This window comes from Hyphobacterium indicum (assembly GCF_003129605.1).
GTDB lineage: Bacteria > Pseudomonadota > Alphaproteobacteria > Caulobacterales > Maricaulaceae > Hyphobacterium > Hyphobacterium indicum.
The window spans coordinates 963,284-1,074,660 of the sequence record NZ_QBDX01000004.1 but is presented as its reverse complement, the minus strand read 5'-3'; the positions used below and the strand labels follow the sequence as shown (position 1 = coordinate 1,074,660).

The window sequence follows — 111,377 nt, the reverse complement described above, 5'->3', positions numbered from 1 at the left end:
ACCAGGCCATCCGGTCAGCGCGGGAGCAATGCCCCGACGTCCTCGTCGAGACGTGTATGTCCGGTGACGATCTCCGCGTCATTGTCATTGGCGGAAAAGTTGTCGCGGCCGCTTTGCGGAAACGCCCGTCCATTGTGGGTGATGGTACATCGACCGTGCGCAAACTGATTACAGGACTGTCGCGCCGGAGACATGCCGCAACCGACGGCGAATCGCGGATTCCGCTGGATCGCGAGACCCGGCGTTGTGTCAGCAATGAGGGCTATTCATTTGATGATGTGCTGCCCGCCGGAAAGACCATAGAGGTCCGCAAAACAGCAAATCTGCACACTGGCGGAACGTTGCATGATGTGACAGCGCGCCTTCACCCGGGCATTATCGAGGCGTCGATTAAAGCCGCTTCAGCACTGGACATTCCTGTGGTCGGGCTGGATTTCATGGTTGAATCGCCAGCGTCTGGCGATTTTATCTTCATCGAAGCCAATGAGCGTCCCGGCCTGGCCAATCATGAGCCGCAGCCGACGGCAGAGCGGTTTATCGATCTGCTGTTTCCACAAACTGCACGAAAGGATGACGCGGAATGACCCGCCTGCCCGAAATCGATCCGGACTATTTCAAATCGACGCTCGAGGCGCTGCTCTCCATTCCGAGCCCGTCGGGCTATACCGATGAAATCGCCCGCTGGACGATGGAAGAAATCCAGAAAATGGGAATCGAGACCGAGCTGACACGGCGCGGGGCGATCCGCGCCCGGATTCCGGGCACAGCCGCCCAGCCGGTCCGGGGGGTGATCGCGCATCTCGATACGCTGGGGGCCATCGTGCGTCAGCTGAAAGACAATGGACGCCTGGCCGTGGCACCGATCGGGCACTGGTCTTCGCGGTTTGCAGAAGGCGCACGGGGAACGCTGTTTTCCGAAATGGGCACGTTCCGCGGAACAATATTGCCGCTCAAGGCCTCCGGCCACGTTTTTGCTGATGAGGTCGATACCCAGCCCGTGAGCTGGAAGCAGGTCGAATTTCGAATCGACATGCCGATTTACAGCAAGGACGACGCGGAACGTGCGCATCTGGCGGTCGGAGATATCATTGCCATCGATCCGCAGCCGGAGTTTTTTGACAATGGCTATATCGTCTCCCGCCACCTCGACGACAAGGCCGGGGTCGCGGCGCTGCTGACCGCAATGAAGGCGCTCAAGGAGTCCGGACAGACCCCTGCCGTCGATACGCTGTTTCTGTTCTCGATCACCGAAGAAATCGGATCCGGTGCGTCCTCCATCCTGACGCATGATATCGCCTCGATGGTTGCAATCGACAATGGTGCAGTCGCCGAGGGACAAGGGTCGAAGGAAACCGGTGTCACCATTGCGATGGGCGATATGACGGGCCCGTTCGATTTCCACCTGACCCGCAAGCTGATCGATCTCTGCCGTGAACACGACATCCGCCATCAGCGCGACCATTTCGAGCATTACAGATCGGACAATGCCTCTGCGGTTGAAGGCGGGGCCGATGTCCGGACCGCGCTGATCACTTTCGGGATTGATGCCAGCCACGGATATGAACGTACACACATGGATGCACCCTGTTCGGTCGCCGAACTTGTTGTCGCCTATGTATTGAGCCCGGTTACCATTGCGCGTGATGCCGAAGAGCTTGGCGGACTGAAGGGATTCCCGGAACAACCTCACGAGGCGGCCAGGGGATCCACCGGCCACCGTACGGATTAATGCTTTTTCTTTCGACGGATTGGTAACCCTTGGTCGTTTAAGGATTCGGGGACGGCGCTTTTGTTTATCAGGGGCGAGCGAGGACAGGCGTTCATGAATCCGTATCTCAAGGCCGGAATTGCGGCGAGTTTCCTTTGTTTTTCCAGCAGCTTTGCCCAGGATGCGGGCGGGCCGATCGTGGCGGCGGTGCTGCCGTCGAGCCGGGCGGTTCAGGTGGGTGACACCGCTACCGCGTTTGCGACCATCATCAATGCCGGCCAGACCGAAGCAGTCAGTTGCCGCGTCGAACTCTCTCCGGGCGGCGAGGCGACGGGCAGTTTTTCGTTCCAGACAACCGATGCCACCAATGCCGTCACAGGAAGCCCCAATGCTCCGGTGAATATTGCCGGCGGCGGCGCGCAGAGCTTTGTTTTCGCCTTCACACCCGGCGCGCCCTATGACGGCGGTGACCTTCCGCTGGTGTTTGATTGCGACAATACCGACCCGGCACCGGTCCGGGCGGGCGTGAATTCTTTCTGGCTGTCAGCTTCCACCTCGGCCGGCGCGGATATTGTGGCGATTGCCGACACGGGCGCCTCTGTCGGACTCAATTCCCTGCCGGGTGTTGTCGAAACGATTGACCGTCAGAAGAATGGCGCTTTTGTGGTTGCCATCAGCAATGTCGGCGCAGCCGCCAATCTCACGGCACGGCCGGTTTCAAACCCGGACGGGCTGACTGTGACACCGCGCATCTGTCAAACCAATCCATCGACAGGTGCCTGTCTGTCCGCGGCGGCGGAAAGCGTGGATTTCTTCATCGGTGCCAATGAGACCGCCAGTTTTGCCGTCTTTGTGATTGACGGGCTGCCCGTGGCTTTCGAGCCCGGAAACAACCGGATTTCCGTGCGGTTCGAGCAAGGCGATGCGCTGCGCGGGTCCACATCCGTGGCGGTACGGACTCTGATGAGTGAGCCGGTTCTGCCGCAAATTCCCTATCTTTACGCCGATGCCGATGTGGACCTGCCCAATTATTATCTGAACGGGCCGGTCGCCGGGGCAGACAATACGCCGATCGACAATCACATTACCAATCCCGGCGCCGCGCTGGGCCGGGTGCTGTTCTATGACCGGCGGTTGTCAGCCAACAACACAACCTCCTGCGCCACCTGCCACACGCAAGCGACCGGCTTTTCCGACCCGCTCGAACTGTCTGAAGGGTTTGCGGGCGAACTGACAGCGCGGCATTCGCCGGGCCTGTCCAATGCACGATTCTATGCGAACGGGCATTTCTTCTGGGATGAAAGAGCCGCGACACTGGAAGACCAGACTCTGGCACCGATCCAGAGCGAGGTCGAGATGGGCCTGACGCTGGAAGAGGCCGTGTCTCGCATTGCCGCCGAGGATTTCTACGACCCGCTTTTCACGGCAGCTTTTGGCGATCCGGCGGTCACAACGGACCGGATGGCCCGGGCGATGGCCCAGTTTGTGCGGTCCCTGACGACTTATAATTCCCGGTTTGACCAGGCATTATCGGCCGGCACCGTCGGATCGCCGGCTTTCGAGGCCAGCTTCACACCGCAGGAATATCTGGGCCTGCAGCTCTTCATGCCGGTGAACGGATCTCCGGTCGAGAATCTGGGCTGCGCCGCCTGCCACGGCACTCTGGCGCACATAAGCGATGATGTTCACAATATAGGTCTGGATGATCCTGCAGATCCGGACGCTGACCCGGGCAATGGGCTCGGGGAATTCAAGGCACCCTCGCTGCGCAATGCGGGTGTTCGTACCCATTTCATGCATGATGGCCGTTTTACGTCGCTCGCCGAAGTGATCGAGCATTATAATTCCGGGGTGATCGCCAGCCCGGGCCTTGACCCGCGGCTGCGCAATGGGCGCGGGGAAGCCCGGCGCCTGAACCTGACTGTTGAGGAAGCCCAGGCATTGGAAGCTTTCCTTCATACGCTCACAGACAATGATTTCCTGACAGATCCGCGTTTTGCCGATCCATTCGTGGACTAAATGATCAGGCGAAAGCGGCGTGAGATTTTTCGCGCCGCTCGCGCTCCAGTTCTGCGGCGCTGAAATAGAATAGCAGATAGACCAGCCGACCGGTGCGGATGTCGGTGCCGAAGCCGGGGCCGGCATCGTGGAAAAACCATGGGCGGAACAGGATGAGCCGATTGAACTTCATCGGCACATGCATGACGTGCTCCCAAGCCTCCGGGTTCTTCGTATCCGGGAAAGCCTGGTTGTTTACATAATCGGAATAGGAGGTGGCACCGGTCCGCGCGAGGTCCTGTGGGGTGTGCGGGGCATGCTCGAGACCACTCGCCTTGTGCCGGTAGAAATCGGTTCCGCCCTGGCAGAGCTCATCCGGCGTGAGATAATAAACGCAGGTCCAGTGGCAGGCATCGACATGGACGCCGCCCTTGCCGTCTTCGCCTTCGAGGCTGACACGGAACCGCGCATAACTGTCGCCACCCGCAGGAACCAGCCTTTCCCCGATCACGGTTTCGATCTGCTGCTGGAATCCTTCCAGATTGACCTGCTGAAGGGAATTCCGGCCCGGGTAGAGAACGGTGTCCGGCGCAGGAGGGTAGTCCAGAGTCAATGCCGCCTCGCGCAATTCCTGCGCATTGTCCATGACGTCATCAAGGATGATCAAAGAGCGATGCATGCCTTCCCCCGCAATTTGCGTGAAGGCTATGACTGAAACCCTGTCGCGGCACTTGCAGGCAAGTTACCTCAACGTAATGTTGTTCGCTTTAGCGTGAGCTTGCCGGTTCTATGGCGGGCCGCTCGCCTTCCATGACACTCACAAACAAATCGAGCTGCCGGGATATTTCCGCATGAACTTCCGGCGGAATGGTGGCGGCATCCCGCGCCTGCTGGCGGACATGTTCCGGGCAGACAATGGCACCGATGGCCAGAAGGGCTGTAAAGCCCGCACCTATGAATATCTTCATCTTGCCCCCTCCCCAGACGGAAGAATCATTACAGACTTTTCATCTTGCGGCGTCAATCACCTACGGGTGGTAAGTCTGACCGTGTGTGTCTAGACTTGGCAGACGCACCGGAGGCCGACGGCATGACCCATCCCGCCCTGTCATATCGCCCGCAATTCGATGACCGCGAAGCGTGCCTGAATCGCTTTTCAGGTGTCCGCGCGGATACGATGAGGCTGATTGCCGGCCTGTCGGCCGAAGACATGCAGATCCAGACCATGCCGGATGTCAGCCCGACGAAATGGCATCTGGCGCATGTGACCTGGTTTTTTGAAACCTTCCTCGCAAAGCCGCATCTGGACGGTTATCGCACGTTCGACCCGGGCTTCGGCTATCTCTACAATTCCTATTACGAGCAGGTCGGACAGCAATGGCCGCGGGCGCAACGCGGACTGTTGTCGCGGCCATCGGTTGAAACCATCCTGGCCTATCGCAGACATGTGGAAGAGGCCGTCTCCAAACTGATCCGGACCGCGTCCGGCGAGGCCTGGACGCGGATTGCGCCGCTGATCGAGCTGGGCCAGCAGCACGAGCGGCAACACCAAGAATTATTGCTGACGGATATCAAACATGTCCTGTCGCAGGCACCCGATCCCTATGCGCCGTTTGAATCCCGGCTCGCGGAGGCGCCCGATGCGCCGGCGGCGGCGAGCTATATCCCGATCGAGGGCGGGCTGGTCGAAATCGGGGCCAGCCACGCCGATTTTGTTTTCGACAATGAGCTGCCCCGTCACAAGCGCTGGCAGGAAGGGTTCGAAATTTCGGCACGGCCGGTCTCGAACGCCGAATATCGCGAATTCGTCGAGTCAGGGGGGTATGAGGATGCCCGGCTCTGGCTCTCGGACGGCTGGGCATGGCGGCAGCAGAACGGCGTGCGCCATCCGCTATACTGGCAGCACAGTGACGGCATATGGACAGAGTATACGCTGCACGGCCTGTCCCCGCTGCAACCGGGCCTGCCGGTCTGTCATGTCAGCGCCTATGAGGCCGCGGCTTTTGCGGAGTGGAAGGGGGAGCGCCTGCCCACGGAAACCGAGCTGGAATTGCTGGCCCGCCAACATCCGGCCGAAGGCGTTCTCTTGGGTGACGGGGACCGGTATCATCCCGGCCCGCTTGGCGAATCGGGCCAGGCAGAGGCCGTCTTCGGAGGGGTCTGGGAGTGGTCATCGAGCGGCTATGAACCCTATCCGGGCTATCATCCGCCCGACGGAGCCGTCGGCGAATACAATGGTAAATTCATGTCCGGCCAGCAGGTCTTGCGCGGCGGATCCTGCGCAACAGAGCGCAACCATATAAGGGCAACCTACCGCAACTTCTTTCCGGCCAATGCCCGCTGGCAATTCTCCGGCATAAGGCTGGCCAAGCGCACCCGCCCGGCCAGCTCCCTGCGGTCCGCCTAGAATTCCGCTGACAAACCGAAGATGACAGCCTGCGGCGCCCCCGGACGCAAGCCTGCCGGGCGGCGGGCGACGGCATAGACTTCGTCGGTGAGGTTGCGGACTGATACGCGCGCCCTCAAGCCTTCGCGGAACGACCACCAGGCCGATGCGTCAGCGACAAAGTGTGATTCAACGAGCTGGTTAGCCGGAATAGCGCCCTGTCCAGCCACGGTACGGACATCATCCACCCAGGTCAGGGCCAGTTGCCCACCGAATTGACCGGCATCGAGACCGATTGCGCCATAGATCTGGTTTTCCGGGATATAGGGCAGCTCGTCTCCAATATTGACCGTCGCCCATGGTTCATAGGCCGAATTGAACGCCGTCTGGAATTCTGTCGATGTATGCGTAAAGGCGAGGCGGGCCGGAAGCGAAACCCCGAGATTCAACGCTTCCCCGAAATCGGCCTCGGCGGCAAGTTCCAGCCCCATGACATCGACTTCGCCGCCATCAAACTGGGCACCAATCGTACAGCCACCTCCTGTGGAATTGGTGCAGGAGCCGAGAAGGTTGTCATAGGCGTTATAAAATCCGACGGCTTCGGCTGACCACCAGCCATTACCATAACGCGCGCCAAGCTCGGTGTTGACAGCGTCTTCCGGCTCACGCGAGGCGGAGCCGGGCGAGGGCGGTGCGAAGCCGCGATGGACACCGCCGAAGAAGGACCAGTTCGTGTCCAGATCAAAGCGGACGCCGATTCCGGGTATCACAGCATCGACCGTGTTTTCAGTTATGGATGGCTGATTCAGTCGCGCCGTATCCCCGCCACCCCAGTTTTCGCGCTTCAGTTCGATTCGTTCGAACCGGACGCCCGGGACAATCGTCCAGCGGCCGGTCGTGATTTCATCCTGAATGAAGAAGGCAAACGCCGTTGCCGAATCGATCCGGTTTGAATCCGTACCGGGAACGCCGCGCGTAGTTTCCACAAGGCTGCCATTATCCATGCGGAACCGGTCTACCCATTGGAAGCGGTCCATTTGATCGTAATGAAAGCGAAGGCCGACATGCCAGTTGTGGGCCATGCCATTCCAGTCTGAAGCGCCAGAGAGTTCGGTCTGGAAGCCTTGCGCATAATAAACGCGGTTATTGTGTTTGATGTTCAGCGCGTCATCTGCTGACACCAGGCCCGGCATACCCTGCAAAATGGCATAAGCTGCGGTGTTGCCAGCCGGATCGTCGAGTATACTGGAAATGCTGACCGCCGCCATCGGCCCCGCCCCGTCCGGGTCAACACGGTCCAGCTTGAACCAGTCACGGGCAAAATCGGTGCGGTACAGGACCGAGCCCAGCGTCAGATCATTGCCGAAACTCGCCGTGTGGCTGAGTGACCAGAGCGAGTGCTCCGCATCCATCTGATCCCGGGCACTGGCCGCATAACGGCGGAACGGGTCTGCCGCGAAGTCAGCTTCTGTCAGGCCGAGATAGGTCTCGTTTGACAATTCATCGGAATACTGCGCGCGAAGTTCGAAACTGTGGCCGACATCGCCGGTCCGGGTTTCGAGGCGCAACCGTGCCACGTAATCCTCGATTTCAAACCCGGAATCCTGTCCGGACGGTCCGTCAATATTTTTGAAACCGGAGGCGGAGTTCTGGTAGGTTTCGAGCAGACCACCAATGCTGGTGGATGCGTTAACCTCCTGCATTGCGCCAACCCAGGCATGAAGGCGGCGCTGATCTTCATCACCGACCCAGAAATCAATCTGCCCAGCTAATGACTCTTCCGGGACGGGCGTGGAGAGAAGATTGACGGACCCGCCCTGTGTGCGCGGGCCATAGCGGACACCCGCTGCGCCCTTGATGATCTCGATGCCTGCCATGCGTCCGGAATGCGGGAAGTAATAGGCAGCAGGCGCCGAATAGGGTGCCGGCGAAATCAGGATGCCATCTTCCATCAAGGTGATGTTTGACGAGCGATCCAGACCTGTGCCGCGCAGACCGATATTCGGACGCAAGCCGTAGCCATCTTCTTCCTGGATATTGACGCCCGGAACGGCGCGGAGGGCGCGGTTGATGTCGGAATAATCCTGAACATCAAGATCAGCCGCAGTCAGCACTTCAGCCGAGCCCGGAACATCTGACGGATCGCCGGACAATCCGATGACGACAATAACATCCCGGGTCGTGGTGATAGCCTGATTGGCAGCTTCGGTTTGAGCGAGGGCAGGCGCGCCAAGAGCGCAGGCGGCAGCACCCGCCAGTAGGAAAGAACGCATGTAAGAGAACCCCGAATAGCTATTGCGACTTATGTGCATCTACGCGCTTTGCGTCCGGCGTGTCCATCCCGTTTGCGAATGATTGTCAGTTACTGCGGCATCGCACCGCAATTGCGTAACAAAAAAGCCGCACCCGGCCCGGGCACGGCTTTTCCTGACAGATATGCCAGAGTGCTATTTTGGTGGCATGCGGGCCCCGGCATCAAGACGGACACATTCCGCATTGATATAACCATTCGTTACCATGAAGGCGACGAGGTCTGCATATTCTTCCGGTGTGCCGAAACGCTGCGGAAACTGAAGGTGCGAGGCGAGGTTGGTTTTCACTTCCGGCGGCATCTGCTGATAGATCGGCGTTTCGAAGAAGCCGGGCAGAATGGTGTTAACCCGCACACCCTCACGGGCGAGGTCGCGGGCCATTGGCAGGGTCATCCCATAAATGCCGCCCTTGGACGCTGAATAGGCAACCTGACCGATCTGGCCGTCCTGCGCCGCAACAGACGCCGTATGGACAATGATGCCGCGTTCGCCGCCATCATCGGGTTCATTTGACAGCATGCCTTCCGCGGCGATCGCTGCACAATTGAAGGATCCGATGAGATTAATGGTCACCACAAGGGCAAACTTGTCGAGCTGATGACGGACGATATCGCCGGACGAGGACCGGCGCGCCGTCTTTTCCGCCCAGCCGATTCCGGCGCAATTGACCAGAACACGTTCCTGTCCGTGGGCTTCACGGGCCCTGGCAAAGCCGGCCTCAACGCTTGCCATATCGGCCACATTGACCTGACAGAAAACGCCGCCCAGCTCTTTGGCAACAGCCTCGCCGCGTTCGGCATTGAGATCAAAAAGCGCAACTTTCGCACCTTCTGCGGCCAGGCGCCGGGCAGTGCCCTCGCCGAGGCCGGACGCTCCGCCAGTAACAATGGCGGCTGTATCCTTGGTGATTTTCATGGAATTCCCCTTGAAGCAGTTTTCTGTCCTGAACCCGACATAGCGCGGCGGCGCGTCGAAGTGAACGGTGTTCAGACGTTTTGATGTAGTGCATTCGGGTGCTAAATGGCATCCGCGTTGAGACACAAGGATTCGCGCCATGACATCCACACCCGTCGCCATGGTCCTGCATGGCGGAGCTGGCGTGCTCGCCAAAAAATCCTATGAACGGGAAGTCACCCACATGCGCGGCCTCGCGGCGCGTGGGAAAGCCATGCTCAATGATGGCCGGTCTGCCCTCGATGTGGTGGAGACCATTGTTTACGAGCTGGAGGTCAGCGGGCTTTATGTGGCGGGGAAGGGGTCATCCCCGAACACTGATAACCGGTACGAGTTGGACGCCGCGATCATGGATGGCGAAACACGCAATGCCGGAGCGGTTGCGGCTATGGAAGGCTTTGTATCGCCCGTGATGGCGGCGCGTAAAGTCATGGAATCGACGCCTCATGTCATGCTTGCAGGATGGGGCGCTAACCGGCTGGCTGAGCGTGAAGGGCTCGAAAGGGTCGAGGAGCCGGAAAGCTATTATGTTCCGGCTGCGGTCCCGGATGGCCGCGCCTATGCAACCGGTACGGTCGGTTGTGTGGCGCTGGACGCTCAGGGGCGCCTGGCGGCCGCCACCTCGACGGGCGGCACGCTTAAGAAAACACCCGGCCGGGTGGGGGATTGCCCCTTGATCGGCGCGGGCACCTGGGCCGATCAGGACATCGCGGTTTCCTGCACCGGGCAGGGCGAGTTTTTCATCCGTTCGCTGGCGGCCGGAACGGTGGCCGCCCGTATCCGCTATCTGCATGAAAGCCCTGAAGAAGCTGCGCAATGGGCATTGAAGGATGTCAAGCGATTGGGCGGAGACGGCGGAATTATTGCTGTGGGGCGCGATGGCCGCATTGCCACACCTTACAATTCGGAAGGCATGAAATGCGCCGTGCTGCATGCTGATGGCCGGATTACCGCCGGCGTGCAGGAATTGTCGTGATCAGGCCGGTCCGCCCGCTGAAAGGGTATTTCGGAATCGGGGCAGAGGAAATTTCCAAAGCCATGAATCTCGGTGCTATTTTGCGGACCGCTCATGCCTTCGGGGCGAGTTTTGCGTTCACGGTCAATGCCCACCACAAGGCACAGAAAGTGTTTGATTCCGACACCTCCCGGAGCCTGAAGAATGTGCCCTATTATGGCTGGGACAGGCTCGACGAAATGCGGCTGCCAGCAGGCTGCTCACTGGTCGGAATCGAGCTGACGGATGATGCTGTGGATCTGCCGAGTTTTCGCCACCCGCGTGCTGCGGCCTATGTTCTCGGCCGGGAGCGAGGCTCGCTTTCCGAAGCCATGCAGGCGAAATGTGATCATATCGTCCGGATACCCACCCGGTTCTGCGTGAATGTGTCGGTCGCCGCGGCGATCACGCTTTATGATCGCACGCTCTGTATGGGCGGGTATCCGGAGCGTCCGGTCATGCCCGGCGGGCCGGGTCTTGATGCGATCGAAGCCTGGGAATCCAGACGGCGCTAGCCGCCGAACAGGCGTTGCACGGCACCCAGTGCGCCGGTGAATTTCAGGGATCCGTCGGTGACCGCCAGCGCAAAACAGATTTCGCCCGGCTCGGCTATCGGCCGGTGCGTGGTTTCCTCACCAACGGCGCAAAGATCGCCGGTCTCGTAGCGGCCAATGCCGTCGGCGAACGCGCCCGCCAGCACCAGGGTAAATTCCCGGCCGCTGTGAGTGTGGCTTGGTGAGCCATGGCCGGGCTCGATCCGCAACAGCTCCGCAACGGCATCGCCCTCGCGCATCAGCTCCATCCGGCGCACGCCCGGGGCGGCGAAGCGCCACTGTGCGCCGCTGTCCAGCGCGCTGTCCCGGACAGGGTCCGGCAGATCCATGAGTTCCGACAGGGCCGATTGCGCCAGCTTCGCCGCATCTGCCCGGCTGATAAAGCCGCTTCCCGCCGCTTCGCCTGCGCCGGTCTCGATGGCATCAATCGCGGCCAGTGCCACATCCAGCGCATTGTCCGCCATCGACTCGGCGGGCAGGGATTCCAGAATCGCACCGCCGAACACATCACCCGTCAGGGCAGCGTCCGCGACATCGGTTTTCAGGGCGGCATGCGTATCGAGCAAAAGGCGCATGGGCGCGCTGAGCGCTCCGGAAGCGCGCGCAGCCATCAATTCGTCATCCATCGTAATCAGTGTCATAGGATTCTTCTATGTTCTGTTCCGGAATTTCCGATATGTCCCGGGTGACGTGAAGGTCAAGGCCATAACGAAATTAAATATCGCCGGGGTCGAGCTGGCCCCGCAGCTTGTCAAAGGCCAGCCGGATGCGGGATTTCACCGTTCCCAGCGCGACACCTTCCCTTTCGGCAATTTCTGAATGGGTAAGCCCCTCGAAAAACGCCAGTTTGAGCAGGTGCACCTGATCCGGCGGAAGTTTTTTCAAGGCCTCCCGTACGCGCTCCTCGCGATCCCGGGCATGGGCAGCACTGTCCGGCGCTTCGGTTTCAACGGGCTGCAGGAGCGGTTCTTCGGCGTCCAGTGCCGGCCGGGCCGCGCGCCTGGCCATATCGATCCGCCGGTTGCGCGCAATCCGGAAAATCCAGGTCGACGCCGAAGCCTGACGCGGGTCGAATTGTTTCGCCTTGCGCCAGACCGTCAGCATGACTTCCTGTGCCAGCTCTTCGGCCGTTGCGTCATCGGTCGCCAGACGCTTCAGATAGCCTTTCACGCGCGGCGCATAGAATGTGAACAGGGACGCGAAGGCGGACCGGTCGGAGCGCGCGCATGCCTCGACCCAGGCGTCGAGCTGGGCGCGATCCACTGCCGCAGCTTCCTGATTTGATGAGTCGGGCACGCTTGGTCCTTCAGTCGCCACTTCCCCCCGGGGGTGACCTTGCCTAACAGATATGTACGGATGGCGGAAAGCAGATTCGCCATTAACCGCCCATAAAGCGCCGCATTGCAGGGATGGTATGGCGAGCGCTTGTTATGGAGCCAGTATCAGTGATGCGTTTTCGAGTTCTGCTTCTTGTCCTGTTTGCCGTTTTTCCCGGTCTGGGTGCCGCGCAGGATGCGCAAAACCGCGGCGCCTATGGCGACTGGATCGTCTTCACCATCAACACCGAAAACGGTCTGGTCTGTTATGCCGCCAGCCGGCCCATCGAAATGACACCGTCGAGTGTTGATCATGGCGAAGTGTTCTTCGTGATCTCGACCTGGGCCAATGGCGCGGCCGAAGAGCAACCCCGGTTTGTGGCAGGTTATGCCCTGCGGCCCGAAACACCCCCGCGGGCGCGGATCGGGTCCAGCCGCTTCCAGATGTTCGCGGCCGGCCAGGATGGTTTTGTCGAGGATCTTGAAGATGAAAGCGATCTTGTAAGCCAGATGCGGCGCGGTGCGGACATGCGGATAGAAGCGACCAGCCAGCGCGGAACCGCCACGGCCTATCTGTTTTCGCTGACCGGCGTTACAGCCGCCCTGCAGCGGGTCGACGCGCTCTGCTGATCAGCGGGAGGGCCGGGCAAAGGGTTTGACCCGCAGCTTGATCTTGTGATCTTTCGCGCCGGGTGACCCGTCCGGCCGGAGACCGCGATAATAGGTTTTTTGCCATTTTTCCTCGACCGCTTCTGCCTCATGGTCAGCCAGCCGTCTGGCAAAATCCTGGCGGCTGTCACGCCATTGCATGAATTGTTGGTATGTTTTCGGGTCGCGATTGATGTGATCCAGCGCCGGATCGAATTTGTCGAAGAGATCGCGACGGACCGGAAAGAAGTGGGCGATGGCCTCGCCGGCTTCGAATCGCACGGGACAGTCCGGTGCCGTGAAGCGCCAGTTCATGGTGAAAGTGTAGGGGCTCCAGTCGGTCTCGATTACGCCGGACAGAGGCGCAATACCGTGCTTGATACCGTTCATCGGTCCGGTGACAAAAATATTCCAGCCCGGCGGGGTACGCAGCAGGAAATGCAGTTCAAACGTCAGGACGCCGGAACCGAAATTGGCCAGAGGCGCACCCGACAGGCTTTTTGTTTGAGGCGTATCAAATACAATCGAGACATCGGAGGGCAGATTTCCGCCATTCCATGCCGCCGTGAACCCGGCCGGTGTGGTGACTTCCCAGCCATGCTGATTGGCCAATGCCAGCGGCAGGCAACGATAGGCAAAGCTTTCTGGCGTCTCGTCCATCCAGGAACGGCGGGGGTCGGCCGGGCGAACGGGCGGCGCCTCTGCGGTCAGCGGATAAAGCGTCAGTTTCATGCAATAATTCTAGCGTGCTGCGGCCCCTTCCGGAACCGCGGGAATGAAATCGTCCCGCATTGCACCCGGACACCGGCTGATCAGCGGATTGAGGTGGCTGGCAAGGGCCGGCAAGGGATCATCCCAGCTGAAAAGCGCATGGACCGATGTGAGGCTGTGCACCGGGATCATGGCGGCGCGCGCCAGTAATGCCCGGTACCGCCCCGCCGCTTTCAGGGCTTTCAGTGTCTGGTTTTCACCCTTGGCCCAGAAAAGCCGTTTGCCGCGCTGATAGGCCCAGGGACCGGCATCTGAACGGAGGGTTCCGCCCTCGGCGAGCCGCGCCGCCGTTTCAATATAGGGCATGACCGATTCCGCCAGTCTTATATTGGCATCCAGACGCGGATTGAATTCGAGAAACGTGATGTCGCCGTTCGACGGGTCCACGAGAAATTGTGGCGACCCCATGCCATGATAGGACAAGACCTCCGCCAGCCGGTGCGCCCAGTTTTTCAGTTTCGGGTGCGGCTCTACCGTTTCGACCAGCGTTCCATAACCATCCTGGCCACCGGTCGTGGTCTGGAGCACTTTCATCTCGATGGCCGAGTGCAGCCTGCCCTCCGCCGCGACCCAGCAGACATTATGGCGGTGTCCGGCATTGTAGCGCTGTACCAACAATTGACGATGATCCTCCCGGGGCCAGTCGGTGACGATCGCGTCGAAATCCTGGCGATCCCGGCAGATCAGCGCCTTGCGGCCATACAGGTCGTGATTGCTTTCAACCGCCCTCACAACGAGGGGGAAGCCGATATCACGGACCGCTGCCCTGAGGTCCGTAAAATTATCAACGGTGATGCGGGGCGCCACTGGCAGGCCTGCCATTTCGGCAATCCCCGACATTGCGTCCTTGTTGACGGTTTCCAGAACATTTTCCGGACGGGCGGCATAGACACACAGCTGGCGCGGCAATTCATTGCGGCGCTGCGCGAGCAGGCGTGTGCCGGTTTCATCAACGGCAAAAATGCCGCGAATATCGGCGCGCGCGTCACACAGGGCGCGGATGCCGGACACTGCCGCATCCGGCTGGCTGGCCGTATCGGGCATCGGCACGGTCTCGGCGACAAAGCGCGACAGGTTGGCATAGTCGCAATAGCCGGAAACGCCTGCAACAACCCTGTGACCCATGCCGGAAAGCGCGCGGGCAACGGCAAGGCTGGCGCGATTATGGTCGAGAACGAGAATACTGGACATGGCACTGGGCTCCGTTCCTGCCGCTCCGGCGTTTCACCCTCAGTGCTGCAAATCACATGCCGACCGCGCCCTCTCGCTTTTGTGGCCAATATGCATTATGTCCGCGCTCCCATGAGTATGGCCCTGAACATATATGATCCTTCCGCCAGGCCGGCGGCCGGTCCGCGCTCGCTGGCCGGGCTGACGCGTCCGCAAATGCTGGACGCGATGAAGGCGGCCGGTGTCGAGGACCGCAAGGCGAAAATGCGGGCCGAACAGGTCTGGCGCTGGGTGCATCATCATGGTGTCACCGATTTCGAGGCGATGACCAATATCGCGAAGGAACAACGGGCGGTCCTGGCAGAGAAATTTGTGCTGTCGCGGCCTGAAATTGTCGAACGTCTGGTCTCGGTGGACGGCACGCGAAAATATCTGATCCGTCTTGCGCCGGGCGTGGAATGTGAAACCGTCTTCATTCCCGATGTCGGCCGGTCGGGGGCGCTGTGTGTCTCCAGCCAGGTCGGCTGCACGCTTAACTGCACCTTCTGCCATACCGGCACACAGAAGCTGGTGCGCAATCTGACCGCACAGGAAATTGCCGCGCAGGTCATCATTGCGCGCGACGATCTTGATGAATGGCCAACCTCGAACGAAAACCGCCAGATCACCAATATCGTCTTCATGGGCATGGGCGAGCCGCTCTACAATCTGGATGCCGTGTCCGATGCAATCGACATCATGTCGGATGGGGATGGCATGGCGATCGGCCGCCGCCGGATGACCGTTTCCACCTCGGGTGTGGTGCCGAAAATCACCGAGCTGGGAACGCGCACCCGCGCCATGCTGGCGATCTCGCTGCACGCCACGAATGATGATCTGCGCAATGAGCTGGTGCCGCTGAACAAGAAATATCCGATTGCCGAGCTGATGGACGCGATCCGGGCCTATCCGGGGCTCAACAATTCCAACCGCGTGACTTTCGAATATGTCATGCTGAAAGGCGTGAATGACACGCCTGCGGAAGCCCGTGCACTGGTCAATCTGCTGAAGGGCGTACCGTCCAAGATCAATCTCATCCCCTTCAATCCCTGGCCTGAATCGCCTTATGAATGCTCGGACTGGGAAACGATCGAGACGTTTGCCGAGATCGTGAACCGGGCGGGCTATGCCTCGCCGATCCGCACGCCGCGCGGGCGCGATATCTTTGCGGCTTGCGGGCAGTTGAAGTCGGAGAGCGAGCGGTTGCGGGCGAGCCAGCGCAAGCCAGCATGACCTCCGCCGTCCTGTATCGCTGGAGACTGAAGCCGGGCACGGAAGACACTTTCCGCGCGGCCTGGACCGAGGGCACGAAAACCATCCACAAAACCTGCGCCTCCTATGGCGCGCGCCTGCATGAAGGGGCGGACGGGCTGTTCTGGTCCTATGCCCGCTGGCCGTCCGAAGATGTCCGCAAGGCGTGTTTCGAGCGCCATGACTTCTTCTCCATGGATTGCTTCAAGACCATGCAAGCCTGTATTGACGAGCGGTTTCCGGAAATCGTGCTGACGCTGACCGATGACGAATTGGCCGAGCGCAAGGTCGCCCATCCGGTACCGGTCTACGAAACTGAACGCCTTGTCCTGAGGCCAATCCGGCAAGATGATGCCGAAGCGCTTTTCCCGGCGCTTTCGGATGATGCCAACATGACATACTGGTCGCGCGGGCCGATGCAGACGGTCACCGAGGTGCATGACTATCTGGCCTGGAATGCCCACGGAGACGGCTGTCAATGCTGGGCGGTCGAGCGCAAGGATGGGCCCGGTGAGGCGCTGGGCTGGGTGATCCTGATGGACAAGGCCGGCAACCAGGCGGAGATCGGTTTCATGTTCCGCCCGGATGCCCAGGGACAGGGGTTCGCCCGGGAAGCTGCTGCGAAAATGCTCGACCATGCCATCAAGGTGAGGGATTTCCGCCGCATCTGGGCGGATGTGGATCCCGACAATGCCCCCTCCATCCGGCTGATCGAGCGGCTGGGTCTGAGTTATGAAGGGCGGCTGAAAGGCAACTGGTCGACTCATATCGGCGTGCGTGACAGCCTGATATACGGTATGGTTGTGCCCGAAAATGGCCCAAAAGCTCCGCTTTAAACACGTTTGATATGCCATCGCCTGAAAACAAACGCGCCCGCCCGCCGGCGAAGGCGAGAAAGCCGGACGTATGGGGCGGCAGCAGCCTGCCTGTGCAGATTGCCCTGCGTGGCTCGATCCTGATCTTTGCCCTGCTGGGGGTGCTGGGCGTGTTTTTCTATATCGAGCAGCTGCCGGATGGCGGGAAAGCCTGGGGCGAAGCCGATCTGGAGGAACCGATCCGGCTGTTTACCTCCGAGCATATCCGGGCGCTCCGGGATGATCCCCAGGCCTGCCTGGCGGCGCTCGATGGTTCGAATATGAGCTATGAGAATGTGACGCCCCGGTCATCAACACCGGAATGCCGCTGGCAGGCAGGGGTGCAGATTTCCGGCTCCAATCTGGATTATGCGGCCCCGGAACCGCCGGTCGCCTCCTGTGCGCTGGCGGCCGCGCTCTATATCTGGGAACGCGAGATCGTGGCCCCGGCCGCGGCCCGGCATCTGGATGCCGAGGTCGAGGAAATCCTGCATTACGGCACCTATAATTGCCGGCGGGAAAACGGCTCCCAGGCCGGGCGCTGGTCTCAACATGCCGGCGCAAATGCCATTGATGTTTCCGGTTTCAGGCTGACAGATGGCCGCATTGTCGGCGTTCACCGCTGGGATAATGGCGGCGCTGACACGGCTTTCCTGACCGAAGTGCGCGACCGGTCCTGCGAGATTTTCACCGGGGTTCTCGGGCCAGAGTATAATGACGCACACGCCGACCATTTCCATCTGGACATGGGGCCGTGGGAAATCTGCTCCTAATCCGGGTTTTCTGACCGGCCATCATGCCCGCCAATCTCCCGTGGCGGACAGTTTTCGGCCTGCCGGCGGTCGACCATGCGATTGGCCTCGGAAATGATGCCGGAGCGGCCATAATTGACCTCGGCGGCTTCCAGCCAGGCACAGCCCTCATCATGCGCCTCGCGGCGGAAGGCCAGAGTGGCGAGGCGTAGCTCCTGCTCGGCCATGGCAGAAACCTGACCCGCCTCCCCGTATAATTGCCGCGCCTGTGTCACCTGTTGCTCGGCCTCGGCATAATTACCGGCAACAAAGGCGGAAAGGGCCAAGGCGTCATGCAGATAGGCGCGCGTGTCCGGCGGCGCGCCCCGTTGTTCGATGATTCCGAAAGCCCGGGCGGCATCCGCGCGCGCGCGTTCATCATCCTGCGCCGAGGCGGCAATCCCCACCGAAAGGATCAGCACATCTGCCAGATTTGCGGGATCGGGAATGCGTTCAGCTGCGGCCAGCGCCTCATCGGCAAAGGCCCGGGCGCGGTCATGGTCTCCCTGGCGAAGCGCCATCCACCCTGCATTCCGGGCAGCGCGCTCGATGGCGCGGACATATTGATGGTCGCGGGCCTGCCGGAGGCTGCGCTCATAAAACCGGGCGGCGGAGTCAAAATCGCCGCGGGACTCGGCCACACTCCCCAGGCTGGCCATGGTCAGGGCGGCCCGCCCGGGCTGACCGGCAGAGTCCAGTTCGGCCAGGGTCAGGCGGTACATGTCCTCGGCGCGGTCCAGCTCGCCGCGCTGAAGGTGAATATTTGCCAGATTATTGCGCGCCATTGCCATGCCCAGAGCGTCGCCAGCCTCCTCCATCAGGCGGTAGGCGCGGTCGAAATAGGCTTCCGCGCTGCCGCTATCGCCGCGGGCGCTGGCAATGAGGCCGCGATTTCCCAGCTGCCGGGCGGATTGCACCAGGGCGCCATTGAGGTCCGCCAGTTCCAGCGACCGGGCATAGTGATCATCGGCGGTGTCCAGATCACCCCGCATCCAGGCCAGCGAGCCGAGACTCGACTGGATGCGGGCCTGTTCCGTTTCATCTTCTGCGGCGGCGGCGAGGGATAATGCGCGCTGTATCAAGGTTTCGGCACGGATATCGTCGCCGGATTCCAGATACACGCCGCCCAGACGGTCGAGCGTGCGCGGATCATCCGGCACCAGTCCAAGGGCGTGTTCATAGGCGTTGATGGCCCGTTGCGGATCAACCGCCTCGGCCAGAACACCGGTCGCAAACCAGCGCGCAGCGGCCATGGCCGGGCCCCGCCGCTCATAACTCCGCGCATTTTGCTCAAGGGCGGTGAATGCCGCATCGCTGTCGCCATTGTTCAGATCGGCCAGCGCGCGCTCGACCTGCCGGTCACCCGACCGGGCCAGCTGGCGGGTGGCCCGCTCCAGATCGGTATTTCCGCCGAATTCGCCGCCCCGGGCCAGGGATTCGGTTTCCAGATGCGTAGCGACATTCTGCGCCAGCACCGCCGCCTCGGCCTGCGACAAGGACCCGCCGCGCCGGACCAGGCTGTCCAGATCGGTAATCACACCCAGCGTGGTGGCGACGACAGCCGCTATTGCCGCCACAGGTGCCCAGCGCCGCTGAAGGAAGACGCGGACGGGAGCAGTGCCGCTTTTGAGAGAGGTCCAGAATGCCATCCCGTCACCATAACCTTCCCGCGAGAGGCGAGCCAGCTTCCGTCACCATGATGACATGTGTTAACCATATATCGAGGCCCGAGGGGTAGCGCTGCATGTATCTGATGTATGTTGATGAGTCCGGGGATACCGGCCGGGAACCGGGATCGAGCCCGGCTTTCGTGCTGGCCGGACTGATTGCGCCTTCAGGAAAATGGACCGAGATCGAACAGGCAATGATCGATCTGCGCCGGGAGCTGGGGGCCCAGTACGGACTCAAGGCCAGCGATGAATTGCGGGGCTCCATGATCATGCGCAAGGGGCCGGGGGATGCCGCGCGGCGGGTGGCGCTGATCGAGGCCGCGCTGAAAGGCATTGCCAGCCTCAAATCCGTGCGCGTTATCCTGACCGCCGTCCGCAAGAAGAATTTGCCGCCGGAGACCGATGTCTTCCGGGCGGGATGGTCGGCGCAGCTCGGACATTTCGACGGATTTCTGGCCCGTTCCGGCGGGCGCGGGCGCGATGCCGGCGTCCAGGGATTTGTTGTCGCCGACCGCACACAGAGCGCCCAGCTCGACAAGCTCGTCCGGGCCTTGCGCCGGGAACGGCCGGTCACCGAAACCTATGGCTGGTTCCGGAGGAAAACCCGGATACACAACAAGCCGCTGAAACATGTCATCGAACTGCCCCAGCACCAGGATTCGCGGCGGAGCCTGCTGATCCAGGCGGCTGATCTTTGTGCCTATGCCGTCTTCCAGAAGGAAAGACCATCCATGGCAGTTAAGGCAAACAAGGGGGATGATCGGTTTCTGAAAGCCCTCGAACCCATTGTCATCAAGGGGCCGGGCGTCAATGCCGATGGCGTCTTTATCGTCGAGAATGTCTGAAAAACCGGGCGTCAGATATGCGAACGGGCGGCGCATCTGCATAGCGACGGCCGCCCGATCATTGCCTAACCGTGTCTGACCTGACGGTCTGACCCAGTTCGCCGATCAATTATAGCATTCTGCGGCGTGCGATCAAAGCGGTTTCCGGTAGAGCAGTACAAAGCGGTCGGTATTGCCGCGAATGGACGGATCGAAGACCGAAATCGTCCGCGTATCGTCCGGGTTGGAGAGAATGCCGGATTCGCCGGCCAGCTCGAAGCCCACAGCCTCGATCTCTTCACGAACGAAGGCCTCGTCGATGCGATGATAGTCACCAATCACGCTGTCACCTGTACCGTCTTCGGCCCGATGGTCGACAACAAGATAGACGCCGCCGGGACGCAAGGCGTTGAATATGGAGCGGTTCATGGCGATCCGGTCTTCACGAGTCGGGGCTTCGAAGCCTTCCTGCACCCACGCCTGGTCATGATAGATCAGCATCATGAAAGCGGCATCCAGCTCATTGTCATAGCCGTCGAGAATCGAGGGCACCGGGGAAACCAGCCGGGTGACATTGTCACGCTCTTCGGCCAGGGCGGCGATGGCCTCGTCGGCGCTCGGGAAACGCTCGACAATCCAGTCCATATTCTCGGAAATCACCTCTCCGTCCATGCCCACGGCACCGGACAGGATGCGCGAATAATAGCCGCTGCCTGCGCCCAGATCGGCCACGCGCCAGCCGGGCTGTACCCCCGCAAATGTCAGGATTTCGGCCGGGTGGCGGCCGGCATCGCGTTGCATATCGGCTTCGGGGCGAGCGGAATCATTGACCGCCGTGACAATGTGGGAGGCGAGCTCAACCGGCGCCGCGGATACTGTGGAAGGTGGTTCGGCGGCCGAACATGCCGCCAGGCCCAGTAGTGATATCAATGTCGCTGCAATTCTCATGAATGCCCCCGGTAAGTTGCTGACCTCATCCTCTCCGGATTTCCGGTAATCACAAGCCGGTCGGCGTGCACAGTTTCGTGAACACGGGGCGTGTGTTCCGGCGACTGACGCGCAATGCTTGCCAATGGCCGATGCGAGGCGTAGCCCTTCATCCAGCTGAATGAAGAGGGATCGCCATGTTGTTGCACCAATCCACCTGGCAGGAAATCGAAGCCTATCTGGAGCATTCTCGGGGGATCATCATCCCGATCGGATCCACCGAGCAACATGGCCCCAACGGGCTTCTGGGAACCGATGCGCTGTGTCCGGAAATCATCGCGCATGAAGCCAGCCAGGCGTCTGACCTACTGATCGCGCCGACCTTCAATGTCGGGATTGCGCAACACCATATGGGCTTTGCGGGAACCCTTACGCTGCGGCCCTCGACCATGATTGCCGCGCTCCAGGACTGGATTGACAGCCTGGTCCGGCACGGTTTCGAGCGGATTTATTTTCTCAACGGGCATGGCGGCAATATACCGACCATCCAGGCGGCGATCGCCGAGAGCTATTCCAACTGGTCGCTGGCAGGTGAGGCCTGCCCCTACCGGATTCAGAGCCGCAACTGGTGGGATTTGCCGGGCGTGATGAAAGTCTGCCGTGACATTTTCCCGGTTGGAGACGGTTCGCATGCCACCGCCTCGGAAGTGGCAGTGACCTATTACGGATATCCGGACTCTGTCAAAAAGGTGGAGATGACGCCGAAAATCGCGCCGGACGGTGATTTTGCGGATGCAGATGATTACCGGAAGACCTTCCCGGACGGCCGCATTGGATCTGACCCGTCGCAGGCGACACCGGAAAAGGGCAAAACCATAACCCTGGCCGCACGGGATTCGCTGATCACGGAAGCGACCGCTTTCTTCCGGGCCAACGACTAAAAGAAAGAGCGGCGCCGCTTCGATCAGGCAGCAAAGATATCGTCTGCCTCGATCCGGACCGGAATCGCCGTGAGCGGATCCCCTGCCGGACCACCGGTGCAGGCGCCGGACAAAAGGGCGAAAGTCGCGCCGTGAACCGGGCAGATGATGTGGTCACCCTTGTGCACAAAAACCCGGCCGTCGGGCAGGGACAGAGCGCGGCCGGCATGCGGACAGATATTCACATAGCAGCGCACATCCCGGCCCTTGCGCACCAGAAATAATGGCGCACCGTCCCAGTCCGCTTCACGCCCGCCCGGATCAGGCAGGTGGCTCAACTGTCCAAGCGGTGTTCCGGGCGGCGGCAAATCCATCAGTCTGACTTGAAGCTGGTGATGACGGGTTTGAAGGCCGTAATCTCGACCGCCTCAAAGAGTCCGGCTGCGGAATAAGGGTCGTCCGCCAGCCAGCTGGCAACGTCAGCAGGGCTGTCCATGTCGACCACAAGCAGGCTGCCGGCCATCTCTCCAGCTTCGGAAAGCAGGGGGCCGGCCAGCAAGAGCCGGTCACCTGCCGCCTTCAGAAACGCGATATGAGCCTGACGGTTGGCCGTCCGGATATCGAGCGCGCCCGGCCGGTCAATGGCGCGTATGACATAAGCCATCTAGTCCCCCTCGACGGTAAAGGGCCGGGACAGGAGCTGTTCCACGGCGTCATCGACGCTGACTTTGCCCGCCAGTATCGCATTCATGGCCTCGCAGATCGGCATGTCCACACCGTGTTTTTCTGCCAGAGCCACAATCGCCGGGGCCGAGGTGACGCCCTCGGTGACCGCCTTCCTGACCGAGAGGACGCTTTCCAGTGTTTCGCCCCGCCCCAGCGCCATGCCGCAGGACATGTTGCGTGATTGCGGGGAAGAGCAGGTCAGGACCAGATCCCCCAGCCCGCACAGGCCGGACAGGGTTTCGCGTTCGGCCCCCATGGCCACGGCCAGCCGCGTCATTTCAGCAAATCCGCGGGAGATCAGCGCCGCATGGGCCGATTTGCCCAGTTCACGGCCTTCAACAATGCCGCAAGCGATGGCGAGCACATTCTTGACGGCTCCGCCGATCTCGGCGCCGATCAGATCGCCGGACCAATAGGGGCGGAAGCGCGGCGTCCCGATCGCTTCCATGAGGGCATGACCCAGCGATTTGTAGCTGGTGGCGAGCGTGACGGCTGTGGGCAGTCCCCTGGCCACATCGATGGCGAAGCTGGGACCTGACAATACGGCCGGTATGGCCGATGGAATTTCCTCGGCGAGCACTTCCGTCATCAGTTTCAGGGAGGATTGTTCGATGCCCTTGGCACAAAGCAGAATCGGCAAGGCTTCAGTGGCATAAGGCGCGAACTGTTTCAGAACGCCCCGCAAATGCTGCGCGGGCGCGACAGCCAGAATGGCTCCGCAGCTTCCCAGATCCGCCAGATCAGCGGTCGCCCGTATGCGGGCGTGGAGCGCGACGTCCGGCAAATAGGCGGAATTGACGTGATCATTGTTGATGGTGTCAGCGACTGCGTCTTCATGCGCCCAGAGGGTGACGTCCCGTCCGGCGATCGCCGCGGTCTGGGCCAGCGCCGTCCCCCAGGCACCGGCACCGATCACACCGATGGATTGATAATCGCTCATGCCTTGGGTCCTTTCCGGCCTGATCCAATCGCCGGCTCCAGCTTCGCTGATCGCGCGTCCAATGGCCAGCGCGCGCGCGCGGGTGCGGACAATTCATCTGTCTGACCCAGGCGCAGCCGTTCGGCTCCTGCCAGCGCGATCATGGCTGCATTGTCCGTACACCATTTCATGGGCGGGGCGATCAGCCGGAAACCCTGCGTTTCCGCCACGGCCTCCAGCGCCGTGCGGACGGTCCGGTTCGCGGCCACGCCGCCAGCGACGACGAACGCATATTCGTGTATGTCAGGATATGTCTCCATGAAATACTTCATGGCATTAGAGGCACGATTGGCGAGGGCGCGCGCGATCTGGCGCTGCATGCCGGCCGCCAGGTCCGCCTTGTCAGCATCTGTCGGATTCTCCAGCCTTTCCCAGATCTGACGCGCCGCCGTCTTCAGGCCGGCAAAGGAAAAGTCGAATCCCGGACGATGTCCGAGGGGCGTCGGCAATTCAAACCGGTCCGGATTGCCGGCCGCCGCCATTTTTTCCAGCGCCGGGCCGCCGGGAAATCCCAGCCCCATCACCTTGGCGGTCTTGTCGAAGGCTTCGCCGGCCGCATCATCCAGGGTCGAGCCGAGGCGGTGATAGCGCCCCACCCCCTCGACCGTCACCAATTGGGTATGCCCGCCGGACACCAGTAACAGGAGATAGGGGAAGGCGAGCGGCGCGGACAGGCGCGGGGAGAGGGCGTGACCTTCGAGGTGATTGACGGCGAGGAGCGGCTTGCCGGACCCCAGCGCGAGGCCTTTTGCCGTCATCAAGGCGGCCATCAGACCGCCAATCAGTCCCGGACCGGCCGTGGCGGCGATCCCGTCAAGCTCTGCGAGGGTGAGGCCGGATTCGTCCAGAACGTCCTTCACCAGACCATCAATGACCTCGGCATGGGCGCGGGCGGCAATCTCGGGAACCACGCCGCCATAAGGGGCATGGGCCTCATTCTGGCCGCGTACTTTTTCGGCCAGTACACTGGCCCGGCCATCCGTCTCGAGCCGGACAATCGCGGCAGCGGTTTCATCGCAACTGGATTCCAGACCCAGAACAGTGAGGGCCTTGTCTTGCGCGAGCGGTGAAGAGGAGTCTAAGTCCATGCAGGTTCGATACTCTGCCTGAACAGGAAAAAGCAACGTGCCTTTGCGCCACCCCCTGCCGCTCGCAACGCGAAAATCCCCTCTGGCGCTGGCCCAGGCGCATCTGGTCCGGGATGCCCTTCTGGCGGTGTTTGATTCCCCGCCGGATGATTTCCCCGTCTACGGCCTGGTTTCCACCGGTGACCGGCTGACGGACCGCAGGCTGATCGAAGCCGGCGGAAAAGGCCTGTTCACCAAGGAAATCGACGAGGCGTTGCTGTCGGGGACGGCGGCGATTGCCGTACATTCGATGAAGGATGTCCCCACCGAATTGCCGCACGGGCTGGTTCTGGCCGCCATTCTGGAGCGTGAGGATCCACGCGATGTGCTGTTGACCGCTGACGGCAGTGCGCAGCTTTCCGATTTGCCGCAGGGCGCCCGGCTGGGCACGGCCAGCTTGCGGCGGCAGGCTCAGGCGCTGGCCGTGCGTCCGGACCTGGACGTCGTCACCTTGCGCGGGAATGTGGATACGCGGCTCGGCAAGGTCCGCTCCGGTGAGGTTGATGCCACATTTCTGGCCCGTGCCGGGCTGATACGCCTGGGCCGGGCAGAGGGCGGGTTTGCGCCCTGTGGCCTGGACACCATGCTTCCCGCAGCGGGACAGGCCGCCATCGGGCTGGTCATCCGCGCCGATGATGCCGATGCGGCGCGCGCTGTTGCGCCACTCAATCATCTGCCCAGCGCGCTGGCCCTGCAGGCCGAGCGGGCTTTCCTGAAAGCACTGGATGGCTCCTGCCGCACGCCGCTGGCCGCCCATGCCGTGCTTGAAGGTGACCGGCTGGTTATCCGGGGCGAGGCCTTGCTGCCGGATGGCAGCGAACGCTGGCAGGATCAGCGCGAAGGCCCGATGGCCGATGCCGGCGATCTCGGCCGTGAGCTCGGCGAGGCCATCCGGCGCGCGGGCGGCGACAGGCTGGCACATGTGATTGCGTCATCATGAAAGTCCTGATCACCCGCTCCGAACCCGGTGCAACGAGAACCGCCGAACAGGTCAGGCGGCGCGGCGCAGACCCGGTGATTGCGCCCCTGTTGCGGATTGAATTTGCCGACGAGATCGAAGCCGGTCTCAGCCGGATCAGCGCGCTGCTGTTTACGAGCCCGAATGGCGTGCGCGCCTGGCTCTCCGGCCGCAGCGAGACCGATCTGCCCGCATTCTGCGTCGGGGACGCGACCGCAAGGGCCGCTCTGGAGGCCGGGTTTTCCAAAGTCAGGTCGGCCGGCGGGGATGCGAATGATCTGATTGCCCTGTGTGAAGCCCGGCTGGTGCCGGGGCGCCATCGCCTGCTGCATCTGCGTGGCGCGCATGCGGCGGGCGATATTGCCGGCGCCTTGCAGGCGCGGGGCTTCGAGGTTGATGAAGCGGTCATCTATGAAGCGGTTGCCGAAACCGTGCTGCCCCCCAAAGCGGCGCAGGTGATTCGCCAGCGGGAACTGGCGGTGGCCCTGTTTCATTCGCCACGGGCCGCGATCGCATTCACGGCTTTGGTGGAAGACGCGGATCTGACCGACTATCTCAACACGGTGATCGCGGTCACGATCAGCGAGGCGGCGGCCAGCGGTCTGGTGCGGTCGGACTGGGCCGCGGTGAAAGTGGCGGAAACGCCCGATGAAGCGGATATGCTGGGACGGATCGGTTTTGACGGATAGAATGACAGGCGTCAGCATGATTTCATTAAGGCGAATCAGCCACCGGCTGGATGGATATGAGTGATCCGACTGAACCCGAACCCGTCGATGCCGAGTTTGAACCGGCCGATGATGCGCCGCAAACCGCCGCCAAGCGAAAGCCCGGCGGTATTGGCGGTTATTTCCTGACCTTCCTGATCGCCGCGCTGGCGGGCGGCGGGCTGGGCGGCTGGATTGCCTGGACGCTGGACCGCACGAGCGCCGAACCGGCCGGCATCAACGGGCTGGAGGCGCGTCTTTCCGAACTGGAATCCGCGCCCGGGCCAGCCGTGTTTGATGCGTCCGGGCTGGAAGCCCGTCTTTCAGCCCTGGAATCCGCGCCGGAACCCGATGCCATCGACCTGACCGCCATCGAGGCCCGGCTGGATGCGCTTGAAGCCGCGGCTTCTGCCGGTGCCGCCGATCCGGCCCTGACCAATCGTCTGGCCGCGCTGGAAACGGCGGTGGAACAGAATGCGGCGCTGGCCCATCAGGCACTGGACCAGCTTGGCGCCTTGAGCGGCGGCGTTGACCCGGCCGTCCTGACGGAGCTGGATGCGCGGCTGTCGGCGCTCGAGACGGCGTCTTCTTCCGCTGATGTGATTGACCTCTCACCCATCGAGACCCGTCTGGCCGCGCTGGAAGCCATCGAAATACCGGTTCAGGCTGATATCGCGCCGCTGGAGTCCCGGATTTCGGCTCTGGAAGCCATACCAGCTGCGGATCTGACCGGATTGACCGGGCGCATCGAAGCGCTTGAAAACCGGCTGGCAGAGCGTGCGGAACGCCGCGCGGATGGCGAAACATCCGACCGGCAGCTCGCAGCACGGTCGCTGGCGCTGGTGGCCGTGATCGAGGCGGCGCGGAGCGGGCAGTCCTTCGAGGCGGAACGCGCAGCGCTGGCGCGGCTCTGGCCCGGCCCGGCTGCGCTGGACGCGCTGGCTGTTCATGCCCGGTCCGGCGTGCCGGATCGCGAGACTCTTGCGAACACATATCCCCGGCAGGAGATGGAAGATGCCATCGGGACCAACCGGGTCTTTTTCGGCCTGATTGAAGTGCGCCCGTCTTCGGGCGGCGAGACCGGCCCTCTGGCGCGCGTTGCGCTGGCAAGTGAACGCCTTGACCGCGCGGACCTGGCAGGCGCTGTGCTGCTGACCGAGCAGCTGGAAGGCCCGGCGCTCGAGGCGGCACAGGGCTGGCTGGTGCAGGCGCGCGCACGCCTGGCGATCGATGCCGCGCTGGATGAATTGCGGGCCGCATTGGCGGCCGAGGCGGAGGCCGACCCGACATGATCCGTCTCATCCTTGTTGTCATTGTCGTCATCATGGCCTCAGCGCTGAGTGTTTTCCTGACGCTCAACCCCGGCTCGGTCAGCTTTCAGTTCCTCGGGATTGAAGGGCAGATGCCGTTTGCCCTCGCCATCGGCCTGTTCCTGATTGCGACCTTCGCCATTCTTGTCGTCTGGCGGCTGATCCTTGGCCTCTGGACTGCGCCCGACAAATTCCGTCAGTTCAATGTCCGCCGCCGCAAGGAAAAAGGCTTCGATGCGCTGGAAAACGCGTTGATCGCCGCTGCCGCCGGTGAAGGCGAGATCGCCGTCCGTCAGGCGGCGCGCGCAGATGCCTTGCTGGACCGCCCCGCCCTGTCGCGCCTGCTGGCAGCCCGTGCCGCCGAAGCGGCCGGCAATCTTCCCGGAGCCGAGGCGCATTATGAGGCCATGCTGGAGGACCCGAAATCGAAACTGGTGGCCCAGCGTGGACTGGCCCAGATCGCCCATGAGCGCGGCGCGCATTCCGAGGCCGCAGCCTATGCCAAGGCCGCATTTGACCAATCAAGATCAGCCAGCTGGGCGTTCGACGCCCTGTTTGACGCGCAAGTCGCGCAAGGCGACTGGGCGGCCGCGCTGGACGCGCTGAATGAAGGTGAGAAACGCCGCCGTATTCCGGTGGACCGTGCCCGCCGCCGACGTGCCGTTCTGCTGACCGCCCGGGCCCTCGAATATGAAGCCAGTGAGCCGGAGACAGCGCGATCACTGGCCGAGAAGGCCGTATCGGCCGCCCCGGGCTTTGCCCCTGCTGTTGTCCTCGCAGCTCGCCTGCTCGCCCCGGCTCGCCGGCACAAGCGCGCGGAAGAACTGATCAAGGCGGCCTGGTCAACCGATCCTCACCCGGCCCTGGCGAGAGCGCTGGGTGATCTGCGCAAATCCGACACAAGGGCGAAGCGGGCCGAACGGCTGCGCCTGCTGGCCGCGACACGTCCCGAGCACCGCGAATCAAAGCTGCTGCTGGCCGAAGCAGCGCTGGATGCCTCTCAGGCCGAGGCGGCGCGCGCCGTTCTGGATCCGCTTTTGAACATGGGAACGCCGTCCGCGCGGCTGTGCGCGCTGGCGTCGCGGCTGGCCCGGCAGGAAGATGACGATGCGGCGGCCCGGCGCTGGATGACCCGCGCCTCGCACGCACCCGGAGAAGCGGACTGGTCGGATATTGACGGAGAAGGCCGCGCCTTTTCCTACTCCCCGGAAGACTGGAAGCGGATGGTGTATGCCTATGGCGATGAAGGCCGCATGACCCATCCGCGCTATGAGCGCTTCGAGATTGCCGCCGGAGCGGTGCCGGAAAATGCACTGCTGGAAGCGCCGAAACCGGCCAGGAAGGCCAGTGCTGTGCCCGAATTCTATGCCGCCCCCCGTCCGCCCGATGATCCGGGCATTGATGAGGAAGGGGCATGATTCCCCTGATCGTCGCGGTCACCGGCGGGTCGGCTTCCGGCAAGTCGACTTTTGCCGAAGCCCTCCGCCGGCATCTGGCCCCCTATGATGTCCGCCTGATCGGCGAGGATGAATATTATGGCGATCACGCGGACGAGCCGGGCTTTGATCCGCTGCGGTTCAATTTCGATGATGTGACGGCGCATGACCATGACCTGATGGCCGAGCATTTGCGCAAGCTGAAAGCCGGAAAGCCGGTGCATGCGCCGCTCTATGATTTCCTGACCCACAGGCGGCTGGGCCAGACCCGCGAGATCAAGCCGGCGGATGTGATCATCGTCGAGGGCATACATGTGCTCGCCGACCCGAAACTGCGCGAGCTCTATGATTTTTCAATCTTTGTTGACGCACCGGCCGATATCCGGCTTGCCCGCCGCCTGTTGCGCGATGTGCGCGAGCGCGGCCGCAGCGTGGAATCGGTGGTGACGCAATATCTGCGGACCGTTCGCCCCATGCATCAGGCCCACACGGAACCCGGGAAAGCCATTGCTGACATGGTGGCCAATAATGACGCGGCCGCGGCGAGTCCGGAGCTGGAAGCTCTATCTCCCTCATTTGACCGCCTGGCGGCCCCGGCCGCCGCGAAAATCCGGGACTTGCTGGAGGCCCGGAAGTAGCGCATTTGGGATATTGCGGATTCACCCTTTCGCGGTTAGGTTCCGCCGCCTCATTTCGAGGGCCGCATTAGCTCAGCTGGTAGAGCAACGCATTCGTAATGCGTAGGTCGGGTGTTCGAGTCACCCATGCGGCACCACCAAGGCATTGATTTTCATACCAAATATCAGCACGATCCAAGCCGTCCGAAGATTGTGCATGTGCGGTCTAGTAGGGCGCATGAAGGGCAAATCGGCCGTCCAGCCGCATAGACAAACGATTTCCGGGGAATTCAGAAGTAGCGCTCGTGAATCAGCGCTCGGCGCTGCCTGTCTCATCAGCTTCTGACCAGACGAAGTCGCACGTCCCGCGGACTATCAGAACGCCGATTTCTGCTTCGTCACGAGCATCCTGCGGCGCTGTCAGCAGGAACTCGCCATCATCGGGATAAACCGTCAATGTTGCGCCGATTACAGGCTGATGCCCCGCAAGGGAGAACCGCACCGCCGCGCTCGCCGAATGGCGGCAACTTGCCGCCTAAATCCCCGAATTACCGGCACGCTGAGACCACCAGCTTATCGGTCATTGGCATCGCCCTTTCCGCAGGTTTCGTAATAGGCGTCCAGCAGCCCGGCACGGGTCTGTTCGCTCGCGTGGTGTAGCAGTGCGGCAAGCCAAGTCCGCCGGGTTTGCGCAATGCACTGACTGATGCTGAGAAAACCCGAACCCCACATGCCGAGCACCGCGAGCAGCGCAATCCCGCAATAGCGACCGAGCGCGGCAGTGTCCGTATCGGCGCGCAGCTCGCCCTGGGCGGCGGCGCGGGCGACCATTTGCTGCGCGGTGGTGATGGTTCGCCCGACCCCTGCCTCGCGCGCGCCATGATGGTCTGAGGTCATGATCGCGGCGTAGATGCCTCGGAAATATTCCTCGTCATGAGCGAAGAATGTTTCGATCCCGGCCAGGGTCCCGAGCAACCGCGCGATCGCGGAACTCGCGGGATACATGTCGGCCAGCGGGGAAAGCTGGCACTCGGCTTCATCAAGCAGCGCGATCAGGACGTCGGCCTTCGAGCCAAACAGGTTGTAGGGTGTGCGCAAGCTCACATCGGCCTGCTCGGCAAGACGGCGCATGCTCAGCTGCGCGATGCCATCGCGGCGAATGATGTCTTCCGCCGCGGCGCGGATACGGGCCCGATTGAACTCCTTAGCTTCTTCGCGTCGTGACATGGAACGAGCTTGAATATATTTATAATGCGTGTCAATATTTTATGAATAATAGAAAATGGAGCAGTCCCATGGCGTCAATACGCGGCCTGGCAAGACGAGGGTGGCAAGTGGCGGCGGCAATGCTGGCCGTGGGGGTCGCAAGTGTCTTCGCGGCTTGGGCGAGCGCGCCGGATCTACGTTTCAATCCGGCAAGCTTCGAAGAGACGCCGCTCGTCCAGCGTGTCGTGCCGCTCGAAGAGGCGGTGACGCTTGCGCAATTTCGCGCCAGCGACGACCGAATCCGCACACTGCTGGTGCTCGCCCGCGAAGGCGAGCGGGTGACAGGTATCGACCTTGCAGAGTTGGGCGCGCGCGACGAGGAGGATCCGCTCGTGGCGCTGGCCGGGATTGATCGTGATCGTCTTAGTTCCGAAGGTCTGCTTAGCCTGCCCCGCATAACATTGCAGATCGGCGATCTACTGCCCGCCGCGCCCCGAGGGGCTCAGCATATCGGAACGGGCACCAATTTTCCCGAGCATGCGCTTGAGGCGAATAGCGGGACGGTGTTCCAATTCCCCAAGTTCGGCACCGCCACACCGGCACGGACGACGGTGCGCGCCCAGCCGGGGATGCTGCTCGATTACGAGGTCGAGATCTGCCTCCGCTTCGACCGTCCGGTGCGTAGCCTCGCGGATTTCGACGCGGCGATGAAGGCGTTTTTCCTATGCGGCGACTTCACCAACCGCAACGCGCTCATCAATCTTGCCGATCCCGACAATCTCGATTCCGGGCGCGGCTTCAGCGATGCCAAGAGCGGCCCCGATTTCTTCCCGACCGGGCCGTTCATCGTCGTCCCGCGCGACTGGAGAACATTCGTGGCGAACATCCGCATGACCACCTCAGTGAACGGCGAGCCGCGTCAAGATGCCCGCGGCCGCGAAATGACACTCGATTTCCGGGCACTGGCGGGCAAGGCTCTGGATGACATGTCCATGCCGCGCTTCCTCTATGCGGGGCGCTACACGAGGTTAATGCCCGACGTCGCGATTCCTCAGGATGCAACGCTGATGTCGGGCACGAGCGAAGGCACGATCTTCACCCCGCCGACGCGTGCCGACATCATCGAAGCCGGTATGGCGTATGTTCTACAGGGTGGCCCACTCTCGAGGCGTTCGGCGCTGGATACGGCCCGCCAGACCTTCATAGCCAACGAGCTTGCCGGCCGGCATTATCTGCAACCCGGCGACATCGTGCGCCATGCATCGAACGACCTAGGAGACATTGCAATCGAGGTGATTGACTGACGCTGTACCCGTTTCGGGGCTTTGTCAGAGGAAACTTGTCGTTAGCGGATTGGCCGCAAAAATGCCTGGATGAAGAACCCATTTCGCGACTTCAAAACATCACCTGAAGTGATCCGCTTGGTGGGGATGATGTATGTCCGGTTCCCTCTGTCGCTACGGAAGGTGGAAGTTCTGTTGCACGAGCGCGGTATCGTTATGTCCGCAAACGAAAATGAAGACGCTACGCTACTCGTCGCCAATGGGGCAAACAGGTGAATGAGCGGCAATTCTTGGGGCCAGAGTCCATTTTTGGGGAAATTTCCGGCATACAGCCCAGACCTCAGCCGCCCATAACCGCGCGCTGGAGCCACCGGTCAATCAGTAGCGCATGAGCCGGCCCAGGGATTAAAAAGGATTCCAGAGGCTTCAAACGCATCCAAAATTCAAGCCCGGCAGTGAATTGCTGAACGCGCCGAAAGTCAGTTCCGCATTGCGATGTCTTCTCTTCGCTTGAGGAACGGTCGACAATGGCAGACGTTCCTTTTACCCATCCATCTGCGCGGTTGACGGAGACGTTTCCTTGCAGGACATGCTCAATTCACTCGGTCTGGATCAAACGGATGTTGGCGCCACCGCCGCCCTGTCGCGGCTGCTGGCCGCCCTTCTGTGCGGGGGTCTGATCGGTCTGGACCGGGAGCTGCACCACCGGCCGGCGGGGCTGCGGACCCATATGCTCGTGGCGCTGGCCTCTGCCCTGTTCACCCTCCTGACTTTCGAGATTGTTGCCAGCGTCGATCCCGGCAATGATTCGCTGGGTATTGATCCTGTCCGTGTGGTCGAGGCGCTGACCGCCGGGGTCGCCTTTCTTGCTGCCGGGACAATCATTGTGAACCGGGGTGATGTTCGCGGGCTAACAACGGGGGCCAGTCTCTGGCTGGCCGGGGCCGCCGGTCTGGCCACAGGAATGGGATTATACTGGCTGGCCTACGCAGTCACAGGCATGGCCTTGCTGGTGCTGGTGGTGATGGAGGGGCTGAAGATGGCCATCGCCGCCCTTGCCCGGCACTGGAAGCGCCGGCGGGATGACTAACCGCCCACAATTTCTCCGCCATTGGGATGGAGTACCTGCCCGGTCATATAGGAGGAATCCTCGCAAGCGAGGAAGAGATGGGATGAGGCCACTTCATTCGGCTGGCCGGCGCGGCCCATGGGCTGATCGCTGCCAAAGTCCGCGACCCTGTCAGCCGGGAAAGTGGCCGCAATCAGAGGCGTCCATATCGGCCCGGGTGCCACACCATTCACCCGGATTCCCTTTTTCGCGCCATATTGTGCCAGTGATCGCGTGAACGCGGTTATCGCGCCCTTGGTCGAGGCGTAATCAATCAGATGGTGACTTCCGCGATACGCTGTCACAGAGGTGGTGTTCACGATGGCCGCGCCCGGTGACATCTGCTTCATCGCTTCCTGCGCCATAAAGAAGTAGCCGAACATGTTGGTCGCGAAGGTGGCGTGCAGCTGTCCGGCGGAAATCGTCTCGAAATGGTCTGAAGGATGCTGTTCGGCAGCGTTGTTGATCAATATGTCGAGCCGCCCGAAGCGATTGACCGTTTCCTCCACCGCTTTCAGGCAAAAGTCCGGTTTCGAGACATCGCCTGAAATCAACAGGGCTTCACCGCCTTCCCTTTCTACCAGCTCGCGTGTCGTGCGGGCGTCTTGCTCCTCGTCACGATAAACGAGGCAAAGCCGGGCGCCCTCGCGCGCAAACAGAATGGCGCAGGCGCGGCCGATGCCGCTATCGCCGCCGGTAATGATGGCAACCTTGTCTTTCAGGCGCCCTGATCCGGGAAAACGCGGCTCAAAATCGGGGGCCGGCTCAAGTCTGTGTTCAATGCCTGGTTGCCCGTCCTGATGTTGGGGTGGCCGTTCTGACATGTGTACACCTCCTTTTGAGTGTTGAACGCTCCGGCAAGTGCTTCCAGTAACGTTGCCGGGTTAGCGGACGAATTGTGGCGCTGGACGCCATTCGAATTCCCGGCCAATCCCAGCCTCTGCCTTGACCTTGCCTGCCGCAAATGTTCCACAAGGCTCACTTTTCCTTATGTCTGCCGTTCAGCCTGACCGCCCTGGTTGCTTTTGTTGCTGAACTCCTGTGCGGCAATCCGCGCCTGCACGCAGACAAGAAGACAAGACGGGACGGACAAAATGGATTTCGGTACCGGCGTATCGCTTGCGGCCTATTTTATCATAATGATCGGCATCGGCCTTTACGGTTTCAAGGAGTCGACCAGCGATTCCTCCGGTTATCTTCTGGGCGGACGCAAGCTCGGACCGGCGGTGACGTCACTCTCCGCCGGCGCTTCGGACATGTCTGGCTGGATGCTTCTGGGCCTGCCGGGCGCGATGTTTGTCTCCGGCCTGTCGGCGGCGTGGATTGCCATCGGCCTGCTGCTGGGGGCGCTTGCGAATTACCTGATCGTGGCCCCGCGCCTGCGCGTCTATACCGAGACCGCGCACGATGCGATTACCATACCCGACTATTTCGAGAAACGGTTCGAGGACAATACCCGCCTGTTACGCGTGATTTCCTCCATCGTGATTGTCCTGTTCTTCACGCTTTATACCTCGTCCGGCGTTGTGGCCGGCGGCAAATTGTTCGATTCCGCCTTCGGCCTGCCCTATTCACTCGGCCTGTTCGCCACCGCCGGTGTGGTGGTGCTGTACACGCTTCTGGGCGGCTTCATGGCGGTCTCCATGACCGACTTCGTGCAGGGAATCATCATGTTCATCGCACTGATCATGGTGCCGGTCGTGGCGCTGACCGGACTCGGCGGATTTGACGGTGTCAGCTCGACGCTGAACGAGATTGATCCGTCGCTGCTCGACCTGTTCGGCGGGGTGGGGATTGTGGGTATCATCTCGGCCATGAGCTGGGGGCTCGGCTATTTCGGCCAGCCCCACATTATCGTCCGCTTCATGGCGATCCGGTCTGTGAATGATATTCCGGCGGCCCGTAATATCGGCATGAGCTGGATGCTGGTCACGATTGTGGGCGCGCTGGCCACCGGCCTGGTCGGGCTGGCCTGGGTGACGCAGAACGGAATTCCCGAGAATTATCTGGTCGATGGCGCGTTTGATGGAGAGACGATCTTCATCGTATTGTCCCAGATCCTGTTCAATCCGTTTATCGGCGGCTTCCTGCTGGCAGCGATTCTGGCGGCCATCATGTCGACGATATCCTCGCAGCTTCTGGTGTCCTCGAGCTCCCTGACAGAGGATTTCTACAAGATATTCCTGCGCAAGACGGCGAGCCAGAAAGAGCTGGTCATGGTGGGACGGATGGCTGTGGTCGCCGTCGCACTGGTCGCGATTGCACTGGCCTGGAATCCGGACAGCAATGTATTGACGCTGGTGTCAAATGCCTGGGCCGGTTTCGGAGCGGCGTTCGGACCCATCGTCATCCTTTCGCTGTTCTGGAAGCGGATGACCCGCTGGGGCGCGCTGGCCGGCATGATTACGGGCGCTGCGACCGTGCTGATCTGGACCTATGTGCCGGTGCTGGCCGGCGAGGCCGGGCGCGTGCCGCTTGGCAGCGTGCTCTACTCCATCGTGCCGGGTTTCATTTTCTGCTTCATCGCCATCGTGGTTTTCAGCCTGCTGTCTCCGCGTCCGAAACAATCGGTAGAAGACATGCATGATGATGTGGAAACCGAAATGAATAACACGGCCTGACCGGCAGCGGGGAATCGGGTTTTTAGAAAACCGATAGACGGGTCTTGCGGGCAAACAGTTCGAGGGCGCGCGTTCCGGCCAGCGAATTGCCGAGCTCGTCGAGTTCGGGCGACCAGACGCATATGGCGTATTTGCCGGGGATGATGGCGACAATGCCGCCACCGACGCCGCTCTTGGCGGGAAGGCCGACGCGGAAGGCAAAATTGCCGACGCCATCATAAAGGCCGCAGGTCAGAAGCAGGGAGTTGATGCGCTTGGCGCGCAAGGGCGTCAGCAGTTTCTCGCCGGTCTCATATTGCTTGCCGCCATTTGCGAGCGGCAGGAAAGCGCGGGCCAGGTCCCGGCAGGTCATGGCGATCGCGCACTGGCGGTAATAGGCGGCCAGAACATCTTCCACGCGGGCCTTCAGATTGCCCTGGCTTTTCAGAAGGTGGGCAATCGCCGCGTTGCGATGGCCATGTTCGGCTTCCGAGCGCGCCACTACTTCATCGATATAGATCTGCTCCGTGCCGGAAAACCGGCGCACCAGCCCCAGCAATTGCAGGATCGGGCTGACCGAGTGCGCCGTAATGGCATCGGTGACGACGATGGCGCCGGCATTGATAAAGGGATTGCGGGGCAGGCCCTGTTCGGATTCCAGCTGGACAAGCGAGTTGAAGGCATTTCCCGACGGTTCGCGGCCGACGCGCTTCCACAAGGCGGTTGAGCCGATGGTCTGCAGGGCGAGGATCAGCGTGAAGACCTTGGAGATGCTCTGTATCGAGAAGGTCTCGTCTGCATCCCCGGTGACATATTCGCCGCCCTCCACGCCACAGATTGCCATGCCGAATTTGCGGGATGGAATTTGTGCCAGGGCCGGAATGTAATCCGCGACCTTGCCGCGCCCGATCACCTCGCGCGCACGTTCGGCGATCTCGTCGATCAGCGATTGCATATCTGTTTCGGGCCGGGTGCGCATTGGCCGGAGACTAGGGCCAGGCCGCGCGATGTGAACCCCGCCCGGGCACCTGCCGGCCGATTACAGCGCGGCGCGGACCGCGTTGATCCCGGCCATGACATCTGCCACCGGCGCGGGGGACGAGGCGGCAACAGGACCACCCTCCGGCCAGAGTGCGGCGAGCGCTGCAGCCGCGGCGATCAGATCATCATCTCCGGTGCGACGCGCCAGCCGGGCCGCGACCACCGAGAATCCGTACGCGTCCTGGTATTCCCCCGGATCGGTGATTTCACCCCCGGTGACGCCGATATTGTATTCCTCGGCCGTGACATCCATCAGATAGGCGATGATGGTGCGCGCGTCGCCGCCGGCATTTTCCTGCAGCAGCGCCAGATTGGCTTCGGCCGCCGCCAGCATGGGTTCGATTTCAGCTGCCGGTCGGCCCTCCTCCAGCGCCGCAGAGACCTGATGGAAAATTGCGGGATCGAAACCCAGCGCGTCTATGCCTTCACGCTCGGCCGCATGGGTTTCGGACACCGGGTGAAGGAGGTGGCGGGCGGCCTGGTCCGGCGCGCCGGCGCGATAGAGCGCCAGACCGGCTTCCACATGGCCGGACATGAAGGCGACTCGGAACTGGACCGGCAATGTTTCCATCGCTGCGTGGCCTGTGCTGTCCGTTTCAGCCGGCTGAGACCCGCTGTCACCGCAGGCAGCCAGGACCGCGCCGGCTGCACAAAGCAGCGCTATTCCGGCCATTGTGCGAAACTTCCGCATCTCTCTCCCTTTGATGGGCTCACATTAGGGACATGCAAATCATTCGCAAGCGGCTTTGTAGCGCCATCCCCTATCTGTTGGCGCGGTTGGCAATCAGATCCTCCACAACGCCCGGCTCGGCCAGGGTCGATGTGTCCCCCAGCGCGCCAAAATCGTTTTCGGCAATCTTGCGCAGAATCCGCCGCATGATCTTGCCGGAGCGAGTCTTGGGCAATGATGGCGTGAACTGGATCAGGTCCGGCGTTGCCACCGGACCGATTTCCTGACGCACCTGGGCCTTGAGCTGGGCGGCGGTTTCGCTGGTCGGCTCGAGGCCGGCATTCAACGTGATATAGCAATAAACGCCCTGCCCCTTGATATCGTGGGGATAACCGACCACGGCCGCTTCCGCGACATCGGGATGGGCGACCAGGGCGCTCTCAATCTCTGCCGTCCCCAGCCGGTGGCCGGAGACATTGAGCACATCGTCGACACGGCCGGTGATCCACCAGCAGCCATCTGCATCGCGGCGGGCGCCATCACCGGTGAAATAAAGCCCCCGATAGGCCGTGAAATAGGTTTCGGCGAAGCGCTGATGATCGCCATAGACCGTACGCATCTGCCCCGGCCAGGAACGCTTGATCACCAGATTGCCGGAAATCTCGCCATCGCCGTCAACAAACTTGCCGTCAGCATCCACGAGGGCAGGTTCGATGCCGTAAACCGGCATGGAGGCTGCGCCGGGTTTGAGGTCATGAGCGCCCGGAAGGGCGGAAATCATCACGCCGCCGGTCTCGGTCTGCCACCAGGTGTCAACAATCGGACACCGCCCCTTGCCGACAACGCGGTGATACCAGGCCCAGGCTTCCGGATTGATCGGTTCACCCACGGAACCGAGCAGCCGCAGGCTGGAGAGATCATGCCCCTCTACCAGCGCATCGCCCTCGCGCATCAGGGCCCGCAGGGCGGTCGGTGCGGTATAGAGCACATTGACCCTGTGCTTGTCACAGACCTCCCAGAAGCGGTCGGCCGCTGGCCAGGTGGGAATGCCTTCAAACATCAGGGTTGTGACGCCATTCACCAGCGGTCCATAGGTAAGGTAGGTGTGGCCCGTCACCCAGCCGATATCGGCGGTACACCAGAAGACCTCGCCGCGCTTGACCTCGAACACGGTGTCAAAAGTCAGCGTTGCCCATAAAAGATAACCACCGGTCGTGTGCATCACGCCTTTCGGTTTGCCGGTCGAACCGGAGGTGTAGAGGATGAATAGCGGGTCCTCGGCTTCCATCGGTTCCGGCGCGCATTCGGCGTCCACCGTCAATGCGAGCTCATGGTGCCAGTGATCCCGGCCCTCTACCCAGCCGACAGCGGCCCCGGTATGGCGCACGCAGAGCACGGCCTTCACGCCGCCCGCAATCTCCAGCGCTCGGTCGACATTCTTTTTCAGGGGAACGGGTTTTGAGCCGCGTACGCCTTCGTCGGCGGTGATCACGAATTCGGACCGGCAATCCTTGATCCGTCCGGCCAGCGCATCCGGCGAAAACCCGCCAAACACAACGGAATGCACGGCGCCGATTCGGGTGCAGGCCAGCATGGCGTAAAGCGCTTCCGGGATCATCGGCATGTAGAGCGTGACGCGATCGCCGCGCTGGACCCCGATTTTCTTCAGCTCGTTGGCCATGCGGCAGACATGATTGTGCAATTGCCGGTAGGTCACCGAATTGTGGTAGGCGGGGTTATCGCCTTCCCAGATGATGGCGACATCATTGCCGCGTTTTTCCAGGTGGCGGTCGATGCAATTATACGAGACGTTCAGAACACCATCGGCGAACCATTTGATCGACAGATTGTCCGGATCCCAGTCGACCTCGGAAATCTCGGTGGGTGTCTTGATCCAGTCGAGGCGGCGCAATTCCTCGGTCCAGAAAGCGTCCGGCTCCTCGATCGAGCGGCGGTAACGCTCCCTGTATTGTCTGGCACTGGTCTGGCTGTGCGGTTCATAATGATCCGGAACCGGAACCAGTTCCGGCGCGGTGCCCGGGCTTTTTTCCGACATGGCCGTCTCCCTCAATGCCTCTGACAGGCTTGCGGGCAGTGAAGGCCAAGACGGCGGGCGCATCAAGCCGGGATTGCGCCTGTGTCCTACTCGGCTGCAGCCGCGTCATGCCCGACATGCGCCCTGGTGGACGGAATGCGGATATCCTCAACCATGTCGCGGATTTCCGGAGGTGGTGCCGGCGTCACCAGAGCCACCGAGACCGAAACCGCAAAGGCGATCAGCATGCCGACTGTGCCGAATCCTTCAGGCGAGATGCCGAGGAACCATTGTCCAGCCGTACCCATAGCCAGGTCCGGCAGATACCCGGCGAGCCCGCTTATACCGGCCATTCCGGCAATCACTGACAGGATGAGCATCAGCGGCAGGCGGCCCTTCTCACGGGTTCCGAAGTGCAGAACCAGCAATGAGACGGCCGCCAGAAGCGCGCAGGCGCCCAGCACGATCGAAGAAAATCCGATCTTGAAGTGGACGATGTAGGCAGCGGTCACGACCAGACCGGTTGTCATGCCGGCGATCGCACCCTGCTTGTTCATGCGGGTCCAGAAAATGCCCAAAAGGATGGCCGGAAAGAAACTGGCCGCGGCCAGACCGAAGGCGAAAGCAACGACGGCCGCCACAAAGCCCGGCGGGTTGATACCGGCATATATGGCGACCAGCACAGCCGCGATGGCGGCGATCCGAGCAGTCAGCAATTCCTGAGTGTCGCTCATGCCCTTGAACAGCACCTTGCGGCAAAGATCGTGCGAGACGGCCGATGAAATCACCATCAAAAGCCCGGCCGCAGTAGACAGAGCGGCCGCAAGGCCCCCGGCGACGACCAGGCCGATCACCCAGGAAGGCAGGCCCCCAATTTCCGGATTGGCCAGTACAAAAATATCCCGGTCGAGCCGTGTGACTTCATTGGTATCGGGGTCCGCACGGTACTGGATGCGCCCGTCTCCATTCCGGTCCTCGGCATCCAGAAGTCCGACATCGCGCCAATTGTAGAACCACTCGGGCGTATCCCCTTCACCCAGAGAGCCACGATCGACGGTGCCGGCAGCCGCCTCGTCTGACCAGACGCTCTCATTGACGGTGTCGATAAAGTTGGCGCGGGCGAAGACAGCAACAGCTGGAGCGGTCGTGTAGAGAATGGCAATGAAAACCAATGCCCAGCCGGCCGATTTCCGCGCATCCGACGCCTTGGGCACGGTGAAAAAGCGGATGATGACATGCGGCAGGCCCGCGGTGCCGACCATCAGCGCCAGCGTAATGGCGAAGACGTCGATCCGATCCTTTACGCCTTGCGTGTATGCGGTGAATCCAAGATCGGTCAGTGTCCTGTCGAGATTGAGCAAAAGCGGTGTGCCGTCCTGTGCGTTGCCGATAAAGCCCAGCTGCGGGATAGGCGTTCCGGTGATCTGCAAAGACAGGAAAATGGCCGGAACCATGAAGGCAAAGATCAGCACGCAATACTGAGCGACCTGGGTATAGGTGATGCCCTTCATGCCCCCCAGCGCCGCATAGAAAAGAACGATCACCGCACCGATGATAACGCCGGCCTCGATCGGAACGTGAAGGAAGTTGGAAAAAGCGATCCCGACGCCGCGCATCTGCCCGGCGATATAGGTGAAGGAGATGAAAAGAGCGCAGATCACCGCCACGATACGGGCGGCCTGTGAGTAATAGCGGTCACCGACAAAATCCGGGACCGTGAATTTCCCGAATTTACGCAAATAGGGCGCGAGCAACAGCGCCAGCAATACATATCCCCCGGTCCATCCCATCAGATAGACCGAGCCGTCATAACCGGAAAAGGCAATGATGCCGGCCATGGACAGGAAGGAGGCCGCGCTCATCCAGTCGGCAGCCGTCGCCATTCCGTTGAAAACCGGGGGCACATCATGGCCCGCGACATAGAAGTCGTCGGTGGAGGCTGCCCGGGCCCAGATGGCAATGCTGATATAGAGTCCGAACGTCGTGATCACAAACAGGCTGGTCCAGAACAGCGTCGGTTCGAGGCCAAAAATCTCCATCTCCCTCAGCCCTGATCGTCATCGATGTCGTATTTCCGCTCGATGCGGTGCATCAGTGCGGAATAGACGAAGATTAGAATGACGAAGACATAGATGGCGCCCTGCTGGGCAAACCAGAACCCCAGCGGCGCTCCGCCGATGGAGAATTGGTCAAGCACATCGCGAAACAGGATGCCGGCGCCGAAGGACACCAATGCCCAGATCGCCAGCAGAACGGCCATCAGGGTCAGGTTTTCCCGCCAATAGGCCTTGAACCGGTTTTCCGGAATATCGTGGTCCTCGCCACTTTCAGCCATGTCACTCTCCGCCGCAACAGCGATAGCGACCTTAATCGCTGGCGGGCGCTCTGCAATCCCGTCGGACGATATTCATGATGCAGCGATGGACTTTCGCCAGGCATCAAAATAGGACGGGGATCATCCCGACCGCCGATCATTGCGGAGTTCCCATGACCGTCTATCCGAACATTCTCGCCGCCATCGGCAATACGCCGCTGGTCAAACTGAACAAGGTTGTGCCCGAGGGCGCGGCCACGATCCTGGCGAAGTGCGAATTTCTCAACCCGACCGGCTCCATCAAGGACCGGATGGGGCCGTACATCATCGAACAGGCAGAGAAGGCCGGGCTGCTCAAGCCGGGCGGCACGATTGTCGAGAACACGTCCGGCAATACCGGCCAGTCCCTGGCGATGGCGGCGGCCGTGAAGGGTTATAAATGTGTCTTCACCCTGCCGGACAAGATGAGCCAGGAAAAGATCGACATGATGCGGGCCTATGGCGCGGAGGTGGTGATCACGCCGACGGATGTACCCGGAGACAGCCCTGACCATTATGTGAATACAGCCAAGCGGATCGCCTCGGAAACGCCCGGTGCCTTCTATGTCGACCAGTATCACGCACCCTGGAATATTGACGGGCATTATCACAATACCGGCCGCGAAATCTTCGAGCAGACCGATGGCGGCAAGTTCGACGTCTTCATGGGCGGCACGGGCACGGGGGGGACGGTGTCCGGCGTCGGCCGTTATATGAAGGAGCACGCGCCGGATGTGAAAATCATCGGCGTCGATCCGCTGGGTTCGGTTCACTATAATCTCTTCAAGACCGGGCGTTTGCCGGCTGCCTATGTCTATTCGGTCGAGGGCATTGGCGAAGACATTGAATGCCGTGCCATGGATTTCTCGGTTGTCGATGACATGGTCCAGATTGATGACTGGGAAAGCTTCCATACCGGCCGCGCCCTGGTGCGCGAGGAGGGTCTGTTTTGCGGCGGATCCTCCGGGTCCATCGTTGCGGCGGCCATCAAGGTGGCAAAGGAGTTGGGACCGGACAAGACGATTGTGGTCACGCTCTGCGACAGCGGCACGCGGTATATTTCCAAATATCTTTCCGACAAATGGATGGAAGAAAAAGGCTTCTTCACCGAGCACAGACTGCTGGGACCGGTCGAGGACCTGATCGCCCGCCGTTCGTCCCTGACGGCGCATGCCGATGCCTCGAAAGAAGAAATCCAGCGCATGATGGATGAAGGCGAGCTCGACTATCTGCCGCTGCAGGATGGCGATGATTTCACGGCCATTGCCACGCGCGATGGCCAGCGCCTGACGATTGGCGGCATTCTCTATACCGAGGCGCGGATCGAGGAGATGCCGCACATTCTGGCCAAGGGCGAAGCGGCACTGGTCATGACACGCGACGGCGTGGCCGGCGTTGTCACTGAAAAAGAATACACCGCCAGATCTGGCGCTTGAGCAAAAGGACGGAAAAGATGAGCGGAGACAATCAGCAATTCGCAACCCGGTGCATCCATGCGGGGCAGGCGCCGGATCCGTCGACCGGTGCGATCATGACGCCGATCTACCAGACCTCCACCTATGTGCAGACCAGCCCGGGCGAATTCATCGGGAATTACGATTATTCCCGGTCGGCCAATCCGACGCGGACCGCGCTGGAAGCCAATCTCGCCAGTCTAGAGGGCGGCAAGCACGGCATCGCCTTTTCCTCAGGTGTGGCCTCGCTTGCGGCCTGTATCCATCTTCTGAAATCCGGCGACCATGTGCTTCTGTGCGATGATGTCTATGGCGGCACATTCCGCATGTTCAACAATGTCTTCTCGCAGCTCGGTATCGCCTTTTCGCGCGTCGACATGACCGATCTCGACGCCACGCGCGCCGCGATGACGGAAAAAACGAAGCTGGTCTGGCTGGAAACGCCGACCAATCCGACATTGAAGGTCATTGATATCGAAGCGGTGGCGCAGATTGCCCATGAGGGCGGCGCGCTGTGTGTTGCAGACAATACGTTTGCCTCTCCCTATCTGCAAAACCCGCTGGCGCTGGGGGCGGATATCGTCTCGCATTCCTGCACCAAATATCTCGGGGGCCACTCCGATCTGGTGGGCGGCGCCCTGATCACGGTCGACAGCGGACTGGCCGAGCGGCTCTATTATATCCAGAATGCCGTCGGCGCCGTGCCGGCGCCGATGGATTGCTTCCTGCTCCTGCGCTCGACCAAGACGCTGCATGTGCGCATGGAGCGGCATTGCCAGAATGCGGCGAAGATTGCCGACTGGCTGACCCGTCAACCGGGCATTGACCGGGTGATCTATCCCGGCCTCGAAACCCATCCGCAGCACATGATCGCGGCCCGGCAGATGCGCGGCTTTGGCGGCATGATTACACTGACTCTGGCGGGCGGGCTCCCGGCCTCCCGGCGCTTCCTTGAAACACTCAAACTCTTTTCACTGGCGGAGAGTCTGGGCGGTGTGGAATCGCTGGTCGAACATCCGGCCATCATGACCCATGCCTCGGTCGATGCCGACAAGCGTGCAGCGCTGGGTATTGATGACGGTCTGGTGCGCCTGTCCTGCGGGATCGAGGATGCCGGTGATCTGATCGCCGATCTGGAACAGGCGCTGGCGGCGGCAAGGGCGGCCTAGCCGGCCCCGGCCCTGTTCCGGGCCAGCCGCCGCTTGATCATCGACCAGTATCGCGTCGGGAAGACGCGCTCCATCCACATCAGCGCGTGGGCGTCCCGGCCGACAAAGACCCGTGGCTTGCGGCGCTCGACGCCGCGGAGGATGATTTCAGCGGCCTGTGCCGGCGGCATGACGAGCGATTGATCGGCGATTTTCAACGCCGCTTCATATTCCTCATCGGTTACGCCTTCCCCTCTGGGCGCATTCCTGGCGATATTGGTGGCCACACCTCCGGGATGGATGGTGGTCACGCCGACCGAGGTGTCTTCCAGTTCATGCCGGAGCGCCATGGTAAAGCCGCGGACGCCGAATTTGGCGGCCGCATAGGCGGTCTGGCCCGCCGGGGCGATGACTCCGAAAATGCTGGAAATGTTGGTGATATGCCCCTCGTCCTGCTCGCGGATCAGGGGCAGGAAAGCCCGCGTCATACGGATGACGCCATGCAGGTTGATATTCATCAGCCAGTCGAATTGTTCCGGCGAGACCTGGTCAAAATGCCCGCCCAGCGCGACACCGGCATTGTTGAACAGGAGGTGGGCCTCGCCATGTGTCTGGCGAACCTCTTCGGCAAATGCATTGATCGCGGCCTCGTCACCGACATCCAGCACGGTGGTGGTGATCCGGCGGTCGTTCGAGCGGAGGCCGGCAGCGACCTCTTCGAGACCCCCCGCGTTGATATCGGCCAGCGCCAGATTGCATCCGCGATCAGCAAGCGCGCGCGCGAGGGCGGCCCCGATGCCGCTGGCAGCACCGGTGACAATGGCCGTTTTGCCGGCGAGGTCCATTCGGCTCATTCCGCAGCCTCGAGAACGGGTTCGGCCTGCCGGGCGGGACCGGCCGTCCGGAATTGCAGGGCCCCGTCTTCCAGCTTGCCATAGCGGATGGCCAGCATGTCAGAGATATAATTCATATGCACACGCCAGGGCGTTTCCGGCCCCTGTTTCGGCAGCGTGTCCCGCGCGCGCTGGAAATAGCCGGAATCGAGCAGTTTGAGCGGTTCGCGGGGCATGTCCGGCGGCGGCACGGGGACGGCATAGTCTGCCTTTATCCGGTCCATGTGATTGATCATCCGGCAGACGCGTTCGCAGGTCAGGTCGATCTTCAGCGTCCATGAAGCATTTGTGTAACCAAACCCCATGGCCAGATTGGGCACATCGCTGACCATCATGCCACGATAGACGACATGGTCGGGCGGATTGACCGACTTGCCATCCACATTGAGAACGATGCCGCCCATCAGCTGGAGATTCAGTCCGGTGGCGGGAATGATGAGGTCCGCCTCGAGATGTTCGCCGGATTGCAGCTGGATACCGGTTTTCGTGATGCGCTCGATCTGATCGGTGACGATATCTGCCTTGCCGGAGCGGATGGCGTCGAAGAAGTCACCGTCGGGCGCAGCACAGAAGCGCTGATCCCAGGGCTTGTAGGCCGGAGCGAGATGCTTTTCGACCGGATAATCCGGGCCAAGCGCTTTTTGCGCCTGCTTGAGGACAGCCTTCTTCACCATTTCCGGAAAGCGTTGCGCCATCTGGAAGATCAACATGGTCTGGAGGATGTTCTTGTAGCGTGTGATCGAATAAGCGAGCCTGGCGGGCAGGATTTTGCGGAGGAAATTGGCCATCCGGTCCACCGTCGGGCGCGCCGCAATATAGGTCGGCGAGCGCTGAAGCATGGTCACATGTTCCGCCGTTTCGGCCATGGACGGCAAAAGCGTGACGGCAGTGGCACCCGATCCGATGATCACGATCCGTTTGCCGGCATAATCATAGGCCTCATCCCATTTTTGCGGGTGGATGAAATCGCCCCCGAAATCCCCGACGCCCTCAAAATGCGGCAGATAGCCCTCATCATACCGGTAATAGCCCGACGCCAGGAAAAGGAAGCGGGCGCTATGGTGCTCAACCCCGTCCGGGCCGGTGACTTTCACTGTCCAGCGCGCCTCAGCGGAATCCCAGCGGGCGGATGTCGCTTTCCGGCCAAACAGAATATGGTCCATCATTCCGTCTTCACGTGCGGTTTCCGCGACATAATTGCGGATCGCAGGACCATCGGCGAAAACCTTGCCGTCCACCCACGGCCGGAACGCATAGCCGAATGTGTACATGTCGCTGTCGGAGCGGATGCCGGGATAGCGGAACAGATCCCATGTGCCGCCGATTTGATCGCGGGCTTCCAGAATACGGCACGTCTTTCCGGGACAACGCTCCAGGAGATGGTGCGCCATGCCGATGCCGGACACACCGGCGCCGATGATCAGAAGGTCAACATCTGCCTCGCTCATCCACATGCTCCCTGAGAGTGAACGCTGTTCACTATGCCAGCGCTTTTTGTCAGGTCAAACGCTGCGTTCCGCCGCCGGAAAGGCCGGACATGACATGCCGTGAAAGCGCGCTAGATTGTCAAAAAAGGGGAGGCCCGAATGGACCCTGTTTCCATGCCGGTACTGGCCGGTATCAATCTGGCGATCTCGATCGGCCTGTTCTTCTGTCTCTGGCTTGTGGCCCTGCGCCTGAAAGATGCCAGTTTTGTCGATGCCTTCTGGGCGTTCGGCATGGTGATCCTCGCCATCACAACCTATTGGCTGGTGCCCGCCGATACGGAGCGGCAACTCATCCTCGTCGGATTGTGTTCGGTCTGGGGGTTGAGGCTGGGCCTGCACCTGTTCGGACGCTGGCGGCGTGACGGCAAGGACAAGCGCTACACAAACCTGTTTGCCCGACTGGAGCCGAAAGGGTTCGGTTTTGCCAGGGCCAGCCTGCTTTTTGTGTTCCTGCCGCAATCCATCCTGATGTGGCTGGTCAGCCTGCCCGTGCAGCTCGGCCAGTATGGCAGTGATATCGGCTATCTGGCGATGGCGGGCATCGCTTTGGCCGTGATTGGTATCGTGTTTGAAACCGTGGGGGACTGGCAGCTGGAATCCTTCCGCAAGGACCCGGAGAATTCCGGCAAGGTCATGGACAGGGGTTTGTGGCGATATACACGCCACCCCAATTATTTCGGCGATTTCTGCGTCTGGTGGGGATTTTTCCTGATTGCAGCCGAAGCGCCCTGGGGCTGGCTGGCCCTGCCGGGACCCCTGTTTCTGAGCTGGACATTGCTCAAATGGAGTGGCGCCCCCCTGCTGGAGCGCGGCATGGCGGATAGCCGGCCCGGCTATGCGGACTATGTTGCGCGGACGAGCGGCTTTTTTCCCTGGTTTCCAAAAAAGTCCCTTTAAAAGCACTTTCAGTCTGTTCTAGACTGGGTTGATCGGATCAAGGGGAGTGGGGGCGACAACATGAATCTGGCAGGTATTCTTGTTCTGGCGGCAGTCCAGAATTACGGGCCTTTCGATATTAATGGCTGGGAGCTGAGGGGCGCTGTCAATAATGAGGGCGCCTATGTCTGTTCCGTCTCCATACCCTATAATAGTGGCATTGATCTGGCCTTTGTGCGGTCCGCTTCGACTTTCCGGATCGCCTTGCAGAATTCGGACTGGGCGCTGGATGAGGGCCAGCGCTATTCGCTCAGCTTGCGGGTCGACAACCGGTTCAGCCAGACGGTGACCGCCCATGTGGCGGGCGGCCAGACGCTGGCGATTGACTATGATTACGTCCCCAACAGCCAGCTGGAAAATGCGCTGATCTACGGCAATATTCTCTATGTCACGGCGCAACAAGCCGATTTCCAGTTTGCCCTGACCAATTCCTCCCGCGCGCTGCCGGGGCTGGAAACCTGCCTGCAACAGGGGCGGCGCAATCCGTTTGCGGCGGGCCCGAAACAAATCACGGATTGATCCGGGAAAATTCGCTGCTATTCCCTTTTGGAGCGAGGCCGGATCCACCGGCTTTGCCAAAGGGGAGAGTTTCATGATCGTACAGATTGCCGCCACCCTGCTTCTGCAAGGCATGGCCACAGATGCGCTGGTTGAGAACGCACTTCGGGTTTCGGGTCCCGAAGGGGAATATACCGTCTTTTTCGACGCCGATGGAAGCTATACGACCGATGTCGGTATTGCCGGAAACTGGCATGTCGACGGAGACCGGTTCTGCGTGGAACGCGAATCCGGCGCGGCCAATTGCCAGCCCCTGATGGCGGATCTGGCTGTCGGTGATAGCTGGACCGGCCAGAATGCGAATGGCGATGACGTCACCTTCACGCTTGTCGCGCGCGAATAGGTTTTCGGGGCGGTCAGCCGAACTGGCGGCCGCCCTTTTTTACCGCATGCCGGATGAGGCGGGAATCGAGCACAGCGGCCTGACGGTGCGGGACGGCGTCGGTCTGATAGACGGAGTCGGTGACCATTTCCAGGAACGCGCCAGCCCCCGGATAGCGGGCAATGAAGGCGATATCCCATAAGCCATCCGGGGGACCAATCAGCATGGCTTCCGGTGCGCCGCGCCAGATGATTTCGCCGCCAACACGCTGAAACACCGGGCCGCTGCGTTTTCCGTATTCTGCATAGGCTTCAGCGCCGCTGACTTCGCGGCCGTCGGGATAATTTGCCCTGTCGCGCAGGCGAATCAGATTGAGCATGTCTATGGGCTGATCGCGTGGCAGTGATTTGAAAATCCCGAAGCTTGCCCGCGTCGGATCAATATGGGCCATCCCGCCTCCTCTGGCTGTCTATCCGGCACCAGAACCGGAAAAGCGTAATCAGACTAACAGTTTCGCCTTTCAGGTGAAGATTGAAATTTTTACGATCCAGGGTGACCTTGAACCGAATTCCTGTTAACCTCAGGTTACAGGGGGAGACCGTTATGCGGCGGATGATCGAGCTTGCCTGCGCCGGTGGCGTGGCGATCGGCGGACTGATGGCCGGCATGGCCGGACCGGTCGAGTCCGCTGAACGCGGCTGGGATCCTCAAGCCGCCATTCTGGCCTCCTTTGACTCGCAACCGGTTCCGCAGGTTTCCAATGCAACCGCCCGTACCGCGACCGCTATTTTCGGTGTGCGTCAGGCCTATGAAGGCGATTTTTCCAATGCGCGGACCCGCTTTGTACTGGCCGACCCGCCGGGGCCGGGCGAGCTGGTTCTGGAGGGTGGGACGCGCGCGGAAGAAGCCTATCAACGCGCCGGGCGTGCCGGCGAAGAGTCCACAAGGCTGACCACGACGGTGAGATTGTCCGCGCCGGTCGAGGCCGGTGAGCGGGATGCCGTTGTGACGCCCTATGCCGGGGTTGCCCTGACACCGGAAGGCACGGAAGCGCGCGTCGGTGCCCGTTTCCAGGTGGGGGATGGGCGTGGCGAAGGGTCCCGCTGGTTCCTTTTCGCCGCAGCCGAGCGCCAGGCACTTTTCTATGATACCGCGGAAATGAGCCGGCCGTTACGGGCGGTCGATCTCACTCCCTATAGCGTGATCGGGGATGTGCAGGCCGGTGTGGCCTACCGGCTATCACGCCGGTCTGACCTGGCGCTGGCTTATGTGCGGCGCGACTGGGCCTATCAATACGGTACGGACAAGTGGGAAAGCTCCGAGGATTTTGCGGCGGTTTCCTTCGTCGCCCGCTGGTAAATCAGCCCCTTTCTGCCTAGTTCATGTCTGAACAACAGGAGTCAGGCATGAAACCGATCTGGTTTGGCGGAAAGCTGCCCCTTGATGAAATGAATGCCACCCATGACCGGACCATGATGGGGGCGATCGGCATCGAACTCACCGAATATGGCGATGACTGGGTAAGGGGGAAGATGCCGGTCGACGAACGCACGCATCAGCCCTTCGGCCTTCTGCATGGCGGTGCTTCGGTCGCGCTGGCGGAAACGCTGGCCTCGGTCGGGGCCTTTTCCACCCAGAATCCGGATACCCATGCCGCGGTCGGCATGGAAATCAACGCCAATCATGTCCGCCCGGTCCGGGAAGGCTGGGTCTATGGTGAAGCGAAAATGGAAACAATGGGCCGGACCTCCCAAGTCTGGACCATCCGCATCACCAATGAAAAGGGCAAGCTGGTCTGCCTGTCCCGGTGCACGATGGCGATCATCAAAACCGGCGGATAATACCGGTCAATTTACGGCGTCATCCTCCGGTCGGGCCGGAGGATGCCGGAGAGGGTCCGGGCAAGCGGCACCAAGACGCTGCTCGGGGACGGCTAGTGCGCCTCGCCCCAGTGACGGCCGGCCTTGGCATCCACATCCAGCGGGACGGAAATATCCAGTGCGGGCAAGGCGGCTTTTGACATCACATCCTTCGCCAGAGCGATGAGATCATCGGCCTGGTTTTCCGGCACTTCAAAGACCAGCTCGTCATGCACCTGCAGGAGCATGCGGGCCTCCAGGCCGGCTTTTTCAATGGCACCGGGCAAGCGGATCATGGCGCGGCGGATGACGTCTGCGGCCGACCCCTGTATGGGCGCATTGATGGCCTGACGCTCGGCGAACTGGCGCATATTGGGGTTCTTGTCCCTGATCGAGGGCAGGTGCGCGCGGCGGCCGAAAATGGTCTCGACATAGCCTCTGGCTTTTACCTCCTCGCGCTTGTCATCCATATAGGTTTTGACGCCCGGGAATTTCTCGAAATATTTCTCGATGAAATTTTTCGCCTCATCCCGGCCAATGCCGAGATTGTTGGCGAGGCCGAAGGCGGAAATCCCGTAGATTATCCCGAAATTGATGGCCTTGGCCTGCCGGCGGACCATCGGGTCCATGCCCTCGACCGGCACGCCGAACATTTCCGACGCCGTCATGGCGTGGATGTCCTCGCCGCGGCGGAACGCCTCTTTCAGGGCCGTCACATCGGCAATATGGGCGAGCAGGCGCAATTCGATCTGGGAATAGTCGGCGGCGACGAGAACATTGCCCGGTTCGGCAACAAAGGCCTCGCGGATCTTGCGGCCCTCCTCGGTCCGGATCGGGATATTCATCAGATTGGGTTCGGAGGAGGCCAGCCGGCCGGTCGTCGTCGAGGCCAGCGAGAAGGAGGTATGAACCCGTCCGGTGTCCGGATTGATCGCCGCGCCCAGCGCGTCGGAATAGGTTGATTTCAGCTTCGCATAGGTGCGCCAGCTGAGAATGGCCTGCGGTAATTCATGGCCTTCGGCCGCGAGCTGCTCCAGCACGGAGACATCGGTTGACCAGGCGCCGGTCTTGGTTTTCCGCCCCCCCGGCAATCCCATCTGGTCAAACAGGATTTCACCCAGCTGTTTGGGGCTGCCGAGATTGAATTTGGTGCCCACCAGCTCATGCGCGGTGTCTTCATGCTCGGCCATTTTCTGGGCAAAATCGGAGGACAGGCGCGAGAGCTGCGCCTTGTCGACCTTCACGCCGGCCAGCTCCATATCCGTCAGGATTTGCGGCATGGGGCGTTCCAGCGTTTCATAAAGGGTCAGCTTGCCTTTTCCCGGAATGGCCGGCTTGAGAATTTCCCAGAGCCGCAGCGTGACATCGGCGTCCTCGGCGGCGTATTCGGTGGCTTTTTGCAGATCGACTTCGCCAAAGCTGATCTGTTTCTGGCCGGAGCCGCAGACCTCCTTGAAGGTCATCGGCGTGTGGCCGAGATGCAGCTCGGACAATTCATCCATGCCATGCCCGTGCAGGCCGCTGTCGATGACGTAGGAGAGGAGCATGGTGTCGTCATAAGGCGCAACGCGCACGCCATAGCGCGACAGAACGCCGAGATCATATTTGATATTCTGTCCGATCTTCAGGACCGCCGGGCTTTCCAGCAGCGGTTTCAGCGCAGCTATCGCCGCTTTCAAGTCGATCTGATCGGGCCGGTCACCGCCGCCCAGTAAATCCCCGGTGGTGCCATGATCGAGCGGGATATAGCAGGCCTTGCCCGGCGCAGTGGCCAGAGAGATGCCGACGAGGTTGGAGGCCACAGCCGATAAACGGTCGGTTTCGGTATCCACGGCGATCACGCCAGCCCGGAAACCGTCGGAAATCCAGTTTTCAAGCGCCGCCATCGTGGTGACGCAATCATAGGCCGAGCGGTCGATGGGAGCGGTAGCATCGCCGGTTGAATCGGCGGGCGGTCCACCCAGCGCTTCCTCGACGCGGCGGGTGATGGTGCGAAATTCCATCTCTTTCAGGAAGCCGACCAGTGTTTCGGCGTCGGGTTCGGCTGTGCCGAATTCGTCCAGCGCATTTTCCACTGCGACATCGGTTTTCAGCGTGACGAGCTGCCGGGAAATGCGCGCCATATCGGCAAATTCGATGAGGTTTTCGCGGCGCTTGGTCTGCTTGATCTCCCCGGCGCGGGACAGCAGGGTTTCCAGATCGCCATATTCTTCGATCAACTGGCTGGCGGTTTTCGGACCGATTCCCGGGATGCCCGGCACATTATCCGACGAATCTCCCATCAGAGACTGAACCTCGATCACCTTGTCGGGTCCAACTCCAAATTTCTCGATCACTCCGTCCGGATCGATTCGCTTGTTTTTCATCGTATCGAACATTGTGACGCGCTCGCCCACCAGCTGCATCAGGTCCTTGTCCGAAGAAACGATGGTGACCTTTGCGCCCTTGGCCTCGGCCTGCCGGGTATAGGTGGCGATCAGATCATCGGCCTCATAGCCCTCCATCTCGATACAGGGCGTGCCGAAGGCGCGGGTGGCATCGCGGATGATGGAGAATTGCGGCACCAGGTCTTCCGGCGGAGGCGGACGATGCGCCTTGTATTGCGGATAGATATCGTTGCGGAAGGACTTGCCGGAATAATCGAAGATCACGGCCAGGTGGCTGGGTTGTTCCTCGCCCTTCAGATCTTCCAGCAGCTTCCACAACATGTTGCAGAAGCCCTGCACCGCGCCGACCGGCGTTCCGTCCGAGCGGGTCAGCGGCGGCAGGGCATGGTAGGCGCGGAAAATATAGCCTGACCCGTCAATCAGATAGACGTGAGACGTGTCATCGACTTTGCGTTCGATCGCCATTTTCCAGCCCTTGCTTGCGTAATCGCCAAGCTAGGCGGGGTTGCAGGGTGAGGCAATTGCCGGGTGCGGCTAACCGGGGAATACAATCGGTCCCAGTAGCGCGCCCAGTGCGGCAATCACTACCGCGCCGGCGAGGTTCAGACGGAAGCCGGCCCGCATCATCTGGCCCTGGGTGGTTGCGCCCGACGCATAGACGATGGCGTTCGGCGCAGTGGCCACCGGCAGCATGAAGGCGAAGCTGGCGGCGATGGCCACCGGTACGATGAGACGCTCGGCCGGAAATCCCGCGCCCGCCGCCATGGCGGCGAGGACCGGCAGGAAGGCCGAGGTGGTGGCGACATTGGAGGTCAGCTCGGTCAGGAAAATCACCACGAAGACAAGGGTGAAGATGAGGAGCGGGGCCGGAAAGGCCTGCAGGAAGCTCATCTGCACGCCGAGCCAGTCGGCCAGGCCTGTGGCGGTGAGCGCCGCGGCGAGTGACAGCCCGCCACCGAACAGCACGATGACATTCCAGGGCAGGCGGGCGGTGTCCTCCCAGACCATCAGCATCTTGCCCTTGCCTTCGCCCTGCCCGCCCGCAGGGATGAGGAAGGCGAGGAGCGCGCCGAGTATGGCGATCTGGGTATTGGAAACGCCGAGCTCTATGGTCAGGCCCAACACCTCGCCAATCCAGCCCAGCAAGGGATTCCAGAGATAGGCCTGTCCCATCCACAGGGACGCAACCACACCGAAAAGGATGGCGACACGGGTTTCCGGTGTGGTGATTTTACCCAATGCCTTCAATTCCTCGCCGACAATCCGGCGGGCCGCCCCGGAATCGACGCGGCTGGTCAGCTTGAAGGCCCAGCGCGTGAGGATGAACCACATCACGGGTATAAACAGGATGACGGCCGGCAGGCCCATCATCGACCAGGTGACGGGGTCAATCGTGCGGCCGAATTCGCGTTCCAGAAAGCCGATGGCGATCAGATTGGTCGGTGTGCCGACAAAGACCCCCACGCCACCGACGGAAGCGGCATAGGCCACGCCCAGTGCCAGCGCGACCGGAAAGTCCTTGCTCGCATGACCCTCTTTCATCACTTCCTGCGCCACGCGCAGGGCGATCGGGATCATCATGATGGTGGTCGCCGTGTTGGAAATCCACATGGAGAGAAGCGCCGCAGCAGTCATGAAGCCAGCCACCAGAAAATCCGGGCGGCCGCCAAAAATCTTCACGACATTCAGGGCAATGCGTGTGTGCAGATTCCAGCGCTCGACGGCCATGGCGATGATGAATCCGCCGAGCAGAAGCATGACGATGGGGCTGGCATAGGGGCTGGATGTTGCGGCGACCGAATTGATGTCCAGAAGCGGAAAAAGCGCCAGCGGGACCAGCGCTGTGGCGGCAATCGGAATGGCTTCGGTGGCCCACCATGCCGCCATCATCAGCGCAAGCGAGGCGAGCAGCCAGGCTTCACGGCTCAAACCGTCGGGCAGAGGCAATAGCTGAAGGCCAAGAGCCAGGACCAGACCCGTAATCAGGCCGATATTCTGGGCGGGATTACGGGCCATATGGCGGGGCTAGTTTCCGGAGTCCGCCGGACCGCCCTTCTGGACGAAACGGCGGTCGCAATAGCCACACTCGACAAAGCCGGTATCGCGATCGATCTCATACCAGACTTTGGGATGCCCCAGTGCGCCCCCGCCGCCATCACAGGAGACGCGGTGCTGGTCGGTCACAATCACTTCGGGCGGTTGCGGCGCGGTCATGGCAGGGCTCCGATGGACATGGGCAGAGGGTGCGCATAGTTATGGCCCTCAACCCGAGCCGTCAATCAGGACATGTTGATGAGTGAATTGCCCGAATACGCCCTTGAAGCCGTCGATCTGCGCAAGACTTATGGCGGCAGCAAAACCGCGCCCGGCAAGGAAGCGCTGAAAGGCGTGACGCTGCGTATCAAGCGCGGTTCGATTTTCGGACTCCTGGGACCCAACGGGGCGGGAAAATCCACCTTCATCAATATCTTCGCCGGGCTGGTGAACAAGACATCGGGCAAGGCGGTGATCTGGGGCCGTGACATCGACCGGGAGCCGCGCGATTCGCGTGCCGCCATTGGCGTTGTGCCCCAGGAAATCAATATGGATGTGTTTTTCACGCCCTATGAGACCCTGGAGCTGATGGCCGGTTTTTACGGGGTTCCCAAGGCCGAGCGGCGATCCGAGGAAATTCTGGCCGCGGTCGGTCTGTCGGACAAGCGCGATGCCTATGTGCGCCAGCTCTCGGGCGGCATGAAGCGCCGCCTGCTGGTCGCCAAGGCATTGGTGCACAATCCGCCCATCCTGGTGCTGGATGAACCGACGGCGGGCGTAGATATCGAATTGCGCCGCCAGCTTTGGGCCTATGTGCGGGAACTGCATGCCGCCGGGACGACGATCGTTCTGACGACGCATTATCTCGAGGAGGCCCAGGAGCTTTGCGACGAAATCGCCATTGTCGACCAGGGCGAAGTGATTGCCTGCGAGCCCAAGGATTCGCTTCTGAAACGCATGGATACCAAGACGCTGGTCATTGATCCGGTGGAGAAGCTGGACGCCGTCCCTCAAACACTGGCCGGATTTGATGCCGCGCTTCGTCCCGGCGGGACGCTGGCGGTGAATTATAGGTTCGGGGAGCAATCGGTCGCGGAAATCATTGAAAAATATAATGCTTCTGGTGCGCGGATCGCCGATTTACGGACAGAAGAGCCGGACCTGGAGGATGTTTTCATGGCGCTAACCTATCAGCGCGACGGGCACGCCGCCTGATTCGCCTTGTTTTGGCCGTATGGTCCGGACAGTCTGGCTGTGATCAGGGAGGCCGATATGAGATTTGTCCGCCGCGTCTTTGCCGCCATCGTTTCGATTGGCCTGTTTGTCTTCCTGACCTATGTGTTCACCCTGTTCATGCACCCGCAGGGGCGTAATGGATGGGTCGCTGCTCTTATCTTTATCGGAGTATCAGCGATTGGATGCGTGCTGCTCTATGCTTGGATGGCCAGGCCGGGGCGCAAGATCCGGCTGGATCCGGGGCTGGATGACCGGGATGCCGGATCGCTGGGGCTGGGACTGACCGGGCTCGGGGCTGCCGATCGCCGCCGGCGCGAGGATGCTGATCCGGACGATTTCGGCGGACGCCGCCGTCAGGACCGCGATAATGGCGACGATGCCGATGATGATCTGACCGGGCTGAACTGATCAGCCCGCATTCAGGCGGCGGCAGATATCATCGAGCTGTTCCAGCCGCGAATAGCTGATGGTGACGCGACCCGCTTCACCCTTGCCATGATCAATTTCGACTGTGAGGCCAAGCCGATGGGACAGATCCTGTTCCAGTGCGCGTGTATCCGCGTCCTTTGCAGATGACACGGCTTTGGTTTCCGGTGCCTTTTTGTCCTGCGGCGCTTTCATGAGATTTTCGGCCTGGCGCACGCTGAGGCCCTGGCTTACGATATTGTCGGCGAGGACTTCGGGGTTCGGCGCAGTGGCGATCGCCCGCGCGTGGCCCATGGTCAGGCGGCCTGAGGCCAGGTGCTCCAGCACGCTGGCGGGAAGAGCCAGAAGGCGCATCATATTGGCGATGTGGCTGCGGCTCTTGCCGACGGCGCGGGCAATTTCATCCTGTGTGTGCTCGAAGCGGTCGACGAGCTGCTTGTAGGCCCGCGCCTCCTCCACGGGGTTGAGGTCGGCCCGCTGGACATTCTCGACAATGGCGATTTCCAGCGTTTCGCGATCAGTAAGATCACGGACAAGCACGGGAATTTCGTGCAGACGCGCCAGTTGTGCCGCGCGCCAGCGGCGTTCGCCCGCCACAATCTGATAGCCGACGCCTGTGGGGGCAGGACGGACAAGGACCGGCTGCAACAGGCCTTTTTCCGCTATGGAGGCGGCCAGCGATTTGAGATCGTCTTCGGAAAATGTGCGGCGCGGCTGATCCGGGTTGGCGCTGATCTCCTCAATGGGAAGCATTTGAGCCGATTTCGAGCCGGCCGCGGGGGCATCGGCCAAATCGCCATCATTCAGAAGCGCGGAAAGGCCGCGGCCGAGACCGCGTGTGCGTTCAGCAGTCATGCCGGAACTCTTTCGTTTTCAATACTTTGACGTTTTTCTTGCTGGACGATTTCTTTTGCAAGCGCGATATAGGCCTGACTGCCGGAGCAGTTGAGATCATAGAGCAGGGCCGGCTTGCCGAAGGAGGGCGCCTCCGAGACCCGGACATTGCGCGGAATGCGGGTCTTGTAGACCTGATCCCCGAAATGTTCGCGCACATCGGCCTCGACCTGACCGGAGAGATTGTTGCGGCTGTCGAACATGGTCAGAACGACGCCCTGGACGGCGAGCCGTGGATTGAGGTTGGTGCGGACGAGATCAATGGTGCGCATCAACTGGCTGAGACCCTCGAGCGCAAAGAATTCGCACTGTAACGGCACCAGCACAGAGTCAGCAGATGTCAATGCATTGACCGTCAACAGATTGAGCGAGGGCGGGCAGTCAATCAGGACATAATCGCAATGCTGACTTGCATCGCTCAGGCGTTTGCGGAGCCGGTCGATGGCATGCCGCATGCGGTACGACCGGCGCGGTGCCGAAGCGAGCTCCAGTTCGGCCCCGGACAGATCCGGGTCGGAGGGGGCCAGCGACAGGCCGGGGACGAGCGTATCGACCAGGGCCCGCTCCAGTGGCTGCTCTCCCACCAGCACATCATAGGTCGTGATCTTGCGGTCAGCTGGCGGTACGCCGAGACCTGTGGAGGCATTGCCCTGCGGGTCTATATCCAGAATCACGACCTGCTTGCCGATCGCGGCCAGCGCCGTTCCCAGATTGATCGTTGTGGTGGTCTTGCCGACCCCGCCTTTCTGATTAGCGATGGCGATCACTTTGGGCGCTTTGACGCGGTGAAGCTCAGGCATGCCGGTTTCCCTTCTTCGGCCGGAGGGAGGAAATATGGAGTATGACTCCTTCCTCACTGGTTTGACTTGGCCGAACATCTGCGTCGAAGGTCCAGTATTTATTGGCATCCGTCAATTCCTGACGGTAGCGCTGCCCCTTGGGAAAGAGGCAGATTCCGCCGGTTTTCAACAGTGGATAGGCATACCAGAGCAATTTATCGAGTGCAGCGACGGCGCGGGCCGTAATGACATCGAATTTTTCCGTCTGATCCAAGGCTTCAACACGGCAGTTTTCCATGCGGGCCGGCGCGCCCGTGGCATCGATCGTGGCCTGAACGAATCGCGCCTTCTTGCCGACCGATTCGACCATGACCAGTTTGGATGCCGTCAGGCCGCGGTCTTTCATCGCCAGCGCCAGTGCCAGGCCGGGGATGCCTGCGCCCGCCCCAAGGTCGAGCCAGCACAGCCCGTCCTGCGGGGCGTGATCGATGAGCTGGAAACCGTCGAGGGCATGACGTTTCCAGAAATCGTCCATGGTCGAGCGCCCGACCAGATTGGTGGCCGTGTTGGCCTCGGCCAGCATGTCATGCCAGATGGTGAAGGCCGCGAGTGTTTCACGTGAAACACCGGTGGCTTTCCGGAACTCTTCTGGCCCGAACCCCATGCTAGCCGGCCCGCCGGGCAGATTTGATATGGGCCAGGATCGCGGTGACCGCGCCCGGCGTGACACCTTCAATGCGGCTTGCCTGGCCAAGTGTGGCCGGGCGGGCAGCTTTCAGCTTTTCCCGGGCTTCCGAAGACAGACCGCCGATCAGATCGAAATCGATGCCGGCCGGCAGGGTGATGGCTTCGTCGCGCCGGAAGGCCAGTATGTCGGCATCCTGCCGCTGCAGGTAATTCGCGTAGATGGCCTCGATGGCCAATTGCTCTCCGATCCCCGGGTCAACTTCAGACAGCTCCGGAAAGGCGGTCACGATCTGCGGCCAGCCGACCTCCGGATAGCTGAGCAATTCCCTGGCCGTCCGCCGGCGTCCGTCCTGATTGACGGCAATGCCCACGGATCCGGCTTCTTTCGGTGTCAGTGAGAGTCGGCTGATCACGTCCCGTCCGGCGTCCAGACGGGATGCCTTGCGCGCATAGCGCTGCGTGCGCTCGGGGGACACACCTCCGAGGCTGATGGCAAGAGGAGTCAAGCGCTGATCCGCATTGTCTGCGCGCAGGGACAATCGGTATTCAGCCCGGCTGGTGAACATGCGATAAGGCTCACTGACACCTCGAGTCACGAGGTCATCGATCAACACGCCGATATAGGCGTCAGACCGACTCAGAATGACGGGATCTTCCTGATGTGCGGCGCGCGCTGCATTGAGGCCGGCCATCAAACCCTGGGCGGCCGCTTCCTCATATCCGGTCGTGCCATTGATCTGGCCGGCGAGATACAGGCCGGGGGCCGCGCGGACCTGGAGGTCCGCCGTCAATTCGCGCGGATCGACATAGTCATATTCAATGGCATAGCCATAGCGCGCGACCTCGACAGTCTCCAAACCGGGAATGGTACGCAGGAATTGCAATTGCACGTCATCGGGCAAAGAGGTCGATATGCCATTGGGATAGACCAGATCTGTGTCCAGCCCCTCCGGTTCGAGGAAAATCTGGTGACTGTCCTTGTCGGCGAAGCGATGGATCTTGTCTTCTATGGACGGGCAATAACGGGGGCCCCGGCCTGAAATGCCACCGCTATAGACGGCGGACTGATCCAGGTTTTCGGCAATAATGCGGTGGGTTTCCGGTGTCGTGTGGGTAATACCGCATTCGATCTGTGGGACCGAAATCCGGTCCGTCAGAAAGGAGAAGGGCAAAGGGGTTTCGTCCGCCGGCTGGCGTTCCAGTGCTGACCAGTTGATGGTCGACCCCTTGAGCCGGGCAGGTGTTCCCGTTTTCAAACGGCCCATCCGGAAACCCAGCCCGTAGAGCCGGTCGGACAGGCCGATGGCCGGCTTTTCCCCGAAGCGGCCCGCCGGTGTGCGTTCCAGTCCGCGATGGATAACGCCTTTGAGGAAGGTGCCAGTGGTCAGAACCACGGCCTGACAGGGCCAGCGCCGGCCATCCGCAGCGATCACGCCCGTCACCCGGCCGCTGTCCTCAACCATCAGATCCTCGATGGCGGCCGCCTCAATGGTCAGGCCGGGTGTTGCCGCGAGCTCGGCCTGCATGGCTTCCCGATAGAGCCGCCGGTCAGACTGGGTGCGGGGGCCGCGTACAGCCGGACCCTTGGAGCGGTTCAACAGGCGGAACTGGATGCCGGAGGCATCTGCGATCCGGCCCATAATGCCGTCCATGGCGTCGATTTCGCGGACCAGATGCCCCTTGCCGAGACCGCCAATCGCCGGATTGCAGGACATTTCGCCGATTGTCCCGGGATTGTGGGTGAGCAGGAGCGTGCGCGCGCCCAAGCGTGCGCTCGCCGCTGCCGCTTCGCAGCCGGCATGGCCACCACCAATAATGATGACGTCCCATTTCGAGGTCATCGCATCAACTCCATCAGGGGCGCGCTATGTAATGTCTCCGCACGCCGGAGTCGAGGGGAGGGGGCCGTGTTCCACGTGGAACACAAAGCTATTTTCCGACACAGAAGCGGGAAAAGACCTCGCCCAGCACATCCTCGATATCCACCCGCCCGGTCAGGCTCTCCAGGGACCACGTGGCCAGGCGCAAATCCTCACCCGCAAGTTCAGGCTGATCCAGCGAGTCCGCCGCCCGCGTCAACGCCGCAAACGCCTGCTCCACATTCCGGCGGTGGCGGGCGCGGGAAAGGGCCGGCATCTCCCGCCGCCCGAGACGTTGCGTCACTTCTGACTCAAGCCAGCGCTCAATGTCCGGAATCCCCTCGCCCTCCGTGATCGCAGCGTGAATCACCGCCACACCAGAGTCAGGGAGAGTCAGTCTGCAGTCCAGATCCGACTTGTTCACCACCAAAAGATGGGATTTCTCCAAGACTCGAGTCATCTCCTGATTCCAGACAACACTTCCATCCAGCACACCCACCACCAAATCCGCAGAGTCAGCACGAGTCAGCGCACGCTTTATCCCTTCTTGCTCAACAATGTCCTGAGCCGACCTCAGTCCCGCCGTGTCAGCAAGAGTCACCGCAAAACCCCCCAGAATTGTGCGGACCTCGACAATGTCCCGCGTGGTGCCGGGAATATCGGTCACAATGGCCGCCTCCCGCCCGGCCATTGCGTTCAACAGGCTCGACTTGCCGGCATTGGGCGGGCCGATAATGGCGATGTTGAAACCGTCGCGGATTTTCTCGCCGCGATGATTGTCGTCCAGATGACGCGCCATCTGATCCTGAAGGGACTGGATCGCCGTTCGGGCCGTCTGTGCCAGATGATCCGGCACACCTTCCTCGTCGGGAAAGTCGATCTCGCCCTCGATGGCGGCCATGATCGACACCAGTCGGGCGCGCCAGTCCTCGTAAAGTGATTTGAGCGCACCGGTCATCTGCGCCAGCGCCTGTTCGCGCTGGGCCGATGTCTCGGCGTCGACCAGATCAGCCAGCCCTTCCGCTTCGGTGAGGTCCAGCTTGCCATGCTCGAAGGCGCGGCGGGTGAATTCTCCCGCTTCGGCCGGCCGGCCTCCCAGCTCAAGCAGGCGATCCAGCAAAGCCTCGATGATCGCCGGGCCGCCATGAATCTGGAATTCGGCACAATCCTCACCGGTAAAGCTGGCCGGGCCGGGGAAGAACAGGATCAAGCCCTGATCAATGGCCTGTCCGCCGGCATCACGGATCAAGCGCAGGGCCGCTTTTCGCGGTTCCGGACGCTGTCCGCCGAGCGTCGAATCGAGAATTTCCACTGTCAGCGGACCGGAAAGGCGGATCACGGCCACGCCCGAGCGTCCCGGCGGCGTGGCCAGGGCAAATATGGTATCGGGTGACATGAGCGCTATTCTTTGGGTGTCTGTCCGGCCTGGCGCATCAATGTCATGAACTGATCCTGCATCTGGCCGCCGAAGCTCATCCAGTTCTTCATCAACACATCCGGTTCGAGCGAGGACATATTGTCCTTCATGCGTCTGGACATTTCCTTGACCATCGCCTCATTCAGCGGCGTAACGTCGGGAAGGCCGAAAAAGGCACGAGCCTCGGCCGGTGTACAATCGATATCAATCTTGACCTTCATGGACGGCTTCCCTTGTTGTCGGCGCTCAAGCTTATATCCTCTCAACCGGCACGCTGCAAAAAGCAAATCGAGGGAGAGACCTCATGGCATCCGAAATGATCACGATCCACAGCCCTGATGGCGAATTCCAAGCCTATCGCGCCGCCCCGAAGGGCGGCAAAGGCCCCGCGATTATCGTCATTCAGGAAATCTTCGGCATCAATCAGGTGATGCGCGATATCTGCGATGATCTAGCGGATCAGGGATATGTCGCCATCTGCCCGGATCTTTTCTGGCGAATCGAGCCGGGCATAGACATTACCGACCAGACCAAGGAAGAATGGGATAAAGCCTTTGAATTGTTCGGTAAATTTGATCCAGATGCCGGGGTCAAAGACATTGCGGAAACCCTTGATCTGGCCCGCCGCGATCCGGCCGCCAATGGCAAGGTGGGCGCGATTGGATACTGCCTTGGCGGTTTGCTGGCCTATCTCACGGCCTGCCGCACGGACGCAGATGCCTGCGTTGGCTATTATGGCGTCAAAATTCCGGAGTATCTGGAGGAGGCCGGAAATATTTCCGGGCATCTGATGCTGCATGTCGCGGGCAAGGATGAATTTGTGGATTCCAAAGCCCAAAAAGCGATGCATGACGGGCTGGACGATAATCCGCATGTCACACTTCATGACTATCCGGACAATGATCACGCCTTTGCCCGGCAGGGCGGCGCACATTTTGATGCAAAGGCGGCCGATCTGGCCAATACACGCACCCGCGCCTTCCTGCAGGCGCATCTCGGATAGGACGGGCGCACCATGTTTCCCGGCGTTTCACTGATTTTTCTGAGCTTGCAAATCACGCCGGGCCTCTTGCCCGTCAGCGGCCTGCTTGATTGCGCGCGCGAGGCCGATGTGACTCTGGTGGCCGTCCATCGGGCGGGAGGATTCGCACCGGGAATTGCGGAGAATTCCCTGTCCGGTTTGCGCCGGGCCGCAGAGCTGGGCGCGGCTTTTGCCGAAATCGACCTTCGTGAAACCGCGGATGGTGAAATTATCCTGATGCATGACGCGACACTGGACCGGACGACGACCGCAAGCGGGGCGGTCGCGGAGCAGACGCTGGAAGATTTGCAGGCGCATTACCTGGTCGATTCAGAAGGCCACAGGACGGCCGATCGCATCCCGACGCTGGCAGAGGCTTTCGAAATTGCCCGCGAGACCGGACTCTATCTCGAGCTCGACCTGAAAGGCCTCTCTCCCGCCCGTATTGCCGAACTCGCACTTGCAGAGGGAATGGCAGGCCAGAGCCTGATCATCATTTATGATGTTGATGAGGCGGGCGCGATCCAGGCCGTTTCAACCGATATCGGCATTTCCCTGCCATTCACGGACCGCGACATTGTACTCAACAGCGAGCTGCAGTTTTCATCCCTGCTGGCCTGGGCCGGGCGGGGTGTTCCCGACGCACGCACCGAAGCCTTCCTGACCGGGCAGGGAATCGAAACCGCCATCCATGATTTCCCTGCAGAAGCCGACGGCTCGATCGATTACGCCTTCATCGACGCGCAACATGTTGAATTGCTGGCATCCGACGATCCGGAAGCGGCCGTGCGTGCATTCGGACGATGGGATTCCTATTGCCGCGCCGATTAATCGGCGGTGGCGCGTTTCCAGCTATCCAGCGCCGTTACGCGTTTGAAATAGGCTTTGAGTTCGTCCGGCACGTCATCGAACTGCTTCACAAGTTTCACCAGAAGCAACATGTAGACAATCGACATGTCGGCCAATGTCAGACGGCCGCCCGCAATCCATTCGCGGCCCTCAAGGCCGCGGCTTGCTATGACGCTGGCCTGCTTGTCGAACTCATATCTGGCCCAGCGCGCCAGATCCGGATTGCGCTTGTCTTCGGGTAACAGCATTGTGTGGGCCAGCATCAGGCTGTTCGCCATGACCATGCTGGCCTCCCCGAAATGCAGCCATTCCAGATAGCGGGCATAATCCGGCTCATCCGGCGTCACAACCAGATCCGTCGGACCGTATTTCCCAGCGAGATACTGCATCATCGCCAGCGATTCCAGCATCAGCGTGCTGCCATCCCGCATGGCCGGGATTTTCTGCAGCGGGTTGATCTCCCTGAACGCATCGCCGCCGACATTTCCGTGCTTGAAGTCCGGGCGCTCCAGCCGGTAGGGAAGGCCCATTTCCTCCATCACCCAACGCGGCCGGATGGCCCGCGTCAGAGGTGCGTAATAGAGCGTGATATCTGGTGCCGGCATGATCAGCCTATGTATTCATGGAGTCGAAGAACTCCGAATTGGTCTTTGTTTCCTTCAGCTTGGACAGAAGGAAATCGATCGCATCCTGGGCGCCCATCGGGTTGAGGATGCGGCGCAGAACATAGGTTTTCTGAAGATCGACCTTGTCAACGAGCAGCTCTTCCTTGCGGGTGCCGGATTTGAGAATGTCGATGGCCGGGAAAACGCGCTTGTCAGCAACCTTGCGGTCGAGAACGATTTCCGAATTGCCCGTCCCCTTGAATTCCTCGAAAATCACCTCGTCCATGCGCGAGCCGGTATCGATCAGGGCCGTGGCGATGATGGAGAGCGAGCCGCCATGCTCGATATTCCGGGCGGCACCGAAGAAACGTTTCGGTCGCTGCAGGGCATTGGCGTCGACACCGCCGGTCAGAACCTTGCCGGATGAGGGAACCACCGTGTTGTAGGCGCGGCCGAGACGGGTGATGGAATCGAGCAGGATGACCACATCGCGGCCATGTTCGACCAGGCGCTTGGCCTTTTCGATCACCATGTCGGCCACCTGCACGTGGCGCGTCGCCGGTTCATCAAAAGTCGAGGAGACGACCTCGCCTTTCACGGTGCGCTGCATGTCGGTCACTTCCTCGGGCCGCTCGTCGATCAAAAGCACGATGAGATAACAGTCCGGGTGATTGGTCTCGATGGCATTGGCGATGTTCTGTAGAATCATCGTCTTGCCCGTCCGCGGCGGCGCCACAATCAGGGCCCGCTGGCCCTTGCCGATCGGGGCCACAATATCGATCACGCGGCCGGTCCGGTCCTTCTTGGTGGGGTCCGGCAGTTCCAGATTGAAGCGCTCTTCAGGATAAAGCGGCGTCAAATTGTCAAAATGGATCTTGTGACGCGCAGCTTCCGGATCAGAAAAATTGATGAGGCTGATCTTGAGCAGCGCGAAATAGCGTTCGCCACGCCGCGGCGCGCGGATCTCGCCTTCAACGGTGTCTCCGGTGCGCAGGCCGAATTTCTTGATCTGGTTCGGCGAGACATAGATGTCGTCCGGCCCGGCCAGATAATTGGCTTCCGGCGATCGCAGAAAACCGAAACCGTCCTGGAGAATTTCAAGAGTCCCGCCACCGGAAATCTCGACACCGCGCTCAGCCACTTCTTTCAGGACCGCAAACATGATGCCCTGTTTGCGCATGGTTGCCGCATTCTCGATGTCGAGGGCCTCGGCGATTTCCAGCAATTCCGTGGGCTTTTTCTCCTTCAATTCCTGAAGGGTCATGCGGGTCATGCCGGCCAGCATGTCCGGCAAGGTTTTCGGTTCTGCCTCGGACTCATCCAGATCGGAATCGTTCTCGTTATCGAGATCGTCGTCATCAGATTCCATATCGTCATTATAATCAGACATCGGGACTCACTTGTGTCGAAAAGGGGGAGGTATGTTTCAATCTGGCCTGTTTATCGGACGGATTCCGCCACGCAGCGGAACAGTCAAAAACGGGTGTGTCAGGGTCTCCGGGTTCGCCGCTGGTCTGGCGCACACCGGGAAAGGAATTTCGCGGTCGCGAAACTTTCCTGACGACTGACACAGGCGGGGTTCGGCGTCAAGCCGGAACTAGCGCAGAGCGACCGTCGCAATCAGAACAGTGATAATGGCCAGAATCGCAGGCAATTCATTGTAAATGCGGTATTTCCGCTGGGGCCAGTTATTGGTGCCGGCTTCAAAGTGCTTTTTCCGGATTGCAAAGATGTGATGCAGACCTGTCATCAGGGAGATGGCTGCGAATTTCACGGCCCAATCCCATTGCAAAAAGACAGACCAGCCACCAGAGCGCTCGGCATTCGACCAGATCAGTAACAGGCCAAAAATCCAGGCCGCAATCATGGCCGGATTCATTATGAATTTCAGGAGGCGGTGTTCCTGAAGTCTGAGGACCTCGTCGAGCTCCCCCCCCGGTATTGCCGTACAATGATAGACGAACAGGCGCGGCAGGTAGAGCAGGCCCGCCATCCAGGCAATGACCGCCAGGATGTGCAAACCGCGCAGCCAGTCATAGGCGGCGATCACGACTTCAGACATGTCCGCTCACATGATTGGGGCATTTGGAAAAACCTGCCGGGCAAAGCCGTTTGCCGCAAGGCGGTTTCAGACCTGCGGGACCGTTCAGTGCCTCCAGTGTCAACTGCGCCAGGGTCTCGATATAGCCTTCATGAATGCCCAGTGCAGGCACCCGCAAATAGGTTCCGATTCCTTCTTCAGCAGCCAGTTCACCATATTCATCATCCAGCTCGACCAGCGTCTCGATATGTTCCGAAACAAAGGCAATCGGGGTGAGCAGGATGGCTTTTCCGTCGCGGGCGGCCTGACTGATTGCGTCTTCAGTGGACGGGCCGATCCATTTCAGCGGACCAACCCGGGACTGATAGCAGATTTGCCAGTCGGGCAATTCCGGCAGCGCTTGCGCAACAGACGCCGCGGTCTGCTCGATCTGCCATTGATAGGGATCGCCCTGTTTGACGGTCCGCTCCGGCAGGCCATGTGCAGAAAACAGCAGACGTATATTGTCCGGCGCTCCGGCCGCGGTCCACTTGTCGCGGATCAGATCAGCATGGGCCTTGATAAAATCCGGGTGGCCGGGATAACAACAGACAATCCGGGCTTCGCCACCACCGGCTTGCTGCCATCCGGTCAAGGACGAACCCGTCGTCGAGGTTGAATACTGCGGATAGAGCGGCAGAAGCACGATTTCATCGGCACCCCAATCTTTCACCGCACTGACGGCTTCTTCCACAAAGGGATGCCAGTAACGCATGGCGATAAAGGTCTTGAACTCGTCGCCCGTATTTTCGGCCTTCAGCCGGCCAATCAGGGCCTTGGCCTGTTTTTGCGATTCCGGCAGGAGGGGAGATCCTCCGCCCATCAGCTCGTAATTCTTCCGGGCCGATGGTGCCCGCATTGTGGAAATAAACCAGGCCAGCGCTTCGCGGACCGGCCCGGGTGCGCCGATAATGGCAGGATCACGGAAAAGATTGCGCAAAAAGGGCTTCACATCATCCGGACCGTCCGGTCCACCGAGATTGAACAATACGATCGCAATCTTGCGCGCCATGCCTATTCGCCTCTGATTTTCCGCACCAGTTGCTCGACATGCGCAACCGGAACATCCGGTGTTATGCCATGGCCCAGATTGAATATATGCGGCCGGCCCCGGAAAGCGGAAATGATCCGATCAATTTCAGCGTCAAGCGCTTCCCCCCCGGCGCGAAGCGCGGCAGGGTCCAGTTGTCCCTGCAGCGGCATGCGCTCCGGCAGATTATCCAAGGCCCATTGCGTATTGAGACCGTGATCAAGCGCCAGGGCGGTCACACCACTACGCTCTGCATAGCCGATATAGTTCGGCCCGGCCCCTTTCGGAAAGCCGATAACCGGACAGGTAATCCCGGCTGCCCGGAGGCCATCAACAATGCGGCGTGTCGGACGGATGACCATGTCCTCGAACATGGGCGGCGGCAGCCCTTCCGCCCAGCTATCGAAGAGTTTCAGCACTTCGGCCCCGGCTCTGGCCTGCATCACCAGATAGCGGATTGTGGCGTCGGCGATCAGGTCAAGCAGACGCGCCATGGCCTGAGGATATTGCCAATACATCCGCCGTGCATTCCAGCGGTCTTTTGATCCGCCGCCTTCGATCATGTAGGTCGCGACCGTCCAGGGCGAGCCGGCAAATCCGATCAATGCCGTCTCTGCCGGAAGTGCGACCGAGAGATTGGCGACGGTCTGACCGACCGGTCCGAGTATGGCCTCGACATCACCGATCTCTAGGCCGGCAATGTCGTCTGCTGACAATGGATCAAGCTTCGGGCCTTCACCGGTCTCGAACCAGACCTTGCGGCCCAAAGTCATTGGGATCAAAAGAATATCGGCAAACAAGATTGCCGCATCAAAGTTAAAGCGGCGGATGGGCTGCAAGGTGACTTCTGTTGCCTTATCCGGCGTCAGGCAGAAGTCGATGAAACTCTTCGCACCGGACCGGACTTCCCGGTATTCCGGCAAGTAGCGCCCGGCCTGTCTCATCAGCCATACCGGCGGCTGATCGAGCGCTTCTCCGTTCAGAACTTTCAGAATGCTTTTGGTCATGACCGGAGGGTTAGGGGGCAATATGCCGGAAGGCAATCCGCGTTAATCACTTCTCCCCCTTTCTTACAGAATCTTGTTTTATTGATTGTGAGAGTCGTTGGTGTGTGGGTTGTGTGGGGAAGTGACTTTTCCCCGGAATTCACGCAATTCCTGACTGTTTATTAAAATCAGAATGGTCTTCTGTTTACAAAACAGGAAAACCTTAATTCTTTCTTTTATTCAATATGTTAATTTATATTGTAGCGGGATTACGTGTGGATAAAAAGCCTGTGGATGTCAATTTCGGTATCTGCCGGCCATTTGTCCACACATCAGGTCCGCTGTGAATTCGGAATGGACAAGACGGGCGGCTTTCCCCGATGATCGGGGATGAGACAAATTCGCCCGTGAGGGTGTTAACGAGTCCCTGACTTGTTAACACTTCATTAACCCCCGTCCGGACCGATAGCGCGCATGCCCAAGTCCAAATCTGCTCCCCGCAGTTTTCATGTTCATCTGGTATCGGATTCAACCGGCGAAACGCTGGGAGAAGTGATGCGCGCCTCGGTGGCGCAGTTTGAAGATGTGGAACTGATCGAGCATCTTTACGCGCTCGTCCGCTCGCCGCGTCAGTTGGACCGGGCCCTGGAGGAGATCGAACGGGCCCCCGGTGTTGTCATGTACACCATTGTTTCTGCCGACATGCGCCGGCGGCTGGAAGATCATTGCCAGAAGATCGGTGTGCCTGCGATTGCGATCCTGGATCCGATCATCGCCACGCTGTCGGGATATCTGGCGATGCCGCCCTCCAGCCGTGCCGGGGCCCAGCACGATCTGGATGCCCAGTATTATGAGCGGATTGAAGCGCTCAATTATGCGATCATGCATGATGATGGACAGGGCGGAAATCTTGAAGGTGCCGATGTCGTGCTCCTGGGTGTCAGCCGGACGTCGAAAACGCCAACCTGCATCTATCTTGCGCATCGGGGCGTCAAGGCGGCCAATATTCCGCTGGTGCGGGGCGCGATGGAACCGGCCGGCATTGAAAATCTCAAAAACCCGCTGATCGTCGGTCTGACCGCCTCTCCGGAAAGGATTGTCCAGATCCGCCGTAACCGGCTGTTATCGCTGAATGAAGGCCGGGATACCGAATATGTGGATGATACATCGGTAAAGGATGAAATCATTACCGCCAAGCGACTGTACGCCCGCCATGGCTGGCCCACCATTGATGTGACGCGCCGCTCGGTCGAGGAGACCGCCGCAAAAATCCTCAATCTCATCAATGACCGCAAGGCGAAAGCGTCATGACCCGTCTGATTCTGGCCTCCGGCAGCGCGATTCGCCGCCAGATCCTGGAAGACGCAGGCGTGGCGTTCGAGGTCCAGACATCGGGTATCGATGAGAATGCCATCAAGGCGGAATGGACCGGCAAAAACCCGTCCGGACTGGCGGTCAAACTGGCGGAAGCCAAGGCAAAAGTGGTGCAAGCCGGAGAGGAGACTCTGGTTCTGGGCGCAGACCAGATCCTCGGCCTCGACGGGCAGATGTATGACAAGGCTCGGTCGAAGGATGAAGCAAGGGCGCGGTTGCAGACGCTGCGCGGCAAAACCCATATCCTCCATTCGGGGCTGGTGGCGATCCGCAAGGGTGAAACCATCTGGACTCATACCGAGGACAGCCATCTGAGCGTCAGGGATTTTTCCGACGCTTTCCTAGACCACTATATGGAAACAGCCGGGGATGAATTGACGGCCAGTGTCGGAGCCTATGCGTTTGAAGGCCTTGGCGCACAACTTTTCGAGAAAATCGAAGGCGACTATTACGCCATACTCGGTCTGCCGCTCCTGCCGGTACTGGCGCTGCTGCGCAATGAAGGCGTCATTCCGGCATGATCACCGGGCACACACGGATCGCCGGGGTGATCGGCGCACCGGTGACACACTCCCTGTCGCCGATCCTGATGAATAGCTGGATCGAGGCGGCCGGAATCAATGGGGCCTATGTGCCGTTCGCGGCCAATCCGGACCTGTCAGCAAAGGATCTTCGCGCCCTCGGTAAATCCGGTATTGCCGGGCTGAATGTGACCCTGCCCTTCAAGACGATAGCGGCTGAATGCGCTGACCAGCGGTCTGAAGCCGTGATCAAAACCGGCGCAGCCAATCTTCTGCTTTTCGGGGCGGAGGGGATCGAGGCCCGGAATACAGATATTGACGGCATCCACTCTGCCCTTGCCGGTGCCGGGCAGGCTTTCAGCCAACGCTCGGTATTGATCCTGGGCGCAGGGGGTGTGGCGCGCGCGGTCTGCGCCGCTGCCCGGCAAGGCGAGGCGGCGCAGATTTTTGTCGCCAATCGCACACGCTCCAGAGCCGATGAGCTTGCCAAAACCTTCAATGGCGAAAGCCTGGAGCCGGACAATATCGAAGATGCGCTGCATTCAGCCGATATCATCGTCAATGCCACGAGTCTTGGCCTGGACGGCCAAACCGGCCCGTCCATTGACTGGACGATCTGCAAACCCGGAGCGATTGCTTTTGATACCCTGTACACTCCGGCCCGCCGTCCTTTCATGGAGGGCGCAAAAGCGGCCGGTTTGACCCTGATTGACGGCCTTTCCATGCTGATCGGGCAAGCCCGGCCCTCCTTCGAAGCCCTTTTTGGTGTTGCGGTGCCCGAAACCGTCGAGGCTGACGCATTGCTCAGGAAGGCGCTGGCGCCATGAGTGTCTACAAGCTCGGACTGACCGGATCCATTGGCATGGGAAAATCGACAACGGCCAACATGTTCCGCGATTCCGGGATCCCGGTGTTTGATTCCGATGCGGCCGTGCACGCCCTCTATGCCAGAGGCGGGGAAGCCGTCCCGCTCATCGAGGCCGCCTTTCCCGGAAGTATCGAAGATGGCGAAGTTTCCCGCGCGAAGCTCTCGGCGGCATTGGCGGAGGATGTTTCCGGCTTCGACCGCCTGAATGCCATTGTTCATCCGCTGGTGGCGGCAAAGCGTCGGGATTTTCTGGAAGCCGCCCGGCAAGCGGGGGCGCCCATCGTGGTCCTTGATATTCCGCTGCTGTTCGAAACCGGCGCAGAAACAAGTGTGGACGGCATACTGGTGGTCACCGCCCCGGAAGCGGTCCAGCGCGAGCGGGTTATGGCACGGGAGGGAATGACAGAGGCCAAATTCCAACAAATCCTGTCGCGGCAGGTTCCGGATGCGGAAAAACGCAAACGCGCCGATTTCCTGATCGACACCTCTCTGGGCTTTGAAGCAGCAAGGAAATCTGTGGAAGAGCTGATCGCCGGTTTGAAGGCCGCGTCAAATCAGTCCATACATTAATGTATGCGTGAAATCGTCTTTGATACCGAAACCACTGGTCTGGACCCGCGTACAGGGGACCGGATTACAGAGATGGGTTGTGTTGAAGTCGAGGATTTCATCCCCACGGGCCGGACCTGGCATTCCTATGTCAATCCGCAACGCAGTGTTCCGGCGAAAGCCACGGAAATCACCGGACTGACGGCGGAGTTTCTGGCCGACAAACCTCTCTTTGCAGATGTCGCCGATGCCTTTCTGGAATTTGTCGGCGACGCCAATGTGGTGGCGCATAATGCGCCTTTCGACCGTGGTTTCATCAATATGGAGCTGGAGCGCGCCGGCAAACCTGTCATCGCCAATGAGCGCTGGATCGATACCGTTGTCATGGCGCGCAAGATGTTTCCCGGTGCGCATGCCTCACTGGACGCGCTCTGCAAGCGTTTCGGAGTGTCTCTGGAAACCCGCGACAAGCACGGCGCCATCATTGACGCCCTGTTGCTGGCAGATGTCTATCTCGAGCTGAATGGTGGCCGTGAACGTGCGCTGGATCTGTCCGGGGACGCGGGTGAAACGGGCGGCACCGTTGTTTTTCCGGCGCGTCCGGCACGCTCGCAACCGCTTGCCTCGCGGCTGACGGAAGCCGAAGCTGCCGCCCATCTGACATTTGTCGAGACGCTGGGCGAGCGCCCGGTCTGGAAAAAGACCGGGCTGCTCTGATCCGTTCAATTACTGGACCGGCGCGTCGCCATTTGCTGGCGTATTGCCGGTGGCGGCCTGTTGTTTGGCCAGTTGCTGGCGGTAAAGCCCGGCAAAATCGATTGGCTCCAGCATCAAGGGCGGGAAACCGCCATCGCGGGTCGCATCCGCAAACACGCGGCGGGCATAAGGGAAGATCAGCCGCGGGCACTCCACCAGCAACATCGGCTGACGCGACACGTCATCGAAGTTCAGGAGATCAAACAGGCCGCAATAGGTCAGCTCGCAGATGAAGGTGGTTTCCTCGCCACGCGTGGCCCGGGCCGACATGATGATCGCGACTTCATAGGCGTTGCCTTCCAGCGCCTTGGCCTGAACGTCGATATTCAGGTCAATATTCGGTTGCGCCTGATTGGCCCGCAGCGTGGCCGGTGCGCCGGGATTCTCGAATGACAAATCCTTGATATATTGCGCCAGGATCCGCATTTGCGGCATGTTTTGTTGGTCATTCTGTGGCGGGGTTGCGCCAGTTTCCGGCGTATCAGCCATGATCGTTTCTCCAGCCCGTAAGCGAAGGCCCGGCCTGTCCGGGCTATTGAGGGAAGGCGCGCGGGTAACATGTGCGCGCCATGGGAGCAAGACAGTGGCTGCGGGCTGACTCCCGGACCGCTCCGGCCTATGTTAGGCACCAAGACCAAATTGATGGAGCCATATTCCTGAATGGAACTGATTACTCTCCTTATAGCCGCAGGCGCGGCCGCCTTTTTCGGCTATCGCCTGTTCATGGTTCTGGGCCGCAAGACCGGGCATACACCGGATCTGCGCCCGGTGACGCCCGCACAGGACGAAAAACCGAAATCGGCAGAAATCTCACCCGCCATGGCGGATGGCGAAACCGGGTCCAAATGGGTTGTCGACATGGATCCGGCGCTGTTTCTGGACGGGGCCAGGAAAGCCTATGCGCTTGTGGTTGAAGGCTTTGCCAAGGGCGACCGCGACGCGCTGCGGCCGCTTCTGACCCCAAAAGTCTATAGCCGGTATGAGAAAGCCATTTCCGATCGTGAAAGCCGGGATCAGACGACCGTAACCGAAATTGACCGTATTGCGGAATCGGAGATCCTCGAAAGCCAGCAAGACGGGCAGCTTTTCTCTGTGAAAGTGCGGTTCAAGGCCGACATCTCAACGGAAACGAAAGACAAGGACGGGCAACGTGTCTCGGGCGATCTCACCCGGCTGAATACGGTTGAGGAAATCTGGACCTTTGAAAAGGATGCTGGCAGCCGTGACCCGAACTGGAAGCTGGCGGGCGTCAGGACCGCTTAGCACACTCGCATTCTCACTTCTGCTTCTGTCGTGTACGCGCCAGGATGGACCGCCTCCGGAGCCTCTGCCAGAGCCAGACCCCGGACCTGTGGTGGAGTCGGAACTCCAATATCAATTGCTCGACTGGCCGGATATCCGGTCCTGGCCCGATCTTGACCTTGCCCCCGCCCATGGCGCTTTTTCCCGCTCCTGCGAGTCAATCGGCCGGATGCCGCCCGGTCAGGCGCTGTCGCCTCGCTCGGAGATTGGCGGCACTGCTGCTGACTGGCAGGCGGTGTGCCGCGGCCGAGAGACGATGTCTGCGCGCGCGTTTTTTGAATCCCGCTTTGTCCCGGTCCGCATCACTGCGGGGGACACGGCTTCGGGTCTGCTCACGGGCTATTACGAGCCGGAAGTCGAGGTGCGCCGGACCCGTCAGGGGGTGTTTACCCAGCCCATACGATCGCGGCCGGAGGATCTCCTTACGGCGGATCTGGGTGATTTTTCCGAGGAACTGGCCGGTCAAAGGCTGATGGGCCGCGTTGAGGGCAACCGCTTCATTCCCTATCTGGACCGGGCAGAGATCGAGACCGGAAATGCCGGTGAGCCGCTCGCCTGGGGCCGGCCGATCGATGTCTTTTTCCTGCAGATACAGGGCTCCGGCCGGCTGGTTTTCGAGGACGGCGAAACGCTTCGTGCCGCTTTTTCCGCCCATAACGGCCTGCCTTATGCGTCGATTGGTCGTGAGCTGGTGTCGCGCGGCGAGCTGGACTTGCACCAGGCGTCGAAGGCGGGGATCGAATCCTGGCTCAATGAAAACGGACCGGAGGCGACCGCCGGTCTTTTTGCGGTCAATCCGCGGTATGTCTTCTTCGGGCTGGAACCCCTGCCCGATCCCGGGCTCGGACCGCGCGGCGCCGCGGGGCTGCCCCTGACACCGATGGCTTCCATTGCGGTAGATCCGGCCTTCCTGCCCTATGGCGTGCCGGTCATCATCAGCGCCGACTTGCCGGAAGCGCCCGGCTGGCAAGGCCTTATGGTGACGCAGGATACGGGCGGGGCCATTCGCGGGCCGATGCGCGGGGATTTCTTCTATGGCTGGGGTGAAACCGCGGAACGGCGCGCCGGATCAACCCGGGCGCAAGCGGAATGGATTGTGCTTCTGCCACATGCCGTGGCCGAACAGTTGCTCCAGCCGGTATGAGCGGGCGCCGTCTGAAACCGGACGAACGCCAGATCTGGCGGCAGGTGATAAAAACCGTGACGCCGCTCCATCCGTCGCGTGAAGACCTTGAAGCCGAATGGATGGCCGAAACGGCCGGGCCGATAATCACCCGGACCGGCCAACCTGACCGGAAACCGGCCCCCCAACCGGGGGCGGCCAAAGCCAAGCCGCCGCCCGCTGACCGCTCTGCCGAGCGCCGCTTGCGGCGGGGCCGCGTCGAGATTGACGCGAGGATTGACCTTCACGGGATGACACAGGAGGCGGCACGCACAGCGCTGGGCCATTTTCTGCACGCTGCCCGGTCGCGGGGGTTTCGTGCGGTTCTGGTCATTACCGGAAAGGGAAAGGCCGGTGCCCGGGAGCGCGGGCCCGGCGATGCGCCGCCCGGTGTGATCCGGAGACGGTTTCCGGAATGGCTGGCGGAACCGGAATTGCGGCATCTGGTGTCGGGATACGCCACAGCCCATCGGCGTCATGGCGGCGATGGCGCTTTCTATGTGATGATCCGCAACAGCTAGAGAATGAATTTCGACAGATCCGCATTGCCAGCAAGTTCGCCGACCGTCTTGCGGACAAATTCACCGTCAATCCGGACGGTTTCACCGGCGCGGTCAGACGCGGTGAAGGAGATGTCCTCGACCAATTTCTCCATGACGGTCTGAAGCCGTCTTGCGCCGATATTCTCGACGCTTTCATTCACCGACGCGGCCAGACCTGCAATCTCGTCAATGGCGTCATCGGTGATGTCCAGCGTCACCTCTTCGGTGCCCATCAAGGCAGTATACTGCTTGATCAGGCTGGCTTCCGGCTCAGTCAGGATGCGTTTGAAATCCTCTTTCGTCAGCGCCCGCAATTCAACGCGGATGGGCAAGCGGCCCTGCAATTCCGGCAACATGTCCGACGGTTTGGCGACATGAAAAGCACCGGAGGCAATAAAGAGGATATGGTCGGTCTTGACGGGCCCGTGCTTGGTGGAAACCGTTGTGCCCTCGATCAGCGGCAGCAGGTCACGCTGCACACCCTCGCGGCTGACATCAGCCCCGCGCGCATCTGACCGGGCAGTGATCTTGTCGACTTCATCCAGGAAGACGATGCCGTCATTTTCGGCCATACGAATGGCTTCCGCCGCGATGGCGCTTTCATCGATCAGCTTGTCGGCTTCTTCGGCGATCAGGGGCTCATAGGCCTTCTTGACGGTGGTGCGGATGCGTTTGGACTTTCCGCCCATCCCCTTTCCGAACATGTCTGACAGGTTGAGAACACCCGCCCCGCCCGGCAGGCCCGGGATATCCAGTTGCTGGAAGGGCGAGCTGTTATCAGCGAGATCGATCTCGATCTCCTTGTCGTCAAGCTCGCCATCCCGAAGCTTCTTGCGGAAGCTGTCCTTTGTCGCATCGCTGGCAGTATTGCCCACCAGCGCTTTCAGCACGCGGTCTTCCGCCATCTTGTGGGCGCGGGAGCGAACCGCCTCACGCTTTTCATCGCGCACCATGCCGATGGCGATTTCGACCAGATCGCGCGCAATCTGGTCCACGTCACGGCCGACATAACCGACTTCGGTGAATTTGGTCGCCTCGACTTTCAGGAAGGGTGCGCGGGCCAGTTTGGCCAGGCGGCGCGAAATCTCGGTCTTGCCGACGCCGGTCGGCCCGATCATCAGAATATTCTTCGGTGTGACTTCCTCGCGCAGACCCGGTTCCAACTGGCTGCGGCGCCAGCGATTGCGCAGCGCTATGGCGACGGCACGCTTGGCGTCTTTCTGACCGATGATGAAGCGGTCGAGTTCGGAAACAATCTCGCGGGGCGAAAAATCAGTCATGGGCAGGGCGGTCTTTCCGGTTTAATTCTACATGCCATGTAGTCTGCCCTGCCTGCTTCCACAAATGCCGGAGCTGAGGATTTTCATGTCAAACACAATACGACCCCGCTTTCATCTGGCGTTTCCGGTTCATGATCTGGAGTCGGCCCGCGGCTTTTATGGCGGCCTGCTGGGCTGCCCGGAAGGCCGGGAGGACCCCGGTCACTGGATCGATTTCGACCTGTTCGGCCATCAGATCGTGGCGCATTACGCGCCGGAAGAATGTGGCGGTGCCATTGCCAATGATGTCGATGGCAAAAAAGTGCCTGTGCGCCATTTTGGCCTGTTGATGGACTGGGATGCCTGGGAAAAGCTGGCCGCCAGGCTGAAAGCGGGCGGGGCTGATTTCGTGATCGAGCCCTATGTGCGGTTCAAGGGGCTGGCGGGCGAACAGGGCACCTTCTTTGTCATTGATCCCAGCGGCAATGCGCTGGAATTCAAGACGTTCCGTGACGAGACACAGATTTTCGCGCGCTGACTAGTCGTCAGCCTCCATCACCTCGATGGTCAATTGGTCATTGGTGTAGACGCAGATGCGGGCGGCAATCGCCATGGCCTTGCGGGCAAGTGTTTCGGCATCTTCTTCATATTCCATGAGGGCGCGTGCAGCGGACAGGGCGAAATTTCCGCCTGAACCGACCGCGACCACGCCATCTTCCGGCTCGAGCACGTCGCCCGCCCCCGTGATCAGATATGTGACGTCCTTGTCGCCGACGATGAGCATGGCGTCCAGACGGCGCAGATAGCGGTCCGTACGCCAGTCCTTGGCCAGTTCGACACAGGCACGGGCAAGATGGCCGGAATGTTTTTCAAGTTTGGATTCGAGCCGCTCGAACAGGGCAAAGGCGTCTGCTGTGGCCCCCGCAAATCCGGCCACGACCTTGCCGCCGGCCAGCCGGCGCACCTTGCGGGCATTGCCCTTCATGATCGTCGGGCCAACCGAGACCTGCCCGTCTCCGGCGAGCACGAATTTGCCGCCCTTGCGGACACCCAGAATCGTGGTGCCGCGCCAGCCCGGCGCCTTGTCGGTTTGTGTCATGGAAGCCTCCGGATGTATCGGAGGCAAGGTCGGGGTCCGGCCGCCCGCCGTCAAGGCCCGCTAATCAGGCGCGCGCAGCCCTTACATCGTCGGCCAGGCTGTTGCGGGCATAGACCTCGAAATCGGCCGCCGGAACGGGTTTGGAGAAAAGATAACCCTGGGCCAGCGTTGCCCCCTCCTCGCGGAGTGCGGTGAGCTGTTCGGTCGTTTCGACGCCTTCGGCCACCGTTTTCAGCTTCAGAGCTTTGGCGAGGGCGAGAATGGTCTCGACCACGGCGCGCGAGTGCGGATCCTGCGACATGGAGCGGACAAAGCTCTGGTCAATCTTGAAGACGTCAAACGGCATGCGCGTCAGATAGGACAGGGAAGAGTGTCCGGTGCCGAAATCATCAATTGCGAATTTGACGCCGCGGTCGCGCAGGGGCTGAACCTGATCAATGACGCGCTGGGGATCGCGCATGGCGATGGATTCGGTCAGCTCGATTTCAAGCAATTCTGGCGGCAGGCCGGTCTGTTCGAGGATTTCCATGACCGTGTCGGCAAAGCCGGGTCGCTCGAACTGCATGGCCGAAACATTGACCGCGACGGGCAGGCTCAAGCCGTGGCTGGCCCATTCGGCTGCCTGGCTGCAGGCATTGCGCATCACCCAGTCGCCAATCTCGCCAATCAGGCCGGATTCCTCGGCGGCTTCGATAAAATGACCCGGGCTGAGCAGGCCGGAGGTTGGGTGATTCCAGCGGACCAGCGCCTCGGATCCCTCGATAATGCCGTCGCTCATGCGGACTTTCGGCTGGTAATACACAACCAGCTGATTGTCCTTCACGGCGTCACGAAGCTCGTTTTCCAGCACGAGGCGCTCGAAGGCAGTCTGGTTCATCCGTGGCTCGAAGAAGTTGGCCGCATTGCCACCCGCCTCTTTGGCATGTGCCATGGCGAGGTCGGCATGGCGCAGCAGGCTTTCCGGCTCGGCCCCGTCCTGCGGGAAGACGGCAATGCCGATGCTGACGCCCAGGAAAACCTGGTGACCGGAAACATCAAACGGGCGGCGGATGGCCGAGATGATCTGCTGGGCATAGCGTGCGACATCGGCCGAGCTCTCGACATGAGGCACAAGCAGGGTGAATTCATCACCGCCCAGCCGCGCCACCATGGACGGCTCGCCTTCGCCCCCGCGCGAAAGATCATAGCCTCGCGCGGCTTCACGCAAGCGGCGCGCCACCATTTCCAGCAAGCGGTCGCCTTCGCCAATGCCCAGAGAATCATTGACCCGCTTGAAACGGTCCAGGTCAAGAAAGAGCACAGCCCCGCTGGTTTCTTCCTCGACGGCCTTGCGCGTGACGCGCTCGACTTCCTTGCGGAAGCGTTCGCGGTTCGGCAGCTCCGTGACCATGTCGACATAAGCCAGGCGGTGAATGCGTTTCAGATTGGAATCGATCCGCGACAGCATGCGGTTGAAGGCATTGGCCAATACTTCGAGCTCATCGCCGGTTTTGACATTAATGCGGACATCCAGGGATTTGGATGATGCGGTCCGGGCCGCGTCGGTCAGACGTGCAATCGGCCGCAGGGCCCAGAAGACGAGACCGCCGGCGATCGGCAGAAAGATCAGCAGCGCGACGGTGGCTGTCAGCGCGTGGCGTTGCAGGGCGGCCCGGGAGGCGGCATGCAATTCATCCATGGATGACTGGGTGTAGACCACCCCGACCAGTCTATTGGCGGTGCTGTAAACCGGCGCGGCGACATGCACGGCATTGCCACGGATTTCCGACCGGGTTTCGCCGGAACCCAGCGCCATGACGACCAGCGGATCTGTCGCCAGCCCGGCATGAATGGAGGAGGACGGGTCGCTGTGCACAAGCGTTCTGCGTCGCGCATCGGCTATAAAGGCCTCGGTGACGTCCGCCCGCTCGACCAGGCTGGAAACGCGCCCCTGGAGGCGGGCGTGGTCATCGGCGAGGATATCATCCGACACATTCAGCGCGAGCATCTGCGCCTTCATGCTGGCGCGCTCGACCAGCACGGCCTGATTGTCCTGGCGCACATTCCGGTTTTCTATCACCATAAGGAAAGTGGCCGTCGCCATCATGAGCAGAGCCGTCATGACGGTGAACTTCATGACAAGCGAACGCATAAAGCGTGAAATCAGGCTGTGAAGCGGTGCCATGGAGCGCCCTTGGTCAGCTGGTCCGGACCGGCACAGACATGGAGCTTTCAGACGCGAATGTGTCTTTCAAACCACCTGGAAACATGTCCTACCACCCGGAGATTGTTTTTCTCGTTCGGGTGCAAGATGGCAGAAAGGGTTTGAAACACGGTTAAAGGGACAATCAGGTTTCGTTAACAGACCCGGCCTGCATTTGAAGACTGCGGTTAATACCTGTGAAACACTTGAAATCAGCCGCCAAGCTCAATTCCGTTCTTTTGGGCCAGCACCCTGAGGCTGACATTCGGGCGCGCGCCGATATGGGAGATGATCTCGGCGGCGGCGATCGCGCCAAGGCGGCCCGAGGTCTGGAGATCGAGTCCCGACGCCAGTCCGGTCAACATGCCGGCGGCGAAAAGATCACCGGCACCGGTCGTATCGACGACCGCGCTCACGGGCTCAGCGGGAATGGAAACGGCCACACCCTTGTCTATCAGCACAGCGCCCTTTTCGGACCGCGTGATGGCGGCAATGCGGGTTTCAGCTGTCACCGCCTTCAACGCCTCATCGAAACTGCCGGCTTCATAGAGCGAAACCAGCTCGGCCTCGTTGGCGAACAATATATCCACATGGTTACGGACGAGCTGGCGGAAAGCGGCCCGGTGGCGATCCACGCAGAAACTGTCAGACAGGGTCAGCGAGGTCAGCCGGTTCGCCGCCTTGGCGATTTCTGCTGCCTTTACAAAGGCTTCCTTGGCCTCATCGCGGTCGAAAAGATAGCCTTCCAGATAGGTGATGCGGGCCGAAGCGATCTTGTCTGCGTCAATATCGTTTTCAGAAAAGAAGACGGAGGCCCCCAGAAAGGTCGACATGGAGCGCTGGGCGTCCGGCGTCACATTGATCAGGCAGCGTGCCGTCAGCGGGCCGCCTTTCAGCGGGGCGGTCGTGTAATCGACACCGGCGGCATTGAGATCATGGCGGAAAATCTCGCCCAGCTCGTCATCCGCGACCTTTCCGATATAGGCTCCGCGGGCTCCGAAAGAGGCGATCCCGGCCAGCGTGTTTGCCGCAGATCCGCCGGACACTTCCTTGCCCGGCGCCATGGCCGCATAGAGCTCCCTGGCCCGGTCTTCATCGATCAGGGTCATGGCCCCCTTCTCGATATCCTGATCTGTCAGGAAGGCATCGTTGCAGGAGGCGATGACATCCACAATGGCATTTCCAACACCGATAACATCGTAAACAGTCTGGCTCATATCCGGCTCCTGCGCATTAACGCTGTAAGGTTTTTGTCAGGACGGGCCTTAGCGCGCGGTCAACGGCGCGGCAAGCTTGCAGGCTGTCCCTGTGCGCGCTAACCGCTGAAGCATGAGACGCGCTGCTTTTCTGACCGCCACCTGCATGCTCGAAGGACATGACGATGCCCGCGAGGATGCGTGGGAGCACACGCTGGAATTTTCAGCGTTGCAGCCGGCCTGCAAGCATCGCCTGATCTCGCTGGAGGAGGCCGTATGGGATGATCCGGCCTTTGACCCTTCTGCCTATGAAGCTGTCATCATTGGCACGTGTTGGGATTACATGCAGAAACCGGCCCTGTTTCTGGAAACGATGGACCGCATCAGCAAACAGGTTGCGCTGCTCAATCCGGTCGAGACGGTGCGCTGGAATTCCGATAAATCCTATCTGAAGGACCTGGCCGGTCAGGGCATAGCCACCATCCCGACGCTCTGGGCGGATGCGGCGGACGAGGCGGCACTTCATGGCGCTTTCACGGCTCTGGGTACTGACGATATCGTCATCAAGCCGCGCATTGGCGCCAGCGCCTGGCGGCAGGCGCGGCTGAAAAAAGGCGCACCGCTGCCGTCTGCCGCGGAATTGCCGCCGGAGGCCTGCCTGATCCAGCCTTTCCTGAAAGCCGCCGAGCAGGAGGGCGAGCTGACCCTTTTGTTTTTTGACCGGGTTTTCTCCCACGGGCTGGTGAAAAAGCCCCGGGCGGGGGATTATCGCACCCAATCCATGTATGGCGCGACGGAAGTGAAAGCCGATCCGCCCGCCGATGCGCTGGCGATGGCGCATGCGGCGCTGGAAACGGTTTCCGGCCCGCTTCTCTATGCCCGGGTCGATCTGATGCGCGGAGCGGATGATGGCTGGAAAGTGATGGAGCTGGAGCTGATCGAGCCCTATTTCTACCCCGAGCAGGGTGCCTATATGGGGGCACATTTTGCGGCAGCGCTTGACCGCCTGTTAGCAAAACCGGCGGGAATGTCATGACTTTGCCGAAATTGTGCGGCATGGTGCGACGAAAGAACCGGAGATTCGACGATGCGTGCATTCTTGATGACAATCAGCCTTTTTGCTCTGGCGGCCTGTGCAACCAGTTCGAATGCGACCGGATCAATCGAGGTGTCTGAAGGTCCGTGTTTTGGCCAGTGCCCGATCTATGATGTGACCCTGACGCCGGATGACCGCTATCTTCTCAATGGCGAGCGGTTCACACGCATCAATGGCCTGACCGAAGGCCGCCTCGAGTCTGGCAGTTATACGCGGATGGTGGATTTGCTGGAAGAAGCTGACTTTTTCGGGCTGCCGTCTGACATCACCTACAATAATCCTTCCGTCTGCCCCGGCCCGCCGCTCTCGGACATGCCGACCCTGACCGTGACATGGACGAACCGCAGGGGATCGCACACGGTCGAATGGTTCCAGGGCTGCAACAATGCGGCCATGCGCGATCTGCGCGACGGGCTGCGCGACGCTTTCGGGTATGAGGACATCGTCCGGCCCGGCTAGGCCGGCGTCTTCTCCTCATACCGGCAAAGATCGGCAATCGCGCAATTTCCGCAATCGGGTTTGCGAGCCTTGCAGGTATAGCGTCCGTGCAGGATCAGCCAGTGATGCGCCCCCTTCAGATATTGCGAAGGGATGATTTTTTCCAGCTTGAGCTCGACCTCGAGCGGATTTTTCCCCGGCGCGAGGCCGGTCCGGTTCGAGACCCGGAAGATATGCGTATCTACGGCGATGGTCGGTTCGCCGAACGCCTCATTCATCACGACATTGGCGGTCTTGCGGCCGACGCCGGGCAGTTTTTCCAGCGCTTCACGGGTCCGGGGGACTTCACCCCCGAACTCCTCCAGAATCATTCGCGAGAGCGCATGGACATTTCTGGCCTTGTTGCGGAAGAGACCAATGGTCTTGATATGCTCCCGGATTCCATCCTCACCGAGCGCCGCCATTTTTTCCGGCGTATTGGCAATGGCAAACAGTTTTCTCGTCGCCTTGTTAACCCCGACATCCGTGGCCTGGGCCGACAGGGCAACGGCCACCACCAGGGTGAAAGGGTTGACATATTCCAGCTCGGTTGCGGGTTCGGGCCGGACTTCGGCCAGCCGGGCGAACAAATCCGTGGCTTCCTCGGTCGTGAACGGGGCAGGTTTTTTCTTGCGCGGCATGAAAGCTCGATACCCCGCCGCCTCTGCCGCGCCAAGCCCTATCGTGCCGTCGAGATCAAAAGCCAGACCGTGACGATGGCCAGGCCCACGGCGAGGACGCGGCGTACCAGACGGTTCTGGCGTTCATTCTCGATAAACCCCCGCAGGCTGGCCGCCAGCGTCACAAGCAACAAATGGATGAGTGTTGCGATCGCAACCGAGGTCAGGGCGAGAATCAGGGCCTGTGCGCGCTCGTCGCGGCCCGTGGCAATGAATTGCGGCAGAACCGTTACATAGAAGAAGGCGGCTTTCGGATTCAGCACATTAATGACGAAACCGCGCAGGCCATGCTGCCAGTTCTGTCCGGCCGCCAGCGCCGGGGCGGCCTTTTCTGCCGACAGCCAGCCCTCGACCGCGAGATAAAGCAGGAAAAGCGCACCGGTCCACCGTAACCCTTCGTACAGCAGGGGCGAAGCAGAAATCAGCGCGGCCAGTCCCAGTGCGGCAAGGCTGGAGATCAACAAGAGACCCAGCGCGATGCCGCCGCTTGCCATATAGCCTGCCCTGCGCCCCTCGCTGAGGCTGAGCATGACCAGCCAGGCCATGTTCGGGCCCGGCGTGAGCTCGATGATCAGCGCGGTGACCATGAAGCCTAGAAGGAGGGCGGGCTCGACCATGCCTTGCGCCTAATGCATGTGAGCCAATTCGTCACGCGACTTTCCAGAACAGGATTCTATATTAAACCAAATGCAAGGCCCTGTTGAATCCTGTCCGGCGGAATTGCGCCTTCCCGAAGCCCCTGACGGCCCGCTTTTCATGGATGCGGTGCTGGCCCCCAACCGGTCCCTGCCCAATCCCGGCTTCATTGCGCTCATGATTGTTCTGGCGATTATGAGTTTTACTGCCGGACTTGTTTATTTGCGAATGGGCGCGTGGCCGATCCCGTTCTTCTTCGGTCTCGACATTTTCCTGGTCTGGCTGGCCTTCAAGATCAGCTACCGCGATGGGCGGCGGCGGGAAATCATCCGGATCGCCCGTGACCGGGTCCTGATCCACCGGCAGCACCCCAATGGCGTGACACGTCATTATGTCCTGCCGACGGCGTGGGCCCGCGTCACACTTCACCATGCCGGCAAGCATGATGCAGCGGTTGAACTGTCAGCCTCCGGCAAGCGGCTGATCGTCGGCAGTTTTCTCAGTCCGCGCGAACGGCCGGATCTGGGAGAGGCGATCAGGCTGGCACTCAGCCGGGCCCGCGCGCCATCGCCGCAAGAAACGGGTGGCGCGTAAACGCGGCTGACGCCATTCTTGGCACATGACCGATATTGCAGACCCTCTCGCCTATGATCTTTATGCCGCCGCGCGTGATTTCGACCGCATCAGCGAGGCGCTGGAATTTCTGGGTGACCGCTGGCGGGACCATCCCGACCTAGCGGCCGCCGCTGCTGCTGCCGGACTGTCTCCGCATCATTTCCAGCGCGTGTTTTCGCGCTGGGTTGGGGTAAGCCCGAAAAAATATGTCGGCGCACTCGCACATTCGGCCGCGCGCGAAGCGCTGGCGGACGGGGCCAACATCCTTGACGCCAGCTATGAGGCCGGCCTGTCGGGGCCGGGCCGTCTGCACGATCTTTTCATCGCTCACGAGGCGGTTACACCCGGTCAAGCGAGGGCCCGCGGTGCCGGCCTGTCCTTTTTCTGGGGCATGGCCCCCACCCCTTTCGGACCGGGCGTGTTCTTGGTTTCGCCGCGCGGCCTTTCAGCCCTGGCCTTTGCAGATCCCGATCTGGACACGGCTTTTGATGATCTGCACCGCCGGTATCCGGCGGCGCAATACACACGCGATGATGACGAAGCCCTGCGCTGGGCGACGCGGATTTTCTGCGAATCGGGCGGGCCGGTGCCACTGGCGCTCTATGGCACGCCCTGGCAGCGCCAGGTCTGGCGCGCCCTGCTCGGTATTCCATCCGGCCAGACCGTGACCTATCGCGATATTGCCAGCGAGGTGTGTACCCCCAAGGCATCGCGGGCTGTGGGAGCGGCGGTCGGGGCCAATCCGGTGAGCTGGCTCATTCCCTGTCACCGCGTCCTGGCGTCGGACGGGCGGCTGACCGGATATCACTGGGGTGTGAATCGCAAGCGCGCCATGCTGGCCTATGAGGCCGCAAGCGCCTAGATTTGGCGCATGACGGATCCGTTTCTGATTGCTGCTCTTCTTGCCCTGTTCACCGCTGCAGGCCTTGTGGTCCGCTGGTTTGTGGCCACGGCGCGCCTGCGCCATGATGCGCGGGAAGAATATGCCGGCCGCCTGATTGACCGGGCACACACGATTGCCGGGGTCGACGAGGCCGGTTTTGTCCGGGCCTATGTCGATGGCTATGCGCCGCGCTGGACGATTTATGCCGCGGCCGCGCTGCTGGCGGCCATTCTGATTACACCACCAGCCGTTATGGGGCTTCTGGCCTTCTGGAACTGGATCACAGCTTTTGTGGGGGCCAGTGATGTATTCGCACCGGGATATTATCCATGGATGTTCTACATGTTTTTCGGTCTTGTCGGCGCCTGGGCATTGTGCGGGTTTGTGGCGGCCCGGTTTCACCACCAGCGGGCGCCTGAATCCTTCAATGCGGCACTGATGCGCGCGCGCGGCGAGTCGCTGGATGCGGTCGCGATCAAACGGGCGCGGCCGAAATGGGCCCGCCGGGCGCGTATCATTGCCGACGGCGCGCCAAATGAAGAGGGGCAATAATGGAATATCTTCACACCATGATCCGGGTCAGCGATGTCGATGAAACACTGCGTTTCTTCTGCGACGGGCTGGGCCTCAAGGAGATCCGCCGCATGGACAGCGAGGCCGGCCGGTTCACGCTGATATTCCTTGCGAGCCCGGATGACATGAAACGCGGCGGGTATAGCGGCGAAGAAAGCCCGATCCCGGCCGGATTGCCGACCATCGAGCTGACGCACAACTGGGATCCGGAAACATATACCGGTGGCCGGAACTTCGGCCATCTCGCCTACCGGGTTCAGGACATTTACGCGGTCTGCGCCCGCATGGCGGGGCTTGGTTACACGATCCACCGGCCGCCACGGGACGGGCGCATGGCCTTTGTCAAATCGCCGGACGGGATCTCCGTGGAATTGCTTCAGGCGGGTGAGGCCCGGGACAAGCAGGAACCCTGGGCCTCCATGGAAAATACCGGAAGCTGGTGATCAGGCCCGAAGCGTCAGCTTTCTGACGCGTTCGGCGCGCAGATGAATAAATCTGTCAGGAGTTGACAGGGTCAGAATCCGCATTTCGCCCACCGGCGTGACCGCGACCGGCCGGCCCTCGATGATCCGGTCGTCCTCATGCAGATCAACATAGGTAATCCGGATGGCGGTTTGCCGCTCGAGCGCACGGGTGAACGCCGCCAGCACAGCCGGCGCAGGACGTAATTTGTCAGTTAGTGACAGTATGGGGTGACCTTCGAGCCTGTCCACGCGTTGCCCGCCCAGGATTTTCGAGAGTTGCGCCTGGGCCTTGACCGCGTCCAGCGCGAATTCTTCCTCTGCCGTCAGTGCAATCAGGCGGGCCCCGCGCCACAGGATTTGGGCCTGACGCCAGGTCAGGGAAATCGGCGGCGGGCCGTCATCCGGCGCCAGCCAGTAGCCAAGCCCGGCTTCGCCCTCGATCGGTACGCCGGAATCGATCAGCTTGGCCATGTCGCGGTAAATCGTGCGCTCCGAGACGCTGAATTTCTCCGCAATCTGATGCGCGGTCAGCGCGCCGGGGGCGGCGGATTTCAGGGTGCGGACAATGTCTACAAGGCGGCGGGCGCGGCTCATGTCAATTCCTGACTGTTGCCCGCTTCTTATGCCTTGTGTGGCAGGGCCGGGTCAATTGCCGCTGATCACGTCCCGCATGGTATAGAGGCCCGCTTCCTGGTTCACCAGCCACTGGGCCGCGGTCAGAGCGCCGAGGGCAAAAACGCGCCGGTCAAGCGCCCGGTGGGTAATGCTGATCTCTTCATTGTCCGACAGGAAGCGGACATCGTGTTCGCCAATGATCGCGCCGCCGCGCAAGGCAGCAAATCCGATGGCTCCCGGCCGCCGGCCCTGGTCCGGACCGCTGCGGCCACGCTCGGCCACCATGTCGAGGATCTGGCCGCGCGCTCTGGCAATGGCCTCGCCCAGAACCAGTGCGGTTCCCGAGGGCGCATCCACCTTGCTGCGGTGATGGGTCTCGCTGATCTCGGCATCCCATTTCTCCACGGGAAGACCCGCAGCGGCCGTCGAGACCAGCATTTCAACCAGCGCCAGGCCGATAGAGAAATTGCGTGCGGCAAGGACAGGGAGTTTTTCCCCCGCAGCCCGCAGCGCGTCGGTCTGGGCCCGATTGAGGCCGGTGACGCCGCATAACAGGGCGGGCCCGCCGAGGTCTGCGAGCCGATTGGCAATGGCCGCTGTGGCCTGAGGTGTGGAGGCGTCGATCACAGCGTCAGCATTTTCCAGCGCGTCTTCCAGGCGGATAACGGTCTGTTTCCCGATCCACCCCGTCCCGGCGATCTCGCCAAGATCCTGATCGGCATAATCGGAATCCGCGCGCACCACGCCACCAGTGAGGGCAAAGCGCTCATCGAGCATGATTTCGCGGGCAATCGTACGGCCCAATCGTCCGCCAATCCCGACAATCGCAATGTTCAACGTCATCCTGCCTCGCTCCGGATCACAGCGGATCAATTCTTGTTGAACATCCTATAGCAGGAAAGGTGAAGCGATTATTGTTGCCTGAGACAGAGGAGATGATCATGAATTTCATGACGTTAATCGCAACGATCCTTTTGCAGCAAACTTTGCCGCCCATTCCGGATGCACAATATGAGCCCAGCGTCGCGCACCCTTTTGGCCGGCCGAATCCGGCGGCACCCGCTGAACTGGCACAGTTTGCCTTCTTTGCCGGCGCCTTCGATTGTACCGACCGGCGGCTGGGACCAGACGGGGAATGGGTCGAATTTCTGGCCATCTGGAACGGGCATTATTTCCTGAACGGACACGCCATACAGGACCAGTACTGGGCGCCGGGATTCTATACGACGAATATCCGCCAGTTTGATGAGGCCGAGGGCGTATGGAAAATCGGCTTCTTTTCGGAGCCGGGTTATTCAAATGGCATCTGGACCGGAGGGCTGGAGGGAGAGGACATCGTCCTGACCCGCCCGCTGACGCGGCCGGACGGGACAGAAATCATATCCCGCCTGACCTTTTCGGACATAAGTGATAGCGGCTTCTCCTGGAGCGGAGCTGTGGTGACGGACGCCGGCGCCCGGGAAAACTGGACAAGTCTCTGCGTCCGCCGACAATAGGCCTTCAGAGCCGCCGGCCCGGCGGACGCGGCCTGAAACGGGTCATCCGGCGGGCCGGATTCACCATTGAAAACCCAAAAATTCTCCCCTCACGTGTCCCCCCTTTATAAGAACTAGAATTCGGTTCGAATATAAACTAGCCTCCAAATCACTGATTCGATGTTCTTAATGAGAAGTTAAGCCCTTGGCGGAGTGGAAAATCGAAGACGAAGCCGGATCGGGGCCGGCGTCCGGTGTGCGCCCTGCCATGCAGGCGCGCAGCCGCGCCACGCGGGCCCGAATCCTCAAGATTCTGGAGAAATCCGTCCAGGACAACTCGATTGATGCCCTCACCGTTGCGGATATTGCGCGCAAGGCAAAATCCTCTGTGGGCGCATTCTATGGCCGCTTTGCGGACAAGGCGGCGGCGCTGGATGCGCTCTATGCCGACCGGCTCGATGTGCTGACAAACAGGCTGATGGCGGGCAATCAGGAAGCAAGACGGCACCGCGATGTGCATCGCTGGATCGGGCAACTGGCCGAGGACTGCGTGGCTCACGGGCTTGAGAACCGGGCTCTGCTCTCGCGGCTGGCGGGGCGCCCGGTGGATCTCGCCCAGCCGCCTAAAACACTGGCCGAGGATCTGTCGAAAACATTGACGGTGCTCAAGATCAAGCCGCCGCACTTTGCGCCACCCGCGGCGCGGTTTCTGCTGACCCTGGTGATCGGTTTGAGCCGCGATGCGGCGCTGTTCCAGGCCGATCTGCAAGACAATGAAGCAGCGCGCCGCGCCTTTACATCGGACATCCAGAAGGCGGCGCTGTGGTATCTGACCGCGCCGTCTGCCTAGGGCCTGTCCTCCTAAAGGTTTCGGGCGTGACGCGTAGCGGATCTTATCCCTGACAAGGAGAGAGGACCGCCGTGGAGTACTTCTCCACAAGGGCGGCTCGACGCCGTCAGGGATAAAATCCGCCGCGCCTCTGCGAGGTATGGCGCAAATCGCTCACTATGGCGTCGCAGTCCCTCGAAAGGGGAACGGCCCTTCCAGCGGGCCAGCTCCTGATAGCGAACGATTTTCGCGCATATCACGCTCCAAACCCTTTAAGAGGACAGGCCCTAGACGCTGGGCCGGCCATCCTCGCTGGTGAGATCGTCCCAGAAGCGTTTTGCCTTGCCGACAAATCCTTCGGATTCCGGATTACAGTTTCCACCGGAGAGCTCGCAGAATTCCTGCAACAACTCCTTCTGGCGCTCTGTCAGATTGCGCGGCGTTTCAACATATAATTCGACAATCATGTCGCCGCGTGGCCCGCCGCGCAGGCGGGGCATGCCCTTGCCCTTCAGCCGCATACGTTTTCCGGTCTGGGATGCAGGCGGGATTTTCAGCTCGGCCTTGCCGCCATCTATCACCGGACAACAGATCGAGCCGCCCAGAGCGGCGGTCACCATCGGTACGGTCGCGCGGCAATAAAGATTGGGGCCATCGCGCTCGAACAGATCATGATGCCGTATCGAGACAAATATGTAGAGATCGCCCCGTGGCCCGCCGCGGGCACCGGCTTCGCCCTCACCGGCGAGGCGAATGCGCATGCCATCTTCCACGCCGGCCGGAATATCGACATTCAGCGTCCGCACCTTGCGGACCTGACCCACACCGTCACACTCATGGCAGGGCTCGGAAACCGTCTTGCCCTGTCCGCCACAGGCCGGGCAGGTCTGGCGAATGCGGAACATGCCGTTGCCGGCGGTGACCACGCCCTGTCCTGCACACGTGCCACAGGTCTCCAGTGATGTGCCTGGCTCGGCACCATTTCCGCTGCAACGCTCACAGGTCAGACTGGTCGGAACCTTCAGGGTTTCTGATTTGCCCTCGAAAGCGTCTTTCAGACTGACTTCGAGATCATAGCGAAGGTCGGAACCGCGGGCCGGCCCATTGCTGCGGCGCGCGCCCCGGCGCCCGCCCATGCCGCCAAAACCACCGCCAAAGACCTGCTCGAAAATATCGGCGAAATCGGCCGCTCCGGCATGTCCTCCGAACGGACCCTGTCCGCCGCCGCCCATTCCGCCTTCAAAGGCAGCATGACCCATCTGGTCATAGGCGGCGCGTTTTTGCGGATCCGACAGGGCCGCGTAGGCCTCTCCGACTTCCTTGAAGCGGGCTTCAGCTTCGGCATCGCCGGGATTGCGGTCCGGGTGATACTGCATGGCCAGTTTGCGATAGGCGCTTTTCAGCGCCTTGTCGTCGGCCGTCCGGTCAACGCCGAGCACATCGTAATAATCACGCTTCGCCATGGAGGTTTGCCTTCAGGTGAGAGACGCCCTGCAAACAGCAGGGCGCCGGTCATCCGATACGCTGGTTAAGCGTTCTCTTTCTTGTCGCCATCGGAATCGTCGCCATCGACTTCGGAATATTCGGCATCGACGACATCTTCATCGGCAGAGCCGGAGCCATCACCATCATCGCCGCCTTCGGCCTGCTGCGCTGCATACATGGCTTCACCCAGCTTCATGGCCGCCTGCACAAGCGCCTGCGTCTTGGCCTGGATTTCGGCCGCGTCTTCACCGTCCTTGACAGCTTTCAGCTCATCGGAAGCCTTGGTGATTTCGGCTTTCACATCATCGCCGACCTTGTCACCAAACTCCTCGAGCTGTTTCTCGGTCTGATGGATCAGGGCCTCGGCATTATTTTTGGCCTCGACCAGTTCCTTGCGCTGCTTATCGGCTTCGGCATTGGCCTCGGCGTCCTTGACCATTTTCTCGATATCGTCATCGGACAGGCCGCCAGATGCCTGGATCCGGATCTGCTGTTCCTTGCCCGTGGCCTTGTCCTTGGCCGACACATTGACAATGCCGTTGGCATCAATGTCGAAGGTCACCTCGATCTGGGGCATGCCACGCGGTGCCGGAGCAATTCCCATCAGGTCGAACTGACCCAGAAGCTTGTTGTCAGCGGCCATCTGGCGCTCGCCCTGGAAGACCTTGATGGTCACGGCCTGCTGATTGTCCTCAGCGGTCGAGAATGTCTGGGATTTTTTCGTCGGAATGGTGGTGTTGCGCTCGATCAGCGAGGTGAACACACCGCCGAGCGTCTCGATGCCGAGAGACAGCGGGGTCACGTCGAGCAGAAGCACGTCCTTCACATCACCTTGCAGAACACCGGCCTGGATGGCCGCGCCCATGGCGACGACTTCGTCGGGGTTCACGCCCTTGTGGGGCTCACGGCCGAAGAAGGCTTTCACGGCTTCCTGGACTTTCGGCATGCGGGTCATGCCGCCAACCAGCACGACGTCCTGAATATCGGATGCAGACATCCCAGCATCCTTCAGGGCTTTCTTGCACGGCTCGATCGTGCGCTTGACCAGATCCTCGACCAGCGATTCCAGCTTGGCGCGGGAGAGCTTCATGGTCAGGTGTTTCGGGCCGGACGCATCGGCGGTGATGAAGGGCAGGTTGACCTCATAGGAGGTCGCGGAGGAGAGCTCCTTCTTGGCCTTTTCGGCTTCTTCCTTCAGGCGTTGCAGCGCCAGCTTGTCCTTGCGCAGGTCAATCGCGTGCTCTTTCTTGAACTCGTCTGCCAGGTAATCGACGATGCGCAGGTCGAAATCCTCACCGCCGAGGAAGGTGTCACCATTGGTGGCCTTCACCTCGAAGACGCCATCGCCGATCTCGAGGATCGACACGTCGAAGGTGCCGCCGCCGAGGTCATAGACGGCAATCGTGCGGTTATCACCCTTGTCGAGGCCATAGGCGAGGGCCGCTGCCGTCGGCTCATTGATGATACGGAGCACTTCAAGGCCCGCAATCTTGCCGGCATCCTTGGTGGCCTGGCGCTGCGAGTCGTTGAAATAGGCGGGCACGGTGATGACGGCCTGCTCGACCTTCTCGCCGAGATAGGATTCAGCCGTTTCCTTCATTTTCTGCAGAATGAAAGCGGAAATTTCCGACGGCGAGTATTTCTTGTCGCGGCCCTGGACCCAAGCGTCATTATTGTCAGAGGCAATGATCTTGTAGGGCACCATATCGGCGTCCTTCTTGACCATCGGGTCAGACATGTTGCGGCCGATCAGGCGCTTGATGGCAAAGAAGGTCTGTTCCGGGTTGGTCACAGCCTGCCGCTTGGCGGGCTGGCCGATCAGGCGTTCACCATCTTCGGTGAAGGCCACAACAGACGGGGTGGTCCGGGCGCCTTCCGAATTCTCGATCACCCTGGCGCTGCCGCCATCCATGACCGCGACGCAGGAATTCGTGGTCCCGAGGTCAATACCGATAACCTTGCTCATGACGTGTTCGTCTCCGTTTTCTTGTTGGGCAGGACTGTTCCGCATGTCCAACCGGCCCGAAGCACCGGTTCGCCGGACGCAGATCCCCCAAAGGCTTCAGGCCCTGTCGCCTGTTTCGTCACTTATCCATTTGCCGGACACCCGGCTCGATGCCGGAGATAGGGAGGCCCGGCATAACCCGCAAGGGTGTGGGGCGAATCAATTCAGGCGTTTGCAGTGCCTGTCACTGGCCGAAGCCGGGACATCGTCTATCCTTGGCTGCATGAGTTTGCCAGACGGTTTCAGATATCTGCCCGGCTATTTTGACCGGACCCAACAGGCCGCACTGGTCGGGGCCGTTCTGGACGCTGCGAAAACCGCACCCTTTTACCGCCCGCGCATGCCCCGCACCGGCCAGCCGCTCAGCGTGACCATGACGAATTTCGGACCGCTTGGCTGGGTGACGGACAAGGACAGGGGCTACCGCTATGAGACGATGCATCCGCAAACCGGCGCGTCCTGGCCCGCTGCCCCGGATCTGCTCACCCGTCTCTGGGATGACGTGTCCGGCTATAGCGCGCCCTTCGAGGCCTGTCTGGTCAATTATTATACGGAGACATCCCGGATGGGCCTGCATATCGACCGGGATGAAGCCGCGACAGACGCGGCTGTTGTGTCCGTCTCTCTGGGCGACAAGGCCCGCTTCCGGCTGGGCGGGCCAAGCCGGAAAGGCAAAACGCATTCCCTGATCCTGTCATCGGGCGATGTGGTGGTGCTCGGCGGGGCGGCGCGGCGCTGTTATCACGGCGTCGATCGCATCTATCCGGCCACATCGACACTGGTGCCACAGGGTGGCCGCCTCAATCTGACGATGCGGCGGGTCACGCTTCCTGCTTAAGCCTGCTCCGGCAAGCTGCGATCCTGGCGTAATTCCTCCGGGGGAATGAAGTTCAGATTGTCCATGGACCTGGACCGGCCATTGGCCTGTACCAGCCGCACATGCATGGGTTTGAGCTGCCGCGGTTCGCTGACGCCGCAGGAATGGGCGATGATTTCAACGTGTTCGCGCAGCGTATTGGCGTAAAGGGCGACCTTTTCGGCCTTGTCCTGCGGCACCAGCCCGCGCTGCAGGGATTTCTTGTGCGTCGTGACGCCAGTGGGGCAGGTATTCATGTGGCATTTCATCGCCTGGATACAGCCAAGCGAGAACATGAAGCCGCGGCCGCACTGGACAAAGTCGGCGCCTGCGGCGAGGGCCCAGGCCACGGAAGACGGGATCAGGAGTTTTCCCGAGGCGATGATGCGGATGCGCTCCTTCAGACCATGATGACGCAGAATGCCGGCCACCATGGGCAGGCTTTCGCGTATGGTCAGACCGACATTGTCCATCAGCGCCATGGGCGCAGCGCCCGTGCCGCCATCACCGGAATCTATGGTGAAAAAGTCGGGCGCGCTTTCAATGCCGCGTGTCTTGATCTCCTCGCACAGATCGTCCAGCCAGCCATAAGCGCCGACCACGAATTTGATGCCCACCGGCTTGCCGGAGACCTCCCGGATACGGTGAACAAAGTCGAGGAGGTCCTGATTGTTCGCAACTTCCGGATGCCGGTTGGGCGAGTGGGACGCAACCTCTGCCGGAATGCCACGAATATCCGCGATTTCCTGTGTCACCTTCTCTGCCGGCAGGATGCCGCCCTTGCCCGGCTTTGCGCCTTGCGAGAGTTTGAGTTCGAACATTCTGACCTGTTCGAGACTGGCGACGGCTTTCAGTTTTTCGTCCGAGAGGCCGCCTTCGGCATTGCGCACGCCGTATTTCGCCGTGCCGATCTGGAAGACAATGTCGCAACCGCCTTCCCGATGCGCATCGGAGAGCCCGCCCTCACCGGTATTGAGCCAGATTCCGGCCTTGGCCGCGCCGCGCGACAGGGCCCGCACGGCGGGCCGGGACAGGGCACCATAGCTCATGCCTGAAATGTTGAAGAAAGAGGGGGCGTCATAGGGCTGGCGCGCAAACGGGCCAATCCGCATGCTTTCAGTTTGGGCGACATCATCCTCCAGATCCGGATAGGGGCAATTGACAAAGATGGCGGTGCCCACAGGTGTCAGCGGCTTGGTCGAACCGAAGGCGATCGTCCCGCCTTCGCCTTTTGCGGAGCGATACACCCATTCGCGCTCGGCGCGATTGAAGGGCAATTCCTCCCGGTCCATGGCGAAGAAATACTGCCTGAAAAACTCGCCCAGCCGGGTGAACAGATTCCGGAACCGGCCGACAACCGGATAATTGCGGCGGATGGCATCACGCGTCTGGCTGATATCGATGATGAAAAAGATGGCCACGGCAAGCGCCGCCGCCCCCAGCATGAGGATGAAGACTTGTGTCAGGATGCTCATCGCATCCATGGCCCAGTTCGGTAGCATGGCGGTTCCTGCCTCAGCGTCGATGTGACCATGGCAAAATCACGCCGGTCTGGCGACACACTTTATAGTCACAGCAGGAGATAAAGCTTCGGTCATCCGGACTTATTCATCTTCCGGCTCATTCACCAGCGCGTCTGAAATGGCGCGCGCCCGGTCGAGCCGCAATTCCGGTCTCTGGTCTTCCGCCCCCAGGGCCAGCTGTCCGGCCTTCCACTGCATGGACATGGCAATGCGTGCGCGGCCGGACGGGTGGTCGAAAAAGACAAATTCCTCGAAAGCACCCGGATCAATCTTGCGATAGGAGGCGAGGCGCAGCGCGGCGGTGGCAAAGCCGTCCGGTTCACGCGCGGCGTTGAGACCGAAGAGATCGGCCTCGGCTTCATTGGTCCGGATCACCGTGTTGAAGACGGGTGTGGCCAGAAAGAAATAGACTGACAGACAGGCCGCCAGAAGCGGCAGGCCGGCAATATCGGAGATGCCGGAAACGCCCCAGCTCTTGCCGAACCGGCCATTCACGAAGGCGAAAAGCCGGTCGGTGAAGGCAAAGCCGATGGCCAGAACAACCGCGAAGATGATGAACATTTCCCAAAGATGGTTGAGCGCGTAATGGCCCATTTCATGGCCCATGACCGCCAGAACCTCATCGGCATCGGTATTGTCGATCAGCGTATCCGACAGGGCGATCCGGGTGGTGCCGAACAGACCATTCACATTGGCGGTGATGCGGTTGGACTGACGTGACACATCAAAGACATAGACATTATCGGCGGGAATGCCGTTGGCTTCGGCGAGTGCGAGGATGTCATCACGCAGCTCGCCTTCTTCCATCGGCTGATATTCATTGAAGAGCGGATCGATATAGACAGGCGAGATGAAGATCGCGACAGCCAGCAGGACCACCGACACGGCAGCGCCCCAGATCCACCAGGCGCGCCTGGCAAGGCGCAGCACGAGATAGAATATGGTCAGGAAGATGGCCGCCATGATGACGCCGGTCACGAGGCCGACGGCCTGTTCTCCCAGCCAGCCGCCGAGCGACATGGCCGACAGGCCGTAGGCGTGTTCGCGGAAATAGCCCTGCCAGAGCGTCAGCGGAAAAAGAATGACCGTGGTGACGATCGTGTAGATGGCCGCATAGAGGGCGACGGTCAGGGATTTCGATCTGACCAGCCCGTGAATCCGGTCGCGCAGGCCTTTTGAAAAGCCGGTCTGCAAAAGCAATCCCGCCATGGCGAGGCCCGCGATCAGATTGACCAGAATCAGCCAGTAGCCGCCTTCGAAATAGGCATCCGAGCGCGCCCGCGCAGCGGCATCCATGGTGGCGATATAGGCGTCGGTGGCTGCCGACGCATCAAAGCTGGCGGGTGTGCTGACCGCCGCTATCAGAAATTCCATGGTCCGACCCTCCCCTGATCAGGCAAGCAGAGGAGGACAAATCCGGGCCGGAATCAACTCAAGCAGTCAGGCCTTCACATCGATGCCGGAGCCGGGCCCGGCCCTGCCGCCGTCCTGAGTATCACCGGATCCGCCGCCTTCTTCTGTGGCGGGCTGGCCGGTCGACACCGCGACCATGGCGGCGCGCAGGGTGCGGTCACCGATGACATAGCCGGGCGCAAAGCTGGCCGCGATCGTGCCGGCCTTCTGCTCGGAGGGAATCTGGGTGGTGGCCTGATGGTGGTTGGGGTCAAAGGCGTCGCCCGGCGCCGGCTCCACGCGCTTCACGCCATGGCGCTCGAGCGTCGAGAGCAAGGTCTTTTCCGTCAGCGCGACACCATCGACGAGTGTTTTGGCCGGGCCTTCGAGCGACTCAGACCGGGCCACCTGGAGGGCGCGGGAGAGATTGTCCGCGACATTCAGAATGTCACCTGCAAAGCCGGAAATGGCATACTGGCGGGCATCCTTCACCTCTTTTTCAGCACGCCGGCGCGCGTTCTGAACCTCGGCTGCGGTGCGCAGCAAGCGGTCCCGCGTGTCCTCCAGTTCGGCCTGCAGGGCGCGAATGGCATCTTCCGGTGACGGCTCTGCCGCCTCATCCTCTGCCATTGCGGCCTCTGCTGCTTCAGCTTCGGCCAGCGCCTCTGCCTCTGCGGCCTCGATTTCCTCGATCCGGTCTGCAATCGGTTGATCGTCGTTTTTTTCAGCCATCTTGTCCTCTTGACCCGTCTAGTTGCGGGATTTGTCCAGCAATCGCCCGACAACGCGGGCGGTATAATCGACCATGGGTATCACCCGGGCATAATTCAGACGCGTCGGTCCGATCACCCCCAGCGCCCCGATAATGCGCCGCTCGGAATCCATATAGGGAGCGACAATCACACTTGAACCCGAGAGGGAGAAAAGCGGGTTCTCCGCGCCAATGAACAAACGCACGCCTTCGGCATCTCTTGCCTTGTCCAGAAGGGCGATCAGGCCCTCCTTGCGTTCGATTTCATCAAACAGCATGCGGATGCGTTCAAGGTCTTCGGCGGCGGCAACATTGTCCAGCAATTGCGCCTGACCGCGAATGATGAGCGCCCGTTCCTCGCCGCCTGACCAGCTGGCCAGCCCCTGCTCGACAAGTGCGCTGGCTGCAGCATCCAGCGAGGCCCGGCGGTCCTTGAGCTCGGCGCGGATTTCCTCGGCGGCCTGCTTGAGCGACCGGCCCTTGAGCCGGGCGGAGAGATAGTTTCCGGCTTCCACCATGGCCGACGCCGGCAGCCCCGGCGGGGCCACCATCATGCGATTTTCAACCGATCCGTCTTCGGACACCAGAATGGCGAGCGTCTCATAGGCGCTGACCGGTACGAATTCGACATGTTTCAATGCGGTTTCGCGCGATGGCGTGGTCACCAGCCCGGCTCCTCCGGCCAGGCCTGCGAGCATGGATGATGCCTCGGAGAGGACGTCTGACACCTTTGCGGCCGTCGGAGCGACGCGCGATTCAATCGCTTTGCGGTCCTCCGAGGAGGGCTCGCCAACCTGCAACAGCCCGTCGACGAAGAGGCGTAAACCCGCATGCGTGGGCATGCGCCCCGCGCTTTGATGCGGTGCGGTCAGGAGCCCGATGGCGGCCAGATCCGACATGGTATTGCGGATCGAGGCTGGCGATAGGCCCACGCCCTCGCGCCGGGACAGGGTGCGGGACCCAACCGGATCCCCCGTCTCCAGATATGTGTCCACGATTTCGCGGAAAATCTGGCGCGAGCGCTCATCCAGATCGGTCAGATTGGGCATATTCGGGTTGTTGGTGATCATTCTGCCATTCAGTTAGGACATGCAGCTTTGCCATTCAATCCGGCAAAGCGGTGATCCCCGGTTTACGCCGGGATGGCCCGCCGCTAGACGGAACAGGCCCCCAATCGGAGACGACACTATGAGACCTTATGGCCGCGCCCTTGATGCCTTGCGCGAAGTGACCATCGAAACTGGTGTTTCGCCCTATGCGGAAGGCTCCTGCCTGATCAAATGCGGCAATACGCACGTCCTGTGCACGGCAAGCGTCGAGGAGAATGTGCCGCCCTGGATGCGCAATTCCGGCAAGGGCTGGGTGACGGCGGAATACGGCATGTTGCCGCGCGCCACACATACGCGGGGCCGCCGTGAGGCCGCCGCCGGGAAACAATCCGGCCGGACACAGGAAATCCAGCGCCTCATCGGGCGTTCCCTGCGGGCGGTGATCGACCTCAAGGCATTGGGAGAGCGGCAGGTGACGCTGGATTGCGATGTGATCCAGGCTGATGGCGGCACACGGACGGCGGCGATCACCGGCGCATGGGTGGCTTTGAAACTGGCTACGGGCTGGCTGGTTGAGGAAGGCGTTCTGAAGACCGACCCGGTCCAGGACCAGCTGGCAGCGGTTTCCTGCGGCATGGTTGGCGGCACGGCGCGTCTCGATCTGGAATATGAAGAAGACAGCCAGGCCCAAACCGATGCGAATTTCGTGATGACCGCCGCTGGCGGGATTGTCGAGATCCAGGCTACGGCCGAGGACCGGCCCCTGCCACAGGACGATTTCAACAGGCTTTTCGAGCTGGCACGAAAAGGCATTGCCGAGCTAGGCGAAACCCAGAATTCTGTATTATAAGAAAAAAGAGAAGCAGCGGGAGCGCGCTGGGGGGCTGAAAAAGGCCCGATCGGCGCTCTTGGGAAGGGGCGTATGCCAATCAGGCCCGCTCCCGCTGCTTCTTCACCGTCCGGTGGAAAATCCGCCGGGGGCTCGTCTGGGACGGATCAGGCGTCGCTGCCGGTTCCGTCCTCATCCTCATCGAAGCTCAGAAGGTCGCCGGGCTGGCAATCCAGCTCCTTGCACAACGCTTCCAGCGTCGAAAATCTGACCGCCTTGGCCTTGCCTGTCTTGAGGATGGACAGGTTGGCCATTGTGATGCCGACCCGGTCGCACAGCTCTGTCAGAGACATGCGGCGCTCGAGGAGCATCCTGTCGAGGGTGACGCGAATGGGCATGTTTCGCGCCTCCCTAAATCGTCAATTTCTGTTCCTGGCGCATCCGGGCCCCTTCGCGAAGGACCTCCGACAACACCAGAAGCGCGGCCACGGCGAACCACGGCCCGAGATTGAGATCGAAATGCGTGAGCTCCACGCCTCCGATCCGGAAGCCGAAGACGGCCAGCGAGATCGCGACCAGTCCCTGGGCGGCATAGCGGACGATCTGATAGAGACCGATGGCAATCGCAATGATCCGCAGATGCCCGGCATTTTCGGGGACAAAGGGATCGCCCGAAATAAGTGTCCTCACGATCAGCCTGAGGCGATGCACGATCACCAGCAGGGTCACGATTTCCGCCACAAGCAGTGGCAACATGATAATCCGGTCCACCGCCCCCATGAGAGAGGTGGCCACTCCGCCCGGCAGCCAGCCAAAGAGCTGTGCTCCGAACAGGACTGTGGCGAGAAGTACGGTCACGGCACTGACAGTGAGTACCGCCCACAATAGATACCAGATGATATCCAGGAGCCATTTCAGACCCCCGATCATCGGTCCTGTTTTGGTTTCCTCCATGCCTTCCCGCCCCCTTCTGGGCCCCCGGCGGCGCGTCTCGCTACCGCCGGGACCGTTTTACGCTCATGCAATCGCCGGGGTCAGAGCGGCAACCACGCCGGCGCCAACCGCGATGATGAGGAACGCATTGATCGCAACCGCAAAAAAAGTGCGGGCTGCTGTGTTTTCGGACCTGACCATTTTCATACTCCTGTGTTTCGTTTCAATCGACCAAAGGCTTTTGTTTTGTTATCCGAACGATCATTTCGCCGTCCGTGGATTTATCGATAAACATAAAATTCGGGGACCGCAAGCAGAAAATATCGTTTTTCGATATTAATTTTCCGAAATGCGATAAAATTTGAGGTGTAATCAACAGATGACAGGTATGAAAACATGGGTATTGGCGTCTCATAACCGTGGAAAAATCAAGGAGATAGGTGATCAGCTGGCGCGCTTCGGTGTGAAATTGCAGTCAGCTGCACAATTTTCGCTTCCCGAACCGGAAGAAACGGAAGCGACATTTGCCGGAAATGCGTTGCTGAAGGCCCGTGCCGCCAGCTCCGCCACCGGTCTGCCGGCGCTGGCAGATGATTCCGGGCTGTGTGTCAATGCGTTGAACGGGCAACCGGGCATTCATTCGGCGCGCTGGGCCGGAGAGAGTCGGGATTTCAACCGTGCCATGCAGCGGGTCGAGTCGGCGCTGACGGCAGGTGGCGGCAATGACCGCAGTGCCGCCTTCGTCTGTGTCCTCGCGCTGGTTGTGCCGGGTGAAGCGGACCGCGTCTATGAAGGCCGGATCGAGGGGGAGGTGGTCTGGCCACCTCGCGGTGACGCCGGATTCGGCTATGATCCGGTCTTCCGGCCTGAAGGAGACCACCGCGTGTTTGCTGAAATGAGTTCTGCGGAGAAAGCGGCGCTCAGCCACCGGGGCAGGGCCCTGTCCCGGCTGATCGAGGCCGAGTTCGGGAATGACTGATACGCCACTGGGTCTCTATGTCCACTGGCCATATTGCGCTCGGATCTGTCCCTATTGCGATTTTAATGTGTACCGGGCGCGGGGTGACGATAGCGCCCTGTTTGATGCGCTGCTGGCCGATCTGGCATATTGGGCCGGCGAATTGCTAGGCCGCAAACTCACCTCGCTTCATTTTGGTGGTGGCACGCCTTCCTTGCTGAAGCCGGAGCAGATCGGACGGATCGTGCAGGCGGCGGACCGTTTTTTCGGTTTCGAGTGCGATGCCGAGATCGGCCTGGAAGCCAATCCGAATGATGCTGCGGGATTCCGGGGGTTTTCGGATGCCGGTATCAACCGGCTGTCCCTTGGTGTGCAAAGCTTTGATGATGATGCGCTGAAGGCGCTCGGGCGAGACCATGACGGGGCGGCCAGCCGAATGGCGCTGGAGGCGGCGCTCTCCTGCTTTGCCCGGGTTTCGATCGACGTCATCTATGCCCGCGAAGGTCAAACCGCAGCGAGCTGGGCCTCAGAATTGTCAGACGTTCTGGCGCTGGGTGTTTCGCATCTGTCACTGTACCAGCTCACGATCGAACCGGGCACGGCGTTTTTCAAACGTGTCGAGCGCGGCGAGATCAAGCCTCCCGGAGACGCATTGGGAGAACGCCTGTACCGCACCACTCAGGCGCTTTGTCAGGAAGCCGGTTTTCTCTCCTACGAGATTTCCAACCACGCCAAGCCGGGTGCGGAGTCACGCCATAACCGGCTATACTGGGAAGGTGCAGACTGGATCGGGATTGGCCCCGGGGCCCATGGCCGGATCGGCTCTCATGCGCTCGGCGGGCGGCGGGCCGTAGATACGGCGCTGCGTCCGGCGGACTATATTCGCCGGGTTTCGGAAACCGGCACGGGATCAAAGAGTGAAAAACTGTCGGCCCTGGACGAGGTCCGGGAGCGCATACTGATGGGGTTGCGGATTGATACCGGCCTTGATCTGGCGCAGCTGGAACAGGTCACCGGGCTGACGGTTGATGAGGATGAAGCCGCGCGATATCTGGCTCAAGGCTGGTTGACTCAGAATGGCACGCAGTTGCGGCTCACCGGGGAAGGCCGTCTGCTGGCCGATGGGCTGGCGGCGGCGCTTTGTCCCTAGAACACCGCCGGATCAAAACTGCGCGGCGCCGGGTCGATGACCCGGAAACCGTCACGGCGGACCTCGTATACGGCCAGACCCCGCTCGATACGGCCATCTGCCCGGAAGCGGAACAGGCCGTCCGCGCCATAAAACCCTTCGGGATCCTCGAGCGCCTCGCGGCTGACCTCTCCTTCATTGGCGAAAAAGACCGCCAGCAGGACCGCGTCATAGGCATGACTGGCGATTCTTGAGGGTTCATTGCCAAAGGCGGACTGATATTGCGCGGAAAATGCACTATGAGCTTCGGCGTCTGGCCCGGCGAACCAGCCGCCATGCAAGACTGGTTCGCGCCGTGTCTCCTCGTCATTCCACAGGCCGGTCCCAAGAAAACGGACGATCAGAGGATCGATCTCGTGATAAGGCAATAGCGGTCCGAGAGTCCTCAGACGGGTACCGCCCTCCGGCAACATCACAGCCTGGAAGGGTGCGTCGGCTGACGGGACCCATTCGCTGGAATTGAACATCATCGCATCTTCGGCCTCAAGGCTGGTAAAGCCCAGCTGCGAGAGACGGCGGGCCGCCGATGTCATGGCCTCGACACCCCCGACATAGGTTTCCTCGGCCGCCAGATATCCGCCATTCAGCTCAGCGGTCTCCGCCAGCGCATCGCGCACGGCGCTGCCATAGGCCCCTCCCGGCCCGATAAACGCGAATCGTTCAACGCCCAGCCGGGCCACATAGGCCGTAATCCGGGCAACTTCCTGCTCGGGCGGAAGGCTCAACAGATACACGCCGTTGCCGGCGATCGACGTGTCGGTCGAGAAAGCCAGTACGGGCACATCGTAACGGCGGGCCACGTCTCCTGCCGCAGTGGCCGCTGCACCAAACAGGGGGCCCAGGATAATATCAGCGCCGTCATCAATTGCGGCCTGCGCTGCCTGGCGCGCGCCTTCATTAGTGCCGCCTGTATCTTTCGGCATCAGAACCAGTGTCTCCGGTCCGTGTTCGAACAGGGCCAGTTCAGCGGCTTGCAGAAGGTTTGCCGCTTCATTGCGTGCAGCGGCATTGGGATGGCTGAAGGGCAAAAGCAGGGCGGCGCGCGTGACCTCGCGGCCCTCGAGGTGGTGCGGGATCAGGCCGCCTTCGCGGATGATCTCCGGCTCAATGACCTCCGGCTCTGTCACTTCCGGCTCGGTGACGACCGGCGGCGGAGGGGGCGGCGGCGGTGGAGGCGGCGTGCTGGCACAAGCTGCCAATGCCGTCAGGGCCAGCGTTACAACAATCGGTCTTGGTAGTTTGCGCAAGCCGCGCAAAGATGTTGGGAGAATCATGTCCGAACCGCCTTCAGATATTCCGGCCAAAACTAGCCGCCGCGCTCCCGCACCGCAACCGCCTGAGCCGGGCCTCAACATTGTTTCGACGCCGATTGGCAATTTGCGGGATATTACGCTGCGTGCGCTGGACGCACTTGCCGGTGCGGATCGTATACTGGCCGAGGACACGCGCGTTGCCTGGAAACTGATGGACGCTTACGGCATCAGCGCGAAAGTCCAGCCCTATCATGATCATAACGGGGCGAAGATGCGGCCGGAAATTCTTCAGGCACTGGCAGATGGCGAGCGCGTCGTTCTGATCTCCGATGCCGGTACGCCGCTGATATCCGACCCCGGCTACAAGCTGGTCCGGGAGGTGATCTCGGCCGGCTACGCGGTCCGGTCGCTGCCGGGGCCTTCTGCGCTGTTGGCCGGGCTGGCGGCTTCAGGCCTGCCGAGCGACGCGTTTTTCTTTGCCGGGTTTTTGCCGCCCAGAACAGGCAGCCGCAAAAACCGCCTGCAGGAATTAGCGGTAATTCCCGGCACACTGATCTTCTATGAATCTGGCCCGCGGCTGGCCGCCTGTCTTGCCGATATCGCCTTTGTTCTCGGAGATCGCGACGCGGTTGTGGCCCGGGAGCTGACCAAGAAATTCGAGGAATACCGGCGGGGGACGACCAGCGAGCTGGCGGCCTATTATGCTGGTGGCGGTGCGCCACGCGGCGAGATCACGCTTCTGATCGGCCCCGGGGATGCCGGCGGTAATGTTCAGATGGATGTTGATGCCGAATTGACGGCCCTGATCCCCGGACTTGGTGTCAAGGGCGCTGCGGCAAAAGTTGCGCAGGCCACCGGGCTCAGCAAGCGCGATCTCTATGCCCGGGCGCAAGCACTAAAAGAGGGCGGCGTGTGACCGATCAGCGCCAGAAGGCTGAAGCCCGGGGCCGCCGGGCCGAGACATGGGCGGCCCTGTGGTTGATGCTGAAAGGATACCGGATTGTCGCCATGCGCGAGAAAACGCCGTCCGGCGAACTCGACATTGTGGCCTGCAAGGGTGGTCTTCTGGCGATTGTCGAGGTCAAGGCCCGCAACACGCTGGAAGACGGAATCAACGCCCTGACCTGGCACCAGCAGCAGCGCATCATCCGTGGCACATCCAGCTTTACAGGCCGGCGGCGGCAATTTGCCGGTCTCGCTATCCGCTATGATCTGATCGTGATCCGTGCCTGGCGCCTGCCGCATCATGTCCGTCAGGCTTTCTGGCCCGAGGGACGATCTGCACCGGACATTAATTGAACGGAATCATTTGCCCGGATAGTGTCCCGGGCGGGGCGGCCCATTCTGGAGTATCGACGCATGATTTTCCGATTCATTCCCGCATTTCTGGCGCTGTGGCTTTCGGCCTGCGCCGCCATGCAGCCAGAACGGTCGATTGGCCGTGATATTGACGATACCAATGCCTCGCTTTCCATCAAGGCCGCCATGACCCGCGCCGAAGGGTATGCGCTCGATGGCGTGGATGTCGAAGTGACTGACGGTCTGGCATTGCTAACCGGCACAGCCCCGCGCGAAGAGGACCGGCGCCAGGCGGAATGCCTGGCGTGGTCAGCTCTCGCTGTCCGGGCGGTCGAGAATGAAATCGAAGTCGGGAGCGCCTCGACCCTGCGCGACGGTGCCCGGGATAGCTGGATTACCCAGCAAGTGCGCTCGCGCCTCCTGCGCGACAGGTCGGTGCGCAGCGTCAATTACAATGTCGAGGCTGAAAACGGCCGTGTCTTCCTGCTCGGCATTGCACGGACGCGAGGTGAGCTGGAGCGGGCCGCGCAACATGCCTCTCTCGTAGATGGTGTGACCGACGTCGTCACGCTGGTCCGCGTTATTGGCGAAGAGACAACGCCCGTCGCCCGGGGGGAAAGGCAGGCGATAGCCTGTGGCGGTGAGGCCATTCCGGCGCTTGATTCCTTGCCATCCCTCGATCCGCCGCAGGATGTACGGTCAGCCCCGGTCACACCCATAGACTAGTCAGGACAGACAATGAGCCTTCGCATTGCGGTGCAGATGGACCCGGTTTCCGGAGTCGATATCAATGGCGATACCAGTTTTGCCCTGATGGAGGCCGCGCAGGCACGGGGTCACAGATTGTGGACCTATCAGCCGCAACACCTGTCATGGGAGGCGGGTAAAATCACGGCCCGCGCCCGCCCGGCATCGGTCCAGCGCGTCAAAGAGCAGCCGGCCATTGAGGGTGAGCGCGTGATGCTGGATCTGGCAGATGATGTCGATGTGGTCTTGATGCGCCAGGATCCGCCCTTTGACATGTCCTACATCACGGCCTGTCACATTCTGGAATACCTGAAAGGCCGGACGCTGGTACTCAATGATCCGGAATGGGTCCGCTCCAGCCCGGAGAAAATCTTTCCGCTGGATTTCCCCGCTCTCATCCCGCCGACGCTGATTTCACGCGATGTTGCTGCAATCAAGACGTTCCGGGCCGAACACGGGGATATCATCCTCAAGCCGCTCTACGGTAATGGCGGGGCCGGCGTCTTCCGGGTAAAGCCCGATGACGGCAATTTCTCGTCCATCGTGGAAATGTTTTTCGGCATCAACCGGGAACCGATCATTGCCCAGGCGTTTCTGCCGAATGTGGCGGCGGGCGACCGGCGCGTTATCCTGATCGATGGCGAGCCGGCCGGCGTCATCAACCGTGTGCCTCAGCCCGGAGAAACCCGCTCCAACATGCATGTGGGCGGCCGGGCGGAGGCCGCTGAATTGAATGCGGCCGACCGGCATATTTGCGACGTGATCGGGCCGGTATTGAAGCAGCGCGGCCTTGTCCTGGTCGGAATCGATGTGATCGGCGACCGGCTGACCGAGATCAATGTTACCTCCCCCACCGGCGCGCAGGAGCTGAAACGCTTTTCCGGCGTGGATGCGGCGGCGTTGTTCTGGGATGCGGTGGACCGGCGTCTGGGCAAATAAACCTGACGCAACCTTGACTCGCAACCGTCAGTCGTTCTTATTATGTTCCTGTTTTGATCGACGCTGTTCCACGATTTGTGGAAAGCTGTTGATATCATAAGGACTTACTCCAGCGGGAGCGTCCGGACAGGGGATGGGACATGGCAGCCAGCACCACGACGATTGCCTTTGAAGGCGCAAGAGCGCGGCGCGTGGATGCGCAGGCACAGTTTGCCGGGGGCCAGCCGGCCTTCATGGTGGTCGGGCTGGCGGACAAGGCGGTTGCCGAGAGCCGGGAGCGGGTGCGTGCTGCGTTCGCCGCCATCGGCCTGTCGCTGCCGCCCGGCCGGGTGATCGTCAATCTCGCGCCGGCAGACCGGCCGAAGGAAGGCGCGCATTTCGATCTTCCCATCGCTCTGTGCCTGATGGCGGCCATGGACGTCATTCCGCCGGATGCGGCTGCCGACCACCTCGCCATGGGTGAGCTGGGGCTGGATGGCTCGATCAACATCACACCCGGTGCACTGCCGGCCGCCATGGCCGCCAGCGAGCATGATCTTGGTTTCATCTGTCCGGAAGCCTGTGGGCCGGAAGCGGCCTGGGCCGGGGGTGAGCTCTCCATCCTTGCGCCTGCTTCGCTGATCCAGCTGGTCAATCATTTCAAAGGCCGGCAAATGCTGTCTCGGCCTGTTCCCGGCGATCTGATCGATAGCCGTCCTGACCTCGATCTCAGGGATGTCAAAGGACAGGAAAGCGCCAAGCGGGCGCTGGAGATCGCCGCAGCCGGTGGCCACAATCTCCTGATGGTCGGGCCGCCCGGGTCCGGAAAATCGATGATGGCGGCGCGCCTTCCCGGCCTGCTTCCGCCCTTGTCCGCGTCCGAATTGCTGGATGTCTCCATGATCCAGTCCGTAGCAGGGTTGCTGGAACGCGGGCGGCTGACCCGGTCGCGGCCCTTCCGGGCACCGCACCATTCGGCCTCGATGGCAGCCATGGTTGGTGGCGGCCAGAAAGCCAAGCCCGGGGAAGCTTCGCTCGCCCATCATGGCGTGCTTTTTTTAGACGAATTGCCGGAATTTCACCCGCAGGTGCTCGACAGTCTGCGCCAGCCACTGGAGACGGGCGAGATTGTCGTCGCCCGCGCCAATGCGCATATTTCCTATCCGGCCCACTTTCAGCTGATTGCGGCGATGAATCCCTGCCGCTGTGGCTGGGCGGGGACCAATGGCGAGGCCTGCAAGCGCGGGCCGCGCTGTGCGGCGGATTATCAGGCCCGGGTGTCCGGTCCGATGATGGACCGCATCGACCTTCATGTTGAAGTGCCTCCTGTCACGCCCGCCGACCTTGCCCTGCCGCCGCCCAAGGAAGGCACGGCAGAGGCCGCTGCCCGTGTCGCACGGGCACGCGATGCGCAATCGGAACGTGGGCGGTTAAATGCCCGGCTGACTGCGGAATTGCTGGAACATGTGGCGGAGCCGGACCGGGGAGGCCAACAATTGATCAATCAGGCGGCTGAAGCCATGGGCCTGACGGCACGCGGTTATCACCGAGTTTTGCGGTCGGCCCGGACGATTGCCGATCTTGACGGGTCCGAGGCTGTACGCCGGGTTCACATCGCTGAAGCCCTGTCATTACGCCGGAGCGCTCCCGGTGCCGGTGTCCTGACCGCGCCCGGCAGGAACCGGGTCGCCGCCGGGTAGCGTGGAAGCGCTTCCTTAACCGGTTCAGGACTAGACATGTCACCCATGACAGAGACTCCGGATCGCGCGGCCTCCGAGGCCGCTGAAGCCGCCCTGATCGCGCTGGACTCGACGGGCGAGATGGCGCTCTTGCGCGCCGCTGACGGCCGGGTGCGGTTTGTAAACCATGCCTTCCTGTCGGCGTTTGGCGGGCGGCGGTCGGACTGGACCGGACGCTGGTTTGCCGTTGCTCCCGCGGGTCCGGCGGACAAGGGTTCCCGACGGTTCGAAGCGCTGATGCGCACCCGCGCCGGCAATCGCTGGGTGGAGTGGGATGAGCGCCCGGTTGGAAGCGGAGGCTCGATCTCCATTGGCCGGGATGTCACCGACCAGCGTGACGCCGACGCGGAGCGGCGCGAAGCTGAGGATGCGCGGACACGATTCTTTGCGTCCGTGACCCATGAGCTCCGGACACCGCTGGCGGGCGTCAAAGGGGTTGCCGACCTCCTGGCGCTTACCGCCCTGCAGCCGGATCAACGCGAATATGTGCGCGCTGTTGCCGATAGCGCCATGCACGGACTGGGACTGATTGATGAAATTCTCGACCTGTCGCGCCTTGACGCGGGACATGTCGATTTGCGCCCCGAACCGGTCCGCCCGGCTGACCTGGTGCGACATGCCGTCGAGTTATTGGCGCCCCGTGCGGCGGAAAAAGGATTGTCGCTCGCCTGTGTCGTCCGCGAATCGGCTCCGGAGGAAGTGCTGGCAGATACGGCGCGTTTGCGCCAAATCCTGTTCAACCTGCTCGGCAATGCGGTGAAATTCACCTCCGAAGGCGGCGCATGGGTTGAATTGTCCGGCGATATCGACAGCGAGGACCGGGCGCGCCTAATCATCACGGTGCGTGATACCGGCCCCGGCATTGATGCGGGCGACCAGGCAAGAATTTTCGATCATTTCGAGCGCGGGACAGGGCCGGCGCAATTGAAGGAAAGCGGTGCCGGGCTGGGCCTTGCGATGGTGAAAAAGCTGGTCGAGGCCATGAATGGTGAAATCGGGCTGGAAAGCACGCCGGGTGACGGAGCGTCCTTCTGGGCAGCACTTCCCGTTCCGATCCGGAAGGGCGTCCGGACCGACCGGCCACTGGCCGGCGAAAGCGTCATGATCGCCTCGCCCTGCCGGGTGACACGCAATGCCCTGTCGGCGCAGATACTGGCGCTGGGGGGAAATGCCCGCACGCTGTCCAATCCGGACCGGATGGGGTCGGCCCGCGGCATGACCCTGCTTCTGGACGCAAGGTGGGCAGACCGGGCCCAGGAATCCGGGGCCAAACGGACGCTGATCCTGACGGAAGCGGCCTCGAAAGACCGGATACGTGACAATCCGCCGCCCGGAGCGGATGGCTGGCTGGTGACTCCGGTGCGCCGGAAAAGTCTCGAGCGCTTTATACGGGACGCCATGCCGGGACAGGCTGGTGACAATAACCGCCTCGAAGGAGAGGGCTGGCCTCTGTCCGGTCTGCGTGTGCTGATTGCCGAGGACGATCCGGTCAACGGTCTGATTGCTGAACGGACCCTGATCCGGCTCGGCGCCCATCCAGAACGCGCCATGAATGGCCGCGAGGCGCTCGACCGGCTGATGGCAGGCGGGCTGGATGCGGCGCTGATCGATCTGCGCATGCCGGAAATGGACGGGCCATCTGTTGCCAGAGCGGCGCGCGAGGCCGGCATTCAGATTCCGATGATCGCACTGACCGCCAATACGTCAGAGGTGGACCGCCGCGCTTGCATGGAGGCGGGGATGAACGCCTTCCTGACCAAGCCGGTCGATCCGCAGACCCTGACGGGAACAGTGTTGAGCTTGTCGAAAGCGCAAAACCGTTTCAGGGTCGTTTCCGGATAGATCGGAGACAGGCTGATGACAGACGTTACCCTGCCAGGCGGCGACAAGCGCGGCTGGCGCGAAACGGTTCTGGTCTATTTCACTCCCGTCATGCTTTCGATGCTGATCCTCGGATTTGCTTCTGGCTTGCCGCTCTACATGGTCTTTCAGAAGCTGTCATTCTGGCTGCGCGACGCCGGAATCGAGCGTTCGACCATCGGCTTTTTCTACTGGGTCACTCTGTCTTATACGTTGAAGTTCCTGTGGTCGCCGATCGTCGACCGTGT

Annotated in this window: 116 protein-coding genes, 1 tRNA gene and 1 pseudogene (2 of these 118 running past the window's edge); 61 read left to right on the top strand and 57 right to left on the bottom strand. The window is 61.1% G+C overall.

Going from position 1 to position 111,377, the window contains the following annotated elements; all coding sequences use genetic code 11:
• The 3 genes from ngg to DBR16_RS13170 all read left to right on the top strand — a co-directional run.
• A protein-coding gene (gene ngg / locus DBR16_RS13180; protein WP_109261687.1) for an N-acetylglutaminylglutamine synthetase crosses the window boundary here: on the top strand, positions 1-584 show its end. 1,195 nt of this gene lie to the left of the window's left edge; 584 of the gene's 1,779 nt are visible here — the last part of the coding sequence; its start codon lies beyond the left edge, outside the window; it ends in the stop codon at positions 582-584.
• Positions 581-1,729: an osmoprotectant NAGGN system M42 family peptidase gene (locus DBR16_RS13175; protein WP_109261686.1), complete on the top strand. Its 1,149-nt coding sequence runs from the start codon at positions 581-583 to the stop codon at positions 1,727-1,729. The genes ngg and DBR16_RS13175 overlap by 4 nt, the downstream gene beginning before the upstream one ends.
• A 93-nt stretch (positions 1,730-1,822) precedes the next feature.
• The gene (locus DBR16_RS13170; RefSeq protein ID WP_109261685.1) at positions 1,823-3,727 is read left to right on the top strand and encodes a cytochrome-c peroxidase; all 1,905 of its coding nucleotides are present in this window, start codon (positions 1,823-1,825) and stop codon (positions 3,725-3,727) included.
• A gap of 4 nt (positions 3,728-3,731) precedes the next feature.
• Here DBR16_RS13170 and DBR16_RS13165 read toward each other — a convergent pair whose 3' ends face one another.
• Both DBR16_RS13165 and DBR16_RS13160 read right to left on the bottom strand, forming a co-directional pair.
• Entirely contained in the window at positions 3,732-4,385 is a 654-nt protein-coding gene (locus DBR16_RS13165) for a DUF6445 family protein (RefSeq protein ID WP_109261684.1), read from the bottom strand.
• A gap of 88 nt (positions 4,386-4,473) precedes the next feature.
• Positions 4,474-4,674, bottom strand: a complete 201-nt coding sequence (locus DBR16_RS13160; RefSeq protein ID WP_109261683.1) for a hypothetical protein — start codon at positions 4,672-4,674, stop codon at positions 4,474-4,476.
• Positions 4,675-4,796: 122 nt separating this feature from the next.
• Between DBR16_RS13160 and egtB the strand changes: the two genes are divergently transcribed.
• On the top strand, positions 4,797-6,113 hold the full coding sequence (gene egtB / locus DBR16_RS13155; RefSeq protein WP_109261682.1) for an ergothioneine biosynthesis protein EgtB: 1,317 nt from the start codon (positions 4,797-4,799) through the stop codon (positions 6,111-6,113).
• Here egtB and DBR16_RS13150 read toward each other — a convergent pair.
• Positions 6,110-8,365: a TonB-dependent receptor family protein gene (locus DBR16_RS13150; protein WP_161539512.1), complete on the bottom strand. Its 2,256-nt coding sequence runs from the start codon at positions 8,363-8,365 to the stop codon at positions 6,110-6,112. The two genes, egtB and DBR16_RS13150, sit on opposite strands and share 4 nt — an antisense overlap.
• A 174-nt stretch (positions 8,366-8,539) precedes the next feature.
• Complete coding sequence (locus DBR16_RS13145; RefSeq protein WP_109261680.1) at positions 8,540-9,319, bottom strand: SDR family NAD(P)-dependent oxidoreductase; 780 nt, start codon at positions 9,317-9,319, stop codon at positions 8,540-8,542.
• A 139-nt stretch (positions 9,320-9,458) separates the two neighbouring features.
• Here DBR16_RS13145 and DBR16_RS13140 point away from each other — a divergent pair, with 139 nt between their 5' ends.
• The gene (locus tag DBR16_RS13140) at positions 9,459-10,334 is read left to right on the top strand and encodes an isoaspartyl peptidase/L-asparaginase family protein (protein WP_109261679.1); all 876 of its coding nucleotides are present in this window, start codon (positions 9,459-9,461) and stop codon (positions 10,332-10,334) included.
• 17 nt (positions 10,335-10,351) lie between these two features.
• The gene (locus tag DBR16_RS13135; protein ID WP_109261883.1) at positions 10,352-10,867 is read left to right on the top strand and encodes an RNA methyltransferase; all 516 of its coding nucleotides are present in this window, start codon (positions 10,352-10,354) and stop codon (positions 10,865-10,867) included.
• Here DBR16_RS13135 and DBR16_RS13130 read toward each other — a convergent pair.
• Positions 10,864-11,547, bottom strand: a complete 684-nt coding sequence (locus tag DBR16_RS13130; RefSeq protein ID WP_109261678.1) for a ChrR family anti-sigma-E factor — start codon at positions 11,545-11,547, stop codon at positions 10,864-10,866. The genes DBR16_RS13135 and DBR16_RS13130 overlap by 4 nt on opposite strands.
• Positions 11,548-11,620: 73 nt before the next feature.
• Complete coding sequence (locus tag DBR16_RS13125; RefSeq protein WP_233347839.1) at positions 11,621-12,202, bottom strand: sigma-70 family RNA polymerase sigma factor; 582 nt, start codon at positions 12,200-12,202, stop codon at positions 11,621-11,623.
• 152 nt (positions 12,203-12,354) lie between these two features.
• Here DBR16_RS13125 and DBR16_RS13120 point away from each other — a divergent pair, with 152 nt between their 5' ends.
• Positions 12,355-12,852, top strand: coding sequence for an invasion associated locus B family protein (locus DBR16_RS13120; protein ID WP_109261676.1), 498 nt, complete (start codon positions 12,355-12,357; stop codon positions 12,850-12,852).
• On the opposite strand, the gene DBR16_RS13115 is transcribed toward DBR16_RS13120, so the two are convergent.
• Positions 12,853-13,602, bottom strand: a complete 750-nt coding sequence (locus tag DBR16_RS13115) for a DUF6065 family protein (RefSeq protein WP_109261675.1) — start codon at positions 13,600-13,602, stop codon at positions 12,853-12,855.
• A gap of 9 nt (positions 13,603-13,611) precedes the next feature.
• On the bottom strand, positions 13,612-14,832 hold the full coding sequence (locus DBR16_RS13110; RefSeq protein ID WP_109261674.1) for an ATP-binding protein: 1,221 nt from the start codon (positions 14,830-14,832) through the stop codon (positions 13,612-13,614).
• Between the two features lie 111 nt (positions 14,833-14,943).
• Between DBR16_RS13110 and rlmN the strand changes: the two genes are divergently transcribed.
• From rlmN to DBR16_RS13095, 3 genes are read left to right on the top strand one after another with little or no spacing between them, the layout of a single operon-like run.
• Positions 14,944-16,083, top strand: coding sequence for a 23S rRNA (adenine(2503)-C(2))-methyltransferase RlmN (gene rlmN, locus DBR16_RS13105; protein WP_109261882.1), 1,140 nt, complete (start codon positions 14,944-14,946; stop codon positions 16,081-16,083).
• Positions 16,080-16,937 carry a GNAT family N-acetyltransferase gene (locus DBR16_RS13100; protein ID WP_233347837.1) on the top strand — a complete coding sequence of 286 codons (858 nt, stop codon included), beginning with the start codon at positions 16,080-16,082 and terminating at the stop codon, positions 16,935-16,937. Before rlmN ends, DBR16_RS13100 begins: the two co-directional genes overlap by 4 nt.
• An 11-nt stretch (positions 16,938-16,948) precedes the next feature.
• Positions 16,949-17,728: an extensin-like domain-containing protein gene (locus DBR16_RS13095; protein ID WP_109261673.1), complete on the top strand. Its 780-nt coding sequence runs from the start codon at positions 16,949-16,951 to the stop codon at positions 17,726-17,728.
• Here the strand turns inward: DBR16_RS13095 and DBR16_RS13090 are convergent.
• Positions 17,725-19,395 (bottom strand): tetratricopeptide repeat protein, encoded by a 1,671-nt coding sequence (locus tag DBR16_RS13090; RefSeq protein ID WP_109261672.1) that lies wholly within the window; start codon positions 19,393-19,395, stop codon positions 17,725-17,727. The two genes, DBR16_RS13095 and DBR16_RS13090, sit on opposite strands and share 4 nt — an antisense overlap.
• A 95-nt stretch (positions 19,396-19,490) precedes the next feature.
• Between DBR16_RS13090 and DBR16_RS13085 the strand changes: the two genes are divergently transcribed.
• On the top strand, positions 19,491-20,261 hold the full coding sequence (locus DBR16_RS13085) for a DUF3800 domain-containing protein (RefSeq protein ID WP_109261671.1): 771 nt from the start codon (positions 19,491-19,493) through the stop codon (positions 20,259-20,261).
• A 132-nt stretch (positions 20,262-20,393) separates the two neighbouring features.
• Here the strand turns inward: DBR16_RS13085 and DBR16_RS13080 are convergent, their stop codons facing one another.
• Positions 20,394-21,188, bottom strand: a complete 795-nt coding sequence (locus DBR16_RS13080) for a class I SAM-dependent methyltransferase (RefSeq protein ID WP_109261670.1) — start codon at positions 21,186-21,188, stop codon at positions 20,394-20,396.
• A 176-nt stretch (positions 21,189-21,364) separates the two neighbouring features.
• On the opposite strand from DBR16_RS13080, the gene DBR16_RS13075 reads away from it, so the two are divergent.
• Positions 21,365-22,108: a creatininase family protein gene (locus tag DBR16_RS13075; RefSeq protein WP_109261669.1), complete on the top strand. Its 744-nt coding sequence runs from the start codon at positions 21,365-21,367 to the stop codon at positions 22,106-22,108.
• 23 nt (positions 22,109-22,131) lie between these two features.
• On the opposite strand, the gene DBR16_RS13070 is transcribed toward DBR16_RS13075, so the two are convergent.
• Genes DBR16_RS13070 through tsaD form a run of 4 tightly spaced genes read right to left on the bottom strand, consistent with a single transcriptional unit; the run spans position 22,132 to position 24,880 of the window.
• Positions 22,132-22,425 (bottom strand): Rieske (2Fe-2S) protein, encoded by a 294-nt coding sequence (locus DBR16_RS13070; protein WP_161539511.1) that lies wholly within the window; start codon positions 22,423-22,425, stop codon positions 22,132-22,134.
• Positions 22,426-22,460: 35 nt separating this feature from the next.
• On the bottom strand, positions 22,461-22,751 hold the full coding sequence (locus tag DBR16_RS13065; protein ID WP_109261667.1) for a YciI family protein: 291 nt from the start codon (positions 22,749-22,751) through the stop codon (positions 22,461-22,463).
• The gene (locus DBR16_RS13060) at positions 22,752-23,753 is read right to left on the bottom strand and encodes an NAD(P)H-dependent glycerol-3-phosphate dehydrogenase (RefSeq protein ID WP_109261666.1); all 1,002 of its coding nucleotides are present in this window, start codon (positions 23,751-23,753) and stop codon (positions 22,752-22,754) included. It abuts the gene before it with no gap.
• The gene (tsaD, locus tag DBR16_RS13055) at positions 23,750-24,880 is read right to left on the bottom strand and encodes a tRNA (adenosine(37)-N6)-threonylcarbamoyltransferase complex transferase subunit TsaD (protein ID WP_109261665.1); all 1,131 of its coding nucleotides are present in this window, start codon (positions 24,878-24,880) and stop codon (positions 23,750-23,752) included. Before tsaD ends, DBR16_RS13060 begins: the two co-directional genes overlap by 4 nt.
• Positions 24,881-24,917: 37 nt before the next feature.
• On the opposite strand from tsaD, the gene hemC reads away from it, so the two are divergent.
• The 6 genes from hemC (at position 24,918) to DBR16_RS13025 (ending at position 30,105) form a co-directional block, all read left to right on the top strand.
• Entirely contained in the window at positions 24,918-25,859 is a 942-nt protein-coding gene (gene hemC, locus DBR16_RS13050) for a hydroxymethylbilane synthase (RefSeq protein WP_109261664.1), read from the top strand.
• Complete coding sequence (locus tag DBR16_RS13045; protein ID WP_109261663.1) at positions 25,856-26,566, top strand: uroporphyrinogen-III synthase; 711 nt, start codon at positions 25,856-25,858, stop codon at positions 26,564-26,566. The genes hemC and DBR16_RS13045 overlap by 4 nt, the downstream gene beginning before the upstream one ends.
• Positions 26,567-26,622: 56 nt before the next feature.
• A complete protein-coding gene (locus DBR16_RS13040; RefSeq protein WP_125184570.1) occupies positions 26,623-27,876 on the top strand; it encodes a COG4223 family protein in 1,254 nt (417 codons plus the stop codon).
• Entirely contained in the window at positions 27,873-29,312 is a 1,440-nt protein-coding gene (locus DBR16_RS13035; RefSeq protein WP_109261661.1) for a heme biosynthesis protein HemY, read from the top strand. Before DBR16_RS13040 ends, DBR16_RS13035 begins: the two co-directional genes overlap by 4 nt.
• Complete coding sequence (gene udk / locus DBR16_RS13030) at positions 29,309-29,968, top strand: uridine kinase (RefSeq protein ID WP_109261660.1); 660 nt, start codon at positions 29,309-29,311, stop codon at positions 29,966-29,968. Before DBR16_RS13035 ends, udk begins: the two co-directional genes overlap by 4 nt.
• Positions 29,969-30,029: 61 nt before the next feature.
• Positions 30,030-30,105: transfer RNA gene (locus DBR16_RS13025), tRNA-Thr, on the top strand.
• A gap of 152 nt (positions 30,106-30,257) precedes the next feature.
• On the opposite strand, the gene DBR16_RS13020 is transcribed toward DBR16_RS13025, so the two are convergent.
• Together DBR16_RS13020 and DBR16_RS13015 are read right to left on the bottom strand one after the other, a co-directional pair.
• Positions 30,258-30,449 (bottom strand): hypothetical protein, encoded by a 192-nt coding sequence (locus DBR16_RS13020; protein ID WP_109261659.1) that lies wholly within the window; start codon positions 30,447-30,449, stop codon positions 30,258-30,260.
• A gap of 71 nt (positions 30,450-30,520) precedes the next feature.
• Positions 30,521-31,174 carry a TetR/AcrR family transcriptional regulator gene (locus tag DBR16_RS13015; protein WP_109261658.1) on the bottom strand — a complete coding sequence of 218 codons (654 nt, stop codon included), beginning with the start codon at positions 31,172-31,174 and terminating at the stop codon, positions 30,521-30,523.
• A 68-nt stretch (positions 31,175-31,242) separates the two neighbouring features.
• On the opposite strand from DBR16_RS13015, the gene DBR16_RS13010 reads away from it, so the two are divergent.
• The 3 genes and pseudogenes from DBR16_RS13010 to DBR16_RS13000 all read left to right on the top strand — a co-directional run bounded on the left by DBR16_RS13010 (position 31,243) and on the right by DBR16_RS13000 (position 33,526).
• Complete coding sequence (locus DBR16_RS13010; RefSeq protein WP_109261657.1) at positions 31,243-32,457, top strand: fumarylacetoacetate hydrolase family protein; 1,215 nt, start codon at positions 31,243-31,245, stop codon at positions 32,455-32,457.
• 69 nt (positions 32,458-32,526) lie between these two features.
• Positions 32,527-32,658, top strand: a pseudogene (locus tag DBR16_RS14235) (IS6 family transposase); the annotation flags it as partial.
• A 367-nt stretch (positions 32,659-33,025) separates the two neighbouring features.
• Positions 33,026-33,526: an MgtC/SapB family protein gene (locus DBR16_RS13000; protein ID WP_109261656.1), complete on the top strand. Its 501-nt coding sequence runs from the start codon at positions 33,026-33,028 to the stop codon at positions 33,524-33,526.
• On the opposite strand, the gene DBR16_RS12995 is transcribed toward DBR16_RS13000, so the two are convergent.
• On the bottom strand, positions 33,523-34,368 hold the full coding sequence (locus tag DBR16_RS12995) for an SDR family oxidoreductase (RefSeq protein ID WP_109261655.1): 846 nt from the start codon (positions 34,366-34,368) through the stop codon (positions 33,523-33,525). The two genes, DBR16_RS13000 and DBR16_RS12995, sit on opposite strands and share 4 nt — an antisense overlap.
• A gap of 270 nt (positions 34,369-34,638) precedes the next feature.
• Here DBR16_RS12995 and putP point away from each other — a divergent pair, with 270 nt between their 5' ends.
• On the top strand, positions 34,639-36,165 hold the full coding sequence (gene putP / locus DBR16_RS12990) for a sodium/proline symporter PutP (RefSeq protein ID WP_109261654.1): 1,527 nt from the start codon (positions 34,639-34,641) through the stop codon (positions 36,163-36,165).
• 22 nt (positions 36,166-36,187) lie between these two features.
• Here the strand turns inward: putP and DBR16_RS12985 are convergent, their stop codons facing one another.
• The 5 genes from DBR16_RS12985 to DBR16_RS12965 form a co-directional block, all read right to left on the bottom strand.
• Entirely contained in the window at positions 36,188-37,099 is a 912-nt protein-coding gene (locus DBR16_RS12985; RefSeq protein ID WP_109261653.1) for a glutaminase, read from the bottom strand.
• 84 nt (positions 37,100-37,183) lie between these two features.
• Positions 37,184-37,756 carry a hypothetical protein gene (locus DBR16_RS12980; RefSeq protein WP_125184569.1) on the bottom strand — a complete coding sequence of 191 codons (573 nt, stop codon included), beginning with the start codon at positions 37,754-37,756 and terminating at the stop codon, positions 37,184-37,186.
• A 190-nt stretch (positions 37,757-37,946) separates the two neighbouring features.
• Entirely contained in the window at positions 37,947-39,911 is a 1,965-nt protein-coding gene (gene acs / locus DBR16_RS12975) for an acetate--CoA ligase (protein ID WP_109261651.1), read from the bottom strand.
• An 86-nt stretch (positions 39,912-39,997) separates the two neighbouring features.
• Positions 39,998-41,929, bottom strand: a complete 1,932-nt coding sequence (locus tag DBR16_RS12970; protein ID WP_109261650.1) for a sodium:solute symporter family protein — start codon at positions 41,927-41,929, stop codon at positions 39,998-40,000.
• 5 nt (positions 41,930-41,934) lie between these two features.
• A complete protein-coding gene (locus DBR16_RS12965; protein WP_109261649.1) occupies positions 41,935-42,225 on the bottom strand; it encodes a DUF4212 domain-containing protein in 291 nt (96 codons plus the stop codon).
• A gap of 152 nt (positions 42,226-42,377) precedes the next feature.
• Here DBR16_RS12965 and DBR16_RS12960 point away from each other — a divergent pair, with 152 nt between their 5' ends.
• Complete coding sequence (locus DBR16_RS12960) at positions 42,378-43,679, top strand: PLP-dependent cysteine synthase family protein (protein WP_109261648.1); 1,302 nt, start codon at positions 42,378-42,380, stop codon at positions 43,677-43,679.
• Positions 43,680-43,696: 17 nt separating this feature from the next.
• Entirely contained in the window at positions 43,697-44,866 is a 1,170-nt protein-coding gene (locus DBR16_RS12955) for a cystathionine gamma-synthase (RefSeq protein ID WP_109261647.1), read from the top strand.
• Here DBR16_RS12955 and DBR16_RS12950 read toward each other — a convergent pair.
• Complete coding sequence (locus DBR16_RS12950; protein ID WP_109261646.1) at positions 44,863-45,699, bottom strand: SDR family NAD(P)-dependent oxidoreductase; 837 nt, start codon at positions 45,697-45,699, stop codon at positions 44,863-44,865. The two genes, DBR16_RS12955 and DBR16_RS12950, sit on opposite strands and share 4 nt — an antisense overlap.
• Positions 45,696-47,186 (bottom strand): flavin-containing monooxygenase, encoded by a 1,491-nt coding sequence (locus DBR16_RS12945; protein WP_109261880.1) that lies wholly within the window; start codon positions 47,184-47,186, stop codon positions 45,696-45,698. Before DBR16_RS12945 ends, DBR16_RS12950 begins: the two co-directional genes overlap by 4 nt.
• Before the next feature lie 138 nt (positions 47,187-47,324).
• On the opposite strand from DBR16_RS12945, the gene DBR16_RS12940 reads away from it, so the two are divergent.
• The 3 genes from DBR16_RS12940 (at position 47,325) to DBR16_RS12930 (ending at position 49,062) form a co-directional block, all read left to right on the top strand.
• The gene (locus DBR16_RS12940; protein WP_109261645.1) at positions 47,325-48,122 is read left to right on the top strand and encodes a DUF1295 domain-containing protein; all 798 of its coding nucleotides are present in this window, start codon (positions 47,325-47,327) and stop codon (positions 48,120-48,122) included.
• A gap of 60 nt (positions 48,123-48,182) precedes the next feature.
• Complete coding sequence (locus DBR16_RS12935; protein WP_109261644.1) at positions 48,183-48,680, top strand: hypothetical protein; 498 nt, start codon at positions 48,183-48,185, stop codon at positions 48,678-48,680.
• A 73-nt stretch (positions 48,681-48,753) separates the two neighbouring features.
• On the top strand, positions 48,754-49,062 hold the full coding sequence (locus DBR16_RS12930; protein WP_109261643.1) for a hypothetical protein: 309 nt from the start codon (positions 48,754-48,756) through the stop codon (positions 49,060-49,062).
• A gap of 13 nt (positions 49,063-49,075) precedes the next feature.
• On the opposite strand, the gene DBR16_RS12925 is transcribed toward DBR16_RS12930, so the two are convergent.
• The gene (locus DBR16_RS12925; protein WP_109261642.1) at positions 49,076-49,492 is read right to left on the bottom strand and encodes a DUF1330 domain-containing protein; all 417 of its coding nucleotides are present in this window, start codon (positions 49,490-49,492) and stop codon (positions 49,076-49,078) included.
• Positions 49,493-49,644: 152 nt separating this feature from the next.
• On the opposite strand from DBR16_RS12925, the gene DBR16_RS12920 reads away from it, so the two are divergent.
• Complete coding sequence (locus DBR16_RS12920) at positions 49,645-50,400, top strand: hypothetical protein (protein WP_109261641.1); 756 nt, start codon at positions 49,645-49,647, stop codon at positions 50,398-50,400.
• A 47-nt stretch (positions 50,401-50,447) separates the two neighbouring features.
• On the top strand, positions 50,448-50,882 hold the full coding sequence (locus tag DBR16_RS12915) for a hotdog fold thioesterase (RefSeq protein ID WP_233347835.1): 435 nt from the start codon (positions 50,448-50,450) through the stop codon (positions 50,880-50,882).
• Positions 50,883-50,974: 92 nt separating this feature from the next.
• On the opposite strand, the gene polA is transcribed toward DBR16_RS12915, so the two are convergent.
• From polA to DBR16_RS12900, 3 genes are all read right to left on the bottom strand, one after another.
• Positions 50,975-53,752 carry a DNA polymerase I gene (gene polA / locus DBR16_RS12910; RefSeq protein ID WP_109261640.1) on the bottom strand — a complete coding sequence of 926 codons (2,778 nt, stop codon included), beginning with the start codon at positions 53,750-53,752 and terminating at the stop codon, positions 50,975-50,977.
• 69 nt (positions 53,753-53,821) lie between these two features.
• On the bottom strand, positions 53,822-55,303 hold the full coding sequence (locus DBR16_RS12905) for an SLC13 family permease (protein ID WP_109261639.1): 1,482 nt from the start codon (positions 55,301-55,303) through the stop codon (positions 53,822-53,824).
• A gap of 9 nt (positions 55,304-55,312) precedes the next feature.
• Positions 55,313-55,501 (bottom strand): zinc-finger domain-containing protein, encoded by a 189-nt coding sequence (locus DBR16_RS12900; protein ID WP_109261638.1) that lies wholly within the window; start codon positions 55,499-55,501, stop codon positions 55,313-55,315.
• Positions 55,502-55,579: 78 nt separating this feature from the next.
• Between DBR16_RS12900 and DBR16_RS12895 the strand changes: the two genes are divergently transcribed.
• The gene (locus tag DBR16_RS12895) at positions 55,580-56,536 is read left to right on the top strand and encodes an ABC transporter ATP-binding protein (RefSeq protein ID WP_109261878.1); all 957 of its coding nucleotides are present in this window, start codon (positions 55,580-55,582) and stop codon (positions 56,534-56,536) included.
• Between the two features lie 57 nt (positions 56,537-56,593).
• Entirely contained in the window at positions 56,594-56,965 is a 372-nt protein-coding gene (locus DBR16_RS12890) for a hypothetical protein (protein ID WP_109261637.1), read from the top strand.
• On the opposite strand, the gene DBR16_RS12885 is transcribed toward DBR16_RS12890, so the two are convergent.
• The 6 genes from DBR16_RS12885 to DBR16_RS12860 form a co-directional block, all read right to left on the bottom strand.
• The gene (locus tag DBR16_RS12885; protein ID WP_109261636.1) at positions 56,966-57,838 is read right to left on the bottom strand and encodes a ParB/RepB/Spo0J family partition protein; all 873 of its coding nucleotides are present in this window, start codon (positions 57,836-57,838) and stop codon (positions 56,966-56,968) included.
• Positions 57,835-58,677: a ParA family protein gene (locus tag DBR16_RS12880; protein WP_109261635.1), complete on the bottom strand. Its 843-nt coding sequence runs from the start codon at positions 58,675-58,677 to the stop codon at positions 57,835-57,837. Before DBR16_RS12880 ends, DBR16_RS12885 begins: the two co-directional genes overlap by 4 nt.
• The gene (gene rsmG, locus DBR16_RS12875; RefSeq protein ID WP_109261634.1) at positions 58,670-59,320 is read right to left on the bottom strand and encodes a 16S rRNA (guanine(527)-N(7))-methyltransferase RsmG; all 651 of its coding nucleotides are present in this window, start codon (positions 59,318-59,320) and stop codon (positions 58,670-58,672) included. The genes DBR16_RS12880 and rsmG overlap by 8 nt, the downstream gene beginning before the upstream one ends.
• Position 59,321: 1 nt before the next feature.
• Positions 59,322-61,184, bottom strand: coding sequence for a tRNA uridine-5-carboxymethylaminomethyl(34) synthesis enzyme MnmG (mnmG, locus tag DBR16_RS12870; RefSeq protein ID WP_109261633.1), 1,863 nt, complete (start codon positions 61,182-61,184; stop codon positions 59,322-59,324).
• An 88-nt stretch (positions 61,185-61,272) separates the two neighbouring features.
• Complete coding sequence (gene mnmE, locus DBR16_RS12865; RefSeq protein WP_109261632.1) at positions 61,273-62,598, bottom strand: tRNA uridine-5-carboxymethylaminomethyl(34) synthesis GTPase MnmE; 1,326 nt, start codon at positions 62,596-62,598, stop codon at positions 61,273-61,275.
• A gap of 5 nt (positions 62,599-62,603) precedes the next feature.
• Positions 62,604-62,840, bottom strand: a complete 237-nt coding sequence (locus tag DBR16_RS12860; RefSeq protein WP_109261631.1) for a DUF6489 family protein — start codon at positions 62,838-62,840, stop codon at positions 62,604-62,606.
• Positions 62,841-62,923: 83 nt separating this feature from the next.
• Between DBR16_RS12860 and DBR16_RS12855 the strand changes: the two genes are divergently transcribed.
• Together DBR16_RS12855 and DBR16_RS12850 are read left to right on the top strand one after the other, a co-directional pair.
• Positions 62,924-63,622 carry a dienelactone hydrolase family protein gene (locus tag DBR16_RS12855; protein WP_109261630.1) on the top strand — a complete coding sequence of 233 codons (699 nt, stop codon included), beginning with the start codon at positions 62,924-62,926 and terminating at the stop codon, positions 63,620-63,622.
• A gap of 12 nt (positions 63,623-63,634) precedes the next feature.
• Complete coding sequence (locus DBR16_RS12850; protein WP_109261629.1) at positions 63,635-64,471, top strand: glycerophosphodiester phosphodiesterase family protein; 837 nt, start codon at positions 63,635-63,637, stop codon at positions 64,469-64,471.
• Here DBR16_RS12850 and DBR16_RS12845 read toward each other — a convergent pair.
• From DBR16_RS12845 to hemE, 5 genes are all read right to left on the bottom strand, one after another.
• On the bottom strand, positions 64,468-65,094 hold the full coding sequence (locus tag DBR16_RS12845) for a glutathione S-transferase family protein (protein ID WP_109261628.1): 627 nt from the start codon (positions 65,092-65,094) through the stop codon (positions 64,468-64,470). The two genes, DBR16_RS12850 and DBR16_RS12845, sit on opposite strands and share 4 nt — an antisense overlap.
• Before the next feature lie 7 nt (positions 65,095-65,101).
• Positions 65,102-66,379: a transcription termination factor Rho gene (rho, locus tag DBR16_RS12840; protein WP_407657726.1), complete on the bottom strand. Its 1,278-nt coding sequence runs from the start codon at positions 66,377-66,379 to the stop codon at positions 65,102-65,104.
• Between the two features lie 312 nt (positions 66,380-66,691).
• Positions 66,692-67,156 (bottom strand): CopD family protein, encoded by a 465-nt coding sequence (locus DBR16_RS12835; RefSeq protein WP_109261626.1) that lies wholly within the window; start codon positions 67,154-67,156, stop codon positions 66,692-66,694.
• The gene (gene hemH / locus DBR16_RS12830) at positions 67,149-68,186 is read right to left on the bottom strand and encodes a ferrochelatase (protein ID WP_109261625.1); all 1,038 of its coding nucleotides are present in this window, start codon (positions 68,184-68,186) and stop codon (positions 67,149-67,151) included. Before hemH ends, DBR16_RS12835 begins: the two co-directional genes overlap by 8 nt.
• A gap of 2 nt (positions 68,187-68,188) precedes the next feature.
• Positions 68,189-69,232: a uroporphyrinogen decarboxylase gene (hemE, locus tag DBR16_RS12825; RefSeq protein ID WP_407657720.1), complete on the bottom strand. Its 1,044-nt coding sequence runs from the start codon at positions 69,230-69,232 to the stop codon at positions 68,189-68,191.
• Between the two features lie 432 nt (positions 69,233-69,664).
• On the opposite strand from hemE, the gene DBR16_RS12820 reads away from it, so the two are divergent.
• The 5 genes from DBR16_RS12820 to dnaQ are packed head-to-tail and all read left to right on the top strand — an operon-like array spanning position 69,665 to position 73,219.
• Positions 69,665-70,501 (top strand): pyruvate, water dikinase regulatory protein, encoded by an 837-nt coding sequence (locus DBR16_RS12820; RefSeq protein ID WP_109261623.1) that lies wholly within the window; start codon positions 69,665-69,667, stop codon positions 70,499-70,501.
• Positions 70,498-71,085, top strand: a complete 588-nt coding sequence (locus tag DBR16_RS12815; protein WP_109261622.1) for a nucleoside triphosphate pyrophosphatase — start codon at positions 70,498-70,500, stop codon at positions 71,083-71,085. Before DBR16_RS12820 ends, DBR16_RS12815 begins: the two co-directional genes overlap by 4 nt.
• Positions 71,082-71,912 carry a shikimate dehydrogenase family protein gene (locus DBR16_RS12810; RefSeq protein ID WP_109261621.1) on the top strand — a complete coding sequence of 277 codons (831 nt, stop codon included), beginning with the start codon at positions 71,082-71,084 and terminating at the stop codon, positions 71,910-71,912. The genes DBR16_RS12815 and DBR16_RS12810 overlap by 4 nt, the downstream gene beginning before the upstream one ends.
• Positions 71,909-72,523 (top strand): dephospho-CoA kinase, encoded by a 615-nt coding sequence (coaE, locus tag DBR16_RS12805; RefSeq protein WP_109261620.1) that lies wholly within the window; start codon positions 71,909-71,911, stop codon positions 72,521-72,523. Before DBR16_RS12810 ends, coaE begins: the two co-directional genes overlap by 4 nt.
• Before the next feature lie 3 nt (positions 72,524-72,526).
• Positions 72,527-73,219: a DNA polymerase III subunit epsilon gene (gene dnaQ / locus DBR16_RS12800; RefSeq protein ID WP_109261619.1), complete on the top strand. Its 693-nt coding sequence runs from the start codon at positions 72,527-72,529 to the stop codon at positions 73,217-73,219.
• Between the two features lie 9 nt (positions 73,220-73,228).
• Here dnaQ and secB read toward each other — a convergent pair whose 3' ends face one another.
• A complete protein-coding gene (gene secB, locus DBR16_RS12795) occupies positions 73,229-73,747 on the bottom strand; it encodes a protein-export chaperone SecB (RefSeq protein WP_109261618.1) in 519 nt (172 codons plus the stop codon).
• Between the two features lie 171 nt (positions 73,748-73,918).
• Here secB and DBR16_RS12790 point away from each other — a divergent pair, with 171 nt between their 5' ends.
• The 3 genes from DBR16_RS12790 (at position 73,919) to DBR16_RS12780 (ending at position 76,243) form a co-directional block, all read left to right on the top strand.
• Positions 73,919-74,521, top strand: a complete 603-nt coding sequence (locus DBR16_RS12790) for a Tim44/TimA family putative adaptor protein (protein WP_109261617.1) — start codon at positions 73,919-73,921, stop codon at positions 74,519-74,521.
• 91 nt (positions 74,522-74,612) lie between these two features.
• Entirely contained in the window at positions 74,613-75,704 is a 1,092-nt protein-coding gene (mltA, locus tag DBR16_RS12785; RefSeq protein WP_233347834.1) for a murein transglycosylase A, read from the top strand.
• On the top strand, positions 75,701-76,243 hold the full coding sequence (locus tag DBR16_RS12780; RefSeq protein WP_109261615.1) for a Smr/MutS family protein: 543 nt from the start codon (positions 75,701-75,703) through the stop codon (positions 76,241-76,243). Before mltA ends, DBR16_RS12780 begins: the two co-directional genes overlap by 4 nt.
• On the opposite strand, the gene hslU is transcribed toward DBR16_RS12780, so the two are convergent.
• Positions 76,240-77,544, bottom strand: a complete 1,305-nt coding sequence (gene hslU / locus DBR16_RS12775; RefSeq protein ID WP_109261614.1) for an ATP-dependent protease ATPase subunit HslU — start codon at positions 77,542-77,544, stop codon at positions 76,240-76,242. The genes DBR16_RS12780 and hslU overlap by 4 nt on opposite strands.
• Before the next feature lie 85 nt (positions 77,545-77,629).
• Between hslU and DBR16_RS12770 the strand changes: the two genes are divergently transcribed.
• On the top strand, positions 77,630-78,061 hold the full coding sequence (locus DBR16_RS12770; protein ID WP_109261613.1) for a VOC family protein: 432 nt from the start codon (positions 77,630-77,632) through the stop codon (positions 78,059-78,061).
• Here the strand turns inward: DBR16_RS12770 and hslV are convergent, their stop codons facing one another.
• The 3 genes from hslV to DBR16_RS12755 all read right to left on the bottom strand — a co-directional run bounded on the left by hslV (position 78,062) and on the right by DBR16_RS12755 (position 82,021).
• Positions 78,062-78,622: an ATP-dependent protease subunit HslV gene (gene hslV, locus DBR16_RS12765; RefSeq protein WP_109261612.1), complete on the bottom strand. Its 561-nt coding sequence runs from the start codon at positions 78,620-78,622 to the stop codon at positions 78,062-78,064.
• 64 nt (positions 78,623-78,686) lie between these two features.
• Positions 78,687-80,786, bottom strand: coding sequence for a putative bifunctional diguanylate cyclase/phosphodiesterase (locus DBR16_RS12760; protein ID WP_109261611.1), 2,100 nt, complete (start codon positions 80,784-80,786; stop codon positions 78,687-78,689).
• Between the two features lie 230 nt (positions 80,787-81,016).
• Complete coding sequence (locus DBR16_RS12755; protein ID WP_109261610.1) at positions 81,017-82,021, bottom strand: adenosine kinase; 1,005 nt, start codon at positions 82,019-82,021, stop codon at positions 81,017-81,019.
• Positions 82,022-82,133: 112 nt separating this feature from the next.
• On the opposite strand from DBR16_RS12755, the gene DBR16_RS12750 reads away from it, so the two are divergent.
• Positions 82,134-83,036: an ATP-grasp domain-containing protein gene (locus DBR16_RS12750; RefSeq protein ID WP_109261609.1), complete on the top strand. Its 903-nt coding sequence runs from the start codon at positions 82,134-82,136 to the stop codon at positions 83,034-83,036.
• A 51-nt stretch (positions 83,037-83,087) separates the two neighbouring features.
• Complete coding sequence (locus DBR16_RS12745; protein ID WP_109261608.1) at positions 83,088-83,555, top strand: DUF6438 domain-containing protein; 468 nt, start codon at positions 83,088-83,090, stop codon at positions 83,553-83,555.
• On the opposite strand, the gene nth is transcribed toward DBR16_RS12745, so the two are convergent.
• Positions 83,552-84,214 (bottom strand): endonuclease III, encoded by a 663-nt coding sequence (nth, locus tag DBR16_RS12740; RefSeq protein ID WP_109261607.1) that lies wholly within the window; start codon positions 84,212-84,214, stop codon positions 83,552-83,554. The genes DBR16_RS12745 and nth overlap by 4 nt on opposite strands.
• A gap of 38 nt (positions 84,215-84,252) precedes the next feature.
• A complete protein-coding gene (locus DBR16_RS12735) occupies positions 84,253-84,870 on the bottom strand; it encodes a LysE family translocator (protein ID WP_109261606.1) in 618 nt (205 codons plus the stop codon).
• 70 nt (positions 84,871-84,940) lie between these two features.
• Between DBR16_RS12735 and DBR16_RS12730 the strand changes: the two genes are divergently transcribed.
• From DBR16_RS12730 to DBR16_RS12715, 4 genes are read left to right on the top strand one after another with little or no spacing between them, the layout of a single operon-like run.
• Positions 84,941-85,483: a DUF2244 domain-containing protein gene (locus DBR16_RS12730; protein ID WP_109261605.1), complete on the top strand. Its 543-nt coding sequence runs from the start codon at positions 84,941-84,943 to the stop codon at positions 85,481-85,483.
• A 25-nt stretch (positions 85,484-85,508) separates the two neighbouring features.
• The gene (locus tag DBR16_RS12725; protein WP_109261604.1) at positions 85,509-86,366 is read left to right on the top strand and encodes a methylated-DNA--[protein]-cysteine S-methyltransferase; all 858 of its coding nucleotides are present in this window, start codon (positions 85,509-85,511) and stop codon (positions 86,364-86,366) included.
• 9 nt (positions 86,367-86,375) lie between these two features.
• Positions 86,376-86,939, top strand: coding sequence for a hypothetical protein (locus DBR16_RS12720; RefSeq protein WP_109261603.1), 564 nt, complete (start codon positions 86,376-86,378; stop codon positions 86,937-86,939).
• Positions 86,939-87,403 carry a VOC family protein gene (locus tag DBR16_RS12715; RefSeq protein WP_109261602.1) on the top strand — a complete coding sequence of 155 codons (465 nt, stop codon included), beginning with the start codon at positions 86,939-86,941 and terminating at the stop codon, positions 87,401-87,403. The genes DBR16_RS12720 and DBR16_RS12715 overlap by 1 nt, the downstream gene beginning before the upstream one ends.
• On the opposite strand, the gene DBR16_RS12710 is transcribed toward DBR16_RS12715, so the two are convergent.
• Positions 87,404-88,018 (bottom strand): helix-turn-helix transcriptional regulator, encoded by a 615-nt coding sequence (locus DBR16_RS12710; RefSeq protein WP_109261601.1) that lies wholly within the window; start codon positions 88,016-88,018, stop codon positions 87,404-87,406.
• A gap of 51 nt (positions 88,019-88,069) precedes the next feature.
• On the bottom strand, positions 88,070-88,882 hold the full coding sequence (dapB, locus tag DBR16_RS12705) for a 4-hydroxy-tetrahydrodipicolinate reductase (protein ID WP_109261600.1): 813 nt from the start codon (positions 88,880-88,882) through the stop codon (positions 88,070-88,072).
• Positions 88,883-88,980: 98 nt separating this feature from the next.
• Here dapB and DBR16_RS12700 point away from each other — a divergent pair, with 98 nt between their 5' ends.
• A complete protein-coding gene (locus DBR16_RS12700; protein ID WP_125184568.1) occupies positions 88,981-89,535 on the top strand; it encodes a hypothetical protein in 555 nt (184 codons plus the stop codon).
• A 184-nt stretch (positions 89,536-89,719) separates the two neighbouring features.
• Positions 89,720-90,364, top strand: a complete 645-nt coding sequence (locus tag DBR16_RS12695) for a TetR/AcrR family transcriptional regulator (protein WP_109261598.1) — start codon at positions 89,720-89,722, stop codon at positions 90,362-90,364.
• A 266-nt stretch (positions 90,365-90,630) separates the two neighbouring features.
• Here the strand turns inward: DBR16_RS12695 and dnaJ are convergent, their stop codons facing one another.
• The gene (gene dnaJ, locus DBR16_RS12690; protein ID WP_109261597.1) at positions 90,631-91,806 is read right to left on the bottom strand and encodes a molecular chaperone DnaJ; all 1,176 of its coding nucleotides are present in this window, start codon (positions 91,804-91,806) and stop codon (positions 90,631-90,633) included.
• 65 nt (positions 91,807-91,871) lie between these two features.
• A complete protein-coding gene (gene dnaK / locus DBR16_RS12685) occupies positions 91,872-93,794 on the bottom strand; it encodes a molecular chaperone DnaK (RefSeq protein ID WP_109261596.1) in 1,923 nt (640 codons plus the stop codon).
• A gap of 262 nt (positions 93,795-94,056) precedes the next feature.
• Between dnaK and DBR16_RS12680 the strand changes: the two genes are divergently transcribed.
• Positions 94,057-94,671 carry an alpha-ketoglutarate-dependent dioxygenase AlkB gene (locus DBR16_RS12680; protein ID WP_109261595.1) on the top strand — a complete coding sequence of 205 codons (615 nt, stop codon included), beginning with the start codon at positions 94,057-94,059 and terminating at the stop codon, positions 94,669-94,671.
• Here the strand turns inward: DBR16_RS12680 and DBR16_RS12675 are convergent.
• The 4 genes from DBR16_RS12675 to hrcA form a co-directional block, all read right to left on the bottom strand.
• The gene (locus DBR16_RS12675) at positions 94,668-96,191 is read right to left on the bottom strand and encodes an FMN-binding glutamate synthase family protein (protein WP_109261594.1); all 1,524 of its coding nucleotides are present in this window, start codon (positions 96,189-96,191) and stop codon (positions 94,668-94,670) included. The two genes, DBR16_RS12680 and DBR16_RS12675, sit on opposite strands and share 4 nt — an antisense overlap.
• Before the next feature lie 102 nt (positions 96,192-96,293).
• Positions 96,294-97,586, bottom strand: a complete 1,293-nt coding sequence (locus DBR16_RS12670) for a M48 family metallopeptidase (protein WP_109261593.1) — start codon at positions 97,584-97,586, stop codon at positions 96,294-96,296.
• 66 nt (positions 97,587-97,652) lie between these two features.
• Positions 97,653-98,336, bottom strand: a complete 684-nt coding sequence (grpE, locus tag DBR16_RS12665; protein ID WP_233347833.1) for a nucleotide exchange factor GrpE — start codon at positions 98,334-98,336, stop codon at positions 97,653-97,655.
• 18 nt (positions 98,337-98,354) lie between these two features.
• On the bottom strand, positions 98,355-99,425 hold the full coding sequence (gene hrcA / locus DBR16_RS12660; RefSeq protein WP_109261592.1) for a heat-inducible transcriptional repressor HrcA: 1,071 nt from the start codon (positions 99,423-99,425) through the stop codon (positions 98,355-98,357).
• Positions 99,426-99,543: 118 nt separating this feature from the next.
• On the opposite strand from hrcA, the gene rph reads away from it, so the two are divergent.
• Positions 99,544-100,254, top strand: coding sequence for a ribonuclease PH (gene rph, locus DBR16_RS12655; RefSeq protein ID WP_109261591.1), 711 nt, complete (start codon positions 99,544-99,546; stop codon positions 100,252-100,254).
• Between the two features lie 146 nt (positions 100,255-100,400).
• Here the strand turns inward: rph and DBR16_RS12650 are convergent, their stop codons facing one another.
• Together DBR16_RS12650 and DBR16_RS12645 are read right to left on the bottom strand one after the other, a co-directional pair.
• Positions 100,401-100,631 (bottom strand): helix-turn-helix domain-containing protein, encoded by a 231-nt coding sequence (locus tag DBR16_RS12650; RefSeq protein WP_109261590.1) that lies wholly within the window; start codon positions 100,629-100,631, stop codon positions 100,401-100,403.
• A gap of 13 nt (positions 100,632-100,644) precedes the next feature.
• On the bottom strand, positions 100,645-101,187 hold the full coding sequence (locus tag DBR16_RS12645) for a DUF2975 domain-containing protein (protein WP_109261589.1): 543 nt from the start codon (positions 101,185-101,187) through the stop codon (positions 100,645-100,647).
• Between the two features lie 358 nt (positions 101,188-101,545).
• On the opposite strand from DBR16_RS12645, the gene rdgB reads away from it, so the two are divergent.
• The gene (gene rdgB / locus DBR16_RS12640; RefSeq protein ID WP_109261588.1) at positions 101,546-102,145 is read left to right on the top strand and encodes an RdgB/HAM1 family non-canonical purine NTP pyrophosphatase; all 600 of its coding nucleotides are present in this window, start codon (positions 101,546-101,548) and stop codon (positions 102,143-102,145) included.
• Positions 102,138-103,274: a radical SAM family heme chaperone HemW gene (gene hemW, locus DBR16_RS12635; RefSeq protein WP_109261587.1), complete on the top strand. Its 1,137-nt coding sequence runs from the start codon at positions 102,138-102,140 to the stop codon at positions 103,272-103,274. Before rdgB ends, hemW begins: the two co-directional genes overlap by 8 nt.
• On the opposite strand, the gene DBR16_RS12630 is transcribed toward hemW, so the two are convergent.
• Positions 103,271-104,587 (bottom strand): penicillin-binding protein activator, encoded by a 1,317-nt coding sequence (locus DBR16_RS12630; RefSeq protein WP_161539510.1) that lies wholly within the window; start codon positions 104,585-104,587, stop codon positions 103,271-103,273. The two genes, hemW and DBR16_RS12630, sit on opposite strands and share 4 nt — an antisense overlap.
• Between DBR16_RS12630 and rsmI the strand changes: the two genes are divergently transcribed.
• From rsmI to DBR16_RS12595, 7 genes are all read left to right on the top strand, one after another.
• On the top strand, positions 104,586-105,482 hold the full coding sequence (gene rsmI / locus DBR16_RS12625; RefSeq protein ID WP_109261876.1) for a 16S rRNA (cytidine(1402)-2'-O)-methyltransferase: 897 nt from the start codon (positions 104,586-104,588) through the stop codon (positions 105,480-105,482). The two genes, DBR16_RS12630 and rsmI, sit on opposite strands and share 2 nt — an antisense overlap.
• A complete protein-coding gene (locus DBR16_RS12620) occupies positions 105,479-105,865 on the top strand; it encodes a YraN family protein (RefSeq protein ID WP_109261585.1) in 387 nt (128 codons plus the stop codon). Before rsmI ends, DBR16_RS12620 begins: the two co-directional genes overlap by 4 nt.
• Positions 105,866-105,925: 60 nt before the next feature.
• Positions 105,926-106,591, top strand: a complete 666-nt coding sequence (locus tag DBR16_RS12615) for a BON domain-containing protein (RefSeq protein WP_109261584.1) — start codon at positions 105,926-105,928, stop codon at positions 106,589-106,591.
• A 12-nt stretch (positions 106,592-106,603) separates the two neighbouring features.
• A complete protein-coding gene (gene gshB / locus DBR16_RS12610) occupies positions 106,604-107,551 on the top strand; it encodes a glutathione synthase (protein WP_109261583.1) in 948 nt (315 codons plus the stop codon).
• A 140-nt stretch (positions 107,552-107,691) separates the two neighbouring features.
• A complete protein-coding gene (locus DBR16_RS12605) occupies positions 107,692-109,230 on the top strand; it encodes a YifB family Mg chelatase-like AAA ATPase (protein WP_109261582.1) in 1,539 nt (512 codons plus the stop codon).
• Positions 109,231-109,266: 36 nt separating this feature from the next.
• A complete protein-coding gene (locus tag DBR16_RS12600) occupies positions 109,267-111,111 on the top strand; it encodes a hybrid sensor histidine kinase/response regulator (RefSeq protein ID WP_233347832.1) in 1,845 nt (614 codons plus the stop codon).
• Between the two features lie 15 nt (positions 111,112-111,126).
• On the top strand, positions 111,127-111,377 hold the start of the coding sequence (locus DBR16_RS12595) for an AmpG family muropeptide MFS transporter (protein WP_170108338.1). 1,090 nt of this gene lie beyond the right edge of the window; 251 of the gene's 1,341 nt are visible here — the first part of the coding sequence; the start codon lies at positions 111,127-111,129; its stop codon lies off the right edge, out of view.

Bases quoted from the DNA above. Each gene is read 5' to 3' on its own strand.
- DBR16_RS13080 (WP_109261670.1), bottom strand. From the start codon at position 21,188: ATGAGAATTGCAGCGACATTGATATCACTACTGGGCCTGGCGGCATGT.
- dnaK (WP_109261596.1), bottom strand. From the start codon at position 93,794: ATGAGCAAGGTTATCGGTATTGACCTCGGGACCACGAATTCCTGCGTC.
- DBR16_RS12935 (WP_109261644.1), top strand. From the start codon at position 48,183: ATGAATCTGGCAGGTATTCTTGTTCTGGCGGCAGTCCAGAATTACGGG.
- DBR16_RS12850 (WP_109261629.1), top strand. From the start codon at position 63,635: ATGTTTCCCGGCGTTTCACTGATTTTTCTGAGCTTGCAAATCACGCCG.
- DBR16_RS12600 (WP_233347832.1), top strand. From the start codon at position 109,267: ATGTCACCCATGACAGAGACTCCGGATCGCGCGGCCTCCGAGGCCGCT.
- DBR16_RS12945 (WP_109261880.1), bottom strand. From the start codon at position 47,186: ATGAGCGAGGCAGATGTTGACCTTCTGATCATCGGCGCCGGTGTGTCC.
- putP (WP_109261654.1), top strand. From the start codon at position 34,639: ATGGATTTCGGTACCGGCGTATCGCTTGCGGCCTATTTTATCATAATG.
- DBR16_RS12760 (WP_109261611.1), bottom strand. From the start codon at position 80,786: ATGGCACCGCTTCACAGCCTGATTTCACGCTTTATGCGTTCGCTTGTC.
- DBR16_RS12745 (WP_109261608.1), top strand. From the start codon at position 83,088: ATGCGTGCATTCTTGATGACAATCAGCCTTTTTGCTCTGGCGGCCTGT.
- DBR16_RS13120 (WP_109261676.1), top strand. From the start codon at position 12,355: ATGCGTTTTCGAGTTCTGCTTCTTGTCCTGTTTGCCGTTTTTCCCGGT.
- DBR16_RS12790 (WP_109261617.1), top strand. From the start codon at position 73,919: ATGGAACTGATTACTCTCCTTATAGCCGCAGGCGCGGCCGCCTTTTTC.
- DBR16_RS12950 (WP_109261646.1), bottom strand. From the start codon at position 45,699: ATGAGCCGAATGGACCTCGCCGGCAAAACGGCCATTGTCACCGGTGCT.
- DBR16_RS12860 (WP_109261631.1), bottom strand. From the start codon at position 62,840: ATGAAGGTCAAGATTGATATCGATTGTACACCGGCCGAGGCTCGTGCC.
- grpE (WP_233347833.1), bottom strand. From the start codon at position 98,336: ATGGCTGAAAAAAACGACGATCAACCGATTGCAGACCGGATCGAGGAA.
- DBR16_RS12880 (WP_109261635.1), bottom strand. From the start codon at position 58,677: ATGCCTGAGCTTCACCGCGTCAAAGCGCCCAAAGTGATCGCCATCGCT.
- rsmG (WP_109261634.1), bottom strand. From the start codon at position 59,320: ATGGGGTTCGGGCCAGAAGAGTTCCGGAAAGCCACCGGTGTTTCACGT.
- DBR16_RS12970 (WP_109261650.1), bottom strand. From the start codon at position 41,929: ATGGAGATTTTTGGCCTCGAACCGACGCTGTTCTGGACCAGCCTGTTT.
- DBR16_RS12720 (WP_109261603.1), top strand. From the start codon at position 86,376: ATGACGGATCCGTTTCTGATTGCTGCTCTTCTTGCCCTGTTCACCGCT.
- DBR16_RS13090 (WP_109261672.1), bottom strand. From the start codon at position 19,395: ATGGCATTCTGGACCTCTCTCAAAAGCGGCACTGCTCCCGTCCGCGTC.
- DBR16_RS12905 (WP_109261639.1), bottom strand. From the start codon at position 55,303: ATGGCCCGTAATCCCGCCCAGAATATCGGCCTGATTACGGGTCTGGTC.
- DBR16_RS12900 (WP_109261638.1), bottom strand. From the start codon at position 55,501: ATGACCGCGCCGCAACCGCCCGAAGTGATTGTGACCGACCAGCACCGC.
- hrcA (WP_109261592.1), bottom strand. From the start codon at position 99,425: ATGATCACCAACAACCCGAATATGCCCAATCTGACCGATCTGGATGAG.
- DBR16_RS12780 (WP_109261615.1), top strand. From the start codon at position 75,701: ATGAGCGGGCGCCGTCTGAAACCGGACGAACGCCAGATCTGGCGGCAG.
- dapB (WP_109261600.1), bottom strand. From the start codon at position 88,882: ATGACGTTGAACATTGCGATTGTCGGGATTGGCGGACGATTGGGCCGT.
- DBR16_RS12995 (WP_109261655.1), bottom strand. From the start codon at position 34,368: ATGTCAGAACGGCCACCCCAACATCAGGACGGGCAACCAGGCATTGAA.
- DBR16_RS12605 (WP_109261582.1), top strand. From the start codon at position 107,692: ATGGCAGCCAGCACCACGACGATTGCCTTTGAAGGCGCAAGAGCGCGG.
- DBR16_RS12615 (WP_109261584.1), top strand. From the start codon at position 105,926: ATGATTTTCCGATTCATTCCCGCATTTCTGGCGCTGTGGCTTTCGGCC.
- udk (WP_109261660.1), top strand. From the start codon at position 29,309: ATGATTCCCCTGATCGTCGCGGTCACCGGCGGGTCGGCTTCCGGCAAG.
- DBR16_RS13075 (WP_109261669.1), top strand. From the start codon at position 21,365: ATGTTGTTGCACCAATCCACCTGGCAGGAAATCGAAGCCTATCTGGAG.
- DBR16_RS13010 (WP_109261657.1), top strand. From the start codon at position 31,243: ATGGCGTCAATACGCGGCCTGGCAAGACGAGGGTGGCAAGTGGCGGCG.
- DBR16_RS12770 (WP_109261613.1), top strand. From the start codon at position 77,630: ATGTCAAACACAATACGACCCCGCTTTCATCTGGCGTTTCCGGTTCAT.
- DBR16_RS13035 (WP_109261661.1), top strand. From the start codon at position 27,873: ATGATCCGTCTCATCCTTGTTGTCATTGTCGTCATCATGGCCTCAGCG.
- DBR16_RS13100 (WP_233347837.1), top strand. From the start codon at position 16,080: ATGACCTCCGCCGTCCTGTATCGCTGGAGACTGAAGCCGGGCACGGAA.
- rdgB (WP_109261588.1), top strand. From the start codon at position 101,546: ATGACAGGTATGAAAACATGGGTATTGGCGTCTCATAACCGTGGAAAA.
- DBR16_RS12710 (WP_109261601.1), bottom strand. From the start codon at position 88,018: ATGAGCCGCGCCCGCCGCCTTGTAGACATTGTCCGCACCCTGAAATCC.
- DBR16_RS12940 (WP_109261645.1), top strand. From the start codon at position 47,325: ATGGACCCTGTTTCCATGCCGGTACTGGCCGGTATCAATCTGGCGATC.
- DBR16_RS12915 (WP_233347835.1), top strand. From the start codon at position 50,448: ATGAAACCGATCTGGTTTGGCGGAAAGCTGCCCCTTGATGAAATGAAT.
- DBR16_RS13165 (WP_109261684.1), bottom strand. From the start codon at position 4,385: ATGCATCGCTCTTTGATCATCCTTGATGACGTCATGGACAATGCGCAG.
- DBR16_RS12680 (WP_109261595.1), top strand. From the start codon at position 94,057: ATGAGTTTGCCAGACGGTTTCAGATATCTGCCCGGCTATTTTGACCGG.
- DBR16_RS12650 (WP_109261590.1), bottom strand. From the start codon at position 100,631: ATGCCCATTCGCGTCACCCTCGACAGGATGCTCCTCGAGCGCCGCATG.
- DBR16_RS13175 (WP_109261686.1), top strand. From the start codon at position 581: ATGACCCGCCTGCCCGAAATCGATCCGGACTATTTCAAATCGACGCTC.
- DBR16_RS12845 (WP_109261628.1), bottom strand. From the start codon at position 65,094: ATGCCGGCACCAGATATCACGCTCTATTACGCACCTCTGACGCGGGCC.
- coaE (WP_109261620.1), top strand. From the start codon at position 71,909: ATGAGTGTCTACAAGCTCGGACTGACCGGATCCATTGGCATGGGAAAA.
- DBR16_RS12735 (WP_109261606.1), bottom strand. From the start codon at position 84,870: ATGGTCGAGCCCGCCCTCCTTCTAGGCTTCATGGTCACCGCGCTGATC.
- DBR16_RS13150 (WP_161539512.1), bottom strand. From the start codon at position 8,365: ATGCGTTCTTTCCTACTGGCGGGTGCTGCCGCCTGCGCTCTTGGCGCG.
- DBR16_RS12980 (WP_125184569.1), bottom strand. From the start codon at position 37,756: ATGGAAACATTGCCGGTCCAGTTCCGAGTCGCCTTCATGTCCGGCCAT.
- DBR16_RS13160 (WP_109261683.1), bottom strand. From the start codon at position 4,674: ATGAAGATATTCATAGGTGCGGGCTTTACAGCCCTTCTGGCCATCGGT.
- hemH (WP_109261625.1), bottom strand. From the start codon at position 68,186: ATGGCGCGCAAGATTGCGATCGTATTGTTCAATCTCGGTGGACCGGAC.
- DBR16_RS13000 (WP_109261656.1), top strand. From the start codon at position 33,026: ATGCTCAATTCACTCGGTCTGGATCAAACGGATGTTGGCGCCACCGCC.
- dnaQ (WP_109261619.1), top strand. From the start codon at position 72,527: ATGCGTGAAATCGTCTTTGATACCGAAACCACTGGTCTGGACCCGCGT.
- nth (WP_109261607.1), bottom strand. From the start codon at position 84,214: ATGCCGCGCAAGAAAAAACCTGCCCCGTTCACGACCGAGGAAGCCACG.
- DBR16_RS13145 (WP_109261680.1), bottom strand. From the start codon at position 9,319: ATGAAAATCACCAAGGATACAGCCGCCATTGTTACTGGCGGAGCGTCC.
- DBR16_RS12890 (WP_109261637.1), top strand. From the start codon at position 56,594: ATGAGATTTGTCCGCCGCGTCTTTGCCGCCATCGTTTCGATTGGCCTG.
- DBR16_RS12645 (WP_109261589.1), bottom strand. From the start codon at position 101,187: ATGGAGGAAACCAAAACAGGACCGATGATCGGGGGTCTGAAATGGCTC.
- DBR16_RS12985 (WP_109261653.1), bottom strand. From the start codon at position 37,099: ATGCAATCGCTGATCGACGAGATCGCCGAACGTGCGCGCGAGGTGATC.
- DBR16_RS13130 (WP_109261678.1), bottom strand. From the start codon at position 11,547: ATGACACTGATTACGATGGATGACGAATTGATGGCTGCGCGCGCTTCC.
- secB (WP_109261618.1), bottom strand. From the start codon at position 73,747: ATGGCTGATACGCCGGAAACTGGCGCAACCCCGCCACAGAATGACCAA.
- rph (WP_109261591.1), top strand. From the start codon at position 99,544: ATGAGACCTTATGGCCGCGCCCTTGATGCCTTGCGCGAAGTGACCATC.
- dnaJ (WP_109261597.1), bottom strand. From the start codon at position 91,806: ATGGCGAAGCGTGATTATTACGATGTGCTCGGCGTTGACCGGACGGCC.
- rho (WP_407657726.1), bottom strand. From the start codon at position 66,379: ATGCTGGCCGGCATGACCCGCATGACCCTTCAGGAATTGAAGGAGAAA.
- mnmE (WP_109261632.1), bottom strand. From the start codon at position 62,598: ATGTCACCCGATACCATATTTGCCCTGGCCACGCCGCCGGGACGCTCG.
- DBR16_RS12885 (WP_109261636.1), bottom strand. From the start codon at position 57,838: ATGACTGCTGAACGCACACGCGGTCTCGGCCGCGGCCTTTCCGCGCTT.
- DBR16_RS12725 (WP_109261604.1), top strand. From the start codon at position 85,509: ATGACCGATATTGCAGACCCTCTCGCCTATGATCTTTATGCCGCCGCG.
- DBR16_RS12960 (WP_109261648.1), top strand. From the start codon at position 42,378: ATGACCGTCTATCCGAACATTCTCGCCGCCATCGGCAATACGCCGCTG.
- DBR16_RS12895 (WP_109261878.1), top strand. From the start codon at position 55,580: ATGAGTGAATTGCCCGAATACGCCCTTGAAGCCGTCGATCTGCGCAAG.
- DBR16_RS12920 (WP_109261641.1), top strand. From the start codon at position 49,645: ATGCGGCGGATGATCGAGCTTGCCTGCGCCGGTGGCGTGGCGATCGGC.
- DBR16_RS12930 (WP_109261643.1), top strand. From the start codon at position 48,754: ATGATCGTACAGATTGCCGCCACCCTGCTTCTGCAAGGCATGGCCACA.
- hemW (WP_109261587.1), top strand. From the start codon at position 102,138: ATGACTGATACGCCACTGGGTCTCTATGTCCACTGGCCATATTGCGCT.
- DBR16_RS12815 (WP_109261622.1), top strand. From the start codon at position 70,498: ATGACCCGTCTGATTCTGGCCTCCGGCAGCGCGATTCGCCGCCAGATC.
- tsaD (WP_109261665.1), bottom strand. From the start codon at position 24,880: ATGGACTTAGACTCCTCTTCACCGCTCGCGCAAGACAAGGCCCTCACT.
- DBR16_RS12810 (WP_109261621.1), top strand. From the start codon at position 71,082: ATGATCACCGGGCACACACGGATCGCCGGGGTGATCGGCGCACCGGTG.
- rsmI (WP_109261876.1), top strand. From the start codon at position 104,586: ATGTCCGAACCGCCTTCAGATATTCCGGCCAAAACTAGCCGCCGCGCT.
- egtB (WP_109261682.1), top strand. From the start codon at position 4,797: ATGACCCATCCCGCCCTGTCATATCGCCCGCAATTCGATGACCGCGAA.
- gshB (WP_109261583.1), top strand. From the start codon at position 106,604: ATGAGCCTTCGCATTGCGGTGCAGATGGACCCGGTTTCCGGAGTCGAT.
- DBR16_RS13060 (WP_109261666.1), bottom strand. From the start codon at position 23,753: ATGAGCGATTATCAATCCATCGGTGTGATCGGTGCCGGTGCCTGGGGG.
- DBR16_RS13040 (WP_125184570.1), top strand. From the start codon at position 26,623: ATGAGTGATCCGACTGAACCCGAACCCGTCGATGCCGAGTTTGAACCG.
- DBR16_RS12630 (WP_161539510.1), bottom strand. From the start codon at position 104,587: ATGATTCTCCCAACATCTTTGCGCGGCTTGCGCAAACTACCAAGACCG.
- mnmG (WP_109261633.1), bottom strand. From the start codon at position 61,184: ATGACCTCGAAATGGGACGTCATCATTATTGGTGGTGGCCATGCCGGC.
- DBR16_RS12670 (WP_109261593.1), bottom strand. From the start codon at position 97,586: ATGGAATTTCTGATAGCGGCGGTCAGCACACCCGCCAGCTTTGATGCG.
- hslU (WP_109261614.1), bottom strand. From the start codon at position 77,544: ATGACTGATTTTTCGCCCCGCGAGATTGTTTCCGAACTCGACCGCTTC.
- hslV (WP_109261612.1), bottom strand. From the start codon at position 78,622: ATGACACAAACCGACAAGGCGCCGGGCTGGCGCGGCACCACGATTCTG.
- DBR16_RS13115 (WP_109261675.1), bottom strand. From the start codon at position 13,602: ATGAAACTGACGCTTTATCCGCTGACCGCAGAGGCGCCGCCCGTTCGC.
- DBR16_RS12820 (WP_109261623.1), top strand. From the start codon at position 69,665: ATGCCCAAGTCCAAATCTGCTCCCCGCAGTTTTCATGTTCATCTGGTA.
- DBR16_RS12965 (WP_109261649.1), bottom strand. From the start codon at position 42,225: ATGGCTGAAAGTGGCGAGGACCACGATATTCCGGAAAACCGGTTCAAG.
- DBR16_RS12855 (WP_109261630.1), top strand. From the start codon at position 62,924: ATGGCATCCGAAATGATCACGATCCACAGCCCTGATGGCGAATTCCAA.
- rlmN (WP_109261882.1), top strand. From the start codon at position 14,944: ATGAGTATGGCCCTGAACATATATGATCCTTCCGCCAGGCCGGCGGCC.
- DBR16_RS12730 (WP_109261605.1), top strand. From the start codon at position 84,941: ATGCAAGGCCCTGTTGAATCCTGTCCGGCGGAATTGCGCCTTCCCGAA.
- DBR16_RS12925 (WP_109261642.1), bottom strand. From the start codon at position 49,492: ATGGCCCATATTGATCCGACGCGGGCAAGCTTCGGGATTTTCAAATCA.
- DBR16_RS13140 (WP_109261679.1), top strand. From the start codon at position 9,459: ATGACATCCACACCCGTCGCCATGGTCCTGCATGGCGGAGCTGGCGTG.
- DBR16_RS12755 (WP_109261610.1), bottom strand. From the start codon at position 82,021: ATGAGCCAGACTGTTTACGATGTTATCGGTGTTGGAAATGCCATTGTG.
- DBR16_RS13095 (WP_109261673.1), top strand. From the start codon at position 16,949: ATGCCATCGCCTGAAAACAAACGCGCCCGCCCGCCGGCGAAGGCGAGA.
- DBR16_RS13110 (WP_109261674.1), bottom strand. From the start codon at position 14,832: ATGTCCAGTATTCTCGTTCTCGACCATAATCGCGCCAGCCTTGCCGTT.
- polA (WP_109261640.1), bottom strand. From the start codon at position 53,752: ATGGCGATCGAACGCAAAGTCGATGACACGTCTCACGTCTATCTGATT.
- DBR16_RS13045 (WP_109261663.1), top strand. From the start codon at position 25,856: ATGAAAGTCCTGATCACCCGCTCCGAACCCGGTGCAACGAGAACCGCC.
- DBR16_RS13065 (WP_109261667.1), bottom strand. From the start codon at position 22,751: ATGGCTTATGTCATACGCGCCATTGACCGGCCGGGCGCGCTCGATATC.
- acs (WP_109261651.1), bottom strand. From the start codon at position 39,911: ATGTCGGAAAAAAGCCCGGGCACCGCGCCGGAACTGGTTCCGGTTCCG.
- DBR16_RS12835 (WP_109261626.1), bottom strand. From the start codon at position 67,156: ATGTCTGAAGTCGTGATCGCCGCCTATGACTGGCTGCGCGGTTTGCAC.
- DBR16_RS13085 (WP_109261671.1), top strand. From the start codon at position 19,491: ATGTATCTGATGTATGTTGATGAGTCCGGGGATACCGGCCGGGAACCG.
- DBR16_RS12675 (WP_109261594.1), bottom strand. From the start codon at position 96,191: ATGCTACCGAACTGGGCCATGGATGCGATGAGCATCCTGACACAAGTC.
- DBR16_RS12750 (WP_109261609.1), top strand. From the start codon at position 82,134: ATGAGACGCGCTGCTTTTCTGACCGCCACCTGCATGCTCGAAGGACAT.
- DBR16_RS12700 (WP_125184568.1), top strand. From the start codon at position 88,981: ATGAATTTCATGACGTTAATCGCAACGATCCTTTTGCAGCAAACTTTG.
- DBR16_RS13015 (WP_109261658.1), bottom strand. From the start codon at position 31,174: ATGTCACGACGCGAAGAAGCTAAGGAGTTCAATCGGGCCCGTATCCGC.
- DBR16_RS13170 (WP_109261685.1), top strand. From the start codon at position 1,823: ATGAATCCGTATCTCAAGGCCGGAATTGCGGCGAGTTTCCTTTGTTTT.
- DBR16_RS12955 (WP_109261647.1), top strand. From the start codon at position 43,697: ATGAGCGGAGACAATCAGCAATTCGCAACCCGGTGCATCCATGCGGGG.
- DBR16_RS12715 (WP_109261602.1), top strand. From the start codon at position 86,939: ATGGAATATCTTCACACCATGATCCGGGTCAGCGATGTCGATGAAACA.